The sequence below is a fragment of the Corynebacterium sp. UMB9976 genome (genome assembly GCF_030212265.1).
In the GTDB taxonomy this organism is placed as follows: domain Bacteria; phylum Actinomycetota; class Actinomycetes; order Mycobacteriales; family Mycobacteriaceae; genus Corynebacterium.
Window position 1 is genome coordinate 1 of record NZ_JASODY010000009.1, and the last position, 84524, is coordinate 84524.

Below are 84524 nucleotides of genomic sequence, written 5' to 3' on the forward strand. Positions count from 1 at the left end.
TGCTGAATATCGCGCACTGTCATCCCACCGGCGTATAGCGAGACGATCATGTCGTCGAGCTCTGTGAGCCGACGTGCGCCCTTGGGCACCATCTTCGGAGTAAACGTGCCGGCACGATCCCTGGGCACGGTCACTTCCACCGCGCCGTAGCCAGAATTGACGGTCTTGGTGTACGACCCGTTGCGGTGATTGCCGCCGTGCACGGGTTCAACCTGGGCTTTGGACTTGCGGTCGGAGTGGCTATAGCCCAAATGCGCATCCATCTCCGCCTGCAGACCAGCGTTGATTGATGCCTGCAGCAGGCCTTTGACCAGCTCGCTGGCATCATCAGCGGAGGTCGACAGCTCGCTGATCAGGCTAGCCAGCTCAGGATTTTCCATCAGCTTCTCGCTGATCTCGTTGACCCTCGCCGGGTCATGGCCTTTCTTCGGTGACACAGTAGTCATTATCGGTGAAACTCCCTCTCAATCAGAGCCTCACACACAAACTTCCTGACACCCTCCCAGCGCGGCGCTATCCCCATCATCTGCGTTCTCCCCTGGAAACACTGCAACGGTTCCGTCTGGGTGTACACATACCTCTACGTCCCAATCTTTGCCAGGATACGTCGAACAAACCATGCTGTAAGCACGGGTTGCAACATGCTTAATCAACACCAATTACTCCTAACAATTCATCCGTAGGTGTCAAATCGTCCGTGCGCATCATCGTCAGCGAACCCGCCTTCAACTTCTTCAACCGTTCGTCAACATTGATTAGTCCATCTGATGACTGGCCCTCATGACTTTGCTACGTGGAGGAATTTCAACAACCGCTACTGGCCAGCCCGCTACCTGGTGGACAAGCACGGCAACGTCCGGCAGATCGTGGAAGGGGAGGGAAGCTACGCCGAGACAGAAAAGCTCGTGCGTGAATTGCTTGTCGACGCCAACACCGAAGTCAACCTCCCCGAACCGGTCGAAGGCGGCGAAGCAGCAGGCGGTACAAAGGGCCGCAACCCGGAAACGTATCTCGGCACTGCGCGCGCCGAGTACACCAAGTAACCCGGTTACACCGACGGCGAGCACGACTTCGGTGAACCGCCCGCCCCAGAGCGCGGCATGTTCACTCTGAACGGGACGTGGATTCTCGAGGAGGAATCAGTGCAGACCACCAGTGGAGGACACCTGGACATCAACGTCTTCGCCAAGTGGGTCCAGCTCGTGGTTTCGGGTGAAGGAGAGATCGAAGTCGAGTATCCGGACGGTGCGACAAAGTCGTTCCCGGTCACAGATGGAACCCTCGACCTTGCGAAAGGCGACACGCCCACCGAGGGAGTGCTGCGCATCCGGCCCACGGCAGGCGTGAAACTGTATTCGTTGACCTTCGGCTAGGCAGAGACAACCTTGTCCAGCGCCTCGGCGAACCGCGCGACGGTGCCGTCGACATCGCCCCACTTGTCCAAGCCGAACAGACCGATGCGGAAGGTGGAAAAGCCCTCCGGCTCGCCGACCTGCAGCGGAACACCGCTGGCGATCTGGACGCCGGCCTGCTTGAACGCGGATCCGTTGGCCTGCTCCGGGGCGGTGGCGTACATGACCACGATGGAGGTGGCCTCGAAGCCGGGGACGGCGACGGAGACGTAGCCTTTGTCCGCCAGCAGCTTGCGCACCTTGGTGCCCAACTCGACCTGGTGGGCGGTGTACATTTGACGCGCATCTTCCCGTGCCCTACTGCTTCCCGAGTTGCTAGATGTTCCGGGAGCGATAGCGCCATGACCGCATCCTGCGGTACTTCTCTGGATTTACTTGCTGTCTTTAGCGGGAAGGTTTCTTTGCGCCGACACGTCGTGGACTTCAAGTTCAACGTCTAACGCCGGTCGTTAATGACGCTTCGCGTTATTGGGGGAGTAGGTTGAAGCGCGGTCCGTTCGTCCGTCGTGCGCCGCTCCGCGGTGGGGAGGAGTCCGATGGGGCGCGGGACTATGCCCATGAAGACGTAGGTCGTGTCCGCCTCGGGGTGATGCGCCGCTAGTTCGGCTCGCTTCCACGACAGAACGAGGAGCCGACGCGACGATCGACGTGGACGACGGCTCCGCCAAGGGGACTGCTGCACGATCAGACAACAACTTCAAATTCGTGCCACTAGGCGCCCCCGAACTGTATAGAGTGACGCCTACCGGGAGGGAGATTCGAGTGTCGGAAAGCGGACCAGAGAAGAGACTGAAGTTCTTCGGCCTCAGCGACTACGGAACCTTCTGGCAGGCCGACCGCCTCCTAGAGCTCGTCCGTGAATTCGATGCTACTCGTGGCGATCAGGGCATAAACGACATCGTTGAGTTGCATCATCTCGCGTTGTTCCTAGAACACAAAGTTCTCCCGAAGGACCTGGCCGAAGCAGAGCGAGACGCGCCTCTGGCGCACGTCCCCGAGATCCGGGAAGTCATCGGCAGGTTTTTCGGCAAAGTGACGGACGCCACCTTCTCAACGCTCGTTCAGGACGTTGACTTTCAGTACCGCACAGACGTCCTCGATCTTCTCGGAAAAAACAAGGTCTTCGAGCGCTGCACTGACTCGATCGTGCTTGCTGCACTTCAAGAGCAGAGTTTCCACCCGCACGATCTGCTCTCATGCCAGGCACTCGTGCGTGCCTACGACCAGGAGATTCGGGCCCTGCTACTCGATGAGCCGCGCAATGCTGAGCTGCTTGCGCGGAAGTTCCTCCAGTCCGAGGGGCGGGATCCAATCCATCTTCCGAAGAGCTTCACTCCCGCGGATCAGCGTGGTCTGTTTGACCGCTACCTCGATGAGGAAGAGCCCAACCTCAACTTCGTCAAGCTGATCGCATCCGCACGAGCTGACAAGAACACCGGCGTCGATGCACGACTGAAGCTAAAGGCTCGTCGCAAGGCAGATGCGCTCACGAAGAAGATGTTCGAGTCCACGGAGGGGATCAAGACCGGCTGCGAAGTGGGCATCTCGGCCGATCAGGTCGAAGAGGTCGTCCAGTCTTTGGACGGCATGGTTGGCAAGTACTCCTACAGTCGAACCTGGCTCACGGAGAACCTCGACTACCCGACTATTCTGAATAACTTTGTTCACCTGTTCCAGTTCGCCAACGACCATATGCTCCTGGAACTCCCTTCCTACGGAGCGCAACTTGGCGTCTTCGAGCGGTTCATGGGTACGCCGGGCAAGGGCGACTACCGGACGGGGGCGGTGTTCAGGCTCAAGGATCAGGCGTCCTTGCTCCAGACCTTGATGTACGAGCGCTTCCTCAGCTCCGAAGGTATAGAGCTCGAGTCGGTCATCGCTTGGTTCTTCACGGACTACCTTGAGCAGGAGTTCGGTGCCAAGGGGCTGAAGTACCGCGCCTCCAGCCCGACCGCTACCTACCTTGAGAAGAGCCGCCATCTGTTCTCAGAGATGGAGAGCCTCCTCAAGCAGTTCACGCTGCATGTCGACTACGGCGAGGTTGACCCGGAGCTGCTGACAATCACATCGGAGCAGCTTTCCTACGGCGACATCCCGAGTCAGGTTGTGGATAAGTACGCCTACGTTGCCAACAACGCGGACATCCAAGGAATTCAGCACCTGCTCTTCTCGGACCAATCCGGATTGGTGCACATCAGCAGCGATCTGGAGGCAGAGAGCTTCCTCCACTTGGTCATCGCCAATGACATCGCCTACGACCAGTTCCACGAGTACCAACAGCGCAACATCGACTTCCTGGTCGAGAAGGGCATCCTGACCGGAGATCGTGACCGAATTGCGTTTGCAAGCGCGCCACAATTGCATGTGCTCAAGGAACTCTGGGAGTACGAGGTGACGAGCTGTCTCCATCATTCGGCGGCCGGCCAGAAAGCCATTGACGAGATGGTGAGCGCCGGATGGCTGGTGCATCGATCAACGCTGCTCAGCGCCGCGGAGGTCAGCTACTTCAACTACTTCCTTAACGATAAGGAGTTCAGCAACGGACCTAGCCTGCGCAACCGCTACCTCCATGGATCACAGGGAGACGGTGACGACGACCGCGTTCACCGCCACACGTATCTAACAGCGCTCCGCCTACTCGTTGCGCTGGTCATCAAGATCAACGATGACTTCTGCCTGACGGATAACGCCGTGCTCGCGAAGGAATAGGGGCCGACCGCTGGCATGGTTGAGCCCTCTTCAGATCCCTAGTATGTGGCGTCTCAGCCGGGTTCCCTGCCGGCGTGATGGCGCGGTACCTCCTTCGTGGCGTCCTGCAGGCTGACCCACGTCGAGGGTGAGCCTGTGTCCCCTGATCAGTAGCGAGCACTGACCGTGGGGAGGGGGAGCACGTGAACCCCGTGTTCAGATGTACCTATGTGCCGGAACTCGGTGGAGTTTAGATTCAACGTGTGATCGACGGCCGATTATCGGGCACGCTGGACTTCAGTTCATCTGTGGTCGAGCGGCCCAGGCGTTGACATTGCATTGCTGCTCGGTGTGGTCGCCCGCAGCCACGACTGTTCCGTCGGCGCGCAGCCCGAGCGAGTGTCTCGCTCCGGCTGCGATCGCTGTGATGCCGGTCCATGACTGGACATCGCACTGGCCGAACTGGTTGTCGCCCGTTCCGAAGACCCTTCCGGTCTGGCTCAGCGCGAGCGTATGGACGGAGCCGGCCGCCACTGAGGTGATGCTTCTCCACGATGACACCTCGCACTGGCCTCTGCTGTCGTCGCTGACGGCGACGACGGTGCCGTCTTCGTGTAAGCCGACGGTGTGCAGGTAGCCGGCAGAGACCCCGGACACGTGTGTCCACCGGGCGACGTCGGTCTGCCCTCGCTGATTGTTGCCAGTTGCGAGGGCTGTGCCGTCGCGTCGAACTGCGATTGTGTGCCAGTCGCCGCATCCGATCTCAGTTGACCATGATCTCGCTGTAGATTGTCCTACGTGGGGGGCATGTGGTGGAGTAAAGATTTTCGACCTGACATCTGGCCGCAAGACAGGAAGGAGCCCGGGACCGGGAGTACGATGCCTAATGATCCTCTCAACCTCGACAAGGCCGGCGAGTGGGCTGGCGTGTGGTGGCTGCCGGAAGCCCCTAGCGAGAAGGTCCCGGGTGTCCTACGGTACGACCCGGAAGATGGTCTCTCTCTGTCGCTGATCGGCACCTTCGAGGATCGGATCTTGACGACGGACTCGTCTGGATGGACTGCTGTTCACGAAGGAACCCGCACCTGGGAAGTCATGCACGGTGTGGCCGAGCTCAGGGAGATCACACTGCTTGGCTGTGTTCCTAGGAGCACCAGAAGGACCATGGGTGCGCGAGTGGCGAGCCCTGATAAGCAGACCGTGACCGCGACGGTCGCCATCATCGGCGCGCATGTCAGCGGTGACGCGGATCCGGCGTTCGCTAGGGCAGAAGTCTCAGTCGAGGATCTGAGTCTCTGGGCGGCGTCTTCTGTGTTCGAAGGATCCCTCGGGGCTCCCGACGGCAAGATCGATGGGACCGGGCGTATCTCGGTGAAGCCGGTCGAGGCGCAATCGGTCGTGGTCGACGACACTGAGTATCGCCTTCAGCACACGCACACGCTTCCATTCTTCGACCAGCGCAAGGGAGGAAGCGTCGGACGTATGCGGGACACGGTGTCCATCTGCGTCGTGCCAGCCGAACCATTCTCTCTGAGTGTTGCTCTGCAGGAGGCGAGCCTGGTGCAGGACCTGATCTCCCTGGCGACGCATCGCGCGGCCGGAGTGATCTGGCTCCGACTGGAAGTTGCCGGGACCGAGTCGCACTTCCCTGATGGCCGCCCGCTGCCGCGCCGACGTGCCGATGTGCTCTACTCACCGGCCGCGCTTGGAAAACACGACGCGAAAGTCGTCGATCACCACCGAATGTTCTTCACCTGCGGCTCGATCCCATTTGAGGAGGTCATGCCCCGATGGTGCGAGGCCCATGGCCGCCTGGAGGCAGCGACAAACATGATCTTGGGCTTGCGCTACGCACCGGCCCGTTTTGTTGAGAACAATCTTCTGACGGCAGTCGATGCTGCCGAGGTGTTGCACCGCAACCTCCGCATCGACGAGAAACCGTTCCCCAACGCGGAGTTCAGGGCGATGCGAGAGGCGATGCTGGCGCAGGTTCCCGATGAGCACCGAAACAGGTTCAAGGGGGCGATCCGCAACGACCCGACCCTCCGTGATCGGCTCCATGCCCTCGCCGCGCGACCCGATCAGGAAGCGATCGCACAGCTCTTACCGGATGTCGACCATTGGGCGAAGTGGACGACGCGCGCCCGCAATGACCTCGCGCACGAGGGCAGAACGCCCAACCATTCCATCGAGGAGCTGATCGCCGTCGTCGAGGTGACGACCGCGGTCGTAATCCTCAACGTCTTGCACGAGCTCGGGTTGCCGGCGGAGCGGCAGCGAGAGATCGTGCGGGAGCACCCGCAACTGAGGGCTACGTTCCGTACCGCTGCCGAATGGCTGGTTCCCTCACCAAACCCTTAGGTGCACTGCGATAGCCGCTACTTCGGAACCTCCGTGACGCTGCTGCCCGGTCGTTTAGTGCGAGACGCGTGTAAGCCTGCTCTATCGCTCGTTCGTTGAGTGCGTCATGGCGGGCGGGCGAGACGACCGGCTGTAAGTGGTGGCAGCGCGTCAGTGCCGCCTGGTGCGGCGGTGAGACGGGAGAATGTCGTCGGCCCTTAAGAACGCGGTGGAGTTCCGCTTCAATGTCAAAGCTCCATGTCGACGTGCTGCCGGGCCCGTTTCCCCCGGAAGCATGTCTGAGACCGTCATGACGCCTGAGACGCTTGCCCTACGCGGGATTCTCGTTGCGCGTCTTGACTAGTTCCAGGTGCTCATCGATCGGTACGGCGCGACCAACCCGAAGTTGTTCGGGTCCGTCGCGCGCGGCACCGCGTCTGCAGGATCGGACATCGACATCCTCGTCGGGATGGACCCTGCGGAGGGACGTCTCCTGATGCGTGCGTCTGGTCTGCTCGAGGAGAGTCGCGCTCTGTTCGGGCGCGATGGCATCGATGTGTTTCCTGCCCAGTTGCTCAGGCACCCGGTATCCGCTTCGACGCTCGCCGAGGCGGTGCCGCTGTGAGTCGCAGTCCGGCGAAGCCGTGAACCATCTTCCCGATGAGATCACCGGCGCGCACCCTGAGATCGTCTGGCCTCAGATTCGGGATTTCCGCAACATCCTGGTGCACCAGTATTTCGGCGTCGACATCGACGTGGTCCGCGATATCGTCGATACTCATCTGCCTCCTCTTGCCTAGGCGCTGCGGTGCCACATCTCTGCTAACTGACGGCGCGGCTCCAAAGGTTATTCGGCTACGGAACGTGGTCGAGTTTAAGTTCAATGTTAGCTAAGGGCCTTATTAAAAGCGTTTGGCAACACGCGCTCCTATTTACCTTCGTATCTCGCGAGACGCTGACGTGGATGGCCTCACCATCGACCGGCAGCGTCAGGACTGTGAAGCCATTGCAAAGCAGCGTGGCTTGGACGTTGGACATAGGACATAACTACGCCGATCAGTCCATTTCCGCGTCAAAGAAGAATGTGGCTCGCCCCGACTACGACGCCATGGTGGCATCCTTTGAACGCGGCGAAATCGACGCGATCATCTGCTGGGACCTCGAACTACCCGCCCCACGTCGGTGGGTAGTCCGATCAGTCGGACAAAACTACTCCCGCACCACAGCGTAATAAGGGGTGCACCTTAAAAACATCCGGAGGTGGGGGTAACTCCCCCTCGTTGCCCAGAGACAAAATACGCCAGTGGCGTCTGTACGACGAGCCGAAGGTAGGACAAATTCCAATCCAGAGAGGTCTTGCACTGTTGCGGTGCGGTTGTCTTCTTTCTCACCGTATTGGACCCTGCGAAATTAATTGGATACGATAGGCCCATGTTGATTTCACGTTCCGTTTTCATGCGGCCGCTCACCAGCCGCTAAGGCGGTTTTCTCCCTCCCGCAGGTTAGAAACCGCTCCGGTCCTTTAGCCGGGCGGCTATTTGTCATGCCCGGCTCCGTTTCAACTCCAAGGAGCACACCTGATGTCTGCATACGGATACGGCCGTCACGAGCATGGCCAAAATTTTCTCACAGACCACAAGATCATCAACTCCATCGTCGATCTTGTGAAACAAACCTCCGGCCCCATCATTGAGATCGGGCCAGGAAGCGGTGCCCTCACTCACCCGATGGCCCACTTGGGGAGGGCGATAACGGCAGTTGAGGTAGACGCAAAACTAGCTGCCAAACTCACAAAAAAGACCGCCTCGGCGGCGGTCGAAGTGGTCCATGATGATTTCCTTAACTTCCGGTTACCCGCCACTCCCTGCGTCATTGTGGGAAACATTCCCTTTCACCTCACCACTGCCATTCTTCGAAAGTTGTTGCATGCGCCGGCATGGACTGACGCTGTACTCCTCATGCAGTGGGAAGTCGCTCGCCGCCGGGCCGGGGTAGGTGCAAGCACGATGATGACGGCTCAGTGGTCCCCATGGTTCACGTTTCACCTTGGTTCCCGAGTACCAAGGTCTGCTTTCCGGCCACAGCCAAACGTTGACGGGGGGATCTTAGTGATCCGCCGGGTGGGTGACCCGAAGATTCCGATAGAGCAGCGCAAAGCCTTTCAGGCGATGGTGCACACCGTTTTCACTGCCCGGGGACGCGGGATAGGGGAAATTCTCCGAAGGGCAGGGTTGTTTTCATCACGTTCAGAGACACAATCATGGTTGCGCTCGCGAGGAATCGACCCCGCGACCCTACCTCCCAGATTGCACACCAGCGACTGGATCGATCTCTTCCAGGTGACTGGTTCCTCTCTACCTCACCATCGGCCCATTTCACCATCGGGAAGTAGTCAACGACCTCCTCAACGGAAAAATCGAGGCCGGCGGCGGTAATCCCCCCACCACCAAAACCGAAATCCACCAGTAGTAGTGAACGACCCATGTTCGTCTACCGTGAGCCGCGTTATGGCAGTGACGTGTTCTCGTCGGGCACAGTCATAGTTCCCGGCGTTGCCAGCGACAGGGTTCTACACCCAGCAGCGGGACCGATCAAAATCACCCGCACGGGGAACGACCCTGCTGGTGGTTTCGATTTTGATGAAAGCGAGGAGACATAGCCCCTCGCCAACTCCCCGTAGCTGGCGAACAGTAGCTCCTGGCGCTGGCGCTCGTTGGTGAGTTTGCGTGCCACATCGAAAGCCTTATCGACTTCCCGGTCCAAGTTGTTGTGAGCCTTGAGCAGAATTGGGTCCATCGATAACGGGTTGTAGTGCTCCGCGAGTGACCGCTGGGGGTGCCGCTCGCGTGCCCGCAGCACCAACTGTCCAGCGTCGATGATTCGCTGCTGCGCCTTCTCATCTAGTTCACACAGAGCTGGTCCGCAGTTGTAGCTCCCGATGTACTCCGAAAAACGGAAAAAATAAATAGTGGGGATACATCAACCTTCCACTTTCCATTCTTCCGGCTCAGAGTATTGAGGGGTCTGGGACCGGGTCCGTAAACCCTTTATGTTTTTCGCGCACAGCGGTTTTTAGCGACGCACCCTATAGGTTTTCCGCAGAACTTATATGTGTTTCTGTGCACCCCATATGTTGTCTGTTTTAGCGGTATTTCGTTGTTAATTCCGCACGCGCGCATCAAATGGTTATTTATCGACGACACTCCGTCGAGTTCAAGTTCAACGTGTAACGCGAGGCGTTAATGACGTTTCGCGTTATTGGGGGTAGGTTGAAGAGCGCTGTCTCTAACTCGGGTTTTCGTTCGGCCTCGGTCCATTCCGCTACCTCGTGTGAAGAATCTGCAAGCGGTATCGAACCGTTGAACTATTAGGTTCCCCCACAGTTCCCGTGCCTGCACGCATCGAGAAGGACCAGGTGGTGAACTCGAATGACTCGCCTGGTCCAACGTGTGTGCGCTCGGCGCGTGGTTTAACCCTTATAAGACTTGCCGGTCACAGCCTCAGCGTTTCGCTCGTGCAGCCCGCAGGCCGTTCAAGATCACGATGACTTCGGCGACTTCGTGTACCAACACGACGGCGGCCAAGCCCAGTACACCGCTGATCGCCAGTGGCATCAACACGATGATGATGGCCAGAGACAGCACGATGTTTTGGTTGATGATCCTGCTGCCTCGGCGGGCGTGCTGCAGCGCCTGCGGGATCAGCCGGAGGTCGTGGCCAGTGAAGGCGACGTCAGCGGACTCGATCGCGGCGTCAGAGCCGGTTGCTCCCATCGCAATGCCCACCGTTGCGCCCGCCAGTGCCGGCGCGTCGTTGATGCCGTCGCCGATCATCGCCGTCGGCGTCTTGGAGGAGAGTTCGGCGACGATGCTTGCCTTGTCCTCCGGTCGCAGCTCGGCGCGCACGTCGTCGATTCCGGCGATTTCAGCCAGCGCCCGGGCGGTGCGAGTGTTATCGCCGGTGAGCATGCTCACTTCCACGTCGTTGTCGTGCAGGGACTGCACGGCATCGGGCACCTCGGGCCGCAACTCGTCGCGCACCCCGATCGCCCCGGCGAGAGCGTCATCGACGGTGACTAGGACGCAGGTCTGGCCTTCGGACTCCATGCGCTCAACGTCCGCCTTCAGTGGCCCGGCGTCGATCCATCGGGGGCTGCCGACCAGCACCCGTCGGCCTTCGACGGTGCCGCCGATGCCATGACCGGCTTCCTCGCTGATATCCAAGGCGGTGGGCGCTTCGGGCTCCGCTGCCACGATCGCCGCGGCGAGGGGGTGCGTCGATTGCTGCTCAACCGCCGCCGCGAAGGAAAGCACCTGCGCCCGATCGAATCCGTCTGCCGGGACCACTCCGGTAACCTCGGGCTGGTTGCGTGTAAGGGTTCCGGTCTTGTCCACCGCTAGGTGACGGATGCCGCCGAGTCGCTCGAACGCCGCGCCGGACTTGATGACTACTCCGAACTGGCTGGCCGCGCCGATCGCGGCCACGACCGTCAGCGGCACGGAGATTGCCAGCGCGCACGGCGACGCTGCGACCAGGACCACCAACGCGCGGGTGATCCACGTCTCGGGGTCGCCCAGCAGCGAGCCAATCACACCGACCAGCACCGCCAAAATCATCACCCCGGGCACTAGGGGTTGGGCAATCCGGTCGGCGATCCGGGCGCGGTCGCCCTTCTCCGCCTGCGCCTGCTCGACCAGGTCCACGAGTGTGGTCAGCGAGTTGTCCGTTCCAGCTGCGGTCGTCTCGACCTCCAGCGAACCGGCGGAGTTGATCGCTCCCGCGGCCACCTCGTCGCCGGGTGCGACCTCCTCCGGAATGGATTCTCCGGTGATCGCTGAGGTGTCAAGGCTGGAGCGCCCAGACCGAATGATGCCATCCGTGGCGATCCGCTCTCCGGGGCGCACGAGCATCAGCTCGCCAACCACGAGATCCTTCGCTGCGACCTCGACCGTCGTACCGTCGCGCAGCACCGTCGCGGTCTGCGGTACCAATTTCAACAGTGCCCGCAGTCCGCCCTGGGCCCGGTCCATCGCCTTATCTTCAAGCGCCTCGGCGATCGAGTACAGGAACGCTAGCGCCGCCGCCTCTCCGACGTAACCGAGGATTACCGCGCCGACCGCGCTGATCGTCATCAGCAAACCAATGCCGAGCTTGCGCTTCGTGACAAGGTTCCGGATAGCGTCGGGCGTGAACGTATACGCCCCTAGCAGCAGGCCGATCCAGAACAGAACTGTCGCGGGTGTCTCTAGCCCGGACCAGTCCAGCGCCAGACCTATGCAGAGGGCTACGCCGGAGAAGATCGGCAGTAGCAACTCGGGGTCCTTCCACCATGGCCGATCGAGATCTTCGATCTCCGTGGCTGGTTCGTGTTCGCATCCACATGCTGAACTCATGCGTCCGCTCCTTTCACGCCGCAGCCGGGCACCGAGCACTCAGGGGCGATGCACGGGGCGTTTTCGTCGACAGCCAACGTCGCGTTCACTAGTGCGTTGAGCGCTGTCGCGAGGTGCGGATCGGCGATTTCGTAGCGTGTCTTGCGGCCCTCCGGCTCGGCGACGACGATGCCGCAGTCACGCAAGCAGGTCAGGTGGTTCGAGACGTTCGAGCGGGTCAGGTCCAGGTCGCGCGAAAGCACGGCCGGGTAGCTCGGGCCGTCGAGTAGGGTGATTAGGATTCTGGAGCGCGTCGGATCCGCCATGGCCCGGCCGAGCCGGTTCATGACGTCGAGGCGTGAAGCAATGGTCAGCATGTACTGAACTATACAGTACCTGCTGAACTATTCAACATGCACTGAACTGACATTGAAGCGAAGAGCTTGCGACCTGCAGGAATTATTCGATGGGATAGCCGGTAACTGGGCCTTCGCGATTCGGCTGCCAACCCAATGCGGGGGCGACATGCGTGGCGAAGTTGTCCAAGATTTTCACGTTGACGTCCACGCCCATCCCGGTGGGGATGGTGATGAGCAGGGTGTCGGTGGACATGACGGCGGCGTCGGCTTTGAGCTGCTCAATGGGTTTGTCCGGCTCGGCGGCATAGGTGCGGCCGAAGGTGGAGGCGCCGACGTCGGGAAGCATGCCCACCTGATCGGAGCCGGAGGCCTGCATGCCGAACAACTGCATGTCCGCGCCGTCGACGATGGGGAAGGTGGAGCGGGACACCGGCACACGCGGCGTCCAATCGTGGCCCGCCTTCTTCCACGCGGCGCGGTAGCGGCTGATCTGATCCGCCTGGATTTCGCCCAGGGGCTCGGCGGTGGTCTCGGAGGCCAGGGTGGAGGACGTCAGGTTGAGTCCGTCCTTGGCGGTTTGCTCGGCAGAAGCGTGGGTGCCGGAGCCGTAGAAAATGTGCTTACGCAGCTCGGGCGCCATGGGGAAGACCGGCAGGGCGGAGCCGGGTTGGAATATGTTGGGGTACTGCCGGTCCAGCGGTGCGGCGGTGGCGAACCCGTTGCCGTCCACCGCGGCCATGAACGCCTCAAGGTGGGCGCGTGCCACGTCCGCACCGTTGGACGCTTCGCCCTTGTAGCCGAAGGCCTCCCAGCCGCGGTCAGCCACATCCGGGGCTCCGCGCGAGACGCCCAAGGCCACGCGGCCGCCGGAGAGCTGGTACAGGGAGGCGGACTCTTCGGCGAGGTAGAGCGGGTTTTCGTAGCGCATGTCGATGACGCCGGTACCCACCTCGATGTGTTTGGTGGTGGCGGCGACAGCACCAAGCAGCGGCATCGGGGCGGAGGCCTGCAGCGCGAAGTGGTGAACTCGGAAGGACGCGTTGTTCACGCCGATTTCGTCCGCAGCCTGGGTGATCTCCAGACGAGTCTTGGCGATCTTTTCCGCAGATGGCCCGCACTAGCTGCCGAAGGCGTAATGCCCGAAGCTTAAGAAGCCGAACGCTTTCATTGGATAACACTCCTTTTGATGGTGTTAACGAGAGGGAGTAACTTTGCAACGAGATGCCGTGGAGTTCAAGTTCAACGTGTAGCTCAACCTGGACTGAGGCTGGAGTGGTGTGAGTGTCTTTGCGCTCATTTGCCTTGAGTTGACCCGAGTTCGTGGGGTTTCGGGGGCGCATCGGTATCCTGGTAGAGGCCGAGATGGCAGTTCTCGCTGTAGGCGAAAACCATGACCGATGCTGCTAGGGTAGATTTGAGTAGCTCCGCTCGGCTTCTTTAATCGAAAGTGGACTCTGGAAGCCCCTTGCTAGGAGGCGTTCGGCAATTCCCAAGTGCCGACGCTGCGCTTGGACTAGGCCTCGGGGCGTCAGGAAGTTAATCGAGTGTACTACACTAGGCTGTGCCGAATCTCAGGGAGGTGAACGCGATGACTAGCGTGTTTGATGTTGCAAGTGAGTTGATTGAGCGTAGCGGAGGCTCGATAGAAACGGTCAAGCTGCAAAAGCTCTGCTTTTATGCTTTTGGTTGGTATGCCCATCTAACCGGGGAGCCGCTGTTTGGAGAGACGTTCTACGCTATGCCTAAGGGGCCTGTCGTAGGCGAACTTCTGAGCGCGCACGCGACGCAGCCGCGCGTTGACCTTAAAAAAATTGAAGATCAGCGTGAAGCCCGCGAAGATGAGCGCGAAGAATTGGACGCCTACAAGAAGGCCGTGCTGGATGCCGTTTGGTCTGCCTATGGGAGTGCTTCGAGCTGGGACCTCGTTGAGCGGACCCACAAAGAATCTGTCTGGGATGAGGCTTGGAAATCCCGTCGCTGCGGCACCAAGCGAGGCGACCTGTCGCGTGATGCCGTAATCGAGTACTTCGTTGACCGGTACCCTAAGGATGGCGAGAAGCTTGATCTCCCGCCCGCGATGATTTCGCGTGCCTCGGCAGCTGAGCTAGCTGACATCGAGTCAGGGGCACAGGTGCACCGGCCCTTTGTGGAGGCTGTACGTGCCTTCCGTTTCGTCTCATGACCGAGCGCTTGACGGCATTTCTTGCCGACAAAGGGTTGCAGCTTCGTCGGCTGGACGATGATCACTACGTCAACTTCTTCGACTGTGGTCGCGATGAGGACATGAATCGGTGGTTCGTAACGAAGGCGATGAAGTGGCAGGACGAGGACATGTGTGCCGTGTGGGTCCTGTCGCCAGCTAACGATGCAGAGACCGTACTGGGCTTCTTTACTCTGAGCGCCCACCAGATCGTTCCCAGCAACGTTGACAAGAAGCATAGGGCAGCGAGCAACGTAAACAAAGCATGGGTGAATAACCTGCAGCAACCCCTCCCGGCCCAGCTGTTGGGTAAGTTTGCGCTCGACAAGGAGTACCAAGGCAAGACTTTGGGCCAGATCCTCATGGCATGCGTCTACGCCAAGCATGTCGAGGCTGCGGAAGTCGCTGGGGCCAAATTTCTGGTTTTGGACGTGCAAGAGGATGGCCTGGCGGCCTACTACAGAACGCGTTTCGGTTTCGAAAGGTCGAGTCGTGCTGGCGAGATGGCGCAGATGTACCGGCCCACTTCGGTGATACGCGAAGAGCTTGGCGAAGTACTTGAAAGCCCTTGACGATTTTATGGGGAGTCGGCGTTTGCGTTATGACCGCCCTGACTTCGAAAAACCTGCTAAGAAATTGGCGAACAACAAGCACCTGACACGCCATATGCTGTGGGTGGACTATGTCGCTGCCCCGTGTGCCAGAGGTGAATCGAAGTATCAGTATTCCTAGTTCTGTGATTACTTACGTGACTGAATCCGTGCTACCAGCATGACCTCGATTATCGAGAATGAACCAGGCCAAGAACTCTACGTCGACTGGGTAGGCGACAAAGTCCGCATCGTCGAGCACACCGCCGACGACGTAGGAATGAAAGCGTGCCTGTTTGTTTGCGCAATCTTTCTGGCTGGTGCACGGCACCGTTAGGGATGTCGCAAAAACTTTCGCGAATAGTTTCTCACGGTGCGGCTATGTGTGTATTTAAACATCGAGTAGTGTTTCGAGCTCAGCCGCTATCGCTGGGTTTTGTCGATCGGCAACACCGGAATAAGTAACTTTGCAACGACACTTCGTGGTGTTCAAGTTCAACGTGTAGCACTTAACGCTACGGTTCAGGGGGCGGAGAGGGCAAGGAGTGAGGCCCGAGCTAGGGAATCTCCGGCCGTCTCCGTGTCGACTTCAGCTCCGAGCGCCACTTCTTCGCTTCAAGACGTCGCCGCACCGCGCCCCGCGTCGGCTTGGTTTTGCGGCGTGGGGGAGGGGGGCGGGGCGAGCGCCTCGCGCAACAGCGCGGCCATGCGCTTGCGAGCCTCGGCGCGGTTGCGGACCTGCGACCGCTGGGTCGACGCGGTCACGGTGAGGACGGTGCCGTCCAGGCGGTGCTCGAGGCTGCGCAGGATGCGGTGACGCTGGGCGTCGGAAAGCGATGCGCACGCGGGGACATCGAGGGAGAGCTGCACTTTGCTGTCCGTGGTGTTGATGCCCTGACCACCCGGCCCCGATGCCTTCGCGAACCGCTCCGTCAGGTCGGCGGCGGCGATGACCACGCCGTCGGGGATCCCCGGGCCAGGCGCAATGACCAGGTCTTTCATGCTGCCCACCCTACTGCTCAATCTGAGACGAAGGACTAGGTTATTACAGTCGCGGATGCTGCGCTACGTCCGCGAGCTGTAGCGTAAAAGACATGCACGTGACCGATCTGCTCGACGTCATCTATACCGCAGGCGTGGTCTTCGATGGCCTGTCCACCAGTCGTCCTGCCACCGACCGCTACCTGCGCTCGGGTGATACGGACGGGGTGCGTGGCCGCGGGGATTTGGCATTGCTGCAGGACTTGGAAGCGGCGGCGGAGTTCGTCATCGTCACCGCCGGTGAGCCAGTTACCGCAGACTATCTCGGACGAATTAACGCGCAGCTCACGCGCAGCGCCGCACTCAACCCCGGCAAGTTACGCCGCGCGGAACAGGGAATCGGCGTGCACACCGCCCACGGCCGGCATGAGCCTGCGACGATGACGGTTGAAGGGCTCGACGCGCTCATCCAAGAGCAGCTCTTGCTTGACGACGCCCTCCAGTCCGCCGCCCATCTCTTCGTCGAAGTTGCACGAGCTCAACCCTTCGAAGACGGCAACAAGGGCACCGCGTTTTTCGCCGCGAACAGTTATTTAATCGGCCAAGGGACCGAATTGCTGATGGCAGTGCCACACGACGGCGCGGACCCGACGGTGAGCCGCGAGTTTCATGATCAGCTTGCACGAGCCTACGCCTTCGGAGAGACAGGACTGGTGGTAGAAGCTCTGGTCCGGCACAATTCGCACCAATAAGGAATACTTTCCGAATCCCCGCACTCTCGGGTCTCTGGTGTACGCGCTAGCCCCGCTCGGGGTAGCGCACGAGGAGATCGTTGCCGATGACTGCGCCGTCGTTGAGCGTTGCCTCGCTCACCTTCGCCCCGGCTGCACCCAGGCCCATAATGTGGCCAACCTCGTCACCGTGGGCGATGAGGTGGTCGGCGATGATACGCCGGTGGCAGCGCCACCACACCGCCTCGGAGCACATGATCGCGGTGGGGGTTTCGGCGGCGTTCACCCGTAGCTGCGAGAGCGCGTCCGAGAACTCCTCGCCCAGCGCATGGTCGGCGTAATTGTGCAAGCTGCGGTTACGCCAGTTGCCGTTAACCTCAAACGGCACCGAGTGGGACACGTTGTGCCGCCCGGTGAGGCCCTCGCTTCTGCTGTAAGTGATGCCACATGTGGGAAGGTGTTCGGCAAGGTGGTCCTCGTTGAACCACGGGTACTTCCTGGACCCGGGCAGCTTGCGCACATCCACGATGGATGCCACACCGGCAGCCTTGATCATTTCAGCGAAGTCCTCGAATTCGAGGTTGGAGTGGCCCACGGTGTAAATGCGCATGTCGCCAATGCTACGCGCCAAGCGATTACACTTACATCGGCTTCACGAATGAGAAGGTGACTTTGCGACGACACGTCGTAAACTTCAAGGTCAACGTCAAAAACCGTAAGGAGAAAAGGCCTTGAGCTTCAACGTGTACCTGTCCGGCGAGATCCACACCGACTGGCGCGAAGAGATCCAGCGCGGCGCGGAGGCCGCCGGGCTCGACGTCGTATTCACCGCGCCGGTGACCGACCACCCCGCCAGCGACGCAGCGGGCGACCACCTCGGCGAGGCACCCGCGGGCTTTTGGCGCGATCACCAGTCCTCGAAGGTGAACTCCATCCGCACCCGCACCCTGATTGAGAAGGCCGACATGGTCGTCGTCCGCTTCGGGGACCAGTACAAGCAGTGGAATGCCGCCTTCGACGCGGGTTACTGCGCGGCACTCGACAAGCCCTATGTCACGCTGCATGGCGAGGACATCGTCCACCCGCTCAAGGAGGTCGACGCCGCCGCGCAGGCGTGGTGCACCACCACCGACCAGGTCGTGGAGATCCTGCGCTACGTGCTCGAAGCCTAAGAAGCACTCCGGAGCTGCGCTCACCCTCTACGCAGGTAGTCGCAGCGTTACGATCAGCCCGCCTTGAGCCCGCGGCGTCAGTTCCACCGAACCGCCGTGGGCTTTCGCAATTGCATCGACGATCGCCAGCCCCAGGCCTTGACCGGCCCCCGAGGTCCGCTGCGCCCGGGCGAAGGGCTCCACCCACGTGCGGACCTCCGCCGCGTCCAGCTGCGGGCCGTCGGACTCCACGGTGATCTCGGCGTTCCGGCCCACCTGTGCCACCGTCATGGACGGATCCTCACCGTGAGTGATCCCGTTGCGCACCATGTTCTCCACCGCCTGACGCACCAGGGTGGGGGAGGCAGCCACCGTGACCGCTTCCGCTGTCACCGCCACGCCCTGCCCACGACCGATGTCACGGCACAGCGCGGCCAGATCCAGCTCCTGGCGATCGCGGACGTCCACGTTCGCCAGCTGCAGCAGGGCAGCCACGGTATCGGCGGCGCGCGCATTGACCTCGCGCACCCGGCCCAAGGTGTCCCGCAGAACCTGCTCATCGCCACTGGCCAGAGCCACATCAGCCATCGTCTGGATTGTCGCGATTGGTGTCTTCAGCTCGTGGGAGGCGTTCGATGCGAAGCGGCGTTGCCGCTCGAGGGCATCCGCCAGCTCGTCGAGCATGGCATTCAGCGCATCCGCCAACTCACCCACCTCGTCATCAGGGCCCTGGTGGCTGATGCGGGCACTCAAGTCACCCCGGGTGACGGTCGCGGCGTCGTCCGCAAAATCCCGAAGCGGCTTAATCACGAGCCCAGCCACGAACCAACCGATCACCCCAGCGACCGCGGTGAGCAGCGCCAACACAGTCAGGGAGGCCACCAGCACACGGCGCAGAACCTCATCGGCGATCGGCACCGCCCCGTCGATGACCAGCCCCTCATCCGGGGTCGGGATCTGGGCCATGAAGGGCACCGGCGTGAGTTTCAAATATGCATACACCAACCCGATCAGCGCCAACCCCACGCCCAGGACGGTGCCGAGGAACATCACGGTGATCCGTGCCCGCAAGCTCAACTTCATCGCGGCGCCTCCGCCACGTAGTAACCGGCACCTGCCACGGTGTGCACGATGCGCGGCTCGCCCAGCTTTTTGCGCAGGTGGGAGACCGTCACGCGCGGGGAATTCGTGAATGGGTCGGCATTCTCGTCCCACGCCTCCGCGAGCAGATCCTCGGCGGAAATCACTCCACCGGCTGCCTCCATGAGGACCTCCAACACCGCGAACTCCTTCGGGCTCAAGGCCACCGGCACCCCACCCCGGGTGACCTCGCGGCGGAAGGTGTCCAGCCGCACGTTGCCGCACCGGTAGACCTCGCCGCGCACCGGCAGGTTTCGCTTAGCCAACGCATTAACCCGCGCGATGAGCTCCGGGACCTCGAAGGGCTTGGGTAGGTAATCATCCGCGCCGAGGTCGAAGCCCTCCAGCCGGTCGTCCAGGGTGCCCGAGGCGGTCAGCATGATCACCCTCGTCGCAGGGTGGGCATCGACGACCCAGCGGCAGATGTCGTCGCCGTGGATGCCAGGCAGGTCGCGGTCCAGGACGACGACGTCGGGCCGGATATCGTCGATTGACGAGCGCGCGGTGGCACCGTCGTAGACCGCAGTGGCCTGCATGTTTGCGCTGTTCAGCGCGGTGCAAATGGCGTCGGCGAGGTAGCTTTCGTCGTCGACGACGAGAACGCGGATTGTCATGGCACCGATCGTAACGGCACGGGTGTTGTGCCCGCGTTAACGTCCCCGCAACATCGGCCTGCGTACCGTTCACGCTATGCAGAACCGAAACGTTGGTATCGACGTCGCGCGGGCAGTTGCGCTCGTCGGCATGATGGTCGCCCACCTGACCTACCTGGATGGCGTGGCTGTCCAGGTGTTCTACGGCTTCCCGGCCGCACTGTTTGCTTTCATCTCCGGGGTGTCGATGGGTTACATGCGGGCACGTCCTGTTCAGCTCATCGTGCGCGGGCTGTGCCTGATCGCGTTGCACTTCGCGCTCGCCCCGTTCACCGGGGAGGTGTTCGTGGTGCTCGGGACCATCGGACTCTGCATGGCGTTGCTTGCCTGGGCGCCGCGTTGGAGCTCGCCCGTGCTCCTGTGGCTGGCCTGCGTGCTGGCCTTTGCATCGGCGGTCCTGGCCTCCACTGCGACGGTGTTGATTCCCGCCTTCTGGCCCTACTCGCCGTTGATGTGGGGAGCGCTGATGATCGCCGGGATGCTCTTCCGGCGGCACATGCTCACGCGCCAGCGCCTTGTTCTTGGCCTCGTGGTTGGGCTGGGACTGTTCGCCGTGGACCTCGCGCTTCGCTGGTACACCATGCTGCCCGGGTTTTTCGACGTCGGTGGCCACACCGGTGGCTTGGGCGACATCATCGGCAGCATCGGGGCGTCGGTGGGCATCTGTTCGCTGTGCTGCCTGCTGCAGCGGGGGATCGGGCGGCTCGCACCGCTGGGTCGCATGCCGCTCACGATCTACTGCATCCACGTGCTCACGGCGGACCGACTGGCACCGGAGTGGTTCGGCTTCTGGGCCAGCCTGGGCGGCGCCATTCTCATCTCTTATGCGTGGCTCGCGGTGTGTGACCGTGGGCCGTTGGAAACTCTGCTTCGCCGCATCACCGCGGTGTTTGGAAAGGATAAAAATGAAGAAGTTCGCAGCTAGTGTGGCCACCGGGGTGGTCGCAGCAGGAGCACTCGCCATCGCACCAGCCGGTGCCATGGAGAGCAAGACCTTCGCCGGGGATACCGAGGAGGCAAAGCCGGTCGTCTCCGTCCGCGTCGATGATTCTGACCCTGACGAGGGCGTGTGCACCGGCACCGCCATCGACCCCCACTGGGTGATCACGGCCCGTCACTGCATCGATGCGGCCGCCAAGCCGGGCGGTTCGGTACGCATCGGCCAGGGCGATGAGCAGCGGGTGTACAAGGTTGACCGTCACGAGGTTGCTCCACGCGGGGACATCGCCCTGCTCCACACTGAGCAGGAGATCAACCTGGAGACCTTCGCTGAGGTCGCGGATGAGGTGCCCACCGGGGACGTCAACATCTACGGCTGGTCCTCCGACGGCTCCGGTGGCTCCACGAAGCTGCCGTCCGCCAAGGCTAAGGTCCGCGGCGACTCGCCGCTCGCGCTCTACGAGGCCCCGAAGGCCCTCGACGTTGCCCTGAAGGACGGCGCGCGCATCCAGCCGGGCGACTCCGGTGGCGCGATCTTCGCCGATGGCAAGGTTGCCGGCATCATGTCCGCCGGTCTGTTCGAGGACCCGGAGAACCCGACGGAGGAGGAGATGACCTCGAACGCTGCTGTCTCTGTCGCACCGGTGGCGGAGCAGGCCGACTGGATCCGCGGGATCATCGGCGGCGGTGATGCGAAGGGCGAGGACAAGAAGGAAGACTCCAGCGAACCTGCAGCCGCGGCCTCCTCGGAGGACTCCGGGAACACGGCCCGCAACGTCGGCATCGGCGCGGGCGTCGTCGTCCTCGCTGCGGCTGGCGCCTGGCTGCTGCTGCGCCGCCGCGGGGCCTAAAGCCTGCCTAGCCGCCTGCCTGGCGTGCTGCCATCTCACCCGGGCGGGCCTGCATGATTGCGCCTACAATTGAGGCGTAGCCGTTTGACCACGGATTACGGTTGGCACAGCCGAGACCGACTAAGCCAAAGAAACTCGAGGACAAGGAGTAGTCATGGCAGAGACACGCGATCAGGGCCCGAAGCCGTTCGTCGTCGATATCGAGAAGGAAACCCTCGATAACGAGACCTTCCGCACCGCCCTGTGGACCGGTGAGCAGTTCCAGGTCACCGTGATGAGCATCCCGGTGGGCGGGGACGTCGGCCTCGAGGTTCACACCAAGGAGGACCAGTTCCTGCGCCTCGAGTCCGGCCGTGGCCGCGTCGAGATGGGCCCATCCAAGGATGAGGTGACCTTCACCGAGGAGGTCTCCGCCGACTGGGCAGTCATCGTTCCGAAGGGGACCTGGCACAACATCATCAACATTGGTGATGAGCCGATGAAGCTCTACAGCATCTACGCCCCGCCGCACCACGCTCACGGCACCGTCCACCAGACCCAGGCGGACGACGTCGACTAAAAACCTTCAGCCCCCAAGGTCAGACAAAGCGCCCCGCCGACAGGCTGGGCGCTTTTTGTTGTGCTGTTATCGTGAACCTTCCCTTCCATCCCCCCCTGGGAGCCGATTGGGCTCCAGAGCACGGGGCTGGCCGCGCTGGTCCTAGCTCTGTTTCGGTGCGTCCGCTGCAGCGTCAGGGGACTGATCCGACGCGCCCGTGGCGTGCTGTGCCGCGTAGCGCTCGTCGTACTCCTCGAGCTTGTCCAGCATCTCCTGGTGCTGAGCAGCCTCCGGGGAGTCCTCGTATTCGCCCTCACCCTCGTGCTGCTGCTCCAACTCATCCTGCAGCTTCTCACGGAAGCGCTCATTCTCCGGCGCGGTACCGCGGATCAGTGTTGCGATGCGGCGCAGGTCACGGGTGGACGCCTTGGCCGGAGCCGTGGCATACTTCCAGATGCGGGAGCGGGCCTTGCCCTCTGCCTCGATGCGGCTGGCCGTCTTGAAGCGCCATAGGATCAACGCGCCCACGATGACCATGCCGATCCAGCCCAGGATCGGGAAGACGATGTTGACCAGGTCGCCGAAGCCCACGAAGCTCACGCCGAAGCCGACCAGCACACCCAGCAGATACACCGGGCGGTAGGCCTCCGGCTTCTTGGCGGTCAGGCGGCGTCCCAGGGCATAGAACATGCCCAGGGCTGTGTTGAAAACCATGAACACCACGACCACGCTGGCGAAGTGGCTGAACCACGGTGCGATGTGCGTCGTCAGTGCCAGGATCGGGACGTCGGAGCCGAGGACCAGTGGGGCGGCCAGCAGCAGCATGATGACCTCGATGACCACCATGGTGCTGTAGATCAGCCCACCCAGCAGGCCACCGCGGATCGCGTTCTGCATGTTGGCGCTATCGCCACCGATGACCAGGATCATGCTGATACCGGTGGCCAGCGTCATGCCCGTGTAGTTCAGCGCGGAGAGCCACCATGGCCGCACTGGGGACTCGTTTTGTGCTCCGATGGCAGCCAGCTCCGTGAAAGAGCCGTCCGGTTTATTCAGCAGCACCCACACGAAGACGATGAGGATTACCACGACGATCAGGGGCGTCGCTCCGCCGATGATCGTCGAGACGCGGTCCACGTCCAACAAACCCACCAGGGCGATGATGATCGTCAGGCTCAGGGCGCCGATCCAGGGCTGAATGCCCCATTGCTGCTCGACGACGGCCCCGGCGCCGGCGATCATGATGAAGCCAATCGCGAATTGGGTGACGGTCGCTCCCGCATCCATCACCTTGGAGATGATCGGGTGCGAGATGCGGTTGAATACGGAGGAGTGCTCCTCGGCGAGGAAGAAACTTCCCGCCGTCATCGCCACGATCGCGGCACCGGCGGTGGTGATGGCTGCGACGAGCACACCCCACACACCCATCGTGCCGAAGCTGACGAAGTACTGGGTAACTTCCTTGCCGGTTGCGAAGCCAGCGCCGACCAGTAGCCCGACGAGCGCCAACCCAATTTTGATGCTTCTCATTCTTAACTTTTCCCTTGAAGGTGCTTCCCGCTACTTCCGGAAGTTCACATCCGGAAGCAGCTCTAGCGCCTTCGCCCGGGCGAAACCATAAACCTGGGAGGGTTCGATTTCGCCCGGCACCGACACCTCGTCGGGGTTGGTGAGAACTTCGACCAGGTAGGGCTTGGGGGAGTGCACCGCAGTGCGCAGGGCTTCGGCCAGTTCCTCTGGCTCGGAGACCTGCACCGCCTCCAGGCCCATGGCACGGCCAAGTTCAGCGAAGTCTGGATTATCCAAATCAGTACCGTACTCCGGAAGGCCGACCTGTTCCATTTCCAGCTTCACCATGCCGAGTTTCGTGTTGTTGAAAACCACGACGGTGATAGGCAAATCGTAGGTCACCGCGGTGCGCAGATCGCCCGCCAACATCATGAGCCCACCATCGCCGGCCATGGCCACGACCTGGCGATCCGGGTACTCTGCCTGCGCGCCCAGCGCCATCGGCAAGGCGTTGGCCATCGAACCCAAATTATAAGAACCGATGAGGCGCCGGGTGCCACGCATCGGCAGCAGCCGGGAGGGCCACACCGTCGACATTCCGGTATCCGAGGTGAAGATCGCATCGTCGGCGCAGACCTCGTCCAGCGCGGTGGCCACACCCTCCGGGCGGATCCGCTTGCTGGGGTTATCGCCCAGCGAACGCAGTTTGCCGAGCAGCGTTTCATCGAAGTGCGGGTTAGCGAGCTTCTTCTGCCCGTCCAGCCAGCGCTCGTAGCGCTTACGCAGCCCTTCTGCCCAGTCCTTCGCATCCTTTTCGACGCCGGCGCTGCGCAGCGCGCCGATCAGCAGGCGGAGGCTTTCGGTGGCGTCACCGACCAGGGCGACGTCGATCTGGGCGCGGCGACCGATGTGGCTGGCGTTGATATCCAGCTGGATCATCTGCTTGCCGGATGGGATCCACTCCCGGTAGGGGAAGTCCGTGCCGATCATGAAGATCGTGTCGGATTCCTCCATGGCCTTAATCGCCGCCGGGTTACCAATCAGCCCTGATTGGCCGAGCTGCCATGGGTTCTCGTCTTCAAGGAACTCCTTGCCCTTAAGCGTCAACACCATCGGGGAGTCCAGGATTTCGGCCAGCTCCAGCAGCTCCTCGCGGGAGTTCTGCGCCCCGCGGCCGACCAGCAGCGAGACCTTCTCCGCCGACTGCAAGGCGTTGACCGCCTCGCCGATCCGGTCGGCAGACGGGGTAGACCCCGCGGGCTTCGGCGCGAAGCGTGGGGTGGTGGCCTCCTTGGGCAGGGTCAGGCCGCCCACGTCGGCGGGGATGCTCAGAACCGCCACGCCACTCTGGGCGATCGCGGCGTTCACGGCCTGCTCGAAGAGGTAGGGCATCTGCTCGGCGGTGGTGACTGTTGCGGTGAAGACGGAGACGTCGTCGAAGAGGCGGTCGTTGTTGACCTCCTGGAAGAAGTTCGTCCCGATGGAGGCCTGCGGGACCTGGCCCACGATGGCAAGCACCGGGGCGTGGGATTTCTGAGCATCATAAAGCCCGTTGAGCAGGTGGATCGCGCCGGGGCCGACGGTGCCCATGACCACCCCGAGCTCACCGGTGAGCTGGGCCTGCGCGGAGGCGGCGAAGGCACCGGCCTCTTCGTGGCGCACACCAATCCAGTCGATGCGATCCTCGCGCCGGATTGCGTCCGTAATGGGGTTGAGGGCATCGCCCACCACGCCCCAGACCTTGGAGACCCCGTGCTCGGCCAGAGCCTTAACCATCATTTCGCCGACTGTCATAGCCATGGGTTCAATCGCTCCTCGAATTCAGACCTAAGTTTCTGTTTTTTAAGAAGCAGTTGCGGCTGGTTGCCGGTCCGGGGCGACCAGCCACAGTGGTGCCCTTTGAGTCCCACTGTAACGGCCGGGTCAGAAGCCTGCAGAGCGTGCGCAGTGCCCCAGCATGGGGGCAGGTGAAGAGTGAGCGGTGCGGCTAGCGCTGCGCGGAACCCTCGAGATTGGCCACTGGCGCCTGTAGCGCCCGCAGCGCATACAGGATCGCCGCGAGGTCCACGACCTCCTGCAACAGGGCGCCCGCGACCGCCGGGATGTACCCGAATGCCGCCACCAGCATCAGCCCCACCGAGAGCGCGATACCGATGATGATCGAGGTCTTGGCGGTCCGCAGCGTGTGCCGAGCGATCTCGATCGCCTCGGCCAGGGGAGCGAGGCTGTCCTTCAGAATGACGGCGTCCGCGGCCTCGCCGGCCGCCGTCGTTCCCCGCACGCCCAGGGCGATGCCGACGTCTGCCGCGGCGAGCACCGGGGCGTCATTGATGCCGTCGCCGACCATCATCGTCGGGTGGGGAGCGAGGTTGCCCGCCAGCTCCACCTTGTCCTTCGGCAGCAGCCCGGCGTGGACCTCGTTGATTCCCAGTTTTTCGGCCACGGCATTTGCCGTCGGTTCCGCGTCCCCGGTGAGGATCGCGAGCTTGCCGACACCCTGGTTGCGTAGCCAGCGAATCAACGCACCCGCTTCCGGGCGTACCTGGTCGGCCATGTGTAGCGAACCCGCGAACTGGCCGTCGATCGCGACATAGGCGACCGTCTCCCCGGATAGCACCTCCGCCGCACGCGCCCCGGGTCGATCTGCTGGATGAAGCTCAGCTTGCCGACCCGGACCTGGTGCCGACCGACCTCGGCAGCCACACCATTCGTGGCGATTTCTTCGAAATCCGTGGCAGTGGGGACGGTGACCCCACGGGCCTCGGCGGCCTGCATGATCCCCTCGGCGAGCGCGTGGGTGGAGCCGCGCTCCGCTGCCGCGGCGAGAGCCAGAACTTGGTCTTCCTGCCAGCCATTGCTGGTATCGATGTGCTCCAGTTGCGGCCGGCCCGAGGTGAGGGTGCCGGTCTTGTCGAAAGCGGCGGAGCGCACCGTGGCGAGCTGTTCCAGCACGCCACCGCCTTTGACCACCATGCCCCGCTCAGAGGCGCGCGACAGCCCACCCAGGAAGGCCACGGGGGCTGCGATGATCAGCGGACACGGGGTGGCCAGCACGAGCACCTCGGCGAAGCGGGTGGCGTCCTGAGCGATGAACGCCGCCACCGCAGCGAGGAGAACGGCGAAGACCGTGAATGGGAGCGCGAAACGGTCGGCGATGCGCACGACCGGGGCCTTTTCCTCGCGGGCCGTGGCCACCAGGTCGATGATCCGTTGGTACTGAGAATCCGCGGCCACCCGATCCGCCCGCAGACGAAGGGCCGCCTGGCCAGCCAGGGAGCCAGACATCACCTCGTCGCCGGTGTGCTTATCGACGCTGAGGGGCTCGCCGGTCAGCGCGGACTCGTCCACGCTGGCGTGTTCGGAAAGCAGCGTGCCGTCCACCGGGATCTGCTCGGCTGGGCGGACCAGGATGACGTCCCCGACCGCGATCTCCGACACCGCGATCTCCTCGACCTCGTCGGAATCCGCCGAGAGCAGGCGGAGCGCGTGCTGCGGGGCGCGGTTCAGAAGATTCGTGAGGTTGCGTTCCGCGCGGGCCTGCGCGTAATCCTCCAAGGCCTCGCCCCCGGTGATCATGAGGACGATGATCAGGCCCGCGACATACTCACCCACCAGCAAGGTGGCCGTCATTGAGACCACGGCGAGGATATCCAGGCCGGTGTGCCCGCGCAGCAGGTCGCGGATCATGTCCGCACCCACCCAGAGGATCACCGCCACGATGAATACTGAGGCGAGCCACTGGGCGGCGACTGGCTGCTCCATCAGCCGGAGCGCGCCCGTCGTGGCCAGGACTACCAGCGCGAGGTAGACCAGCCAGTAGCGTTGGAGATTTTTAAGCATACGCACATATTCGCCTATTAATGCGCGTTTCGCTAGCAATGATAGCCTATCTGAACTGCGGTTATGCTGGGCTTCGGAAAGCTGAGGCTCGGCGGTCAGCCCCGGGTTCTTCAGGCCATTTCTGCGCAGCGGACTAGTCCCGCAGGAACTCCAACCACCGGGGGAGCTCGCGCATCGTCTGCTGCATCCCCAGCGCGTAATTTCGTCGCAGCGCGCGTACCTTGCGCTCGGTGCTGGTGACCATCATGTTCTCCGGGTAGAAGATCATGGCCTTGCCCTGGCGCTCCAGCTCGGTCATTTGCTCCCGCACCGCGTTATAACGCTCGTGTCTCGTCAATGCGGCCTCCGCCACCGCCGGGTACTTGCGGTTGAACAGGCGAACGAGCTGTGGAGACCCCATCGCCGGGCGCGTGTAGTTGCGAGGTTTCGTTGCCAGAATCAGGAATTTATCGAAGCCGGCCTCGATCGCATTCGGCAGCACGAGGCCACCCGTGTCACCCAGCGCACCGTCCACGTAGGGCACCCCGTCGATGATGGTCGTCGGCATCAGGGCGGGGATCGTCGAGCTAGCCCGAACCTGTTTCATCAGGTCGCCGTCGTTGTGCTGGTCACCGCGACCCCAGGAGACCGTTTCTCCCGTGTCGGCCCGCAACGCGCTGATCGAAAAGGGGGTGTCGTCCGCGAAGAAGGTCTCGAAATCGAAGGGGATCGATGCGTTCGGCAGCGCTGCCTGCTCGTAGATGAAGTCCGAATTGAAGTAGCCGTTGCCCCGCATGAAGGACGACATCCCGCCCGCCGTGGGGTGGGCAGGCAGGGTGATGAAGCTCTCGCGGGCGCGCAGCCGGTCGCCGGAGAGGAAGTTCACGGTGTGCGAGGCACCTGCGCTCACCCCGCCGACCCAGCCGAACTTCACCTCATGGGCGAGTAGCTGGTCGATGCAGGCCGCGGTGTAGCTATTGCGCATGCCGCCGCCTTCCAGGACGAGGGCAACGTTTCTTGCATCCAGCATGTTTTCCCTACTTCTTCTTTATCGACGTCGCGATCGCCTTGCACACAGCGACGATGCCAAGCACGATGAACCCGGCGACGAGCCCAAACCCGAGGCTACACAGGGTTTCCGCGGTCCAGGAGGCGAAACCTCCCCAGGGTTCGACGGCACCGCTCGCAGCTGCGGCGACCTCGTGTGGCCAATGCCAGCCGAGCTCGTCGAAGCCGGAGAGCAGGATGTGCCCGCCCACCCAGAGCATCGCGAAGGTGCCGATCACCGCGATGGTGTTCAGTATCTTCGGCATCGCCGTGACCAGGACCCGGCCGAAGCGAGCAGCCGCGGGCTTATTGGTGGCGATGAGCCGCAGCCCGATATCGTCGATCTTCACCAGCAGGCCCACGAAGCCATAGACACCGAGCGTGATCGCCAGGGCGACGATGATGAGGATGAGGGTGCGGTTGAAGAAGGGTTCGGTGGCCACCTCGTTCAGCGAGATGACCATGATCTCCGCCGAGAGGATGAAGTCCGTGAGGATCGCCTGCTTTACCAGCGCGTCCTCCTCGGCGACCTCTTCGCTCTCGGCGTCGTGATGAGCGACGATTCCGAGCTTCTCGGCGACCTTCTCCGCCCCCTCGAAGGAGAGATAGAACCCGCCCACCATCAACAGGGGCATCAGCGCCCACGGGGCGAGCCAGCTCAGCAGCAGCGCCAGCGGCAGGATGATCACGAGCTTGTTGAACAGCGAGCCCCGCCCGATGCGGAAGATGATCGGCAGCTCGCGGGCAGGGGTCACGCCCTGGACGAACTTTGGGGTCACTGCGGCGTCGTCGACTACCACTCCCGCGGCCTTCGCGCTCGTGCGTCCGGCGGCTGCAGCGACGTCATCCACCGTGGCCGCGGCCTTCTTCGCGATCAGCGCAACGTCATCCAAGAGGGCGGCGAGTCCACCTGCCATAGTCCGGTTGTAGCCTTTCGGTTCTGAGGCGGGGCACAGTCGCGCTCGCCCGGGTTGCCAAGAAGGCTCAAGTTTAGTGGGCCGAGCGCTCCTTGGGGAGGAGCGGACCGATCGCGCCTGCTCCCAGGCACACATAGTTACCGTTCGCGGGGGTGGAGCGCTGTTGTGGGGCCGCCAGAACCTCGATTGTGTTCCCGCCCCCGGAGACCCGCACGTGTTGCTGGTTCAGTTCGGCGGGGACCGCGACCCGGTGCGCGCGGGCCAGGGAATCCTCGTAGCTTTCGAGCCCATTGGGGGTCAGGATGCGCAGCGTGACGGGGGTGCTCGCCGTGGTGTTCAGCACCCAGGTCCACTCGCCGAACTTCAGCGGCGCGCTGAGCTTGACCAGCGTCGGTTCGTTGAGGGGGATCCGCTGTCCGCATTTCTTGCCGTCTGGCTGCTCGTTGACCGCGAGTTTCAGGACGTCCGCGGCCACCAGCTTCCCCTCGTCGTTAAGGAACATGGGGCGTGACGTTCCTGCTGATACGCCGGGCCAATCAGGCAGGGAGCGGGCGACCTCGCCGATGTCGACCCGCGGGCCGTCGTAGCGGTTCGCGATCATGGCCGGGACGGGCTGCGGCAGAAGCGGGGCGGGCGCAGCCCGCAGGCTGGACTTGACGGTGCGCAGCCACTCGGCGGTCTCATCGTCATGCCAGCTATCCAGGTAGTTGACGGTCGTGGCGGTGGAGGAGGCGATGAATCCCACGACGAGGACGGCCTGCACGATAGCGCGGGCACGCGGAGCCTGGGACTTGCCCTTGGCACCATGACGGCGCGTGGTGCTTGTCCGCGGGTCCCCATCAGCTGCCGCCGCGTGGCCAGCGATCCGATGGTCGGGGAGCGCTCGGGCCTCCGCCTGCACGGCAGCCGCGGTGCACAACAGGACGGCCGCGGTGAAGGCATCAGCGTAATAATGCAGCGAGGCGGTGATCACGTCCGCCGTGTTGGCGCCAGAGCGGGCCAGGGCTAGGGCGAGGAAAACCAGCGCCAGGTAACCCAAGGAGAGCACCAGCCCGCAGGCCCGCAGCCGAGTGCCAACGGGCCCCTGGCCATGCCGGACAAGCCACACCGCCACGAGTACGATGGCCCCGACCGCAGCGAGCCAGCCCACTGCAGCCGAGGGGGAGGCGAAGCTGCCACCAGGCGCCCAACGCTCAAAGCTCCACGGCCCACCGAGAACCCCGGGGAGAACTGCGTCCCGCAGCGCCCGCGGTACCGCACCCCCCACCACGGACCCCGACGCCTCCCCGGTGGACGGCGCAGTCCGCGTCACCGCAACATAGAGCACCGCCCACGCGGCGGTGACCAACCACCCAGGCGCAAGGGTGAGGACCCGCATGCGTCGCGACGCGACGTCCTGACACCGGGGATAGAGGAAGGACGGGAAGAACAGCGCCAATGCGGTGAGCAGGGGGAGGACGGAGAGTGCCTTTTCCGTGAACAGCAACCCGACGAAGACTGTGACAGCCACCGCAGCACCGCGCACTGCAAGCCGAGCGCGAGAAGACGGCCTCGTCCGGCGCAGCAGCAACAGCGCCACAGCGCAGGTGATTTGCCAGGCCAGCGCGTTGATGGCCGCCGACCACCAGCCCAGCGCAGCCCCCAGGAATGGGGAGAAACACAGCAGGGCGAGCACCAACGGGCGACCTCGAGCGACCCCACTGGCAGCCCACAGCACAGCAGACACAAAGGTGCCGACCACGATCAGCGTGGCCGGCAGCCACCATTCCAGGGCGGCGATGCGGTCGACCGCTAGTTGGAGAGCGATCGCGCCGGGCATGAGGTGCCCGTCGTGGGGGAGGAAGAGTCCCGTGAACGAGAGCTGCTCCGGGGCGCCGTAGGTGGCGGGGATCAGGAAGTCATCCCAGTACAGGGTGCGGCCAGCCACCCGATATGCGCTGAGCGCAGTGGCGGCGAGAATGATGGCGAAAGTGGCGAACCGCACTGACCTCGCTGCGCCCATGGAACCCCCTGGTCAGCTGCTACTGGGCTGCGCGCACTGGCTGCACGGACATGTACTTATCCTTCCCGGTGCAGCCTTCGAGCCCCTTGAGCTCGATATAGGCGGCGCGGGTCTCCTCCGGCGGGTAGACGCGGATCCCGTCAGCGGCCTTCGGGCTGCACTCCTCAGGGTCCAGCGCCCCGACCTTCGTGATTCGGACGGAGGCGGTTGCGCGGTCTCCCGGCTGGAGGGTCACCTTGTTGGACTCGCCGGATTCCTCGCGATCGGCGCTGGCGCCGAGCTGCGTGCCGTTGTTATCGGTCACGAGGCTGACCCCGGGGTATCCCTCGAGCGAGCACTCCTCGTCGCCAGTGTTCGTGAATACGACGTCCAGCAGGGTGCTGCCAGCAGCGCCCTGCATGTTGTCTGCGTCGATCTTCAGGTTAGGGGTGATGCACAGGCCATCGCGCTTGCGCTCATCTTCCGCGGCTGCCAAGCCAGTGGAATCGGAGTCAGCAGTGGTGGTGGATTCGCGATCCGTCTGCGAGGACAGCGACTGCGGCTCGGCGTCCTCGGGGTTGTCGGAGCCCCAGCTGCAGGCAGCGGTCAGTGCTAGTGCTGCGGCGCCCAGCCCCGCAGCGGCGCGCCGGGCCCACCGGGAAGCGTGCTTGTCTGCGCGAGCGGAGGTGGCTGCGCCCGGCAACACGGCAGGATTCGCAGGGGCGGTGCCCTCATTACCTGGCTGGGATGCTGGGGTGGCGTCGCTATATGGCTGGGACTGAATCATGAATTTTAGGGTAACTGAGCTGCGGAAAAACCGAGAACCGGAAGGGCTAAAAAGTTGTGAAATCGTGACAATGCTGCCCCGGTGTCCCGTGGCGCGCTACAGTGTCAGATAGTTATCTAGAACACAATTCCTGAACGCAATTTGTGGAGGTCACCTATGGGATTCAACCCGGACTTCGAACCATTCAAGCTCCCTGAGGAGTACCAGGAGCTGCGCGAAGCCATCCGCGGCCTCGCGGAGCGCGACATCGCCCCGTACGCGCAGGACGTCGATGAAAATGAGCGTTTCCCGGAGGAGGCCCTCAAGGCGCTGAACGAATCCGGGTTCAATGCGATCCACGTCCCGGAGGAGTGCGGTGGTCAGGGCGCGGACTCCCTCGCGGCCGTCATCGTGATCGAGGAGGTCGCCCGCGTCTGTGGCTCGTCTTCCCTGATCCCGGCCGTGAACAAGCTCGGCACCATGGGGCTGATCCTCAACGGCTCCGATGAGCTGAAGCAGGAAGTGCTCCCGGATATCGCCAACGGTGAGCTCGCCTCCTACGCGCTGACCGAGCGCGAGGCCGGCTCCGATGCTGGCGCGATGAAGACCCGCGCGGTGCGCGAGGGCGATGAGTGGGTCATTAACGGCTCCAAGTGCTTCATCACCAACGGTGGGCGTTCCTCCTGGTACACCGTCATGGCTGTCACCGACCCGGAGGCGGGGGCTCGTGGCATCTCCGCGTTCATGGTTCACAAGGACGACCCGGGATTCCGCGTCGGTGGCCTGGAGCACAAGCTCGGCATCAAGGGTTCCCCGACCGCAGAGCTGTACTTCGAGGACTGCCGCGTGCCGGCTTCCCGCATGATCGGCGAGGAAGGCACGGGCTTCAAGACCGCCCTGCAAACCCTGGACCACACCCGGCCGACCATTGGCGCGCAGGCTCTCGGCATCGCCCAGGGCGCGTTCGACCAGGCCGTGGCATATGTCAAGGAGCGCAAGCAGTTCGGGAAGGCCATCGCGGACTTCCAGAACACCCAGTTCATGCTCGCCGATATGAAGATGAAGATCGATGCTGCCCGGCTGATGATCTACACCGCAGCGTCCAACGCGGAGCGCGGGGTCGCTGAGGGTGGGGAGCGCCTGGGTCTGATGGCCGCCGGTTCCAAGGCCTTCGCCTCCGACGTCGCGATGGAGGTCACCGTCGACGCGGTTCAGCTGCTCGGTGGTTACGGCTTCACTCGTGACTTCCCGGTGGAGCGCATGATGCGCGACGCCAAGATCACCCAGATCTACGAAGGCACCAACCAGATCTGCCGCATGGTCATGGGGCGCCAGATTCTGGGCTAACACCGCAACAGGCGGCAGCCCACTGATCCGCCCCGGAGCGCAATACAGCGCCCGGGGCGGATTTTTCTGTTGCGCGTGGCAAGAGCTGAGCGTTTGCGCTTGGGGGGCGGACAGCATAAACCCCTGGGCTAGGGCTGCACCCCGGCGGTGGGGACCTGCTCTGCAGCCCGTTATGCTTAAGCGCATGCCACGTACCGTTCCCCAGGGGCCTCCGTACCAGTCGGTGGTGGGCTCCTTCCGCGAAGCATTCAGCAGTCAACAAAGATTCCGCACGGAGGTTTTGGCCGGGCTGGCTACCTCCTTCGCCCTGATCCCGGAGGTCATCAGCTTCGCGATCCTCGCCGGAGTGAGCCCCGCGGTGGGGCTGTTTTCCACGGTTGTGTTGTGCTTCGTCATCGCGTTCACAGGTGGGCGGCCGGCGATGATCACCGGCGCTGCCGGTGCCACTGCCCTGGTCATCGCACCCTTGGTGGCCAGCCACGGGACGGATTACCTCATCGTGACGGTCGTGCTGGCCGGCATCATTCAGGTGATCTTCGGACTGCTGGGTGTGGCCAAACTGCAACGCTTTATCACTCCTGAGGTGATGGCCGGATTCGTCAATGCTCTGGGCATCATGATCCTCACCGCCCAGCTGGAGCACATCATCGGCGCCGACTGGCCGGTGTGGGTGCTCTTCGCGATTGGGATCGCGGCCCTTCTGATCTTCCCGAAGATCACTGCCGCGATCCCCGCGCCCCTGATTGCCATCGCGATCCTGACCTTGATGGTTGTGATCCTCAGCTGGCGGGTGCCTGATGTGGGGGACATGGGTGGGCTCACCGGCGGCTTGCCCGAGGTGCGCATGCCAGATGTCCCGTGGACCTGGGAGACCTTCTTCCTCGTGCTGCCTTACGCGCTGGGCTTCGCTGCCGTCGGGCTGGTGGAGTCGGTGATGACGGGCCAGCTGGTGGACGGTATGACCATGACTTCCTCTAACAAGACCCGCGAATGCTGGGGCCAAGGCGTGGCCAATATTGCCGCTGGCGCGCTGGCCGGAACGGGTGGCTGCGGCATGATCGGCCAGACGATGGTCAATGTTGAGGAATCCCACGCCCGCACCCGCTTCTCCTCGATCGCTGCGGGTGGGTTCTTGCTGCTGTTCATCCTTTCGCTGCACCAGGTCGTCTCTGCCATCCCGATGGCGGCGCTGGCTGCGATCATGGTCATCGTCTCTCTGAAGACGATCTCTTGGTACACCGTGAGCCCCAAGGGGCTGTTGCGGTTGCCTTGGCAGCACTCGCTGGTGATGATGTGCGTCTTCACCGCGACCCTGGCCACCAATAACCTCGCGGTCGGTGTGGTCTTGGGCGCTGCGGTGGGCGTAGCGCTCAAAAAGATCGCCCCCACGGAACGCGGGGGCAAGGCCGCTTAGCCGTGTCCGCAAGCATGTGCGCCCGTGGCCCTTGGGGGCCACGGGCGCTGTGCTAGCCGACGATGGTCATCGCGGCTGTTTTAGCGGACGTTGATCATTGCCACGGTCGGGCTGAAACCACAGTTGGACGGGCCGGAGTTCTCTTCCACCGTGGTCACGCCGCCCTCAAGCAGGGCGAGGACGGTGCCCGGGCCGGTCTTTGCGGCGCCGTTGACGGTGCCCGGTCCCTTCGGGTTGATGCCGTTGTTGCCCAGCACGGTGGTGCCAGTGCGGCCATTGTTGATGTTCACCCAGTGGACACGCATCGGGATGGCCTGCTTCTTGGCCGCTGGGCCCGTGCCCAGTGCGGTGAAGACGAAGTTCACCTCGCCCGCCGCCACACCAGGCAGCGGCAGCGGTGCCGGGCCCGGAACAGCCATGGCGGTACCGACGGCCTTGTTTTTGCCATCGATGCACTTCATGGACACCGTCGGGAAGGCGAACTGGGTGAATGCCGGGCCGCCCTTCGGCAGGTAGACACCTGGGTCCTTGTCCCCATCGCCGCGGAAGAAGCCGACCACCGACTCCAGGGCGGACTTGGCCTTATCCGGCAGGCCAGGGGTGTTCGCGAACTGCTCGATCTGGTTCAGCACGTGCGGTGCCGGACGGCCGAGGTGATCGAGAGAGCCGACAGGGGCTGCCTGCGCTGGACTGATGACAGCCGTGGCGCTGAGCGCCATCGCGGCAAAGGTCGTGGCGGCGCGGCGGCCCCACGTGCGCTTGCGAGAAGAGGTGGCCTTGACGTTCATTCCGGGTGGTGCCTTCCAGTGCTGGTTGTGGATTATTTCGGGCCGGCAAACCTGGTGCTGCTCATCACCGCTCTACGGGCGACGGGCAGTCAGCGCTTGCACGCTTGTTGTTTGGTTTGGTTCACAATATCAGCACGGCGTGAAAAGTTGGGGAAAACGATAAAACTTTTCTGGCCGCCACCTGACCCCGGAAGCGGGGGAGTGCACAGGGGTGGCGAGCGCAGGGCGGGATAACGCATGCAGAAAAACTTCGAGGCATGTGGAAAAATAGTGGAGTCAACCGCGGCGCTAACATTGGCACCGTAGGAATAGCCAATCGCTCATAGTCAATATTTTTAAGGAAGCGTTGAACTAGTGACCCATACCGAGTTTCGAAACGTCGCCATCGTTGCGCACGTCGACCACGGAAAGACGACTCTCGTCGATGCCATGCTGCGCCAGTCCGGCGCCTTCGAGCCGCACGCGGAAGTCGAGGACCGTGTCATGGACTCCGGTGACCTGGAGCGCGAAAAGGGCATCACGATCCTTGCGAAGAACACCGCGATTCGCCGCAAGGGGCTCGGTAAGGACGGCTCCGACCTCGTCATCAACGTGATCGACACCCCGGGACACGCCGACTTCGGCGGTGAGGTCGAGCGCGCCCTGTCCATGGTGGACGGTGTGGTGCTGCTCGTCGACGCCTCTGAGGGTCCGCTGCCGCAGACCCGCTTCGTGCTCGGCAAGGCGCTGGCCGCCAAGATGCCGGTCATCATCTGCGTGAACAAGACTGACCGCCCGGATGCCCGCATCGACGAGGTCGTCGAAGAGGCGCAGGACCTGCTCCTCGAGCTGGCCTCCACCTTGGAGGACGAGGAGGCCATGGAGGCCGCCGAGTCCCTTCTGGAGCTGCCGGTGCTCTACACCTCCGGCCGCGAGGGTAAGGCGTCCACCGAGAACCCGGGCAACGGCAACGTCCCGAACTCCCCGGACCTGCAGCCCCTCTTCGACGTCCTGTACGACACTCTCCCGGAGCCTTCCGCCGACATCGAAGGCCCGCTGCAGGCCCACGTCACGAACCTCGACTCCAGCTCCTTCCTGGGTCGCATCGGCCTGGTCCGCATCCACTCCGGCGTGCTGCGCAAGGGCCAGCAGGTCGCGTGGATCCACTACGACGAGGAGGGCGAGCAGCATGTCAAGACCGCGAAGATCGCCGAGCTTCTGCGCACCGTCGGCGTGACCCGTGTGCCTGCCGAGGAGGTCATCGCTGGTGACATTGCCGCGATCTCTGGCATCGACGACATCATGATCGGCGATACTCTCGCCGACCCGGAGCACCCGAATCCGCTGCCGCGCATCGCCGTAGATGAGCCTGCGATCTCCATGACCATCGGCGTGAATACCTCCCCGATGGCTGGTCGTGGAGGTGGCGATAAGCTCACCGCCCGCATGGTGAAGGCCCGCCTCGACCAGGAACTGATCGGTAACGTCTCCCTCCGCGTGCTGCCGACCGAGCGGCCCGACGCCTGGGAGGTCCAGGGCCGTGGTGAGATGGCGCTGTCCGTCCTCGTTGAGACGATGCGTCGCGAGGGCTTCGAGCTTACCGTCGGTAAGCCACAGGTCGTGACCCGCACCGAGAACGGTCAGCTCATGGAGCCCTACGAGAACCTCACCATCGACACTCCAGAGGAGTACCTGGGCAACATCACCCAGCTGATGGCCGCCCGCAAGGGCCGGATGGAGTCCATGGACAACACCGGCTCCGGCTGGATCCGCATGCACTTCGTCGTGCCTGCTCGTGGACTCATTGGTTTCCGCACTGTCTTCATGACCGAGACCCACGGCACCGGTATCGCCAACCACTACTCTGCGGGCTACCAGCCCTGGGCCGGCGAGATCAAGGGCCGCCCGACGGGTTCCCTGGTCGCGGACCGCACCGGCCAGGTCACCGCCTATGCGCTGATCAACCTCGCCGACCGCGGTCAGTTCTTCGTCGAGCCGGGCGCCGAGGTCTACGAGGGCGTCGTCGTCGGCGCGAACAACCGCGACGAGGACATGGACGTCAACGTCACCAAGGAAAAGAAGCTGACGAACATGCGCGCCGCGTCCGCGGACACGACCGTGACCCTGGCGAAGGCCCACGAGATGAGCCTCGAGGAGGCCATGGAATTCTGTGGCTACGACGAGTGCGTCGAGGTCGCGCCGGACGTCATTCGCGTGCGTAAGCTGGTTCTTAACGCAACCGAGCGTGCCCGCGCCCGGTCCCGCGAAAAGGCTCGTAACAAGTAGTGTGCTCTTCGTCCGCGGCGGGGAGCCACCCGCCCGGGCGTGATAGAGCGCTGTGGCGCTGACGGAGGTTGGTCTTGGCAATGACTCAGAGGCAACCTCGTCAGCGCTTTTTTGCTGCCCTCGTGGCCACCCCGGTGGCGCTCAGCCTCGTGCTGGCAGGCTGCCAGGCCCGCCCCGGCGATGCCCCCACCGTGGAAGAGCCGGCTAAGCCCAAGGCCAAGGAGCCTAACGAGGAAAAGAACGAAGACACTCCGGATTCGAAGCTGCGGGAGATCAACATTGGCGTCGATGAATTCGACGGCAACCTGAACCCGCACATCGTCGGAAACCTGGGCCAATCCACGATGGCGGTCGCTGATCTCACGCTGCCGTCCGCGTTCAACCGCTTCGGCAACCGCTGGGTGATGAACAAGGACCTCCTGGTCAAGGTGGATGCCGATAACCCTGAGGCGCCGACCGAGGTGGCCTACACCCTGCGCCCGCACGCCCAGTGGTCCGACGGCACCCCGATCTCTGGCAGTGATTTCCAGTACCTCTGGGATGAGCTGCGCACCCAGCGCATCGCGGAGAATGCGGCCCAATACAGCAAGATCTCTGGGATCAAGGTCTCCGGGGGAGGCTCAAGGGTTCGCGTGAGTTTTAGCGAGCCGCAGGAAGGTTGGCGGCAGTTGTTCCGGCATCTGCTGCCGAGCCATATCTATCGGGCTGAGGGGCAGCAGTTCGCCACGATGATGAACGAGCGATCGGTGGCCTCGGGCGGAGCTTATCGGGTTCACGCAGTAGACGCTGGGCGCGGTGTCATTGAGCTGCAGCGCAACGACCGCTACTGGGGATCAGCCCCTGCCGCCACGGATAAGCTGATCCTTCGGGCGGTCCCGGATGTTCACACGGGGGCGCAGATGCTGCGCTCCCGGCAGCTGCAGATGTACGCCTCCTACCCAGCGGGGCTGGCGGCGCTGACCCTCGGCGAGGTGCCGGATGTCCGCGGTACCCAGCGGGACCGGAAGGTCCAGCTGAACTTCGCTCTCAATCTCGATTCGGAGCGGATGAACCAGATGGCTGTGCGCCGCGCAGCCTTGGCGGCGATCAAGCCAGACACCGTGGCGCAGATCGTCTCCGGGAATAGGGACGTCACCCCTCCGGAATGGGGTGAGCGACCCACCGAACAGATGCCGGACGAGGCCCGGGCTTTGTTCGACGAGCGCCCCTTCACCATCGCCGCTCCCAATAACGACAAGCAGGCGGCCATCGCCGCCCGCACGATCGCTGATGAGCTCAGCCGCAACGGGATCAACGCCCAGGCTCTGACCGTGGATGCGGAAAATCTGCTGGAGGAGATGATCCCCGAGGGGGAGGTAGACGCGTCGGTGCTGTGGGGGCGCACCCCGGATACCCCCACGGACGTGGCCAACCAGTTCTCCTGCGTCCAGCCGGAGACGCTGCGTCAGGCTGAGGAACGGGCTGCCGAGGATAAAACGTCGGGCGAGGACAGCAAGTCCGAGGAGTCGACCGTCAGCTCCGCGACCAGCGAAAAGGCCTCCGAATCCGACAAGGCGAGCTCGTCACAAGAACCTGGCGAGACGGAGGCCACCCCGTCGGTGGAGCCGGCGGAGGGGTCCCCGCAGCGAACCTTCGGCGCGAACATCACGGGCCTCTGCGACCCGGCAATAGACGAAGCCATCGCCGAGGTGCGCGACGGTGAAGATTCCGCCGCAGCTATCGAGCAGGTGAACGCGCTGGTGCAGAACCAGTCCGTGCTGTTGCCACTCTTGCGCGATGAGCAGTACTACGCTGCGAGCCCAGAGTTCGTGGGCTCCGACAAGCCCGTCGAGCAGTGGCCTTTCGACCCCTATAGTGGAATTTTTTTCGGCGGTGCCCGCTGGACGCGCCAGGACGTGGCGGAACCGACGACGGCAGCCCCAGAACCGGAGGTACCACGTTCAGATGACTAAGCCCGCCACCCACGCGGCACCGCGCCGGGTGATGTTTATCCACGCCCACCCGGATGATGAATCCTTGTTTACCGGCCTATTGGTGGCCGCGAGCTCCCGGGTAGGTGCGGAGACTTCCGTGCTGACCTGCACGCTCGGTGAAGAAGGGGAGGTGATCGGGGAGAAGTACCAGAACCTCACCTCCGAGCACTCCGACCTGCTGGGCGGTTTCCGCATCGGGGAACTGCAGCACGCCCTCGAGTACCTCGGGGTTCAGCAGGGCCCGCAGTTCCTGGGTGGGCTGAGCCGCTGGCGGGATTCCGGGATGGCGGATACCCCGACGATCTGGCACCCCCGCGCCTTCGCCGGGGAGTCGGAGGATAACTGGGAGCTACAGGTTGAGCAGCTGCTCGGGGTGCTCCGCCGTGAGCGCCCGGAGGTGCTCGTCACCTACGGCCCCGACGGCGGCTATGGGCACCCCGACCACATCCGAGCCCACCGGGTGACCCACGAAGCAGTCCGCCGGCTCGTGGACGCGGGCGAGGAGGCCGCCCCGCACGAGATCTGGTGGGCCGTCACTCCGGCAGGGGCATTCCACGCGGCGATGGCGGGCGCGGAGGTGCCGGAAGGCTGGCGTAAGGCGGAGGACGGGGAGGTCGCGCTGGTCGCGGAAGAGTTTATCGACGCCTTCGTCCAGGGCGCGCCCGAGGACGTCGCGGCCAAGCGGAAGGCGATGGCGGCGCACGCCACGCAGTTGTGGGTCGCCGACGGTACTCGAACGGACGTCAACCCCGAAGCTCGGGACGTGGTCACGCCGACGGGGGAGTACCTCTTCGCGTTGTCGAACCTCATCAGCCAGCCGATCCTCCCCGTCGAGGGTTATCAGTTGGGCTGGGTGAAGAACGCTGACCCAAACACAAACAGACAGATCAGTCTGCTACACTTTGACTTCGTGGTTCCCAGCAACGGGACCGCCCAAGAACACGGTAACGACGGGAAGGTACGGGGTGAGAATGGCTGACAACGCGACAAGCCAAAACCACCGTGCCGTCAATCCCGAAGAGACACGCCGGAGCGAGCCTCACTGGGGAGACCCGAACCGCAGTCAGGTGCGCCGTGACACCACCCGCCGCGAACGGATTGCGGGGATCGCCTGGCTGAGCGTTGGGGCTGCCTTCGGGCTCTTCGTCTCCGTGCTCTACCTGGGCAGCCGCATCAGCATCGGCGAGGTGAGTATTCCGTTGCCTTGGACGATCCTCTTCGCGGGAGTGTTCAACTGGATCATCACCAAAACCGCGCTGCTGTGGACCCCGAATAAAGCGATCGCTGCCATCCCCACCTGGATCTGGCTGGCGGGATTCATCGCGCTGCTGATGTGGCCTGCTATCAGCTCCAGCGGGGATACCTTGATCCCGCAAAGCATCACCACGCTCGGCCTGCTCGCAGCGGGGCTGCTGGGTGGCGCGATTCCGGTCATGTATATCGACCCCACGGCCGATCGTGATTCGAATTGAACCCGCCCGAGTGACAGAATAAAGAGATAAGTGCTTAGCCGTTAGCGCTAGACCCGATAGTGCATAAGGGAGAATAATGACCTACACGATTGCGCAACCATGCGTCGACGTCCTGGACCGCAGCTGCGTCGAAGAGTGCCCAGTGGACTGCATCTACGAAGGCAAGCGCATGCTGTACATCCACCCAGATGAGTGCGTGGACTGCGGCGCGTGTGAGCCGGTCTGCCCGGTCGAGGCCGTCTTCTACGAGGACGACATCCCGGAGGAGTGGGAAGAGTACAACGACGCCAACGCGGCGTTCTTCGACGACCTGGGCTCCCCGGGCGGTGCTGCGGCGCTTGGCCCGCAGGACTTCGACGCCCCGATGATCGCGGCCCTGCCACCCCAGGCCTAAGTGGCTGGAAGGCCGGCCTTCACAGTGTCGGCCGCGTGCCCGGCTCCCGGTGCTTCTGGTGGGGCACCGGGAGTTTTTCAATGAGGAGAGTGAACCCGTGACTCGACGGTCACCAGCTTTTCGCACCCCCGCCGCCGAGCGGCTTCCAGCGTTTCCCTGGGACACTCTGGCTGAAGCGACGCAGCGAGCTGCCGCCCACCCCGACGGGATGATTAACCTCTCCGTCGGAACGCCAGTCGACGACGTCCCCCCGAACGTCCAGCTCGCGCTGGCGGAGGCCGCGTGGCAGCCGGGCTACCCGCCTACCGAAGGTTCCGCTGAACTCAGGGAAGCCATCGTGGCCGCGATGGCCCGACGCTTCGGTGTCACCGGGCTCAGCGAGGATGCCGTGGTGCCGGTGATCGGCACCAAGGAGGCGATCGCGAGCCTGCCGATGGACCTCGGCATCCATGCCGATTCGCTGGTGGTCATCCCAGAGCTGGCGTATCCGACCTATGAGGTCTCCGCGAAACTCGCGGGCTGCCGGGCGCTGCGCGCTGATTCGCTGCTGAAATTGGGGCCCGAAACTCCAGCCCTGATTTACCTCAACTCGCCCGCGAACCCGCACGGCGCAGTGCTCGGGGTAGAGCACCTTCGCAAGGTCGTGGACTTCGCCCGGCAGCGCGACTGCATCGTTGTCTCCGACGAGTGCTACCTCGGCCTGGGGTGGGAGGCCACCGAGGTGGCCGACGCGCCCGTCTCCATCCTCGATCCGCGGGTCTGCGATGGCGACCACCGCAACCTGATCGCGGTGCATTCGCTGTCGAAGACCTCCAATATGGCCAGCTACCGCGCGGGCTGGCTCGCAGGTGACCAGGAGCTCATGGCTGAGATTCTCGGGATCCGGAAGCACGCCGGGGGCATGGTGCCGGGGCCGATCCAACGCGCGATGATCGCGGCGCTGAGTTCCGATGATTTCGAAACCCTGCAGCGGCAGCGCTACAGGGAGCGCCGTGAGGTGCTGCTTGCCGGGCTGGCCGCTGGCGGTTTCACGGTCGAGCACTCCGAAGCCGGGCTCTATATCTGGGCCACCGAAGGCCGGGATGCGTGGGAGACGGTGGACCGGTTCGCGGAACTTGGCATCCTCGTGGCTCCGGGGCACTTCTATGGCCCCGCTGGAGCACAGCATGTCCGGGTGGGGCTGACCGCTAGCGATGAGCAGATCGCCCAGGCCGCCCAGCGTCTCGCCGCGCTGGGTGAGGGCGCGGTGGGTGAGGGCGCGGTATAGATTCAAAGAAAACGGCCTCGGAAGCACCATTCTGTGCTTTCGAGGCCGTTGACTTTTCTTGCCACGTGAGGCGCCCCAGGAGGGCCCGGGGCGCCGGTGATGTTCTAGAGCGTCATCTCCTCGTGGTCCTGGGCAGCAGGGTTAACCTTGCCCACGATGTAGCCCAGTGCGGAGAGCGCAGCGAAAGCGACGGCCACGGTGATGACCTGGCCTCGGGCCGAGGGATCCCACAGCATGAGGATGGTGAGCCCCAGCAGCAGGGCAACGGTCAGCCACGGCAGGAACGGGTAGCCCCACATCCGGACCGGCATCTTGCCGCGGGCCTCGAGAGCCGGGCGCAGCTTGATTTCGGAGAGCACAATCATCACCCAGATCACCAGCAGCGAGCCGCCGACGGCGTTGAATAGGATGCCGATCAGGTTCTCTGGGCCCCAGACCTGCAGGGTCACCGAGAGGAAGGCGAAGAACAGGGATGCCCACACTGCCGGGATCGGAACCTGCTTGGAGTTCGTCTTCCGGAAGATCTTCGGTGCGTAGCCAGTGCTACTGAAGCTGAACAGCAGGCGGGAGGTGGCGTAGATCTGGGCGTTACATGCCGAGAGCAGGGCCAGGACGATGACGATCTCCATGAGCATCACAGCACCCGGGATGTTCGCCAGCTCCAGCACGCGGGTGAAGGGGGACTCTGCGGCGGTCTCAGCGTCACCCAGGGTGGAGTACGGAAGCAGGGCGGTGATCAGGAAGACCGAGCCCAGGTAGAAGACGGAGATGCGCCAGATGACGGCGCGCACGGCGGAGGCAATGGAAGTGGTGGGGTCCTTGGCCTCGGCTGCGGCGATGGTCACGATCTCGATTCCGCCGAATGCGAAAGCAACAGCGAGTAGGCCGGCAGCCATGCCGGAGATGCCGTTCGGCGCGAAGTCGCTGAAGTGGGAGAGCCCAGGGCTCTCGAAGCTCGGGAAGAAGCCGAAGAGCAGGCCCAGGCCGATGACGAGGAAGATGACGATGACCGCGACCTTGATGAACGCGAACCAGTACTCAAACTCGCCGAAGCCGCGCACGGCGGTGAGGTTGACGATGGTGAAGAAGACGACCGCGATCAGGCCAGGAATCCAGCCATCCACGCCGAACCACTTACCCATGATGGCGCCGGCGCCGGTGATCTCGGCGCCCATGACCATCACGAGCATGAAGTAGTACAGCCAGCCGAGCGAGAAACCCGCCCAGTTACCGAATGCCAGGCGGCCATAGGTGGCGAAAGTGCCGGAGGCCGGGCGCGCGGCCGCGAGCTCGCCCAGCATCTGCATCACGAAGATGACGATGACACCGGCGACGATGTAGGACAAGAGGACAGCAGGGCCGGCTGCTTCGATGCCGACGCCTGTTCCGAGGAACAGGCCGGCACCGACAGCGGAGCCGAGGCCCATCATGGTGAGGTGTCGGGTTTCAAGCCCCTTGCCGAGGGCGGAGCCACTCTCTGGGGTTGCCGCTGTGGTGTCGGCAGCCGACTGAGTATTGGGGGAATTCATGTATGAATTAGACCATATTCACGCGCGCGTCAGACAATGAAGTCCACTTCTTTGCCCACTTCCGGGCCTGCGGGGGCGCGCACTGCACCTGTTAAGGGGGAATGCTGGCCGTGCCAGGAGATTGTCGGCGGCCACGTGTCCTGGGTCACCGTTAAGATGAGTAGCGATGACTACTGAAGACCCCACCCCCAACTTTCCGGCCACAGATTCGGCCAATCTCTCCGATTTTCGTTTCCGTGGGCCCGTTCTGTACCGGGGGACTCCGGACTCAGAGCCGCAGGACTCCACGACCGACCAACGCCTGCTTCAGCCCCAGGACAGCACCGACTGGTTGCACACGGATCCGTGGCGCGTGATGAGGATCCAGGCCGAGTTCGTTGACGGCTTCGGCGCGCTCGCGAAGATCCCGAAGGCGATCACCGTCTTTGGCTCCGCACGCGTCCGGGAAGACCACGAGTACTACAAGCTCGGCCAGCAGATCGGCACGCTGATCGCCCGCAGTGGCTACGCCACGATCACGGGCGGTGGTCCAGGCCTGATGGAGGCCGCGAACCGGGGTGCGGCAGATGCGGGCGGGCTCTCCATCGGCCTGGGCATCGAGCTGCCCCACGAGCAGCGCCTCAACGACTGGGTGCAGCTGGGCATGAACTTCCGCTACTTCTTCGTGCGCAAGACGATGTTCCTGAAGTACTCCCAGGCCTTCATCTGCCTGCCTGGCGGTTTCGGTACCCTCGACGAGCTCTTCGAGGCTCTGGTGATGGTTCAGACCCAGAAGATCCAACGCTTCCCGATCATCCTCGTCGGGACGGAATTCTGGGGTCCGCTGGTGGACTGGATTAAGGAGCGACTCGTCGAGGAGAAGATGATTTCTCCCGAGGACGTCGACCTGATTCACCTCACGGACGACCCCGAGGACGCCATGGAATTTTGCCACCGTGCGCACGATAAGCACACCGAAAGCTTGAAGCGCCGCCGCGAGGACCTCGAACGCGAGCGCGGTCGAATCGAGGAGGAGCTGGAGATGCTCCGCCGGGAGCAGCCCTAGGAGAAACCCCAAGGATGTACTGGATCTTTTCGATCGCCGGCGCGGCACTTGTCGCGGGGCTTCTCGTTTACCTGGTGGGGCGCGTATTCGGCCCGGGGGAGTACACCGGGCCGCGAGCAGACCACCCCGCCGAAAGGCAGGCAGCGGAGTTCCGCGCGAATTGTGAGCTCACCGGGGCGAACCTACGGCAGGTGAAGTTCACCCGCTCCCTCCGCGGGTACGACGCGGCCGAAGTCGACGCCCTGCTCGAGCGGCTCGCCACCCACCTCGGCGACCCAGGCCAGCCGGGCGACTATAAGCAAGCGCCCCCAGCCGCCGGGGATAATAAGGAAGATAAACAAGCAGCAGAAAGGGCATAAACCGTGGCTCCCATTCCCAAGATTCCGCAGGCTGTACCCGAGATCACCTTCGGCGCGCCCGTCGAGGGAACCGAAGTGCTGAATGTGCGCTTCGACGCGGATCGCGAGCCTGCCCGCGGAGTTGAGATCAGCGCGAACGGAGAACCCGTCGAATGGGTCGTGGGGCTGCCTGATGCGCCCACGCGGGCATCTGACTTTTCCGAGCACAGCGACTTTCTCGACGACGGCTGGCGCGCCCGCGGGGCGCAGGTCATCCGCCACATGAACCAGGTCGTCGCAGGCCACCCGGTGCGCTCCAAGCGTCATCTCGTCCAGCTTCACCTGCCCGCCAATATCAAGCCGCGCCAGCTACGCTCCCTCATCATCGGCGCGATCGTGGGCGGCCACGAGTTCGTCACAACGAATGAGAAGCGACCCGGTGCGGTACGCAACCTCCACCTGGCATGGGACAACCCGGCGCACCGCAGCATCGACAATCGCACGAACCTGGGGCTGCGCCGCGCGGTGCGCGACGGCGTGCAGCTGGGTAAGGCAACCTGCCTGTCCCGGGATCTGGCTAATGCCCCCAGCAACGTGAAGTCCCCGGAATGGCTGTCTAAGCGCGCGAAGAAGCTGGTCGGGAACATCCCGGGCGTCAAGGTGAAGGTCCGCGACGCCGAGTGGCTACGTAGCAAGGGCTTCGGCGGCATCATTGCGGTGGGCTCCGGATCTTCCCGGCCGCCGGTCATGGTGGAGATGGTGTGGGATCCCGAGAGCATCGGCTTGCCACAGCGCCGCAGCCCCATCGCCATGGTCGGCAAGGGAGTGACCTTCGATACCGGTGGTATCAGCATCAAGCCCGCCGCTGGGATGGATCTCATGCGCACGGACATGACCGGCGGGGCGAGCGTCATCGCCGCCTTCCGGGCGCTCGCGGAAGGACAGGTGCCGCGCAAGGTCGTCGCGATCGTCCCGATGGCGGAGAACATGGTCTCCGGGGACGCCTACCGGCCGGGAGATGTCATCGAACACTACGGTGGCATTACCTCCGAGGTGACCAACACCGACGCCGAGGGCCGCATGGTCCTGGCCGACGCGATCAGCTACGTGGCCAAGAAGTACGAGCCGAATGCCATCATCTCCATCGCCACGCTCACGGGTGCCGCGAAGCTGGCCCTGGGCCTGCGCACGGGAGCGGTGTTCGCGCCCACCCCGCAGGTAGCGCTGAAGCTCGCGCGCCGGGGTGCCCAGGTCGGTGAGCAGTGGTGGCCGCTGCCACAGCCGAAGTACCTGGAGCAGGCGGTGGATTCGAAGATTGCGGATGTCCGCCAGGCTCCGAAGGGGCCGGGTGCGACCACTGCGGCGATGTTCCTCCGCCGGTTCACCCGCGGGGTCGACCTGATCCACCTGGATATCGCTGGTCCGGGACGCGCGGAGCAGACCTACGCGGAGGTCTCGCCGGTCGGTACCGGGTTCGGTGCCCGCACACTTGTACAGTGGTTAGCCAAATAGTTTATAAAAGAAGTTCTTGAGGCTTGAATGAAGGAGCGCGACTGTGCTTTCTGATGTGATTGATCTGCTGGCGGACCCGGTGGACGGAACCGCGCTGTCGGCTGGTGACGCGCAGTGGCGAACCCTCGTGTCCGACTCGGGGCATAGCTACGACATCGCCCGCCAGGGCTACGTAACGCTGGCCGGCGGGGCCGGGCTTCGTTACTCCGGCGATGACGCCGCGATGATTAGCGCCCGCGAAACCTTCCTCACCGGCGGGCACTTCGCTCCCTTCGTCGAGGCCGTCACCCACAAGGTGGAGGACGTGCTGGACGACGCTGGGGTCGCGCCGAGTAGCCACCCAGGGCTGGTGGAGATCGGTGCAGGAACCGGTTACTACCTGAGCCACGCGCTCGACACCATCGAAAACTCCCGCGGCGTGGGCATCGACGTCTCCACCGCGGCGGTCAAGCGCCTGGCTAAGGCCCACTCCCGCATTGGCGCTGTCGTCGCGGACGCCTGGTCGCGACTGCCGATCCAGGACGAGTCCGTGGACGCCATCATGGTCGTCTTTGCCCCGCGCAACGCTGCCGAGTTCGCCCGCATTCTGAAGCCGGGCGGGGAGGTCGTCGTCCTCACGGCGGACGCCGGCCACCTGCACGAGCTACGCGAGCCACTGGGCATCATCGAGGTTGAGGAGGGCAAGGTCGAGCGCATGATCGAGCAGGCCTCCGGCCACCTCACCCCGGTCGGGGAGTCGGAGACCGTGGAGTTCGAGATGACCCTCGACCAGGATTCCATTGCCGCACAGATCGGCATGAGCCCGTCCGCGCGCCACATTCACTCCAAGGTGCTCGCCGAGCGCATCGAGAACCTGCCGCCGCAGATGAACGTCACCGCGCGCGCGAAGATCACCCGCCTCGCGAAGGCCTAACGCGAGCAGCAGGGGAGAGGCAAGCCCCCTTGCTGGCGCTCACACTGTTGCCGGCGCCTCTCCGCGGCACGCGCGCTCACCAGCGGCCAGCCAACTCAGCGCCCCACAGCAAAGCTAAAGCCCGGGCAGGGAACACGCGTTCCCGCCCGGGCTCTGGCATTGCTCACGCAGAAAGCCGTGGCAGATACCCGCTTTAATCCAGATCCAGCAGGTCGTCGATAGCGCCGGCCTCGATGTCCCGATCAGCTTGCGCAGAATCTGCGATGATCTGCTCCTGAGCGGCGGCAGAATTCAGACCCGCGTGCAGGCGCTGCAGCTGGCGGCCCAGGGTGACCATCGAGACTTCGGTGCGGGCCCCGCCGGTTGCGGTGACCTTAACGTCACTGACCGGTACCGCCGCCGAGATACTGCTCGTGAGCGTCGCCGCACCTCCGTCGGCGTAGACCTCGCACAGCGGGCCGTCGATGAAAACGGTGAGCACGTCGGCCTCTGGGTCTGCGAGGGACGCGGTGCGGGTGTCGCCTTCGCGGGTGACGGACACCGCGTCCTTGGTGTAGGTGATCAGCGCGATCTCCCCGCCGTCCATGTTGCGCACGCTGAGCTCCACCTTTCCTTCGCCTGGAGCAAGCTGTCCGGTCCAGATGAGCCCGAAGTCGGAGAAAGCGTGCACGGCTTGCGGGGCGCCAACGATGTCCTGGTACAGCGACCCGTCCAGCAGGGTGAGGGCGCGCGGCGTGGACAGGCAGTTGGCCCAGTCCGCGCCGGTGCTGGCGTCCGGGTGGGCGCCCACCAGGCCAATCAGCGCGGGGGTATCGCCCGGGACGATGCGGGGACGGGTCAGGTCGTGGCCGTGGTCCAGGACGCGGAACTCACCCTGGGGCCGGAAAGTGACCTTCCCGGCAGAGGGGGTGTCGATACGTCCGACGAGGTAGCCGGTGACCTCGTCGCCCTCGGCCTTCCAGGTGCCGTCGTCGCGGTAGGTGAGGATGAGGACGTGGTAGTCCTGGCCATCGCCCTGGTCGGTCATCTTGACCAGACGCGGGGCGAACGGGCGGGATGCGGGTAGGGACACGTCGCCGTCGATCTCGACCGCACCGGCCACGCGCCAGCGCTGACGGTCCTCGGAGAGAAGCCAGACGATCTCGGCGTCCTCGTCGTTGACGAGGTTCAGAGCCAGCATGCCCCAGCTATCCTCGCCGAGGGGGACCACACTCGGGGTGACCAGGTCAGCGACCGGGTGGGCGGAATCGTCGACGTCGATGGGGCCCAGGCGGCGCACGCCGGCGGCCACGGCCTTCGGGTCGTCGGAAACTTCGTTGAGGGTGGCGAGGTTGTCGATCTGGGCGCGTTGGATGCGGAAGGTACGCGCGCCACGGCGGCCATTCGCGACCTGGCTGCCCAGCAGTTCTTCGCGCTTGGCGCCCGCGTCGCGTGGCTCGGAGGTGACGAAGATCAGCTCAACGGTCTCCGGGGTGCCGTCTGCGGCCGGGAGGGTGAGGGCGGAACCCGCGAGGACGTCCAGCTCCTCGCCCTCGGGCTTGAGGACGTCGTCGTTGATGTCCCAGTCGTAGGGGATGTGGGAGGCGGTGACGTGCGCCCACCGCGAGCCGTTGCTGCGCTTCGTGCGGAACTGGTGGAAGACGTGGATCGCGCCATCGGCGAAGACGGCTCCCGCCGGGGCCTCGAGCACACCGCGTTCGGCGGTGATGTGAAGCTCTGGGGCCTGGTGGGGGAGCTCCGCGTCAGTGCCTGCAAGCTGCGGGTTGACCGGCGCGGAAGTGTGTTCTGCGGAAGGGTTAGCCATGACCCCGTTTATACCAGCGGATTGCGTGCGAGGCAGGGCGGAGTTCGCCCAGCTAGCGCCTGCCGGGACGCTGCCGCCGGTGGAAAGAAGGTAGCCGTGGGGGGCGAAGGAGGGACTAGTGCTTTGTGATGATGGTGGCGCCGGCGCCGACGGGCAGGCGGGCGGCGGTCACGCCGTCCAGGCTCGTGATGTACTCGTCGGCCTCGCGGGCACAGACGGACTGGCGATCGGTGCGCTCCGCGTCGGCGAGGGTGCCGTCCAGCAGCGTGTCCAGCAGGAGGAGAACACCGCCGGAACGAAGAGTGGGGAGGGTGGCTGCCACGGTGGCCTCGATGTCCTCGACCGCGCACTCTGCAATCGCGAGGTCGTAGCTGGTGGAGGCGAGTCGGCCGATGACGTCCAGGGGACGGCTGGGTAGGAAGCGGAAGCCGTTGCTAGCGATGCCGATCTGCTTGAAGGCATTCTTCGCGAGCTGCTGGTGCTGGACCTCAGGCTCGATGCAGGTCAGGTGCGCCTGGGCGGCACCGGCGGCGTAGAAGCCGCGGAAGAGGTGGGAACCCAGCAGGCCACACGCTGGGGACATGATGATCCCGGTGGGGGTGTGGCCGCCCAGCGCCGCGCGGCCTGCGGTGTTGGCCGCGAGGAACCGGAGGAGTTCTGCGGTCACGGCGTCCGGGACGAGCAGACCGAATTCGCGGGCAGCTTCGGCCGCGGCGGCGAGTGCCTCATCGGCAGGGGTGGTCTGCTCGACGTAGGACTTGATGGCGTTGATGCTGGAATTATTTGCAGAGTTCACGATTGTCGAGACTATGGCACGGGGACTTGATTTGGGTTCAAGACATGCCTGATAGGGCGGGGTTTTTAAGGAAATAGAAACGCTTGTTAATCACTGTGGCCAAAGTGGGGTGGCGGCCAAAGTTCACAGCGTTTCCCCAGTCGGAAACTACCCCGCAGGGAACTCCGCATGACATGCTGAAAAACATGACTCACTCGAACGCCAGCCCCCACCCCCAGGCTGACGGGCAGGTAACGAGCCCTGCCACCACCGCCGCATTTGATGCCGGCGAGGCTGAGATGCCCTCCTGGTCCGAGCTGGTGGCCGAGCACGCTGATCGCGTGTACCGGCTGGCATATCAGCTTTCTGGCAATCAGCAGGATGCCGAGGATCTGACCCAGGAAACCTTTATGCGGGTGTTCCGCAGCCTCAAGCACTACCGTCCTGGCACCTTTGAGGGCTGGCTGCACCGCATCACCACGAACCTCTTCCTGGACATGGTGCGCCACCGATCCAAGATTCGGATGGACGCACTGGAGGAATACCCGGAGTATTGGACCCCGGCCGCCTCCTCGGAGCCCACGCCTGAGGCTGCCTTCGAGCTCAACCACCTCGACCCTGCCTTGGATGCGGCGCTGGCCGACCTGCAGCCGGAGTATCGTGTGGCGCTGGTGCTACGGGATGGTCTGGACATGAGCTACGACGAAATCGCCGTCACTCTTGGCGTGAAGTTGGGGACAGTGCGCTCCCGCATCCACCGCGCTCGTGCGCAGATGAAGGCTAGGCTCGTGGAAAAGCAGGGTGAATTGCACTACGTCGGATCCTAAGGTGGGAGCTATGGAGATCGGTCACTTGGGGCCGGAGGCCATCGCCGCCCTCGTGGATGGGGAACTGAGTCCCCGCGCGGCTGAACGCGCGCGCATTCATCTTGTGAACTGTGCGGACTGCCGCCGTGAGGTGCTGTCCCAGCGCGAGGTTGCCCAGGCGATGCGTACCGCCATGGCGCAGCAGCACGGCCCGGGCCACACGGTTGAGCACGAGGGCCAGGGGCTGCCCGCCGCACTGCTGTCGCGCTTGGCGGCGATCCCGCAAGACTCGGTCGATCCCCAGGCGGCTGCGCGAAACGGTCACAACACGCGTGCCGCTGGCGTCGCCGCTGCTGGCGACCGTGGCCGCGCGGGTGCGCGCAGTGGGGGAGATGGCGCCGAGCAGAAGCTGAATTTCGATATCGCTGGTCGGCGATTCCCGCGCACGCTGGCGGCGAAAATCGAGCTGTTCATTCACCAGCTTCGCGACGCCAGGAGGTCTTAAGTCCGCTTGTCCGGTGGGCTAAAGTGGAGGCGTGTTTTCTTCCATCAGTTGGTTCAACATCCTGGTGCTGCTGATCATCGGGCTGATTGTTATCGGCCCGGAGCGGCTGCCGGGAATGATCAAAGATATCCGCGCGGTGGCGTTGGCCTTTCGCAACCTCGTCAACGACGCGCGTCGCCAGCTGGATGAGGACTTCGGCCCTGAATTCAAGGAATTCCAGAAGCCGCTGAGCCAGATCAACGAGTACCGCCGGATGGGGCCGCGCGGGCTGGTAACCAAGGCTCTCTTCGATGGGGACGACGCCTTCTTTAACGACCTGGAGAACACCGGCCGCCAGTTGGCCGACTCGGTGAACTCGGTGACCAATCCGGCCGGGCACACCAGCGCCGAGCGCCCCTCCTCACAAGCCCCGCTGGCCGGCTCCCAGGCAGGGGCGGGGGACCAGGGCGCAGGGAGCGCCTCCACCGCGGCGGCTTCGGCCAGCTCTGCCGGCCAGGGAGCACCGGGCGGCTCCCCGGTGCGCACGCCGAGCCAGCAGCCCCAGCAGACTGCGGCGGGGGAGCCCGCGGCGCCGCCACGGGCAGCCGGGGTGTGGGACGACGTCCTCTAACGCCCACTGGGAGCCCTAGCCGGGAGCGCCGTGCACTTTAGTTGCTCCGCCAGGGCACTGTGAGAAAGCGAACCGCCCGCTCGCTGAAGATTCAGCGAGCGGGCGTTAGCCGTTGAGTCCAAAAGCTACTTGCGGGTGACCCCCAGGCCGAGGGACTTGCCGGCCAGGGAGGAACGCCGCAGCGCCAGGTGATCGGCGATCGCGCCGAAGGCCTGAGCTGCCTCAGAGTTCGGCTCTGAGAGGGCGATCGGGTTACCCAGGTCGCCGCCAATGCGCAGGTTCGGATCCAGCGGGATCTGGCCCAGCAGCGGCACCTTCGTACCCGCGATCTGCGACAGGCGATCGGCCACCAGCTGGCCACCACCGGAGCCGAAGATTTCGTTCTTCGAACCATCCGGCATCTGCATCCAGCTCATGTTCTCGATCACGCCGCCGATGCGCTGGCGGGTCTGCTGCGCGATGGAGCCCGCACGCTCCGCGACCTCCGCGGCAGCCGCCTGCGGAGTCGTCACGATCAGCAGCTCAGCGTTCGGCACCAGTTGCGCGACCGAGATCGCCACGTCGCCGGTTCCCGGTGGCAGGTCGAGCAGCAGGATGTCCAGGTCGCCCCAGAACACGTCGCCGAGGAACTGCTGGATCGCACGGTGCAGCATTGGGCCACGCCACACGACCGGGGAGTTGTCGCCGACAAAGTGGCCGATGGAGATCAGCTTCACGCCGTGCGCCTGCAGTGGCATGATCATCTCGTCGACCTGGTGCGGCCGGTCGGTGCTGCCCATCATGTTCGGGATGGAGTGACCGTAAATATCGGCGTCGATCACACCGACCTTCAGGCCACGGCGCTGCAGGGAGACCGCCAGGTTCACCGTGGTGGAGGACTTGCCCACACCACCCTTGCCGGAGGCCACAGCGTAGACGCGGGTCGTGGAGTCCGGCTGCGCGAACGGGATCACCGGGTCGGCGGCGTCGCCGCGGACGAGCTTGCGCACCTCGCGACGCTGCTCGTCGCTCATCACGTCGGTGGTGACGGTGACGTTCTCGACGCCGGCCACGCTTTCTGCGGCCTTCCTCGTCTCCTCCGTGAGGTGGGACTTCATCGGGCATCCCGCGATGGTGAGGTAGATCTCGACGGCCACGTCGGCGCCGTCGATCTCGATGGACTTCACCATGCCGAGTTCGGTGATCGAGCGGTTCAGCTCCGGATCCTCGACCTTCGACAATGCGTTGCGAATATCAGATTCTTGAACCATGGGCATCGCCTTAAATCTGCTTCTTTACCTATAAGTGTTTTTCGAGGGTCGTGGTCACAGAAACCGACCCTCAAGCCAATAAGCCACTGTACCTTGGGCACGGTCGCTTTATTCAACCTCGGCACCCGTCACGAGGCTCACCGCAGGCCCGCTAGGCCTCCCCACGTGGGGATTCGCTGGCACTTCGCGTACCGTCCGCCGACTCGCGCTCGTCTTCGTCGTGGGCACGGTCCTCGAGCTTGTCCTCGATCCGACGCATCAGCTCGGAGAGTTCTTCCAGCTCGCGGCGCAGATAGTCGCGGGTCACTGTTTCGCCCACCGCAATGCGTACGCCCGCCAACTCCCGGGCCAGGAACTCCGTGTCGGCCTTGGTTTCCGCCGCGCGCCGACGATCCTCGTTCAACGCCAGGCGGTCGCGGTCGTCCTGCCGGTTCTGGGCCAGCAGAATCAGGGGTGCCGCGTAAGCAGCCTGCGTGGAGAAAGCCAGGTTGAGCAGGATGAAAGGATACGGATCCCAGTTCCACCACATGCCACCGATGTTGAGGCAGATCCACACCACCACGACGAGGGTCTGCCAGGCGAGGTACTTGCCGGTGCCCAGGAATCGGGCCACCTTCTCCGCGCCCGCGCCGACGGCGTCGCCATTGAAGGAAAACAGCGAGCGGCGCGCCCCGGTGACCGGGGTGTCGAGGGCGGGCTGATTGTAGTTCTTAGGCATCCGCGTCACCTTCCTGCAAGGACGTCTGTGGTTCCTTCTGTGCTTCGTTGCCGACGCGCCAGTCCTGGTCGCGCCAATCTTCCGGCAGCAGGGCGTCTAGCAGGTCGTCGACGGCGAGCACCCCGAGCAAGTGGTTCCCTTCGTCGACCACGGGCGCGCAGACCAGGTTGTACGTCGCGAAGAAGCGCGCCGCGGTCTCGTGGCTATCGGCCACGGACAGGGCTGGTAGGTCGAGGTCGAGCAGCTCGCTGACCAGGGTGGCGGGCGGATGGCGCAGCAGCTTCTGCAGGTGCACGCAGCCCAGGTAGTGCCCCGTGGGGGTGGACTGGGGCGGGCGCACCACGAACACCAGGGAACTCAGAGAGCTGGATACATCGGGGTTGCGTGCGTGCGCCAGCGCCTCAGCGACTGTGGCCTGTGGGGTGAGGATGATCGCCTCGGAGGTCATCACGCCACCGACCGTGTCGGCGGAAAAGCTCATCAGCCGGCGCACCGGGGCAGAGTCCTCGGGGTCCATGAGGTCGAGGAGAACGTCCGAGGTGCCGGTCGGGAGCTCGGCGAGCGCATCCGCGGCGTCGTCCGGCTCCATCTCCTCCAGAACCTCGGCTGCGCGCTCCACGCCGAGCTGATTGAGGATCGCGATGCGGGAGTCTTCCGGCAGCTCCGCGACGACATCCGCGAGGCGCTCGTTCGGGATCTCCCGGGCGAGCCTGGTTTGCTGTTCTTCTGGCAGGTCGTTCAGCGCGATAGCGATGTCTGCGGCGCGCATTTCCTGGAAGGACGCCAGCAGCTCGGCGTTGTTATCTGCAGGCCCCGTCCCGCTCGCGCTCAGGCCCTGGATGCGCGAAAGCGGGACCACCGCGACCTTCCCCAAGCGGCCCAGGCGGCCGCGCTGGGCGACGGCGACGCGGCTGACTTCCCAGTCCCTGGTGCGGGACTGCTTCAGCTCCACGTCCACGATCTCCAGCGCCTGGCCGTGCAGCTCGGCGTGTTCGGGATCGTCCGTGTGCACCTTGGAGCCCACCAGCTCGTGCTGAATGCTGATCTCGCCGGAGCGGGACTGGAAGGGTTTCAGGTTCACCGAACTGGAGGTCGCCATCACCTCCGAGGGGTTGATGCTGGCCACGCGAAGGATCGGCAGAAAGATCTGGCGCTTATTGGGCAGGGCGATGACCAACCCCAGGACGTGGCTGCGGTGCTGGTAGATCGTGACCACCACGTCCCGCACTCGGCCGATGGAGTCCCCGTAGGGGCCCATCAGCATCATTCCGGCCAGTCGGCCTGCATAAACGCGAGTTTCTGTCATGGAAATCAAGAATACTTGAGTGCCCACGCAGCCACGATGCCCGGCCGGGTGGCAGGCCCGCGATAGGATGAGGAGCATTCCTCGCAGCCAAGCCTTTCGCTGCGGACCCAAAAGCTGTGAAATCCACCCAAGGAGAGCTGCAAGCCGTGTTTTTTCCGCGCAATGCCAATGCTGGGCGCACCCCGAAAAGAAAGCGTGTGGTGGTAGCTGGACTGGCGCTGGCACTTGTGGCACCGCTTTCGTCCTGCGCGGAAAAGGAGCAGATCGTGATCGGGGTGCCGGACGCCGGCACCGGGACCCACGGCGGGCAACGCATGGAGGAAGAGCTGATCGAGCCGCTGGCGCAGGAGTACGTCGAGCAATTCGAGGACATCAGCGAGGACACCCCAGAGGTCTCCACGACGCAGATCTCCGCCGAGCAGAGAATTGACCAGCTGCGCGAGGGCAAGGTCAGCATGACTTTCGGCTGTGTGGGGGAGCTGCTGGACGTTCTCGACCCGGCGAAGGGCCGGGAGCTACGGGAGATGTATGCAGCGGAGGAAGAGCCCGACCGTGTGAAGTGGCGGGACATCACTCACTCCACGATGCTCTCGGCTCTCCCTTCGGAGCTGGCGGCAACCCACCCTGGCGCGGCTGTGATCTGCGAGGACGATACGTTGCCGCAGAACATCGTCGCCCTGTGGGCCAAGCCGCAGCCTGATCGTTATGAATTGCGGGCGGCCAATAACGTCGCCGGCGGGGTGTCCACCGAGAAGCTGCGTGCGACCGCTGCGGGCGAGGACTACGTCCAATAAGCGAGGGCTTGGGGGCGGGCGTCCTAGCCGGGCGTACACAAGCCAGGGGCTCGCCAAGAAGAGCAGGGACGCCTCGTAGCCGGGCGGGCGCGTGAAGGGGCTCGGCTAGGAAAATGGCGGGGTAAAGAGCGCATCCAGACACAAGAAAAGCTCCCCCAGCCGGTTGGCTGGGGGAGCAGGGGGCAATCTGCCGATTAGTCGGCGAAAGCCTCCTCGAGCAGTGCCTTCTCCTCAAGCTGGTGGACCTTAGCCACACCAGTTGCGGTGGAGGACTGCGGGCGACGGGACACGCGCTTCAGCTGGATACCCGGCAGGTACTCAGGCAGCTCCAGCGCGATGAACGGCCACGGACCCTGGTTGGCTGGCTCGTCCTGCACCCAGCGGAACTCCGCGTTCGGGTAGTTGGACAGAGCGTCGCGGATGCGGTTGAACGGCAGCGGGTGCAGCATCTCCAGGCGGATGATGGCGACATCGTCGCGGCCATCCTTCTGGCGCTTCTTCTCCAGCTCGTAGTAGATCTTGCCGGAGCACATCAGGACGGTCTTGATGTCCTTGTTCACGCCGTTCTGGTTCGGGTCGTCGATCACCGAGGTGAACTTCTTCGTATCCGTGAAGTCCTCAACAGCGGACACCGCGGCCTTGTTGCGCAGCATCGACTTCGGGGTGAAGACGATCAGCGGGCGGGTCAGGGAGCCCAGCGCGTGGCGACGCAGCAGGTGGAAGTAGTTCGCCGGGGTACTCGGCTGAGCCACGGTCCAGGAACCTTCCGCGGACATCTGCAGGAAGCGCTCGATGCGTGCGGAGGAGTGGTCCGGGCCCTGGCCCTCGTAGCCGTGCGGCAGAAGCATGACCAGGTTGGACTTCTGGCCCCACTTCGCCTCACCGGAGGAGATGTACTCATCGATGACGGTCTGGCCACCGTTGGCGAAGTCACCGAACTGTGCCTCCCACAGGGTCAGCGCGTCGGTGTTACCCACGGAGTAGCCGTACTCGAAGCCCAGGCCCGCGTACTCGGTGAGCGCGGAGTTGTAGGCCTCGAAGCGGCCACCCTTGCCGGTGTCCTCAGCCAGGGACTGCAGTGGGCTGTAGCGGTCGAAGTCCTCGTTGTCGAAGAGGACCGCGTGGCGCTGGGTAAAGGTACCGCGCAGGGAGTCCTCGCCGACGAGGCGGATGAGCTTGCCCTCGGCAGCCAGGGAACCCAGGGCGAGCAGCTCGCCGAAGGCCCAGTCGATGTTGCCGTTCTCGCTCATCTCCTTGCGACGCTTGATGATCGGCTTCACACGGTGGTGGGCGTTGAACCACTCCGGAGTCTCGTAGAACTTGTCGCCGATCTGGCGAACCAGGTCCTTGGAGATGGAGGTGTCCAGGCCGTGCGGCAGCTCCTGAGAGCCGGTGATGCCGGTCTGCTCGGCCGGAGGGGCGCCCTTCTCAGCCTCGCGGACCTGGTTGAACACGGTCTCAAGCTGGTCGTGGAAGTCCTGTGCAGCGCGCTTGGCCTCTTCCTCGGAGATATCGCCGCGGCCGATGAGGGCCTCGGTGTACTGCTCGCGGGAGGTCGGCAGCTCGTTGATGATGTCGTACATCAGCGGCTGGGTCATCGACGGGTCGTCGGCCTCGTTGTGACCGCGACGGCGGTAGGTCACCAGGTCGATGAAGACATCCTTGCCGAAGCGGTTGCGGTAATCGACCGCCAGCTGTGCCACCCAGACGACGGCCTCCGGGTCGTCGCCGTTGACGTGGAAGACTGGGGCGTCGAAGCCCTTGGCAAGGTCGGTGGCGTAGTAGGTCGAACGGCCGGAGTCCGGGGTCGTCGTGAAGCCGATCTGGTTGTTCACGATGACGTGGACGGTACCGCCGACGGAGTAGGCGTTCAGCTTGGAAAGGTTGATCGTCTCCTGGACGATGCCCAGGCCGGTGAAGGCTGCGTCGCCGTGCAGCAGGATCGGCATGACCGAGCCCTTGGCGTCCTCGCCGTGCTTCTCGGTGAGCAGGTCCTGCTTCGCGCGGGAGATGCCCTCCATGACCGGGTTGACTGCCTCCAGGTGGGACGGGTTGGCAGTCAGGGTGACGTCGATCTCGTTGTCGCCGAACATCTGGATGTAGGTGCCCTCGGCACCCAGGTGGTACTTCACGTCACCGGAACCGCCGGCGGAGCCCGGGTCGATGTTGCCCTCGAACTCGGTGAAGATCTGGGAATAAGGCTTGCCCACGATGTTGGCGAGCACGTTCAGGCGGCCGCGGTGGGCCATGCCGATGACAACCTCGTTGAGCTTCGAATCCGCAGCGCGGTCGATAGCGGCATCCATCAGCGGGATCAGGGTCTCCGCGCCCTCCAAGGAGAAGCGCTTCTGGCCGATGTACTTGGTCTGCAGGAAGTTCTCGAAGGCCTCAGCGGAGTTCAGCTTCTGCAGGATGTACTTCTGCTCTGCGGAAGAGTACTTCGGCTGGCCACCCTCGACGTGCTGCTGCAGCCACAGACGCTCGTCCTTGTCCATGACGTGCGCGTACTCGTAGCCGACCTTGCGGGTGTAGGCCTTACGCAGGGTGTCGAGCACCTCGCGCAGGGTCATGGTCTCGCGACCGTTGAAGCCACCGACGTTGAACGTGCGGTCGAAGTCCCACAGGGTCAGGCCGTGGGATTCGATGTTCAGGTCGGAGTGGTCCGGCATTGGCAGGCCCGGCTGGACCCAGTGCAGTGGGTCGATGTCCGCGATGAGGTGGCCGCGGGAGCGGTAGGCCTCGATGAGCTGCGCAACACGGGTGGACTTGTCCACGCCAGTGTTCGGCAGGTCCTGGGACCAGCGGATCGGCGCGTAGGGGACGTGCATGGCCTGGAAGATCTCGTCCCAGAAGCTGTCGTTGATCAGCAGGCGGGACATGGTCCGCAGGAACTCGCCAGACTCCGCACCCTGGATGATGCGGTGGTCGTAGGTCGAGGTGATGGTGACGAGCTTGCCGATGCCCATCTCGCCGAGGCGGTCGACGGACGTGCCCTGGAACTCGGCCGGGTAATCCATCGCACCAACGCCGATGATCGCGCCCTGGCCGTTGGTCAGACGCGGCACGGAGTGGCGGGTACCGATGCCACCCGGGTTGGTCAGGGAGATGGTCACGCCCTGGAAGTCGTCCATCGTCAGCTTGCCGTCACGGGCACGGGCGACGATGTCCTCGTAGGCGTCGACGAACTCGGAGAAGTTCATCTTCTCCGTCTCCTTGATCGCCGCCACGACCAGGCTACGGCTGCCGTCCTTGTTGTTCATGTCGATCGCCAGGCCCAGGTTGATGTGCTCTGGGGTGACGACGGTCGGCTTGTTGTCGACGACCTTGTAATTCAGGTTCATGTCCGGGTGAGCCTGAACCGCACGGATCAGGGCCCAACCGATGATGTGCGTAAAGCTGATCTTGCCGCCGCCGCGGGCCAGCAGCTGCTGGTTGATGATCGCACGGTTTTCGAACATGAGCTTCGCTGGCATGTCGCGGACCGTGGTTGCGGTCGGGATGCTCAGCGAGGCATCCATGTTCTTAGCGATGGCGCGGGCGGCGCCTCGCAGCACCTGCTCGCCGGCCTCGGGGGCCTCTACGGGCTGCTTCGGCTCCGGCGGGGCGACTCGCTTCGGAATGGCGTCATAAGTTGCGACGACGCGCTCGTCGGCGTCGCCACGCAGGCCACCACGCCGACCGGAAGCGGTGGCGGTGGCGCCTGCGGAGGCGGCAGGGGCGCTCTGGGTGCTCGTAGCGGCACTGTTATCTGCGCCCGCCGAGCTGCCAGCGATCTCGCCGTTCTTCTCGAAGTACTTCCGCCATTCGGGGTCAACCGACTCCGGATCCTTCTTATACTGCTGGTACATCTGATCGACCAGCCATTCGTTCTGACCGAAATTCGCGCTGCTCACAGCAGGTCCTCGCCTCTTTTCATCATGACTTCAGTCTCGCTGTAACAGCCTACACGATGTGCTATGCGATTTCGCTTCCAGGTGGCGCGTCACCGACCGGCGAAAAACGGCGTGTGACCTAGCGAGATTCCCGGGATGCGGCGACGAGGTCCGCGTATCTGCCGCTGGATTCCAAAAGCTCCTGATGACGGCCTTGTTCAACAATTTTTCCAGCGTTGACGACCGCAATATTGTCAGCCAACTCCGCGGTGGAGAGTCGGTGGGCGATGATGATCGCCACCCGCGAACGCGTAGCCAGTGCGATGGCCCGAACCACGTCAGCCTCGACCGCAGGATCGATATTCGCCGTCGCCTCATCCAGGACCATGACGTCCGGGTTGATGAGTTCCGCACGAGCCAACGCGATGATCTGCTGCTGGGCAGAGGACAATCCCCGGCCCCGTTCACCGACCTCGCCGGCGAAGCCGCCGTCGATGCCGGCGATAATGTCCCTGCCTCCGATGGCAGCGATGGCCGCGGTGATCTCCTCCTGGCTCGCAGTCGGTCGACCATAGGCGATGTTCTCGGCCACCGTGCCACGAAACAGGTGCGCCTCCTGCGGGACGTAACCTACCCGCGTACGCCAGGCCCGCAAGGAGAGCTGCTGGAGCTCGAGGCGCTGCACTCCGGAACCACCCGACGCGAAAACGGCGGTGATGGACCCCGCCGTTGGCTGGTACCACCGGGTGACCAGCTTCGCGATCGTCGACTTCCCGGCGCCCGTCGCGCCAACGAGGGCGGTCGTGCCGCGGAAGCCCAAGCATGCGCCTCGAAGGGAGTCCTGCTCGGCACCGTCGTAGCGGAAATGCACGTCAGAGAAGTCCACCGCGGCGACCTTGCCCGGCAACCTGGCATCGGCGTCGTCGTCCCCAGTGCTGGGCTCGGTAGGGACGGCCAACAATTCGGAGATTCGCTCGAAACTCACCGCAGCCTGCTGGAACTTATCGAAGATCTGCGAGAGCTGCTGGACGGGGCCGAAGAAGAAGGTCAGATACAGACTGAAGGCGACCAGCGCGCCGTGGCTCGTCGTGCCTTCTGCGACCCGAGCGGTACCGAAAAATAGGACGGTTGCCTGGGCGAGCTCTGTGATGAAAGAGATGCCGGGGAAGAAGATGCTCACCGCTGCCTGCGCGCGGGTGCGCAGCCCCACGTACCGCTGCGACTGCTCCTCGATGCGCTCGGAAAGCACCGGGCCGAAGCCGTAGGCCGCCGCGGTGTTGAGCCCGTTGACCGCCTCCTGGAAGTGGGCGTTGACCGTGGAGACCTGGGAGCGGGCGGCCCGGTAGAGGCGCGAGGAGTAGCGGCGGAAGACCCACGCGCCCACCCCGATGACCGGCAGGAACAGTGCGGTGATGCCCGCCAGCGCAGGGTCGGTCCAGATGAGCATGCCCAGCACACCCAGCAGCATCGTGGTGGAGACGATGGCCTGGGAAAGCCCGGTCTGCAGGAAGCTGGAGAGATTGTCGATATCCGTCGTCATTCGGGTCATGACCCGGCCCGAGGCGTTCTGCTCGAACCAGCTCATGGGCAGCCGGTGGAGATGCTCGAAGCTGCGCACGCGAAGGGCGTAGAGCAGACGTTCGCCGGTGTGCGTGGTGAGCACCGTGTTCCAGGCGCTGGCGGCCCAGGAAATACAGACCAGGAGCAGGGCGCCGAGCCCCAGAGAGAACAGTGCGCTGCGGTCTGACCTGCTGATTCCTTCGTCGATGGCCTTGCGCACCAGGGATGGCAGGGCAATATCGGCGACGAGCCCCAGCAGGAGCGTTGCCACGATGACCGCGGTCGCGACCGGGACGAGCCCCACCAGGGTGCGCAGCCGCAGTGCGGGGGTCGTGTTCTCGGACTCCGGGCCGGCGGGCGTGGCGTTGTGAGAAGTCGGCTCCTGCTGTGACGGGGTGACGCGGCGCAGCGCTGCGGCGTCGGCCTCCAACATGTCCGTGAACCTCGCAGCGTCGGCCGCTCGCGCGCGCTCCTCGTCGTCGCCAGTGCCATCGGCGAGGCCGAGCAGCTCCTGATTCGCGCTTTCCTGGATCTCCTCCCAGCTGCGCGGCCACAGCGGACGGGCCGGGGGAGCGGGCAGGCTGATGACGCCCGTTTTCTCGGCGTCAGCGTTAGTCGCGCCCGTGTCTTCGGGCGCTGCCCGGTGGTCGACGATCACCATCGTCAGGTTTCCCTCGCCCGCGCGCTGATGGAGATTGGCGATGATCTTCTGTTCGGTGACGGTATCGATGGCGCTGGTGGCACTGTCCAGGATCAGGACCCTAGGGTTGCGCAGCACCGCGCGGGCCAGCGCGATGCGCTGCCGCTGCCCGCCCGACAGTGTCAGGCCGCGCTCACCCACGATGGTGGAATAACCCCCGAGCTCGTCGATGAAGTCGGCGGCACAGGCGATGCGGGCTGCCTCCGCCACCTCGGCGTCGCTCGCCTGAGTTCCCATACGGATGTTCTCCGCGATGGACATGGAGTAAAGGAAGGGCTCGTCGAAGACGATCGTCGGCCACTGCGCGAGGGGCAGGTCTCCCAGCCGGACCGCGGTGCCGCCCGCGTAGGCCTCAAAATCGGCCTTAACGTCCGCCGACTGCCCAGCCAGAGCCAGCGCCAGCGCCGACTTCCCGGACCCCGCAGGACCCGTGATGTACGCGGTCGATCCGGGAGTGACATCCACGGCGAGGTCCTCGCCTGCCCGGGTGCGGAAGGTGCCCCGGACCCCGACGGGGCCATCCGGGAGCTTTCCCGGGTTTTCAGGCGCCTGCCGTTGAGGGAGGGCGAGGACATCCTGCACGCGGGAGACGGCGGCGTTCGCCAGGTGCAATATCACCAACATCCCGGCGCCCATGCGCGTCATCCGTGACAGCAGGGTGACGTAAGCCGACGCCGAGAGGAACTCGCCGATGGTGATCGCGCCCCGCATCGCGAGCAGGCCGCCAACAACCACGGTGGCGATCAGCGCAATCTGTGGGACGGCAGCCAACGCCGGCTGGAAGCGGGCAGTGAGCCGCCCGACGTGCAAGCGCATCCCGAAGAGCCTGCGGGCCCGAGCCATAAAGCTGGTCTGCTCGCGCTCCTCCTGGACGAAAGCCTTGACGATGCGCACGCCCGTCACGGTCTCCTCCACCTGGCTGGCGACGTCCGCGGCCTGCTGTTGGGCCTCCCACGTCGCGTCGTAGAGCCGGCGGCGGGAGAAGAAGGCGATGGCGGCGAGCACCGGAAGCTGAATGCTGAGCAGCACCGCCAGCGGCCAGGAGAGCCAGAACATGATCCCTAAGATCAGCACGACCTCCACGAAGATGCTGCCCATGATGGGCAGCATCGCCAGCATCCCCTGGATCTGGTTCAAATCCGAGATGGTTCGGGAGACCACCTGCCCGGTGCGCACCTGGGCCATCGCTGCCGGCGATGCACCCTGCAGGGCTGCGAGGCAACGCATCCGGATGTCGTGCTGGACGTCGACGGAGAGCTTCCCGGCGAAGAAGCGCCGCGCACCGTGGGTGCAAAACCGGGCGAAAGCCGCCGCGATCAGAAGACCTATCGCGCCCCGGCTACCGTCGATCGCCCGGCCGGCGAACAGCGGGATCAGCACGGCCGCGGCGGGCATGAGAACGCTCAGCAGGGTAATGATGCCCAGCTGCATGCGGTGAGCGCTCAAGGAGGCGCGGAGGAAAGCAAACACGATAGCTATCAGCCTATCGCTTGCACCAGGCACGCGGACCTAGTCACCACTGGGGCATATGGTGAACCCCTGGTAGTGGCTGACTGAGAGCAGTGAAGGGGGGTGTTGTGACCACGAATGACCCATAGCAAGCGGAAAGTCCGCAAGCGTGTCATGGAGAAAGGGGTACAGCTCCATTCAGTCAACTATCGTTGTGAACGTCTTGTGGGAAGACAAATGTTGAAGAAGCCATCGAACTAAGAGGTGGCATACTACACCACGGAATGATAACCAGGTGGAAGGTTCATAGTGGTCGCTCACTATGGTGTGAGCGTCGGATGCGTCCTTCAAGTAGTCCGGGACCATGGGAGTGGTAATAAACAATGGCTGAGACTTCTTTTGGTGAGTCGCCGATCTTGGAGGTTGTGGAAAACACTGCCGCAGCCAGTGACGTGAGAAGAATTGGCAAAGAATACTGGGAGCACGAATGGGATAACGGGAAACCAGTATGGGCGTTCGCCACTGCAGATCTGGAGTATGAATCATGGGATGCTCAGGTGATGGTCGTTGCGGGGGCAGGTGCTACGGCAACTCTGCGGGGTTATTCATGTTCTGTCTGTGGCAACGATCTAGCGTGCTCTTCCCGCACGATAGTGCAGGGCGCCATCGCGGGGAAAAGGATGAAATGCCGGTATTGCGATCATCATTTTGGTCGGCGGGTTCAGCGTGTCTATGATCCGTCTCACCGAGAACATCGTGTTGCTTTAGTGAAGGAAAAGCGACTGAGGGAGCAAGAGCAGGAACAGAAGAGAGCTCTTTTTTCCGCGCGGCAAGAAGCGGTACGTAGTTTGCATGACCGGCAAAAAAACGTTGGCTTTGATGAAGTCATAATGAGAGCCCGGCTGAACGAAATTCTCGGGACTCTTTTGTGGATCTCGTGGGTCCGACAGGCGGGAAGGCCAGAGATTTCGCGTTTGGAAGAAAAGCTTATTGAAAAGGCGTGGTCTGCAGGTGTCCTCACGGCGGGGCCGCGGGCGAATCCTGAGATATTCGACTGGGAAGGAGAAGAATCGAAGAAAATTGTAGGACTTAAGGTGTTCGATGGCTTGAGGCTTGCCAGTTACTCGGATCGGACCACACAAGACCAATTAGATGCCACCTACGATGAAATCTTGCAGCGGCTTAAAGGTGCCTCGTGGTCTGGCGAGGAGTTGAATGATCTCCGAGGGGTTATCCGAGCAGCGTTCGTTGCAGAAGCTGAAGGTGCGCTGGAGCAAGTGCAGGATCGTAGCCTAGGTTTTCGTGAGGTGGTTCCTACACTGCAGCAGTCGAAAGAGATTGAGGAAATGATCTATCATGCGGCGGAGAAAACAAGTCTCCGGGAGATCTTGATCGCGGTCCAATCAGGATTTTTTCGTGCGTTTTATAAACGAAATAACTCTAAGTGGCGATGGGAAAGGGGGCGTTTCGAGGAGAGTGTTGTGCAATATATTCTGGAAAATCTCCAACTGTTAACCAACGAGAGCGGTCGTTTTCAGAACTCGAGAATTGATATTGATCGTCATAAACTTCATACAGTAACTAAGTTGGTAATTCTCGAAATTTTAGGACTCCTCCCTCTTGGCCGTGATGTTGGACCAAAAGCTATTGAGGGCTCTCTAATGAATTTTGCCACCTTTGGGGGTCTCGAGGGCATTAATGTGTTACTGCCTAAGGGGATGGTTTCCGAACTGCGGGATCATGCCACGAAGGTTCAGGCTCCTATTGACAATGTGATTACGTATGCTGTGCAACAATATTTTTCCGGACTGGCCGATAGTCAGAAGTAAATAAATATGTCGCCAAAGTTTTGTGTGCAACTATGAAATCGACTCGTGGGGGTTGGATGGTCTTTAGCCTTGTGGTGGGGGTCAGTGTGGGCTTAATTTCAGCGCATGATGTGGCGGCTGGCGCACGGCCCCGGCGCGAGGCAAATAAACCGGGTTAAGATCAACGCAGGAGACGAACCGCGCCGCGGAGAGAGGATTCCTCAATGGGATTTTTGGAAAACATCGCCCAGGCCCTCGACGTTGAGGGCATCGAGTCCCGAGCCAACGATGGAACGCTGTTCGTTCCAGTCTCTGCGGAAGTGGAGATCCAGTTCGAGCTGATCGAAGGGGTAGCCGGGGTCAGCACACCGGCCGCGAACGTCTTCGTCGCGCTCGCCGACGTCACCGATGAGGATGAGGACTTCGACGCCGCCCTGGTCGGCGTGGTCTTCACCCCGGAGGCCGCGGTCGAGGCAGTGAACCGGCACATGGCCACCGATGAGGTGATCACGGTGCTCAATGAACTGCTTGATGGGCAGGACCCGCGCGTCGAGGACCTCGAGTTCGAACAGGATGATTACGACCCCCTCGTCCTGCGCGCGAACCTCAGCGCTAACTCCAAGGTCACCGTGAAGATCTCGGAGGGCCAGGGGGCGCCGACCGCTGCAGTGAGCTTTGTGGTGCTGCCCGATAGCGTCTTCGATCTCGCGGAGAACATCGCCGCGGAGATCCTCGTCGATGAGGAGGACGAGCAGGACCCGGCGAAGCTGGACATGCTGGACGCCACCCTGGACGAGCTGCGCACGCAGTACCAGGAGGTGCTGGACCTCGGCGTATTCGAGGATTTCAACCAGCTCTTCGACGTGCTCGCTTATGTCTCGCAGCAGGCCGAGGACTGGGAGGACCTCCTGGTCACCCTCGACGACGGCTCCGAGGACCCGTTCTTCGAGTGGGTCGAGGTCGAGGACGGTGACGTTGAGGACGATGACGCCGACGACGTCGCTGCCGACGAGGAGGACGGCGACGTGACGGCAGACGGTGAGGAACGCTAGCTTTCCACGCACCGCGACTGGCGGGGCGCGGGTGGTCAGGCGCGGCCGGGGTGTGGGCTAGCATGGCTAGCGTGATGATGGGCACAGCCCCCGGCACGGCGCCGGACACATGCTGTGCCACCCAGCATTGAGCGAGGACCGCAGGAGGGGCACGTGACCGAGGTAGCCATCATTGGGGCCGGTATGGCCGGCCTCGCAGCGGCCCGCACGCTCTCTCAGGCCGGGGCGCGCTGCACCCTCTTCGACGCCGCTGACCGAGTGGGCGGGCTGGTGCGCTCGGAGCAGCACGGCGAGATCACCGTGGACCGGGGACTGCAGTTCTTCAATACTTGGTACCCGGCGGTCAAGGAGATCCTGAACCCCGGGGAGTACTCCGCCCTCAAGATCAAGAACTTCCAGCCGGGGATCAACACCGTCACGCGTGAGGGCTCCGCGCTGATCATCGACCCCGTTCGCGCGCCATCGATGGTGCCGAAGCTGCTGCGCTCGGAATTCAGCTCCGCGCTACGGCTGGGTGAGCTCGTGCGCATGCGCAACTGGCTGCGCAGCGAGCTGATGCACCGCTCCTCCCTGGAGCTGCGTGGCCCCAGCCGCTTCGGGCACGCCAGCGACGAGCCGGTCGCTGAGTCGCTTACCAAGGCCGGCATCACCGGCCCGGTCCGCCAGAACGCGGTCGACCCAATCCTGCGCGCCTTCCTCTATGACCACGGCGGGGAAACCTCCGCGGAGTTCGCGAAGTGGGTGTTCGTCACCCTGTTGCGCGGCACGCTGGCCCTGCCGGAGCGCGGAATGGGGGACCTGGCGGCGACGATGGGGCGCCTCGGCGGCGTCCGCGTCGAACTGAACTCCCAGGTCAGCGCGGTGGACGTCCAACCGAATGGGGTGGAGCTCACGGTGAACGGCAAGACCGAGCGCTTCTCCCATGCGATCGTGGCCACCTCTGCGCAGGCGGCCCACGAGCTGATCGGCACTGCGGTGCCCGAGCATCGCGGGCAGAGTACCTGGTGGTTCACTGTGAGCGACGAGGTGCACAGCGACAGGCTCGTGACCGTGGACGGCAGCGGTGAGCTGTGCATCGACCTGGCCGGCGAGGTCACATCCGTGGCCCCGGCCTACGCGCCGGGAAGCCAGCTGATTGCTGCAGCGACCTCCCACCCGCACAGCAACGGCGATTTCGACGCGGCCCGCGATCTACCCACCGAAATGCAGGTCCGCCGTGACGTGGCCAGCATTTACGACTGCAGCCCCGAGGCCCTGGAGTTGGTCACCCGCCACGACATCCCAGACGCCCTGCCACTGGTCGGGCCCAATCACGCGATCCAGGCCCAACCGGCAGCCGAGCTGCTCGATGGGCGCGTGGCGGTCGCCGGCGCTCACACCGCGACCTCAACCATCGATGGTGCTATCCGCTCCGGGCAGCGTTCTGCCCGGGCTATCGCGGAGCTGCTGGCAGAAAAATAGCCCCGTGCCGGGCGGGGCGACTCTGGGGCTACCGCCTGGCAACAGGGCAATAATCCACAACAATCCCCGCACTCTGCGGGGATTCATTGCTTCAGGGGGGGATTAGGCCGCGGCGGTCTCGGCTTTATTCCTCCGGTCGATGAAGTAGTAGCGGATGGACATTGCCACCGTGAACACCACGCCTGCGATGAGGGCGGAGTGGAAATCCGACATCCAGAACATCGTGCCGAAGGTCAGCAGGATCATGGCGATCGCGAAGTATTGACCCAGCGGCCATAGCGGCACCGTGAAGTGCGCGTGGGCGACGTCCTCGGAGTTCAGGTGCTTGCGGTAGGCCAGGTGGCTGATGAGGATCATCAGCCACACGAAGATTGTGGCGAAGGTGGCCAGCGCGGCGATGTCCTGGAACAGGCGCTCAGCGGTCGGGTTGATCAGCTGCAACACGATGCCGATGACCAGCACGATGAGCAGGGCACTGATCGTGGAGACCGGCACGCCATTGCGCGGGTCGATCTTGGCGAACATCTTCGGGGCGAGCTTCTGGCGAGCCATGCCGTGAATCACGCGGCCGGCGCCGTAGAGATCCGAGTTGATCGCGGACAGTGCCGCGGAGAGAACCACGACGTTCAGCAGGGCAGCGGCCCAGCCGATGCCCAGGGAGCTGAAGATCTGCACGAACGGGGACTGCTCGCCGGTGATCTCGCGCCACGGAATCACCGCGACGATGACGAAGATCGCGAGCACGTAGAACAGCAGGATGCGCATCGGCACCGTGTTGATGGCCTTCGGGATCGTCTTCTCCGGGTCCTCGGCCTCGGAGGCCGTCACACCGATGATCTCCGTGCCACCGAAGGCGAAGAGCACCAGAATGAGGGCGGACAGCACGCCGGTGAAGCCGTTCGGGAACAGGCCGCCGTCGTTCCACAGGTTCGAGATGCCGACGGTGCCGCCGGTGTCCACGTTGAACACGAGGATGGCCGCACCACCGAGGATCATGGCGACCACCGCGGTCACCTTGATCGTCGTGAACCAGAACTCCAGCTCACCGAACCAGCGGGCGGAGGCGAGGTTCGCCGCCCCCACGATGATCAGCGCCACCGCGACCCAGACCCAGGAGGCCGTCTCCGGGAACCAGAACTTCATATACAGCGCCACGGCCGTGAGGTCGGCCAGGCACACGATGATCATCTCGAAGGCATACATCCAGCCGGTGATGTACCCGGCCCATCCGCCCAGGTAGCGGCGGCAATATTCCGCGAAAGAGCCAGCGACGGGGTGGGCCACGGACATCTCGCCCAGGGCGCGCAGCATGAAGTACACGATCGCGCCGCCGAGCAGGTAGACGAAGATGACACCGGGGCCCGCCGCGCCGATCGCGCCGGCGGAACCGTAGAACAGCCCGGTGCCGATGGCCGAACCCAGCGCGATGAAGTGGATGTGTCGGTGGCGCAGCGCGCGCCGCAGCTCGCCCTGGTGGCTGTCAGTCGTGGATTCGCCCGCCGTGGCGGCCTCGGGCGCTGGTTGTTGCGACATGGGATTGTCCTCCGGATTCCGTCAAGCCGCGAAAGTCAGATCGATATCAGCCGTAGTATGCCACGTCACACTCTGGGCGAAAGATTCGGGTCGGCGCTGGATTGGTACTGGGGCTGCACCGGGGTCAGTGCTGGGGCAGCACTGGGGTCAGTACTGCCAGCAGCCACAATCAGTGCAGGCTGCGATCTGCCTTCCACCGGGTGGCGCGGTATGGCTTTTGCTGGCCGCAGAGCGTACTGTCAAGTGCGATGAGTGATACTGATAGCGTCTCCGGCGACGTCAACAAGCCGGTGGATAACGATTACTCGGTAGCTCAGAACAATCTGCAGGAAGAGGCCCAGCAGGCGCCGGTCAACGATGCGCCGCTGAATATCTCTGATGTGTTGGGGGAGAACACCGAAGATTCCGCGATGGAATCCGCCGGTGGCTCCGCTGTAGCCGAGGGCGCAGAAGATTCTGGGAAGACCGACAATCTCAACAACGAGAAGAACAAGAACGAGAACCCAGAGGACACTGTGGCCGATCAGCAGGCGGAAACCGTAGAAAACAACAACGACAACGACACCACCCCGACCGCGTCCATCCAGGACGTCGCCGTCGCGAAGGACGACGAGCAGGCAGACAACGCGAAGGAAGACAAGGACGACGACGGCGCCGGTTTCGGTGACCTGGGTCTGTCGCCGGAGGTGCTCGACGCCGTCCGTGCCGTCGGATTCACCTCGCCGTCCCCAATCCAGGAGCAGACCATCCCGCTGCTGATGGCAGGGGAGGACGTGGTCGGCCTCGCGCAGACCGGTACCGGTAAGACCGCCGCCTTTGCGCTGCCGATCCTGTCCCGGCTGAACCTGAAGTCCCGCAAGCCGCAGGCCCTGGTGCTGGCACCGACCCGTGAGCTGGCGCTGCAGGTTGCGGAGTCCTTCGAGGACTTCGCGGGGAAGATGGGCGGGGTCAACATCCTGCCGATCTACGGCGGCCAGCCTTATGGCGCTCAGCTCTCGGGCCTGCGCCGCGGCGCGCACGTCGTCGTCGGCACCCCGGGTCGCGTGATCGACCACCTGCAGAAGGGCAGCCTGGACATCTCCGAGCTGCGCTTCATGGTGCTCGACGAAGCCGACGAGATGCTGAACATGGGCTTCCAGGAGGACGTGGAGCGCATCCTGGAGGACACCCCGGAGGAGAAGCAGGTCGCGCTGTTCTCGGCGACGATGCCGTCCGCGATCCGCCACCTGTCTAAGCGCTATCTCAACGAGCCGCAGGAAGTGACGGTCAAGTCCACCCAGCGCACCGCGGAGAATATCGAGCAGGACTACCTGATCGTGCACCACCGCGAGAAGCTGGACGCGCTGACCCGCATCCTCGAGGTCACCGACTTCGACGCGATGATCATGTTCGTCCGCACCAAGAACGACACCGAGGAGCTTGCGGAGCGCCTGCGCGCCCGGGGCTACGAGGCTGCCGCCATCAACGGCGATATCGCCCAGGCGCAGCGCGAACGCACCGTGGACCAGCTCAAGGACGGTCGCCTGGACATCCTGGTCGCCACCGACGTCGCCGCTCGTGGCCTGGACGTCGAGCGCATCACGCACGTGTTCAACTACGACATTCCGCGCGACACCGAGTCCTATGTGCACCGCATCGGCCGCACGGGGCGCGCGGGGCGTTCCGGCCGCGCCGTGCTGTTCGTGACCCCGCGTGAGCGCCGGATGCTGAAGTCCATCGAGCGCGCGACGAAGTCCCGCCTCAACGAGATCGAGCTGCCGAGCGTTGACCAGGTCAACGAGGCCCGCAAGGCGAAGTTCAACCGCGAGCTGACCAAGAACCTCGAGGATCCGCAGGTCTCCGTGTTCCGCGAGCTGGTGACCACCTACGCGGAGGATAACGGGGTTACCCTGGAGGACATCGCTGCGGCACTGGCAGCCGGGGCCCAGGGCGGGGAGAAGTTCCTCATGGAGGAGGCTCCGCGCCGCGAGCACAAGCGCCGCAGCGACGACCGTTACGGCGATGCCGATCGCCGTGGTGGCGGGGCGTACCGCTCCTTCGAGGAGCGCTTCAACAAGCCAGCCCCCCGGTTCACGGATCGCAACGGCAACGAGATGGAGGTCTACCGCCTCTCCGTCGGCCACCGCCAGCGCGTGCGCCCGGGCGCAATCGTGGGTGCCCTGGCCAACGAGGGCGGGCTGAACTCCCGCGACTTCGGCCGCATCAGCATCTTCTCCGAGCACTCCCTGGTGGAGCTGCCGGCGGACCTGCCGAAGCAGGTCTTTGAGGCCCTCGACCAGACCCGCGTGTCCGGTCAGCTGATCAATATCGAGCCGGATCCGGGTGCCCCGAAGGGCCGCCCGGGCTCCCACCGTGGCAACCGCCGCGACCGCGATGGTCGCCGCGGTGGCTACCGCGACGACCGGGGCCGGGGGGAGCGCCGGGGCGGCGGACGCTTTGACCGCGACCGCGACCGCGGTGGGCGTGGGCGCGGCCGTGGGCACCACAACCGCTTCGAAGACTCCCGTGGGGATCGCCGTGGCGGTGGCCGCCACCGGGACGACCGCGGTTTTGAGGGCCGTGGCGGCCGCGGTAATAACCGCCGCGGGGGACGTTACTAGCCGAAACCTGTAAATCCGGCTGACGTGGAAGAGGCCACGTCAGCCGGATTTTTCGTAGGGGTCGGCTGGGTCAGGTGGCCAAAGCCAGGCATAGAGAAATAGCCGTGGGAGTGAGTTTCACTCCCACGGCTATGTGGCATTCACGCGCTGCATGCGAGCGCCTGCGAAAATGCGTGGACTAGACGAACATCAGGACCGCGGTGATCAGCCACAGCAGGTTGAAGATGCCGCCGAACATGGCAGCCTTGCCGGGCAGGCCCTTGGCCGCATCGCCCTGGACGGCGGCGAGCTCGTCCTCGCTCGCCGGGGTGTCGGATTCGTCGAGGCCATCAACGGAGATCAGGCCGCGGCGCTGCTGCGGGATCACCGCCAGCAGCAGGACCAACCAGGCTGCCAGAGAGGTGAGGATGGCGGCGTGGAAGGCGTAGTTCTGCATTGCGCCGTCCACGGTCATGAAGGCGACCAGACCCAGCACGGGGACCAGCAGGGAGATGTAGCCATAGCGGCGGGTCATGCCAGCCAGGGTTGCCACGGAGCCCACCGCCTTGGCGGAGCCGGACTGCGCGGCGCGCAGGGAAGGTGCGAATGCCGAGGTAGCGATCGCGACCGGTCCGATGAGGAGGATCGCAGCGATGACGTGGAGAGCAGTAATAAATTGATCCATGTGAACCACTCTGTCAAAAAATTCGTGACTAGTCACAAAACACCCGGTCAGCGGGGCAGCTGGCAGGCCTCGCGGGCCGCGGCAGCGTCGCCGGCGGTGATCGCCAGCCCGTAGCGGGCCGCCACCACCAGGTAACGGGCAACGTAGGGGCAGCGGGCCGCAGGGTTGGGCGGCAACCAGGCCTCCAGCGTCGCATCAGACTTCTCCCGGTTCAGCTCTGAGGCGGTCACCGCCAGGTTGTAGTGCCAGTCATTGGCGAAGCGATGACGCTTCTCCGTCGGCCAGGCGTGTGCCCCCAAATCCCAGGCCGCGGCGAGTGGAACAATGTGGTCGATATCCGTGCCCTGCGGGCGTACCGGTTCGGCGGAGTACTCATCGGATGCCTCGCCGGTGGCCCGCGGGCAGGGGCTGGCGGGTTCGGTGGGGAAGTTCAGGCTCAGCACCAGCTCACGGGTCGAGCAATAACTGCCATCGGGGGCGATGCTGTGCGCCCAGCCCTGCAGAAACCGGGTGCGGTCGTAGCCCACCACTCGGATCCGCTGGGGCACGACCTCCACCCGCGCCAGGGCCTGGCGGGCCAGCTCCTGCGCGCGCTGATCCACAGAGCGGCCCCCAGGCAACCAACCAGTTGACACCGGAACCGACGTCGTGAAAAACAACAGACCAGCCACGGCGGAGAGAAAGACTAGAGAGAAAAAGAAACGTCGCCCCATGTTGTCTTAGACAACGCGAGGCGACGTTTGGTTCCCGAGGTTGCGGAAAAATTTTCCGCAGGGAGGGGAGGGGCTACTTAGCGGCCTCCTCTACGAACTCCTTCTCGGTGAGGCGATCGGCCTTGTTGCTCAGCTCGATGGACTTGTCGAACTCATCCAGAACCTTCGCGGAAGGCTCCTTGGTCATCAGGGTCACGCCGACCATGAAGACCACGTTGGCCAGCACGCCCGGGATCATCTCGTAGAGGCCGAACGGCTTATCGGCGATGCCGAAGTTAGCCAGGCCGCCCCACAGGAAGCTGACGATCGCACCGGCAGCCAGGCCGGCGATCGCGCCCGGGGCGTTCAGGCGACGCCAGTACAGGGAGGCGATGATGACCGGGCCGAATGCGGAACCGAAGCCGGCCCACGCGAACTCGACCAGGCTCAGCACGCCGGAATCCGGCTTGGCCGCGATGAACACCGCCAGCAGGGCGACGACGAGCACTGCGAAGCGGGAGAGAACCTGCAGCAGGCGATCGGAAGCGTTCTTGTTGAACAGGCCCTTGTAGATGTCCTCGATCAGTGCGGAGGAGACCACCAGCAGCTGGGAGGAAATCGTGGACATGATGGCCGCCAGCACTGCGGTGAGTACCAGACCAGCGATCAGCGGGTGGAACAGGATCTGGCCCATGTCCAGGAAGATCGTCTCGAAGTTGATCTGGTCGACGATCTTGATGTCCGGGTTCTCGGTGAAGAATGCCGGGCCGATGATCGCCACGAAGACGGTACCGATCATGGACAGACCCATCCAGGTCACGCCGTAGAACATGCCCTTGCGAGCAGACCGCGGGGTACGCAGCGCCATGAAGCGCACGATGATGTGCGGCTGGCCGAAGTAGCCCAGGCCCCAGGCCAGACCAGAGATGATGGTCACGAAGCCCACGCCGTTGACCAGGGAGAACCAGTTCGGGTTCGGCTCCAGGCCGGAGGCAGCGTAGGCGTTCTCCGTCTGGAAGCTGAAGATGGCGCTCGGGTCCTCCATGTGCAGAACCGCGAAGATCGGCACCAGGATCAGGGAGATGAACATGATGCAGCCCTGCACCGCGTCCGTGTAGGACACAGCGAGGAAGCCACCGACGAAGGTGTAGATCACGGTCACACCGGCGATCACGGCGATGCCGACGGCGTAAGAGGAGTCAAAGGTGGACTCGAAGTAGCGACCACCGGCGACCATGCCGGACGCCACGTAGAAGGTGAAGAACAGCAGAATCACGAGGCCAGCGACCACGCGAAGCACGTGGGACTTGTCCTCGAAGCGGTTCTCCAGGAAGCTCGGCACGGTGATGGAGTTGTCCGCGATCTCGGTGTAGGCGCGCAGGCGTGGTGCGGTGAACCACCAGTTGAGTGCGCAACCGAGCAGCAGGCCGATGGCCACCCAGAGCTCAGAGAAGCCGGATACGAAGATCGCGGCGGGAAGGCCCATCAGCAGCCAGCCGGACATATCGGAGGCGCCAGCGGACAGGGCTGCGACGAACGGGTTAAGGTTTCTGCCGCCCAGCATGTAGTCCTCGTACTCGTCGGTCTGCTTATAACCGAGGAGTCCAATGAACATCATGGCGATCAGATAGATCACCATTGCTGTGACGAACCATGCTTGGTCTGTCATACAGAATGTCTCTTTCTTTGTAGGGTCGAGACTTCCTGAAAGACCACCCGGGGCCGATGAAGAGCCGGCCGAATGGTTAGTCGAAGTCAATATTTAAAACTTGAGCATGGCCATGATGCCAGAATTCTCAACGCTTTTCTGCCAAAATCCTGAAAAAAGACCGAAAGAATGCCGTGTTGCTGGGCTTTAGTGAGAGGAAAATGGGCAGTCTACGTGCGCCGATTCGGTGTGTCCGCGGGGCATGGTAGACCCTTATAACTATGGGATCTGCTTTTCTGCTGCACGCGCTCGTGCCCGCCGGGGGCGGCGTGCAGCTGTGGGCCGAAAAGGTGGCCGGCCGCCAGATCGTCATGCGCGCCGAGGACATCCCCGACGGGCAGTGGCCCGCAGAGCTGCGCGCCGTGCTGGCTGCTAAACCGCTGCGCTCCCGAGGCCAGGTGCTCGTCTCCACCCCGAGCGGTAAGCCCACCATCCTCGCTATCCCCACTGCGGCGTGGGTGCCAGAACAATCCATCGCGCTGATGGAGCAGCTGCGCCGGATCGCCACCGATCCCGAGGTTCGCGAGGGCCTGGGCCCCGAGGTGATCTTCCTTATCGATCTATTCGAATACGTGGAAGCCACCGTGAAGGCAGGGCGGGTCATGGTTCGGATGGAGCGGCAGGATCAGCAGTGGCACCCTCGCTTCACCCTGGCTACCGCCGGGGAGCATTCCGCGGTGCTCAATGAGTTCCGGGCGCAACTCCCCGGAGTCCTGGCGCGCAACGGCAACGGGGACATGGTGGGGGATGCTGCCGACGACTGGGCGCATTGGATGGCCGTGAGCCTCGTGACCGACCGCGCCCGGCCGCCGGAATATGAGGAGTTGGAGAGCCCGCTGGTCACCGACCTCCTCGCCGGGCGGGCCACCGCGAAGGCGGGACCCGCCACCGTCAGCGCGCTCAACGAGTGGCGCAGCAGCGCTAGGGATGCAGCCACCCAGCTGGTCTTCCGGCTCACGGATCCGGCTGATGCCCGGGAGCTTGGGGAGCCGGTGGCGTCGTCGTCCCTGGCGGAAGACCGCTCCACCGCCAACCGGGAACGCGAGCAGGACCAGGCAGCCGATGATGCGGCGAAGCAATTCACCTGGCGGCTGGAGGTGGGACTGTCGGTGGACGGGGCACCCGCCGAACCGGTCAACACCACGACCACCGGCAATGAGCAGGCGCGCAAGATCCAGCAGCGGCTACACCAGGCGGCGAAGGTATGGCCGCGCTTGGGCAGGCACCTAGGCCCCGTCGACCGGTGGGCAACCGTGGGCCGCTGGGTCCCACCGGAAGCTGCCTATACCGGGGACCCCGCCCTCGACCGCCAGCTGGCGTTCAGCGTGGACCTCGACGACGTGGCGGATTTGCTGGACACCAAGGCTAGTCGACTGCAGGAGGCGGGTTTTCCCGTCATGATCCCACGGGCTTGGGCACCGAAGACCACGCAGGTGGGGGCCACATTTCAGGCGGTGGGCTCCGGGCCGGGTTCCGGGAAGCTCGGGATGGACCAGCTCCTGGACTTCGAATGGAACCTCTCGGTGGACGGCACCCCGGTTGGGGAGTCGGACAAGCTGGAACTCATCAGCTCTGCCCGCCAGATCGTGCAGGTCAACGGGCAGTTTGTCTTCCTGGACAAGAGCTCGCTGAGCAAGGCCCGAGGGTGGCTCAGCGCGCTCACGGACGCGGCGGAGAAGGACGCGGCGGAGCTCAGCGAGGTCACGCTGGCGGAGCTGCTGGAGGCGGAGGCCACCGCCGAGGCTCACGGGGGCGATGACCCGGACCACAACATCCGGGTGGATATGGACGGCTGGGTGCGTCAGCTCTTCGACCGTGAGAACGTGGTCGCGCCCGCCCGGCAGGTGGAGCTGCCAGCGACGGTGCTGACCGAATTGCGCGAACACCAGCGCCGCGGTGTGAACTGGTTGGCGTGGATGGCGGAGCACGGCCTGGGGGCGATCCTTGCCGATGACATGGGGCTGGGGAAGACCCTGCAGGTGCTGGCCCTGCTGGCCTGGGAAAAAGAGAATGCATCGGAGGAGGGCACAGGCCCGGAAGCTATGGAACCGACCCTGGTGGTCGCGCCCACCTCCGTGCTGGCTGCCTGGCAATCGGAGGCCACCCGTCACATCCACGGCTTCTCCGTGCTGGTGGATCACGGGGCCGGGAAGGTGACCGACGCCGAGTTCCCGGAGCATGCCCGACAGGCGGACCTCGTCGTCACCAGCTACGGGACGGTCGCCCGCAACCCGGAGCGCTATCAGAAGATTCGGTGGCGCCGCGTGGTCGCCGACGAGGCGCAGAACATCAAGAATCCCGCGACGAAGCAGTCCCAGGCCGTGCGCGGGATCCCCGCCAATCACCACATTGCGCTCACGGGCACGCCGGTCGAAAACCGGCTCTCCGACCTCTATGCCCTCATGGACTTCGCGAATCCGGGGATTCTGGGCTCGGCCGCCGCGTTCCAGAACCGCCTTGCTATCCCCATCGAGCGTTATCAGGACGTCGGCGCAACCGAACGTCTCAAGCGGATCGTGGAGCCTTTCATCCTCCGGCGTCTCAAAACAGACCCTGCAGTGGGGGTGGCGCTGCCCGAAAAGCGGGAACACGTGGAAACCGTGCCACTGTCCGCCGAACAGGCAAGCCTCTACCAGGCCTATATCGCGCAGGTCGAGGAGGCCCTGGAGCAGGGATCTGCCAGCCGCCGTGGCCTGATCCTGGCCTCCCTGGTCAAGATCAAGCAGATCTGCAACCACCCCGCGCACTTCGCGGGAGATGGCTCGGGGATCCTGCGTGGCGGGAAGCACCGCTCGCCGAAGATCGAAAGGATTTTCGAGCTCATCGGCCAGGCCGTGGCGGAGGGCAAGAAGGTGCTTCTATTCACGCAGTTCCCCTCCTTTGGTCGGATGCTGGCACCCGCGATCGAGGCCGAGTACGGGATGCCCGTCCTCCAACTCGACGGTTCAGTGAGCAGGTCGCGGCGCACAGAGCTGGTGGCGCAGTTCCAGCGCGATACCGGTCCGGGGGTCATGCTGCTTTCGGTGCGCGCCGGGGGTACTGGAATCACCCTGACCAGGGCTTCCGTGGTGATTCACATCGACCGCTGGTGGAATCCGGCGGTGGAGGACCAGGCGACGGACCGCGCCTATCGCATCGGTCAGGAACGTGACGTCGATGTGTATAAATTTGTCTCGGCGGGCACCCTCGACGAACGCATCCATGAGATCATCACCGGCAAGCGGGACCTCGCGGGAGCCGTTGTGGGTGAAGGCGAAGGCTGGATCGCGAGCCTGAGCGACGAGGACCTGGCCGAGCTCTGGCAGCTACGAGAGTCCTCGGACGTGTCTGCTGCGGATGCTACATCTGTGGCTACCAAGGTTCCCGGAGCGGATAACCAGTCGGAAGGAGGCAGCAGATGAGTAGGAAGAACACTCCTCGGACCACCTGGGAAGGCAACGTCATCCTCGCGGATTTCGGGGCCCGCCGCCGTGCGGAGGCAGTCACCCCGCGCCCGTCGATTCCCATTCCTGCCGATCCGCTGGGCCCAGAAAGCTGGGCCGGGGCGCAGCTGCTGGAAGCCGTCGCTGGCGCCACCGACCGCGGTCGGCTGGAGCGAGGCCGGGATTATCACTGGGGCGGCCACGTCCAGAGCATGGAGCTGAGCACCAACACGGTGGTGGCGTTAGTCGCCGGCACCCAACCACAGCCCTTTGAGGTGGTGATCAAGGTGGCGGCGCTGAGTGCGAAGAGAAGGGACTTCATCGCCGCGGAGGTCGCCGCCGACCCAGCGCTCCTGCGCACCATCATCCGCGGGGACGCGCCCCCGACGGATCTCGCCGCGATGCTGCTGCGGCCCGACCAGATCCGCTTCGAGGGCTGCACGTGCCCGGATGGGGCGCCGGTGTGTAAACACGCGGTCGCCGTGGCCTATCAGCTGGCGGATACCTTTAACCACGATCCCGCAGCCATCCTGCAGTGGCGTGGGGTCGAAGCAGCCGAGGCGCTGCGCAGCGTCCAGCTCAGCCACGCCGGGGAGCAGGAGAGCAGTTCAACCCAGCCGAACTCGGGAGGCTCCGCCCAACAGGCCCCGGAGGTGCTCGACCAGGCGGAGTTCTGGGGCTCGGAGGAACGCCGGGTGAGCTGGTCGGCGCCGCCCGTGGAAAGCGGGCTGGAGCTCGGGGATCGCGATGCCTTGATGCGGGCTCTGCGCAGCCTGAGCTGGACCAGCGTTGATCAACTGCAAACGATGCACGAACTGGAATTGTGCCTGGAGATGATCACCGATGACTCCGGGCGTTTCGACCCCACCCCGTGGGCCCGCCCGGTGACGGGCACGAGGATGAAGTGACAAGGTGAAGAACATGAGCGATGCACAGCTGACAACGGCGTCTTCCCGGCCACGCGATACCGGCGTGGGTGCGCATTCGGTGCGCTTCCTGCACACCTCCGATTGGCAGATCGGGATGGGGCGGCGCTTCCTCGGCGAGGATAACCAGCGGCTCTTCGACGAGGCGCGGCTGGCAGCCGTGGAGAAGCTCTTCGCAGTGGCTGCCGACCGGAAGTGTGAGGCCATCGTCGTCGCCGGGGATGTTTTCGACGACAACCTCCTGGCGGAAAAGACCTGGACGCGGATCCTCGATGTGCTGCGCAACGCCCCGGTTCCGGTCTACCTGCTGCCGGGCAATCACGATCCGCTCAACCCGGCGAGCATTTACCACCAGCCGAGCCTGCAGCAGCTGTCCCCAGACAATGGCGGGAAGGTGACTGTCCTGCGGGACTCGACCCCAAGGCCACTGCGCGAGGGCGTGGAGATCATCGGCGCGCCGCTGCTGAGCAAGGTGGCCAGCGAGGATCTGGTGTACCGGGCGCTTGCAGACTTGTCGCCGGCAGGGAATACAATCCGCATCGCGGTTGGTCACGGGCACACGGAGTCGCGGGACAGTGTCGCGGATCCGTCGGTGATCGACGTCGCCCGGCTCAGCGAGCTCGTCCGGCAGCGCGTCGTCGACTACGCGGCCCTGGGGGACACGCACTCCGCGATGCCCCTCGATGACCGTGGCGTGGTGTGGTACTCCGGCGCTCCGGAGGTCACCGACTTCAAGGAGCCCGACGGCGGTGGCGAGTCCAACTCGGGTAAGGCGCTGGTCGTGGAGGTCGGCATCGACCCGGAGAACCCGGCTGCGCCCGCGACCGTTGCAGTGGAGCAGGTTGAGATCGGCCAGTGGCGTTTCCTGGCGATGACGGAGGACATCAACTCCCCAGAGGACGCCGAGGACTTCCTGGCGAAGCTGGCCAGCCTGCCGCAGCCGCGATCGACCGTGGTCAAGTACGCGCTGCGGGGGAGCATCGACCTGATGACAGACATCCGGTTGGAGACCGCGCTGGCTGAGCAGCGCCCTCGCTTCGCTGCGCTCTACGAGCGCACCCGGCTGATGGATCTGCACGTGTCCCCGGAACTGTCGGAGCTGCGTGGGGCCCTCCAGCTGCGGGGCTACCCAGAAATCGCGATGGAGAAGCTGCTCGCACTCGCCGAGGACCAGCGTCAGGCCCAAGGAACTCGAGATCAAGCCACGGATGCCCTGAAGCTCCTTTACCGCTTGGCCGCCAGCGTGCAGGTCAAGGAAAGCTAGGTGACGAGGACAATGACTAACTCACAGCAGCACAACGCCGGGGCCGGCCTGGCCATCCACCGCCTGACCTTGGACGACTTCGCGGGAGTGCCGCACGTCGACCTCGACCTGGCGGATTCCGGGGTCACCGTGGTGCACGGGCGCAACGAATCCGGAAAATCGACCCTGCTCACGGCCATGAAGCTCCTGCTCAACACGAGCGTGAACACCAAGACCCGCAAGCAGGAGGTCATGGCGCTCAAGCCGGTGGGCAGCAATGGCAAGCCCACGGTCGCCGCGGAGATGAGCATTGGGGCTTACCGGCTGCGGATCGAGAAGAGCTTCGGCACCGGCCGGCACGCGGCCACACTCGATGTCTCGGCGCCCGCTGTGGAGAACCTGGTGGACCGGGAGGCTGAGGAACGTTTCGCGGAGATCCTCAACGAGACGGTGGACCGCACGCTGCTGGATGCGCTGACAGTGGAGCAGGGCGCGAGCCTGGAGGCTTTCTCCGCTGGCCGAATCCAATCCCTCAGCACCGTTCTGGCGGCACAGAGTGACCAGAGCGCGGAGGCCGATACCGGCCACGAGGTGGACGCCACGGCCGCGGAACTGCTCGCGGCGATCGAGAAGGAATACGATCGCTATTTCACCGCCAAGGGGGCTGTGAAGAAGAATGGTGAGCTGCAGAAGGCCCGTGACGAGCGCGAGGCCGCAGAACAGGCCCTAGCAGAAGCCACCGACATCTATGACGGAGCACAGCGGCAGATCCGGGCGATCACGGAACTGGAAGAGGAAGAGCGTCAGGCTGCGGCGGAGCTGCCCGAGGCGAAGCGGGCCGTCGAGGAACTCGAGGAACAATTGCAGACCGCCCGGGCGGCACAGGAAAAGCTCCGGGGCTTCGAACGCGAGGTCAAGAGCGCGCACCAGGCGCTCGATCTAGCGAAGTACCGCCATGACGCGCGGAAGAAGCAGGTTGATGCGGTGGCGGTCAAGCGAGCCGAGCTCGAGAAGGAACAAGAGCGGCGTGATGAGCTCGCCACGAAGGCGGCCAAGGCTGAGGAAGAACAGCAGAAGCTGAAAGCGGAATACTCCAGTGCTGCCGAGCAGCAGCGATTCGCACGAGGCTACGTTGCGTGGGCGCAGGCGGGCGCCGAATATGGCGAGGCGGAGAAGAGCCACAAGAACGTCGCCGAGCGCGCAGCGGAGGCAGAAAAGACGGTGGGTAGGCTGCGGGAGCTGGAGAATAAGCTCGCGGAGAATCCGGCGACCCAGCAGGCCCTGGACGCGCTGAGTAGCGCCAACACCCAGCTTGCCGTGGCCACCGCGCAGCAGGAGGCAATCGCCACCGAGGTGAAGATCACCGGTCCCGCTGGCACGGTGCGCGACGGCGAGGAGGATGTCGAACTCACGGCGGAGGGGTACCGCACCCTGGTGAGCTCCCCGCGTCAGTTCGCACTCGGGGACTACCGCGTTGCGGTCACTCCGGCCCGCGACACCAGCGAGACGGAGACCGCGGTGAGCCGTGCTCGGGAGCAGGTCGCCCAGGCATCGAAGGCCCTCGGCATCGAGGACGGGGACACGGAGGCCGCTCACCGGCTGGCCCAGCAACGGCGCGCCCTGGAAAACGATCGCGACGAGGCAAAGCTGGAGCTGCGCGGGATCACCGGGGGCGTCAGCTCCCAGGACCTGCAGTTCAGTGTGGAGCAGGCCAGCCGGGAGCTGGTCGCCGCAGGTGAGAATCTATCCGAACGGGCTCGCGCCGCGGCCAATATCTGGCGGGAGCTGGGCGGGAATGCAGAGCGGGCCGAGGAATTCGGCCTTGAGCCCGAGCTGGAAGAACAGCTCGCGCGGTTAACGCGGGACTCGTCGCGAGAAGCGACGGAGGACACAGAGCCGCAGGTCGCTGAGGCCCGGACTGCGGGGGAGCGGGCCCCAGGGCACAACGGCGAGCTTGCGGGGCTCGTGGTCGAGCTGGAAACAGCACAACTGTTCCTCGAGCGCAGTGAGGCGCGGTACACCGCAGCTCAGCAGGCCAAGGACGCGACGGAACACTCGCAGATCCTCCAGGAGCACAAGCTGGCAGAACTCAATGCTACGCAGCAGACGCAGCAGCTCGCGGCCGCAGAGGACGAGTTGGCGCAGCAGCGCGAAGAGGCCAGCGACGAGCAGCTGGCGGAGGCCGTCGCCGAGCAGAACAGCGCGTTGGTGGAGGCTGCCGCGATTCGGGATAAGGAGAAGGAGAAATACGAGTCCGCCGCCACCGCCGAGCAGCTTGAGGGCCTCCTTAACGGTGAGAAGGCGGGCCTCGGGGTGCTGCAGAAAAACGCCACGCAACGCGGCCAGGAGCTCGTCCGCCTGCGCACCGAGTTGGCCGGCCGCGAAGGCGCTGCGGAGGCCAAGCGTGAAGCGGCAGCCGAGGCGGAACGGGCCGCCCGCGCCCTAGCTGCCGTCACTGCCCGAGCGGAGGCCGCCCAGCTTCTGTGGGAGACGATGAATGAGGCTCGTGCCGAGCTACGGGGTCGCTACTCCCGCCCGCTGTCCGAGGCCTTCCACGTCCTTGCTCGCACCATCTACGGTCCGGGCGTCCAGTTCGAGTTCGACGAGGACCTGCAGGTCAGCCGCCGCATTGACGACGGCGTGGCCCTCGACGTGTCCTCCCTGTCTGGTGGCGCGAGGGAGCAGATCAACCTGCTTTCCCGTCTCGCGGTGGCATCGCTGGTGGCCCGGGGCGGGGGAGTGCCGATCATTATCGACGACAGCCTCGGTTACAGCGACCCGCAGCGCAGCAGGGACATGAACGTGGTGCTCTCCCAACTGGGCGAGCAGCACCAGATCATCGTGCTGACCTGTGATGCGCAGCGCTTCTCCCGCGTGGTGGGAGCCAAGCAGGTGGACATGGTTCAGCTGCGCCGCGGCGGGGAATAGCCCCTGCGGGTTAAGGGTCAAAAAGTGTGTCCGGAATCGCCGATTTTCAGGGGTTGACCTGTAGGTTTCAGGAAAGTATATGCTCCGGGAGCATATA

The 84524-nt window shown here is 64.1% G+C and carries 67 protein-coding genes and 4 pseudogenes; 38 read left to right on the forward strand and 33 right to left on the reverse strand.

Going from position 1 to position 84524, the window contains the following annotated elements; translation table 11 throughout:
- Positions 1-446, reverse strand: a 446-nt coding sequence (locus QP140_RS05645) for a transposase (RefSeq protein ID WP_284758625.1), incomplete at its 3' end; no start/stop codon positions are given.
- A gap of 321 nt (positions 447-767) precedes the next feature.
- On the opposite strand from QP140_RS05645, the gene QP140_RS05650 reads away from it, so the two are divergent.
- Positions 768-1043 (forward strand): hypothetical protein, encoded by a 276-nt coding sequence (locus QP140_RS05650; RefSeq protein ID WP_141759459.1) that lies wholly within the window; start codon positions 768-770, stop codon positions 1041-1043.
- A gap of 18 nt (positions 1044-1061) precedes the next feature.
- A pseudogene (locus QP140_RS05655) lies at positions 1062-1373 on the forward strand (cytochrome c biogenesis protein DipZ); the annotation flags it as partial.
- On the opposite strand, the gene QP140_RS05660 reads toward QP140_RS05655, so the two are convergent.
- Entirely contained in the window at positions 1370-1687 is a 318-nt protein-coding gene (locus QP140_RS05660; RefSeq protein WP_070759609.1) for a hypothetical protein, read from the reverse strand. The pseudogene QP140_RS05655 and the gene QP140_RS05660 sit on opposite strands and share 4 nt — an antisense overlap.
- Before the next feature lie 373 nt (positions 1688-2060).
- On the opposite strand from QP140_RS05660, the gene QP140_RS05665 reads away from it, so the two are divergent.
- Positions 2061-4121 carry a hypothetical protein gene (locus tag QP140_RS05665; RefSeq protein WP_246821250.1) on the forward strand — a complete coding sequence of 687 codons (2061 nt, stop codon included), beginning with the start codon at positions 2061-2063 and terminating at the stop codon, positions 4119-4121.
- A gap of 276 nt (positions 4122-4397) precedes the next feature.
- Here the strand turns inward: QP140_RS05665 and QP140_RS05670 are convergent, their stop codons facing one another.
- Entirely contained in the window at positions 4398-4757 is a 360-nt protein-coding gene (locus QP140_RS05670) for a hypothetical protein (protein WP_246821256.1), read from the reverse strand.
- A 36-nt stretch (positions 4758-4793) separates the two neighbouring features.
- Positions 4794-4949 (reverse strand): annotated as a pseudogene (locus tag QP140_RS05675) (RCC1-like domain-containing protein); the annotation flags it as partial.
- Positions 4950-4979: 30 nt separating this feature from the next.
- Between QP140_RS05675 and QP140_RS05680 the strand changes: the two are divergent.
- From QP140_RS05680 to erm, 4 genes are all read left to right on the forward strand, one after another.
- Entirely contained in the window at positions 4980-6461 is a 1482-nt protein-coding gene (locus tag QP140_RS05680) for a HEPN domain-containing protein (protein WP_070512995.1), read from the forward strand.
- Positions 6462-6810: 349 nt separating this feature from the next.
- Positions 6811-7065, forward strand: coding sequence for a nucleotidyltransferase family protein (locus QP140_RS05685; protein WP_232745419.1), 255 nt, complete (start codon positions 6811-6813; stop codon positions 7063-7065).
- Entirely contained in the window at positions 6995-7240 is a 246-nt protein-coding gene (locus QP140_RS05690; RefSeq protein ID WP_284758626.1) for a HepT-like ribonuclease domain-containing protein, read from the forward strand. Before QP140_RS05685 ends, QP140_RS05690 begins: the two co-directional genes overlap by 71 nt.
- A 780-nt stretch (positions 7241-8020) precedes the next feature.
- Positions 8021-8875 (forward strand): 23S ribosomal RNA methyltransferase Erm, encoded by an 855-nt coding sequence (gene erm / locus QP140_RS05700; protein ID WP_070517629.1) that lies wholly within the window; start codon positions 8021-8023, stop codon positions 8873-8875.
- Positions 8876-8945: 70 nt separating this feature from the next.
- Here the strand turns inward: erm and QP140_RS10375 are convergent, their stop codons facing one another.
- The 4 genes and pseudogenes from QP140_RS10375 to QP140_RS05715 all read right to left on the reverse strand — a co-directional run bounded on the left by QP140_RS10375 (position 8946) and on the right by QP140_RS05715 (position 13339).
- On the reverse strand, positions 8946-9416 hold the full coding sequence (locus QP140_RS10375; RefSeq protein ID WP_425304311.1) for a type IIL restriction-modification enzyme MmeI: 471 nt from the start codon (positions 9414-9416) through the stop codon (positions 8946-8948).
- A 524-nt stretch (positions 9417-9940) separates the two neighbouring features.
- Complete coding sequence (locus tag QP140_RS05705; RefSeq protein WP_284758627.1) at positions 9941-11833, reverse strand: heavy metal translocating P-type ATPase; 1893 nt, start codon at positions 11831-11833, stop codon at positions 9941-9943.
- Positions 11830-12189 (reverse strand): Cd(II)/Pb(II)-sensing metalloregulatory transcriptional regulator CmtR, encoded by a 360-nt coding sequence (cmtR, locus tag QP140_RS05710; RefSeq protein ID WP_284758628.1) that lies wholly within the window; start codon positions 12187-12189, stop codon positions 11830-11832. Before cmtR ends, QP140_RS05705 begins: the two co-directional genes overlap by 4 nt.
- A gap of 82 nt (positions 12190-12271) precedes the next feature.
- A pseudogene (locus tag QP140_RS05715) lies at positions 12272-13339 on the reverse strand (LLM class flavin-dependent oxidoreductase).
- Between the two features lie 420 nt (positions 13340-13759).
- Between QP140_RS05715 and QP140_RS05720 the strand changes: the two are divergent.
- Together QP140_RS05720 and QP140_RS05725 are read left to right on the forward strand one after the other, a co-directional pair.
- Positions 13760-14353: a Panacea domain-containing protein gene (locus QP140_RS05720; protein WP_284758629.1), complete on the forward strand. Its 594-nt coding sequence runs from the start codon at positions 13760-13762 to the stop codon at positions 14351-14353.
- Positions 14350-14943: a GNAT family N-acetyltransferase gene (locus QP140_RS05725; protein WP_284758630.1), complete on the forward strand. Its 594-nt coding sequence runs from the start codon at positions 14350-14352 to the stop codon at positions 14941-14943. Before QP140_RS05720 ends, QP140_RS05725 begins: the two co-directional genes overlap by 4 nt.
- 575 nt (positions 14944-15518) lie before the next feature.
- On the opposite strand, the pseudogene arfB reads toward QP140_RS05725, so the two are convergent.
- Positions 15519-15963, reverse strand: a pseudogene (arfB, locus tag QP140_RS05730) (alternative ribosome rescue aminoacyl-tRNA hydrolase ArfB).
- A gap of 98 nt (positions 15964-16061) precedes the next feature.
- On the opposite strand from arfB, the gene QP140_RS05735 reads away from it, so the two are divergent.
- The gene (locus QP140_RS05735; RefSeq protein ID WP_284758631.1) at positions 16062-16694 is read left to right on the forward strand and encodes a Fic family protein; all 633 of its coding nucleotides are present in this window, start codon (positions 16062-16064) and stop codon (positions 16692-16694) included.
- Between the two features lie 46 nt (positions 16695-16740).
- On the opposite strand, the gene QP140_RS05740 is transcribed toward QP140_RS05735, so the two are convergent.
- Positions 16741-17283, reverse strand: a complete 543-nt coding sequence (locus tag QP140_RS05740) for a DUF488 domain-containing protein (RefSeq protein WP_284758632.1) — start codon at positions 17281-17283, stop codon at positions 16741-16743.
- 121 nt (positions 17284-17404) lie between these two features.
- Here QP140_RS05740 and QP140_RS05745 point away from each other — a divergent pair, with 121 nt between their 5' ends.
- A complete protein-coding gene (locus QP140_RS05745) occupies positions 17405-17845 on the forward strand; it encodes a YtoQ family protein (protein ID WP_070757479.1) in 441 nt (146 codons plus the stop codon).
- Between the two features lie 27 nt (positions 17846-17872).
- Here the strand turns inward: QP140_RS05745 and QP140_RS05750 are convergent, their stop codons facing one another.
- Positions 17873-18907, reverse strand: a complete 1035-nt coding sequence (locus QP140_RS05750; protein ID WP_284758633.1) for a sensor histidine kinase — start codon at positions 18905-18907, stop codon at positions 17873-17875.
- The gene (locus tag QP140_RS05755; RefSeq protein WP_284758634.1) at positions 18904-19578 is read right to left on the reverse strand and encodes a response regulator transcription factor; all 675 of its coding nucleotides are present in this window, start codon (positions 19576-19578) and stop codon (positions 18904-18906) included. Before QP140_RS05755 ends, QP140_RS05750 begins: the two co-directional genes overlap by 4 nt.
- Before the next feature lie 76 nt (positions 19579-19654).
- Between QP140_RS05755 and QP140_RS05760 the strand changes: the two genes are divergently transcribed.
- The 3 genes from QP140_RS05760 (at position 19655) to QP140_RS05770 (ending at position 21966) form a co-directional block, all read left to right on the forward strand.
- Entirely contained in the window at positions 19655-20542 is an 888-nt protein-coding gene (locus QP140_RS05760; protein ID WP_284758635.1) for a DUF418 domain-containing protein, read from the forward strand.
- Positions 20523-21407: a trypsin-like serine protease gene (locus QP140_RS05765; RefSeq protein WP_284758636.1), complete on the forward strand. Its 885-nt coding sequence runs from the start codon at positions 20523-20525 to the stop codon at positions 21405-21407. Before QP140_RS05760 ends, QP140_RS05765 begins: the two co-directional genes overlap by 20 nt.
- A 154-nt stretch (positions 21408-21561) precedes the next feature.
- Positions 21562-21966 (forward strand): cupin domain-containing protein, encoded by a 405-nt coding sequence (locus QP140_RS05770; RefSeq protein WP_070760984.1) that lies wholly within the window; start codon positions 21562-21564, stop codon positions 21964-21966.
- A 141-nt stretch (positions 21967-22107) separates the two neighbouring features.
- On the opposite strand, the gene QP140_RS05775 is transcribed toward QP140_RS05770, so the two are convergent.
- The 8 genes from QP140_RS05775 to QP140_RS05805 all read right to left on the reverse strand — a co-directional run bounded on the left by QP140_RS05775 (position 22108) and on the right by QP140_RS05805 (position 32005).
- The gene (locus tag QP140_RS05775; protein ID WP_070760982.1) at positions 22108-23475 is read right to left on the reverse strand and encodes a YkvI family membrane protein; all 1368 of its coding nucleotides are present in this window, start codon (positions 23473-23475) and stop codon (positions 22108-22110) included.
- A gap of 30 nt (positions 23476-23505) precedes the next feature.
- Positions 23506-25254: a thiamine pyrophosphate-dependent enzyme gene (locus QP140_RS05780; protein WP_070760980.1), complete on the reverse strand. Its 1749-nt coding sequence runs from the start codon at positions 25252-25254 to the stop codon at positions 23506-23508.
- 187 nt (positions 25255-25441) lie between these two features.
- Entirely contained in the window at positions 25442-26071 is a 630-nt protein-coding gene (locus tag QP140_RS10380; protein ID WP_336620626.1) for an HAD-IC family P-type ATPase, read from the reverse strand.
- Positions 25972-27294 (reverse strand): HAD-IC family P-type ATPase, encoded by a 1323-nt coding sequence (locus QP140_RS05785; RefSeq protein ID WP_336620627.1) that lies wholly within the window; start codon positions 27292-27294, stop codon positions 25972-25974. Before QP140_RS05785 ends, QP140_RS10380 begins: the two co-directional genes overlap by 100 nt.
- Before the next feature lie 133 nt (positions 27295-27427).
- Positions 27428-28303 carry a patatin-like phospholipase family protein gene (locus tag QP140_RS05790; RefSeq protein ID WP_012359902.1) on the reverse strand — a complete coding sequence of 292 codons (876 nt, stop codon included), beginning with the start codon at positions 28301-28303 and terminating at the stop codon, positions 27428-27430.
- 7 nt (positions 28304-28310) lie between these two features.
- Positions 28311-29237 (reverse strand): DUF808 domain-containing protein, encoded by a 927-nt coding sequence (locus QP140_RS05795; RefSeq protein ID WP_284758637.1) that lies wholly within the window; start codon positions 29235-29237, stop codon positions 28311-28313.
- 73 nt (positions 29238-29310) lie between these two features.
- On the reverse strand, positions 29311-31221 hold the full coding sequence (locus QP140_RS05800; protein WP_284758638.1) for a hypothetical protein: 1911 nt from the start codon (positions 31219-31221) through the stop codon (positions 29311-29313).
- Positions 31222-31258: 37 nt separating this feature from the next.
- Positions 31259-32005, reverse strand: coding sequence for a DUF4232 domain-containing protein (locus tag QP140_RS05805; RefSeq protein ID WP_284758639.1), 747 nt, complete (start codon positions 32003-32005; stop codon positions 31259-31261).
- Positions 32006-32161: 156 nt separating this feature from the next.
- Here QP140_RS05805 and QP140_RS05810 point away from each other — a divergent pair, with 156 nt between their 5' ends.
- On the forward strand, positions 32162-33331 hold the full coding sequence (locus tag QP140_RS05810) for an acyl-CoA dehydrogenase family protein (RefSeq protein ID WP_070757462.1): 1170 nt from the start codon (positions 32162-32164) through the stop codon (positions 33329-33331).
- A gap of 184 nt (positions 33332-33515) precedes the next feature.
- Positions 33516-34745 (forward strand): SulP family inorganic anion transporter, encoded by a 1230-nt coding sequence (locus QP140_RS05815; RefSeq protein ID WP_284758640.1) that lies wholly within the window; start codon positions 33516-33518, stop codon positions 34743-34745.
- A gap of 80 nt (positions 34746-34825) precedes the next feature.
- On the opposite strand, the gene QP140_RS05820 is transcribed toward QP140_RS05815, so the two are convergent.
- Positions 34826-35533: an Rv1157c family protein gene (locus QP140_RS05820; RefSeq protein WP_070760966.1), complete on the reverse strand. Its 708-nt coding sequence runs from the start codon at positions 35531-35533 to the stop codon at positions 34826-34828.
- 354 nt (positions 35534-35887) lie between these two features.
- Here QP140_RS05820 and typA point away from each other — a divergent pair, with 354 nt between their 5' ends.
- From typA to dapC, 6 genes are all read left to right on the forward strand, one after another.
- Entirely contained in the window at positions 35888-37798 is a 1911-nt protein-coding gene (gene typA, locus QP140_RS05825) for a translational GTPase TypA (RefSeq protein ID WP_284758641.1), read from the forward strand.
- Positions 37799-37878: 80 nt separating this feature from the next.
- Positions 37879-39750 (forward strand): ABC transporter family substrate-binding protein, encoded by a 1872-nt coding sequence (locus tag QP140_RS05830; protein ID WP_284758642.1) that lies wholly within the window; start codon positions 37879-37881, stop codon positions 39748-39750.
- On the forward strand, positions 39743-40750 hold the full coding sequence (gene mshB / locus QP140_RS05835) for an N-acetyl-1-D-myo-inositol-2-amino-2-deoxy-alpha-D-glucopyranoside deacetylase (RefSeq protein ID WP_284758643.1): 1008 nt from the start codon (positions 39743-39745) through the stop codon (positions 40748-40750). Before QP140_RS05830 ends, mshB begins: the two co-directional genes overlap by 8 nt.
- The gene (locus QP140_RS05840; RefSeq protein ID WP_284758644.1) at positions 40743-41243 is read left to right on the forward strand and encodes a hypothetical protein; all 501 of its coding nucleotides are present in this window, start codon (positions 40743-40745) and stop codon (positions 41241-41243) included. The genes mshB and QP140_RS05840 overlap by 8 nt, the downstream gene beginning before the upstream one ends.
- A gap of 76 nt (positions 41244-41319) precedes the next feature.
- Positions 41320-41637, forward strand: coding sequence for a ferredoxin (fdxA, locus tag QP140_RS05845; RefSeq protein ID WP_012359913.1), 318 nt, complete (start codon positions 41320-41322; stop codon positions 41635-41637).
- 97 nt (positions 41638-41734) lie between these two features.
- Positions 41735-42904 carry a succinyldiaminopimelate transaminase gene (gene dapC, locus QP140_RS05850; protein WP_284758645.1) on the forward strand — a complete coding sequence of 390 codons (1170 nt, stop codon included), beginning with the start codon at positions 41735-41737 and terminating at the stop codon, positions 42902-42904.
- Positions 42905-43008: 104 nt separating this feature from the next.
- On the opposite strand, the gene QP140_RS05855 is transcribed toward dapC, so the two are convergent.
- Positions 43009-44433, reverse strand: a complete 1425-nt coding sequence (locus tag QP140_RS05855) for an amino acid permease (RefSeq protein ID WP_070760956.1) — start codon at positions 44431-44433, stop codon at positions 43009-43011.
- A 166-nt stretch (positions 44434-44599) separates the two neighbouring features.
- Between QP140_RS05855 and QP140_RS05860 the strand changes: the two genes are divergently transcribed.
- From QP140_RS05860 to QP140_RS05875, 4 genes are read left to right on the forward strand one after another with little or no spacing between them, the layout of a single operon-like run.
- A complete protein-coding gene (locus QP140_RS05860; RefSeq protein ID WP_284758646.1) occupies positions 44600-45478 on the forward strand; it encodes a TIGR00730 family Rossman fold protein in 879 nt (292 codons plus the stop codon).
- 14 nt (positions 45479-45492) lie between these two features.
- Positions 45493-45837, forward strand: a complete 345-nt coding sequence (locus QP140_RS05865; protein WP_070760952.1) for a DivIVA domain-containing protein — start codon at positions 45493-45495, stop codon at positions 45835-45837.
- Between the two features lie 3 nt (positions 45838-45840).
- The gene (locus QP140_RS05870) at positions 45841-47328 is read left to right on the forward strand and encodes a leucyl aminopeptidase family protein (protein WP_284758647.1); all 1488 of its coding nucleotides are present in this window, start codon (positions 45841-45843) and stop codon (positions 47326-47328) included.
- Positions 47329-47371: 43 nt separating this feature from the next.
- A complete protein-coding gene (locus QP140_RS05875) occupies positions 47372-48241 on the forward strand; it encodes a methyltransferase domain-containing protein (RefSeq protein WP_148812515.1) in 870 nt (289 codons plus the stop codon).
- A 193-nt stretch (positions 48242-48434) separates the two neighbouring features.
- Here the strand turns inward: QP140_RS05875 and QP140_RS05880 are convergent, their stop codons facing one another.
- Both QP140_RS05880 and QP140_RS05885 read right to left on the reverse strand, forming a co-directional pair.
- On the reverse strand, positions 48435-50045 hold the full coding sequence (locus tag QP140_RS05880; protein WP_284758648.1) for a hydrolase: 1611 nt from the start codon (positions 50043-50045) through the stop codon (positions 48435-48437).
- 115 nt (positions 50046-50160) lie between these two features.
- Positions 50161-50841, reverse strand: a complete 681-nt coding sequence (locus tag QP140_RS05885; protein ID WP_284758649.1) for an O-methyltransferase — start codon at positions 50839-50841, stop codon at positions 50161-50163.
- Positions 50842-51026: 185 nt separating this feature from the next.
- Here QP140_RS05885 and sigE point away from each other — a divergent pair, with 185 nt between their 5' ends.
- From sigE to tatB, 3 genes are read left to right on the forward strand one after another with little or no spacing between them, the layout of a single operon-like run.
- Positions 51027-51647, forward strand: a complete 621-nt coding sequence (gene sigE, locus QP140_RS05890) for an RNA polymerase sigma factor SigE (RefSeq protein ID WP_148812509.1) — start codon at positions 51027-51029, stop codon at positions 51645-51647.
- Positions 51648-51657: 10 nt separating this feature from the next.
- Positions 51658-52131 carry an anti-sigma factor family protein gene (locus QP140_RS05895; RefSeq protein WP_284758650.1) on the forward strand — a complete coding sequence of 158 codons (474 nt, stop codon included), beginning with the start codon at positions 51658-51660 and terminating at the stop codon, positions 52129-52131.
- Between the two features lie 31 nt (positions 52132-52162).
- Entirely contained in the window at positions 52163-52741 is a 579-nt protein-coding gene (gene tatB / locus QP140_RS05900; protein ID WP_148812506.1) for a Sec-independent protein translocase subunit TatB, read from the forward strand.
- Between the two features lie 125 nt (positions 52742-52866).
- Here the strand turns inward: tatB and QP140_RS05905 are convergent, their stop codons facing one another.
- The 3 genes from QP140_RS05905 to QP140_RS05915 form a co-directional block, all read right to left on the reverse strand.
- A complete protein-coding gene (locus tag QP140_RS05905) occupies positions 52867-53997 on the reverse strand; it encodes an Mrp/NBP35 family ATP-binding protein (protein ID WP_070760936.1) in 1131 nt (376 codons plus the stop codon).
- A 145-nt stretch (positions 53998-54142) separates the two neighbouring features.
- Complete coding sequence (locus QP140_RS05910; protein WP_148812504.1) at positions 54143-54709, reverse strand: DUF1003 domain-containing protein; 567 nt, start codon at positions 54707-54709, stop codon at positions 54143-54145.
- Entirely contained in the window at positions 54702-56015 is a 1314-nt protein-coding gene (locus QP140_RS05915; RefSeq protein ID WP_187441046.1) for a magnesium transporter MgtE N-terminal domain-containing protein, read from the reverse strand. Before QP140_RS05915 ends, QP140_RS05910 begins: the two co-directional genes overlap by 8 nt.
- 227 nt (positions 56016-56242) lie before the next feature.
- On the opposite strand from QP140_RS05915, the gene QP140_RS05920 reads away from it, so the two are divergent.
- On the forward strand, positions 56243-56809 hold the full coding sequence (locus QP140_RS05920; protein ID WP_262369236.1) for a hypothetical protein: 567 nt from the start codon (positions 56243-56245) through the stop codon (positions 56807-56809).
- Positions 56810-57003: 194 nt separating this feature from the next.
- Here the strand turns inward: QP140_RS05920 and QP140_RS05925 are convergent, their stop codons facing one another.
- Entirely contained in the window at positions 57004-60702 is a 3699-nt protein-coding gene (locus QP140_RS05925; RefSeq protein ID WP_284758651.1) for a multifunctional oxoglutarate decarboxylase/oxoglutarate dehydrogenase thiamine pyrophosphate-binding subunit/dihydrolipoyllysine-residue succinyltransferase subunit, read from the reverse strand.
- Between the two features lie 118 nt (positions 60703-60820).
- Positions 60821-64411, reverse strand: coding sequence for an ABC transporter ATP-binding protein (locus QP140_RS05930; RefSeq protein ID WP_284758652.1), 3591 nt, complete (start codon positions 64409-64411; stop codon positions 60821-60823).
- A gap of 362 nt (positions 64412-64773) precedes the next feature.
- Here QP140_RS05930 and QP140_RS05935 point away from each other — a divergent pair, with 362 nt between their 5' ends.
- The 3 genes from QP140_RS05935 to QP140_RS05945 all read left to right on the forward strand — a co-directional run bounded on the left by QP140_RS05935 (position 64774) and on the right by QP140_RS05945 (position 68711).
- Positions 64774-66219 (forward strand): hypothetical protein, encoded by a 1446-nt coding sequence (locus tag QP140_RS05935; RefSeq protein ID WP_284758653.1) that lies wholly within the window; start codon positions 64774-64776, stop codon positions 66217-66219.
- A 203-nt stretch (positions 66220-66422) separates the two neighbouring features.
- Positions 66423-67250, forward strand: coding sequence for a hypothetical protein (locus QP140_RS05940; RefSeq protein ID WP_070760923.1), 828 nt, complete (start codon positions 66423-66425; stop codon positions 67248-67250).
- Between the two features lie 153 nt (positions 67251-67403).
- The gene (locus QP140_RS05945; protein WP_284758654.1) at positions 67404-68711 is read left to right on the forward strand and encodes an FAD-dependent oxidoreductase; all 1308 of its coding nucleotides are present in this window, start codon (positions 67404-67406) and stop codon (positions 68709-68711) included.
- 102 nt (positions 68712-68813) lie between these two features.
- Here QP140_RS05945 and QP140_RS05950 read toward each other — a convergent pair whose 3' ends face one another.
- Positions 68814-70244 (reverse strand): amino acid permease, encoded by a 1431-nt coding sequence (locus tag QP140_RS05950; RefSeq protein ID WP_070760921.1) that lies wholly within the window; start codon positions 70242-70244, stop codon positions 68814-68816.
- Positions 70245-70492: 248 nt separating this feature from the next.
- Here QP140_RS05950 and QP140_RS05955 point away from each other — a divergent pair, with 248 nt between their 5' ends.
- A complete protein-coding gene (locus QP140_RS05955) occupies positions 70493-72844 on the forward strand; it encodes a DEAD/DEAH box helicase (protein ID WP_284758655.1) in 2352 nt (783 codons plus the stop codon).
- Positions 72845-73022: 178 nt separating this feature from the next.
- On the opposite strand, the gene QP140_RS05960 is transcribed toward QP140_RS05955, so the two are convergent.
- The 3 genes from QP140_RS05960 to putP all read right to left on the reverse strand — a co-directional run bounded on the left by QP140_RS05960 (position 73023) and on the right by putP (position 75869).
- Positions 73023-73508: a hypothetical protein gene (locus tag QP140_RS05960; protein WP_070759262.1), complete on the reverse strand. Its 486-nt coding sequence runs from the start codon at positions 73506-73508 to the stop codon at positions 73023-73025.
- 47 nt (positions 73509-73555) lie between these two features.
- Positions 73556-74110: an HNH endonuclease family protein gene (locus QP140_RS05965; protein WP_284758656.1), complete on the reverse strand. Its 555-nt coding sequence runs from the start codon at positions 74108-74110 to the stop codon at positions 73556-73558.
- A 184-nt stretch (positions 74111-74294) separates the two neighbouring features.
- On the reverse strand, positions 74295-75869 hold the full coding sequence (gene putP / locus QP140_RS05970) for a sodium/proline symporter PutP (protein ID WP_070760917.1): 1575 nt from the start codon (positions 75867-75869) through the stop codon (positions 74295-74297).
- A 260-nt stretch (positions 75870-76129) separates the two neighbouring features.
- On the opposite strand from putP, the gene QP140_RS05975 reads away from it, so the two are divergent.
- Genes QP140_RS05975 through QP140_RS05990 form a run of 4 tightly spaced genes read left to right on the forward strand, consistent with a single transcriptional unit; the run spans position 76130 to position 84427 of the window.
- Positions 76130-79309 (forward strand): DEAD/DEAH box helicase, encoded by a 3180-nt coding sequence (locus QP140_RS05975; RefSeq protein ID WP_284758657.1) that lies wholly within the window; start codon positions 76130-76132, stop codon positions 79307-79309.
- On the forward strand, positions 79306-80238 hold the full coding sequence (locus QP140_RS05980; protein ID WP_148812488.1) for an SWIM zinc finger family protein: 933 nt from the start codon (positions 79306-79308) through the stop codon (positions 80236-80238). The genes QP140_RS05975 and QP140_RS05980 overlap by 4 nt, the downstream gene beginning before the upstream one ends.
- 13 nt (positions 80239-80251) lie before the next feature.
- Positions 80252-81520, forward strand: a complete 1269-nt coding sequence (locus QP140_RS05985) for a metallophosphoesterase family protein (RefSeq protein WP_284758658.1) — start codon at positions 80252-80254, stop codon at positions 81518-81520.
- A 12-nt stretch (positions 81521-81532) separates the two neighbouring features.
- Positions 81533-84427 carry an AAA family ATPase gene (locus tag QP140_RS05990; RefSeq protein WP_284758659.1) on the forward strand — a complete coding sequence of 965 codons (2895 nt, stop codon included), beginning with the start codon at positions 81533-81535 and terminating at the stop codon, positions 84425-84427.
- The last annotated feature ends 97 nt before the right edge of the window (positions 84428-84524 follow it).

Coding starts and splice junctions, on each gene's coding strand:
- QP140_RS05935 (WP_284758653.1), top strand. CDS start 64,774: ATGGCTGAGACTTCTTTTGGTGAGTCGCCGATCTTGGAGGTTGTGGAA.
- QP140_RS05765 (WP_284758636.1), top strand. CDS start 20,523: ATGAAGAAGTTCGCAGCTAGTGTGGCCACCGGGGTGGTCGCAGCAGGA.
- QP140_RS05760 (WP_284758635.1), top strand. CDS start 19,655: ATGCAGAACCGAAACGTTGGTATCGACGTCGCGCGGGCAGTTGCGCTC.
- QP140_RS05830 (WP_284758642.1), top strand. CDS start 37,879: ATGACTCAGAGGCAACCTCGTCAGCGCTTTTTTGCTGCCCTCGTGGCC.
- erm (WP_070517629.1), top strand. CDS start 8,021: ATGTCTGCATACGGATACGGCCGTCACGAGCATGGCCAAAATTTTCTC.
- QP140_RS05955 (WP_284758655.1), top strand. CDS start 70,493: ATGAGTGATACTGATAGCGTCTCCGGCGACGTCAACAAGCCGGTGGAT.
- QP140_RS05790 (WP_012359902.1), bottom strand. CDS start 28,303: ATGCTGGATGCAAGAAACGTTGCCCTCGTCCTGGAAGGCGGCGGCATG.
- QP140_RS05840 (WP_284758644.1), top strand. CDS start 40,743: ATGGCTGACAACGCGACAAGCCAAAACCACCGTGCCGTCAATCCCGAA.
- QP140_RS05980 (WP_148812488.1), top strand. CDS start 79,306: ATGAGTAGGAAGAACACTCCTCGGACCACCTGGGAAGGCAACGTCATC.
- QP140_RS05680 (WP_070512995.1), top strand. CDS start 4,980: ATGCCTAATGATCCTCTCAACCTCGACAAGGCCGGCGAGTGGGCTGGC.
- QP140_RS05990 (WP_284758659.1), top strand. CDS start 81,533: ATGACTAACTCACAGCAGCACAACGCCGGGGCCGGCCTGGCCATCCAC.
- QP140_RS05905 (WP_070760936.1), bottom strand. CDS start 53,997: ATGCCCATGGTTCAAGAATCTGATATTCGCAACGCATTGTCGAAGGTC.
- QP140_RS05985 (WP_284758658.1), top strand. CDS start 80,252: ATGAGCGATGCACAGCTGACAACGGCGTCTTCCCGGCCACGCGATACC.
- QP140_RS05915 (WP_187441046.1), bottom strand. CDS start 56,015: ATGACAGAAACTCGCGTTTATGCAGGCCGACTGGCCGGAATGATGCTG.
- cmtR (WP_284758628.1), bottom strand. CDS start 12,189: ATGCTGACCATTGCTTCACGCCTCGACGTCATGAACCGGCTCGGCCGG.
- QP140_RS05960 (WP_070759262.1), bottom strand. CDS start 73,508: ATGGATCAATTTATTACTGCTCTCCACGTCATCGCTGCGATCCTCCTC.
- QP140_RS05910 (WP_148812504.1), bottom strand. CDS start 54,709: ATGCCTAAGAACTACAATCAGCCCGCCCTCGACACCCCGGTCACCGGG.
- QP140_RS05650 (WP_141759459.1), top strand. CDS start 768: ATGACTGGCCCTCATGACTTTGCTACGTGGAGGAATTTCAACAACCGC.
- QP140_RS05880 (WP_284758648.1), bottom strand. CDS start 50,045: ATGGCTAACCCTTCCGCAGAACACACTTCCGCGCCGGTCAACCCGCAG.
- QP140_RS05750 (WP_284758633.1), bottom strand. CDS start 18,907: ATGAAGTTGAGCTTGCGGGCACGGATCACCGTGATGTTCCTCGGCACC.
- QP140_RS05950 (WP_070760921.1), bottom strand. CDS start 70,244: ATGTCGCAACAACCAGCGCCCGAGGCCGCCACGGCGGGCGAATCCACG.
- QP140_RS05815 (WP_284758640.1), top strand. CDS start 33,516: ATGCCACGTACCGTTCCCCAGGGGCCTCCGTACCAGTCGGTGGTGGGC.
- QP140_RS05895 (WP_284758650.1), top strand. CDS start 51,658: ATGGAGATCGGTCACTTGGGGCCGGAGGCCATCGCCGCCCTCGTGGAT.
- QP140_RS05755 (WP_284758634.1), bottom strand. CDS start 19,578: ATGACAATCCGCGTTCTCGTCGTCGACGACGAAAGCTACCTCGCCGAC.
- QP140_RS05865 (WP_070760952.1), top strand. CDS start 45,493: ATGTACTGGATCTTTTCGATCGCCGGCGCGGCACTTGTCGCGGGGCTT.
- fdxA (WP_012359913.1), top strand. CDS start 41,320: ATGACCTACACGATTGCGCAACCATGCGTCGACGTCCTGGACCGCAGC.
- QP140_RS05940 (WP_070760923.1), top strand. CDS start 66,423: ATGGGATTTTTGGAAAACATCGCCCAGGCCCTCGACGTTGAGGGCATC.
- QP140_RS05780 (WP_070760980.1), bottom strand. CDS start 25,254: ATGGCTATGACAGTCGGCGAAATGATGGTTAAGGCTCTGGCCGAGCAC.
- QP140_RS05775 (WP_070760982.1), bottom strand. CDS start 23,475: ATGAGAAGCATCAAAATTGGGTTGGCGCTCGTCGGGCTACTGGTCGGC.
- QP140_RS05975 (WP_284758657.1), top strand. CDS start 76,130: ATGGGATCTGCTTTTCTGCTGCACGCGCTCGTGCCCGCCGGGGGCGGC.
- QP140_RS05785 (WP_336620627.1), bottom strand. CDS start 27,294: ATGCTTAAAAATCTCCAACGCTACTGGCTGGTCTACCTCGCGCTGGTA.
- QP140_RS05725 (WP_284758630.1), top strand. CDS start 14,350: ATGACCGAGCGCTTGACGGCATTTCTTGCCGACAAAGGGTTGCAGCTT.
- QP140_RS05860 (WP_284758646.1), top strand. CDS start 44,600: ATGACTACTGAAGACCCCACCCCCAACTTTCCGGCCACAGATTCGGCC.
- QP140_RS05820 (WP_070760966.1), bottom strand. CDS start 35,533: ATGAACGTCAAGGCCACCTCTTCTCGCAAGCGCACGTGGGGCCGCCGC.
- QP140_RS05705 (WP_284758627.1), bottom strand. CDS start 11,833: ATGAGTTCAGCATGTGGATGCGAACACGAACCAGCCACGGAGATCGAA.
- QP140_RS05855 (WP_070760956.1), bottom strand. CDS start 44,433: ATGAATTCCCCCAATACTCAGTCGGCTGCCGACACCACAGCGGCAACC.
- QP140_RS05690 (WP_284758626.1), top strand. CDS start 6,995: ATGTGTTTCCTGCCCAGTTGCTCAGGCACCCGGTATCCGCTTCGACGC.
- QP140_RS05660 (WP_070759609.1), bottom strand. CDS start 1,687: ATGTACACCGCCCACCAGGTCGAGTTGGGCACCAAGGTGCGCAAGCTG.
- QP140_RS05810 (WP_070757462.1), top strand. CDS start 32,162: ATGGGATTCAACCCGGACTTCGAACCATTCAAGCTCCCTGAGGAGTAC.
- sigE (WP_148812509.1), top strand. CDS start 51,027: ATGACTCACTCGAACGCCAGCCCCCACCCCCAGGCTGACGGGCAGGTA.
- QP140_RS05770 (WP_070760984.1), top strand. CDS start 21,562: ATGGCAGAGACACGCGATCAGGGCCCGAAGCCGTTCGTCGTCGATATC.
- mshB (WP_284758643.1), top strand. CDS start 39,743: ATGACTAAGCCCGCCACCCACGCGGCACCGCGCCGGGTGATGTTTATC.
- QP140_RS05720 (WP_284758629.1), top strand. CDS start 13,760: ATGACTAGCGTGTTTGATGTTGCAAGTGAGTTGATTGAGCGTAGCGGA.
- putP (WP_070760917.1), bottom strand. CDS start 75,869: ATGACAGACCAAGCATGGTTCGTCACAGCAATGGTGATCTATCTGATC.
- QP140_RS05805 (WP_284758639.1), bottom strand. CDS start 32,005: ATGATTCAGTCCCAGCCATATAGCGACGCCACCCCAGCATCCCAGCCA.
- QP140_RS05740 (WP_284758632.1), bottom strand. CDS start 17,283: ATGCGCATTTACACCGTGGGCCACTCCAACCTCGAATTCGAGGACTTC.
- QP140_RS05795 (WP_284758637.1), bottom strand. CDS start 29,237: ATGGCAGGTGGACTCGCCGCCCTCTTGGATGACGTTGCGCTGATCGCG.